This is a genomic window from Shewanella morhuae (assembly GCF_900156405.1).
Lineage (GTDB): Bacteria > Pseudomonadota > Gammaproteobacteria > Enterobacterales > Shewanellaceae > Shewanella > Shewanella morhuae.
The window spans coordinates 148,347-263,689 of the sequence record NZ_FTNN01000001.1 but is presented as its reverse complement, the minus strand read 5'-3'; the positions used below and the strand labels follow the sequence as shown (position 1 = coordinate 263,689).

Below are 115,343 nucleotides of genomic sequence, written 5' to 3'. Positions count from 1 at the left end.
CCACCCGAGTCGGCAGTCAAGGTTACTACATCGACTTAGCCATCAAGCATCCTGAAGACCCCAGTAAATTTGTATTGGCGCTGGAATATGACGGCGCTGACTATTATGGAGCAACTTCGGCACGCGACCGCGAAAGGTTGCGGCAAAGTGTACTGGAAGGCCTTGGCTGGAGCTTTAAACGCATTTGGTCCACTGACTGGTTTCGAGATCCAGAGGCAGAATTACATCGCCTGAAAGTACTCATAGACAAAGCCATAACCCAACATGACGAGCTGATGGTAACAATGGCAGCACAAGCCACTTGTACCAGACAAGTGAAACACAAAGTTGCTGCGCCAGAGACCATTGCAACGCCAATAATGCGGGTTGAAGAAGAACAACCAGAATTTGAAGCCTGCACTACGCCCTATAAAAAAGCTGATGTGTCTAAGCTCAATATTCCGCATGTCGATGATTTCAGCGCCATCCCTTTAAGTATGTTGGTGTATGCAGTGGAGCGTATTGTTGAAACCGAATACCCAATATTCGCCAGCCTAGTTGCTACTCGTTTAGCTAATGCTGCTGGCTTGACACGGGTTGGCGCCAAAATTAAACGCACTGTAGACCAGGCCATTACAGGCGCTGTTGCCAAAGGATTAATCCAGCTAGATAGCGATGAAGTGTTATGGCCGCATGGCCGCAGTACAGTCAAGTTAAGAAACTGGAACAGCGTCGACACCGCGACCCGTAAGCTGGAAAACGTCTGTGATGCCGAGCTCACCAACGCCTTATTGCTGACAGTACAAGACGCCCATGCCATTAGCGTGACGGATGCAGCTTCTGCAGCTCTGGGCCTATTAGGCTTTCAACGGGCAACAGCTCAGGCAGCTGAGCGAATGAGCAAGTTGGCACAGATTCAGTGTGATAAAAATGTGCTGGTTTGTGACAATGAGCGGTTGAAAATATCAATAGCCAAGCCTTCGTTGCCCTGAAAAAAGATAAAATATCAATTAGAAAAAAGTTGGAACACCCGTAACACTTTTTATTGCAAGACATCGAATGGGAATAGGCTGCCAATCAAGAAATTAACGAGATGATCGCCCCACGGACGGGGCGGTCGAGCATCCAAGGACTGACTTGAACAACATCTCTGTTTAATTGCCAGTTCGCCATCCATGGCTCTCGTTCATAAGTTCTGAAACCCTAGGTTTCTATTTACCGTGTCGGTGAGTGGATGCCATGGCGCCCCTGTATCCATGGTATAAGAACAAGCTAAGCTCTCAATAGCTGAAATGGCGTACGGCCATGCCGCACAATTCCCCATAAAATAAAAAGCGGCAGGTGAAATTCGCCCTGCCGCTTTTTTGACTGTAGTGAATGATACTTAAAGCCGTCTTGCCTCTATCACACTATCGACTTGTGTCAGTTTCGATAGCACCCGCGATAAACCGTCGAGGTTATAAAGCTCAAGCTCCAACTCAATCGCTGCTGTCTGGTTTTTAGTGTCCGATGATGAGCTCATAGCCAATACATTGGATTTCTCAGCAGCTAGCACTGAGGTTAAGTCGCGCAATAATCCGCTGCGATCGTGGGCCAGTACCCGCAGACGCATGCGGTAGCCACCAGAGTAATTTTCGCCCCAAACCACTTCAACACCGCGCTCAGGGTGAACTCGCATTAACTCTTTAACTTGTTCGCAATCAGCGCGATGCACCGAAATACCCCGCCCCTTGGTGATAAAGCCGAAAATTTCATCACCGGGAACGGGCTGACAACAACGGGCGATATGGTTAAGCAAATTACCCACACCATTGACCTCTACTTGGCCTTGACCACGGCTGTTTGAAATAGGTTTGTTTTGACTTTTCTTAACGAGCTCTTCGACGGCATCTTCTTCCGATACTTCATCGAGTCGCAATCGGCTTTGAATATGGTTAACCACTTGATGCAGACGCACATCACCACCACCAATGGCCGCCAGTAAGTCTTCCATACTCGCCATATTAAAGCGCTCAACTGCAATGGCGGCGTCTTTAATTTTAAGGCAAACCCGAGCTAACTCAGTTTCCAGCATTTCTTTACCAGCGATAATATTTTTATCTCTGTCTTGCTGCTTAAACCAATGCTGAATTTTCGAGCGCGCTCGCGAAGTACGGATATAACCTAAATTGGGGTTGAGCCAGTCGCGCTTAGGGTTAGGCTGTTTCGAGGTAATGATCTCGATACGCTCGCCAGTTTCAACCTGATAGGTGAACGGCACAATACGGCCATCGACCTTAGCGCCAATACACTTATGCCCTACTTGGGAGTGAATGTAATAGGCAAAGTCGAGTACGGTTGAGCCTAGAGGCAAGTCAACTACCTCACCGCTTGGGGTGAACACATAAACTCGGTCTTCAAACACTTGGCTGCGAATCTCTTCAACCAAGTTGCCACTTTCGACTACGTCCTCTTGCCATTGCAAAATTTTACGCAGCCAATTAATTTTCTCTTCATAGCCACTTTGCTTACCAGAATGATGGCCTTCTTTATATTTCCAATGCGCCGCAACGCCGAGCTCTGCATCTTCATGCATGTCTTGGGTACGGATTTGAATCTCAACGGTTTTACCCTCAGGCCCCACCACTACGGTGTGAATTGATTGGTAACCGTTAGGCTTAGGGTTAGCCACATAGTCATCAAATTCGCGCGGAATATGATGCCAAAGGGTATGTACAACACCTAATGCGCCATAACAATCCTGTAGGCGTTCAGTCACAATACGCACCGCGCGCACGTCAAACAGCTCGTCAAATTTAAGGTGCTTGCCCTTCATTTTTCGCCAGATACTGTAGATATGTTTTGGCCGACCATAGACCTTAGCGCGAATTTGATCTTCATCGAGGCGTTGTTGTAGCTGACTAACAAACTTGTCGATAAAGACTTCGCGATCGAGCCGTTTGCCATCTAACTGCTTGGCAATATCTTTATAAATATCTGGGTGCAGATAGCGAAACGAAATATCTTCTAGCTCCCACTTTAATTGACCAATACCTAAACGATTGGCCAGTGGCGCATAAATATCGGCAATTTCGCGGGCCAGTAACACCCTTGTTTCTTCATCGGCATTTTTTACTGCGCGTAGCAAACACACACGCTCAGCCAGTTTAATCACCACAGCGCGCACATCTTCGACCATAGCCAGTAACATGCGGCGGATATTGTCGATTTGCGGTTCGGTTGAGCGACTATTTGGATTAATTTTCAGCGCGCCAATGGCATTCATGGTCACGACACTTGCGACCAGACGGGCCAGAGGCTCACCAAATTTCTCTTGAATCGCTTCTTCGGTCAATAAGCCTGCGTCTAACACTAAAAACAGAATCGCTGCCTGTAAGGTTTCGATATCCATATTCATTGGCGCCAGGATTTCGACCATCTCGCGGGCACGTTCGAGTAGTCCTCTCTTCGCAGCAGGGCTTTGAGCGGGCAAGGCATCAATCTGCCCAATTAAGGAGAGCAGCATCTGCGCTTCATCGGCATGACCAACATAGCGAGCCACCCAATCTTCTAATTGAAAGTCAGGATCATTAAAATGCGCTTCGCGAACAGAGACCATCTACTTTATTTCCTTATCTGTGCTCAGAGAAAGTGGGCACCACTTCAGCTCTTCTATCTTCAGCATTAGCGTGAACTTGTCAAACCTAACGGGGATAAATACTTCATTTTATATTTTATTCAACGTTCTATTTACCCAAACGCTGCAATTTACTTGGTTAATTCAAACAATGCCATCGCTTCAATATGATGCGTCTGTGGGAACATATCAATAAGTCCCAACTGTTGTAGTTTATAGCCACGCTCTAACAACACTGCACTGTCGCGGGCCAAACTGGCTGGATTGCAAGACACATATACCACTTTGCGCGGCTTCATTTTCTTCAGCCATTGCAAGCTTTCAAAAGCGCCAGCACGGGCGGGGTCGAGCAGTAATTTATCGATTTTACCCATCCAAGGTTCAAGGGATAAATCCGCACTTAAATCACCATGATAAAAGGTTAAGTTATCTAAATTATTGGCTTTTGCGTTGACGCGAGCCTGCGTCACCATTTCAGCAACCCCTTCAACGCCAATCACATCGCTGCCCATTTTTGCTAAGGGCAAACTGAAATTTCCCATACCGCAAAATAAATCTAAAATGCGCTCATCCGCTACAGGGGCTAACCAATCCATCGCCTGAGCGACCATCGCCTTATTTATTTGTCCGTTCACTTGCACGAAGTTACCGGGTGTAAAACTTAAATTCACCGCATTGGACGGTGCATTTTCATCTAACAATTGATAAACCGGTAACACTAACTCAGCGCCAATAGCTTGGAACTGACCTTCATTGTCCTGCAGACAAATATAAATTTGATGTAACTCAGCAAAAGCTGACAACTTAGCGATATCTTTATCGTTTAAAGCCTTAGTCACGCGCAGCACGGCAAAATGACCATTGTCGGCGGCAATCAGCTCAAGATGGCCTAAACTCGCTTTAGCTGATAATTGATTCAGCAGCTTAGCAAACGGCACTATTAAATCGGATAATGGCTTAGCTAATACCTGACACTGGCTAATAGGCACTACATTGCTACTGCTAGCGGCACGAAAACCTAAACTTAAATGCTTGGTATTTTTATCAAATAATGTCGCAAGACGGGCGCGGCGGCGATAATGCCAACCTTCACCCGTTAATGCCGGCGATAAAGCGCCATCTTCAGCGCCAGCAAACTTTGCCATAATATCTAGCAGCGCAGCTTCTTTATGCTCACGCTGACCCGCTAATGACATATGTTGCAAGTCACAACCACCACAGGTGTGATAGTGTGGGCACTCGGGCGTTACTCGCTCAGCGCTGGCTGTATCTATGTTGATAAGCTTAGCGCGAGCATAATTTTTCTTTTGCTCCGTCAGCTGCACAGTCACCACTTCATTAGGCAACGCGCCGGGGATAAACACGACTTTGCCCTGATGTTGTGCTATACCTGCGCCTAGGTGATCAAGTTGATTCACGCTCAGCGACAACTTGGCTGACAACTGTTTGGAACTATTGGGTTTTGCTTTAAAAAATTGTGCCATTTAGGCCTCTGAATCAATAAAATACTGGCAAAGACCGCCCTGTTTCTGGCAGTCTTATAAAATTATCTTCGTCTATGTCACGGGAAAAACCGCCGCTGCTATGAAGCCTGTCAATAACATGACCAAATACAGCCTACGTTCTTGGGTTCTTATGCTGGCGTTGGCGCCAACAATCTTGGTCGGTATCCTTCTAGGAAGCTACTTTACCATAAACCGATTTTATGAGCTCGAAGATACGCTCGTCGAACAAGGCAGCAATATTATTGAACCACTGTCAATTGTCAGTGAAATGGGCTTAGCGGCAAAGGATCGCGAAGCAACCAAGCGCTTACTCGCTGCGGCGCAACTCAATAAGTCAACGTTAGTAAAATCTATCGCCATTTTTGATATCAATAACCAACTCTTTGTGACCTCACACTACCACAAAGATTTTGAAACCATGCGCTACAAAGAAGCCCTTAATACCCTACGTAAAACAGAGGTTGAACATGTAGGCGACAGCCTTATTTTACGGACGCCAATTTTTGCGATTACGCCGTCAGCAATCGCTCCAGCCAGTTTTGATGTTGTGACTAATAATGGACCATTATTGGGCTACATTTCTATTATTATCAATAAAGAACGTGCCTTACTCGAACAGCACAGAGCCGCGGTTGCTGCCTTTATTATTGTGTTAATTGGCGTGCAATTAAACCTGTTGTTTACTTTCCGTCTCGTAAAAAACGTGACTCGGCCTATAACTGAAATGGTGCGCGTTGTCGCTAAAATCCGTGAGGGTAAATTGGATGCGCGCTTAAACGGTAATTTGATTGGTGAACTCGATTTGCTCAAGCGTGGTATCAATGCCATGGCGGGTTCGCTCTCGGAATACCATGATGAAATGCAGCAAAACATCGACCAAGCCACCTCAGATTTACGCGAAACCCTAGAGCAGATTGAAATCCAAAACGTCGAGTTGGATTTAGCCAAAAAACGTGCCTTAGAAGGCAGCCGGATTAAATCTGAGTTTTTAGCTAATATGTCACACGAATTACGTACTCCGCTTAATGGCGTGATTGGTTTTGCAAGGCAATTGGTTAAAACACCTCTGCATTCAAGCCAAGTCGATTACATCAAAACTATTGAACGCAGCGCCACTAATCTTTTAGGTATCATCAATGATATCCTCGATTTTTCTAAGTTAGAAGCCGGTAAAATGGTGTTAGAAAACATGCCATTCGGCCTTAGAGAAACCATCGCTGATGCCATAACCTTGATCTCAACAAGCGCTCAAGCTAAAGGTCTAGAACTGGTCGTTGATATTGCAGCCGATGTTCCCGATAGTGTCCATGGCGACGCCATGCGGGTGTGCCAAATTATTAATAACTTAGTCGGTAACGCCATTAAATTTACTGACTCTGGCAGTGTAATGGTCAAAATTGAGCTGCAAAGCCAGTCAGATGAACAAGTGATATTGCGCTGTGATGTAGTAGACACGGGTATCGGTATCGATGAGAGCCAGCAAGACTTTTTATTTCAAGCCTTTGGTCAAGCTGACTCCTCCATTTCACGCCGCTTTGGCGGTACAGGACTTGGCCTTATCATCACTAAACGCCTAGTTAATCAAATGGGTGGCCATATTGGCTTTACATCATCGCCAGAGAAAGGTTCTAACTTCTGGTTTAGTTTGCCACTCGGCTTAGGCCAGTTCCAAATGAGTGATTCTCTGCCGCTTGAAAAACTCAAAAATAAAACGGTATTATTTTACGAACCCCGTGTTCTGACTCATACGGTATTAAGTCGCCAACTCCATCAGTGGGGAACCAGTGTCACCCATCAACAACATATTCCAAGCCTATTAGCTACGCTCAACACTGCTGAAGGCAAGTATGATTATGTGCTGCTAAGTTGTCATGGGTTCAGTAATCCAGCGCAATTAGTAGACACTTTAACGTTTGCAAAAACTAAAACAGATTGTCTCGTGGTGTTATTCGATTGCCAAGAACAAGATATTTTAACCCAGTTTATTCGCCCTAATGCCGATGTGGTGTTATCGCTACCAATAAGTGAGCACCAACTCGCCCACAACTTAATTTACCCACCAATGGAATACAATATTATCGCTCCCGTTACGATAACGACGCCGGCAGCTCGCCAATCCTTAAGCGTATTAGCGGTGGATGATAACTTTGCCAATTTAAAACTGATTGATACCTTATTGAGCGAACTGGTGACGACCGTCGTTGCCGTTAACAATGGTAATGAGGCGGTTAAGCAAGCCAAAACTCGTACTTTCGATCTGATTTTTATGGATATTCAGATGCCGGGTACCGATGGTATCAGTGCGACAAAACTCATTCGCCAAGGCTCAATGAACCGCAACACACCGATTATTGCGGTAACGGCCCATGCAATAGCTGAAGAACGCGAGTTGATTTTAGGCAGTGGTATGGATGGATACTTACCCAAACCGATTGATGAAGCGGCGCTTAAAGATGTAATTCATCGCTGGATCACAAGGCCTAAGTTTACCCATTTTGATCTGCATACTTTGAATTGGGATTTATGCTTAACCCAAGCTAATCATAAGGCTAGCCTCGCCTTAGACATGCTAAGAATGTTACTCGACTCTCTACCCGAAACGGTGGAGACAATCCAAACAGCGTTAAATCAAAACGATCATGCCGTTATGCTCAGCACGATCCATAAGTTGCATGGTGCGAGCTGCTACTGCGGTGTGCCTACCACACAAAGATTACGCCAAGAAATTGAATCAGCACTAAAGCGAGGAAGTGCTGTTGAAGATCTTGACCCAGAAATACTAGAGTTACTTGATGAGTTAACTAAGGTAGAATCGGCAGCAAATCAAGTGATATCACAGCTATCAGCGGAAATAACAGATGACCAAAAAAACGGGCTTTTTTAAACGTCTAAAGGCGTTAACACTGCCACAAAAACAACTCTTTGCTACTGCACTTTGCCAACGTATGCTGCCGAACTATCAGCTATTTTCTGAGGTGTGTGAGTTTGGTGATCCTAGCGTATTAAGTACGGTATTAGAGTTACTGTGGCAGTCCCAGTACGACTCTAAGCTTAAATTCAACATTGATGTGCATTTGCAACGCCTAGAGGATAACACCCCAGATCCTGCTAATTTTGAAGCCTATGGTGTTCATCCTGCTATGGATACCGTAGTTGCCATTTCGACATTATTGAGTGCTATCCAAGATAAAATAGAAGAAGATATCATCAATATCAGTAAACTTTCTTCAAGCACTGTTGCTCACTATATTGAAGCTATCAGCGATGTCGATTTAGTCGACGAAGCATTAGATGATTTTGTTTTCGCCCATGAAGTCATGGAAGAAGAAAAAGAGCTACAAAATTCGCTACTCGAAATTATCGAAGAAAACCCAAAAATTACTGCAGAACTGGTAAAGGGTTTACGCAAAGATATTATTGAAGCAGGCGTATCAAATATCGGTATTAGCATAGCTTAATTGGCCAAGTGCTTGGGGCAACTCAAGCACTCATTAAGAAAAATAATCGCCAATGCTCTTCACTAAAATATCTTGTGGTGAGGTAAATTCCATAATAAATAAGTGCTATCGTTAACTATGATCCTTTGTTAATTTGGAGTTATCCCTATGAGAAAACTTATTTATCAAGGATTTATCTTAACTAATAGCGAAGGCCATACCGATAGTTGGAAACTCACAATTAAAGATCAACATCGTATTGGTTCATTGTTTGAGTTACGCCGTTTAGTCGCATATTATTTAGAATTAGGCGTATTACCTGAGACACGTACAAGCCTTCAAGATGTGAAACAAGTACAAAATATGATGCCTAAAAATACCGTTATAGCCAAAAAACGCTGATAACGTTTTCTATCTGCAGCCCTTAAAGTATATAAAATAGCTCTGATGCCTTTAACTACATAAACTCAATAAATACTACAACACGATCATTAAGAGTTAATGCGCCAGTGAAAAATAACCGCAGTGAGTTTATAACCATTTAATTGTAAGGATGAGTGAGGGAATGACTATTTTAACCCCTCTGTTTGCCGTATTCGGGATTATGTTGCTCGGCACGCTAGTACAAAAACTAAAAATCTTACCCGTTGATACGGATCAAGTACTTAACCAGTATGTCTATTATATTGCCTTCCCAGCAATCATGCTTATTGCCCTTGCACAGCAACCAATTGATGAGATTTTGCAATGGGGTTTTATTGCCGGCTACAGCACGGCTATGATCATCACTTATCTTATTTGTCTTGGGCTTTCCCTGCTGGTGGATCCTCAGCAACATGCCATTGCCGCCATTCGAGCACTCAATGCCACCTTCGGCAATACAGCTTTTATTGGTATCCCGTTACTTATCATCCTGTTCCCGCAACAACAAAGCGCTTTAATTGCAGCAGCGATTGCCAGCTTATTATCAGTGCTGATGTTTGCTGTAGCTTTAGTATCAATGGAACTAGCGATAAATACACAAAGACAACATCACGCCTTCGTTATAATAACAATGGCGATAGGCAAAAATCCTATTGTTATTGGCAGCTTAATTGGTGTGGGTATTTCGGCACTCGAGATAAAATTACCTGCTGGACTCGCACTGATGATCCAGCAGATAGGCAATACCTCAAGCCCTTGCGCACTATTTGCAATCGGCATGGTGCTAGCCAAAGCGATGCGCTATCAAAAAGATAGCAAGGTATTTAGCCTTAAAAACGTCATAGAACTTAGCCTTATCAACCTGTTCAAACTGGTGATTCAACCTTTGCTTATTTATTTTATGCTTAAAAGTTTTGCTGTAACTGGGGACTATTTAATTATGGCCGTGATCTTAAGTGCATTGCCTACTGCGGCTAGCGCCTACTTACTCGCTCAGCGCTACAATACTCAGGCATCAAGCAGTGCTCAGGGTATTTTATTCGGTACAATAGTGACTTTTTTCAGTTTACCCATATTAGAATCTCTAGTAAGAACTCACTCATAATCAATAGATTAAAAATATTAACTAGCAATTTTGTTGATTATTTACTCAAGCCGCTTTACTGTATATAAAATCAGTATATACTGTTTATCAATACAGTGGTTTGGTGTGTTTTCGACAGGGATTCGCTATGCTTTGCCAACTCAGCATTAATAACTTTGCTATCGTCCGATTTTTAGAATTAGATTTTCGTCCCGGTATGACCAGCATTACAGGTGAGACGGGAGCTGGTAAATCGATCGCTATCGACGCTTTAGGCCTATGTCTAGGTAATAGAGCCGATGCCAGCAGCATTCGCCCTGGAGCCAGTAAAACAGAGGTTAGTGCGCGCTTTTCTTTGGATGATATTCCACTGGCCAAACGTTGGTTAGAGGATAACGATCTTGAGCTCGACAATGAGTGTATCCTACGCCGGACCATTGGCAGTGATGGCCGCTCACGGGCCTATATCAACGGTAATCCAGTACCACTGACACAACTCAAATTACTAGGTCAGTTACTCATTGGTATTCACGGCCAACATGCACACCATGCAATGCTAAAAAGTGAGCATCAACTCACCCTGCTCGACAGCTATGCAAACCATAGATTACTGATTGATACTGTAAGTGCGAGTTTTCAGTGTTGTAAGCAAATTGAAGCCGATCTAAAACAGCTAGAAGCCTCTCAGCATGAACGGATTGCTCGTAAACAACTAGTGCAATATCAAGTAGAAGAACTTGATGAGTTTGATCTTAAAGTCGATGAGTTTGATGAAATTGAACAAGAGCACAAACGACTGGCTAACGGCACTGAGCTCATTGATACCTGTCAGGCAAGCTTAGACATACTCACTGAAGGCGAAGAAAGTAATATAGAATCACTACTCAATCGAGTTGTTTCTCTGGCAGAAGATCTGCAAAGTTACGATCCCGCATTAAGTAATATCAGCACTATGCTGAATGATGCACTAATCCAAGTACAAGAAAGTGCCGGTGAATTACAGCATTATTTAAGTAAACTTGAACTCGATCCAACCCATTTTGCCTATTTAGAAGAACGGCTATCAAAAGCCATGCAACTGGCGCGTAAGCACCATGTTAGCCCGAATAAATTAGCCGACCATCACTTAGCCTTAAAGACTGAACTGAGCACCTTAGACAGCGATGAAAGCAAACTCGAAGAAATTCAGTTACAAGTTGATGCCAGCAGAAGCGCTTATCTTAGCAATGCACAAAAGCTCAGTCAAAGCCGCGCAAGATATGCTAAAGAGCTTGATAAACTCGTTACTCAGTCAATTCACGAACTGAATATGCCCAAGGGGAAATTTACTATCGAAGTCAATTTCCACCCAGAGCAGATGTCCATCAATGGCAGTGACAATATTGAATTTATGGTGACCACTAACCCAGGCCAGCCTTTACAACCCATTTCTAAAGTGGCTTCAGGCGGTGAACTTTCACGAATAGGCTTAGGTATTCAAGTCATTACGGCGAAAAAAGTCGCCACCCCAACGTTGATTTTTGATGAGGTAGATGTGGGTATCTCTGGCCCAACCGCCGCAGTGGTCGGCCGTATGTTACGCAGCTTAGGCGAGTCGACTCAAGTATTGTGCGTAACTCACTTACCCCAAGTTGCGGGCAATGGGCACCAACATATGTTTGTCGATAAGTTTAATAAAGCGGGCAGCACTGAAACAACCATGAAATCACTCGATCGTGAGCAACGTATACAAGAACTCGCCAGACTATTAGGCGGCGACACTATCACCAGCAATACGCTAGCAAACGCTAGAGAACTGCTGCAATAGGAGGAAAAAAGAGAGTCAAGGACAACACGATGAGAGAACCAAATTGATATATAACTATAGTTAAAACAAAGGACTAGCTGTTAGCTAAAACACCACACTAGCCCTTGTAAACAAATAAAGGCGAACACGCCAGCTAAAACATCATCGATCATTATGCCAAAACCACCTTCAACTTTGGCGTCAAGCCAACGAATCGGCCAAGGCTTAATGATATCGAAAAAGCGAAATAGACCAAATCCGACTAATAGCCAAACCCAGCCTGCTGGCGCTGCTATCATAGTGATTAGTAGCCCAGCCACTTCATCCCACACAATGGCGCCGTGATCGTGTACGCCCATATCATTTGCAGCTTTACCACAAATATAAAAACCCGCCAAAACACTGATTAAGGTTAAACCGAGATACCAAGCCAGCGGTAATGGCGCCATAAGCAAATACAAGGGAATAGCTGCCAAAGTACCGAAAGTACCGGGCGCTTTAGTGGCAAGTCCACTACCAAAACCGAGTGCTAAAAAATGCACAGGGTTCTTTAATGACAGGCGAGTTAACGCCTCATCCTTTGACAACCATTTCATTAACACGCTCTTCGCTTAAAAGTGCTCAAAACCGTAATACGGTGGAATAAAAGGCTCACCATTGAGTTGTAATTTTAGTTTGCTGCCAGCACAAATTTGCCCAACACGGACAAATTTAGTCCCCGTATGGTTCAATGTTGTTTCAAGGGCACCTTTTTGGGACTCTGGAACCGTGAACAACAGTTCATAATCTTCGCCACCCGTAAGTGCATAACCTAATGCATGCTCCTCACTCACAGTATCTTTCATCGCCAATGATAACGGAATGCAATTAACATCAACAATTGCACCCACCTCTGCAGCTTTAAGAATATGGCTAATATCTGAAATAAAACCGTCAGAAAGATCAATCGCACTAGAGGCTAATGATCGTAGCGCTTGGCCTGCTAACACTCTTGGCGTTGGACGATAATGACGATTGATAAGGAATTCTTTGTTTTCGGCTTTGGCTTGCTGAGCACCGCGGATAATATCCAGACCTAAAGCGGAATCGCCAAGCGTGCCGGTAACATAAATCCAGTCACCCGCTTTAGCACCGTGTCGCGTGAGGGCTTTACCCTGTGGAACTTGGCCATGCACGGTAATATTAATCGCCCGCGGACCGCGAGTGGTATCACCACCAATTAAAGCGATGCCATAGTAATTGGCGGCTTCAAACAACCCCTCGCTAAAACCACTGAGCCAAGTTTCATCGACGTCAGGCAGGGTTAAAGCAAGCGTCATCCACGCGGGTTCTGCGCCCATGGCAGCCAAATCAGATAAATTTACCGCTAAGGCTTTGTAGCCTAAAGCAGCTGGAGGCATATCGGGGAAGAAGTGAACATTTTCGACTAAGGTGTCACAGGAGATAGCAATCGACTTATTTTCTGCCGGTTGCACTAAAGCGCAATCGTCGCCGATGCCTAGCTTGACATCACGGCGAGTGGGGCCGCGATTGCTAAAATAACATTCAATTAATTGGAATTCTTTCACTGTACAGTTTGGCACGACTCACATCGGCCACCTTTGTTAGCAATGAAAAACGGTATCCTAAGATACCGTTTGTCTTTGTTACTTACGTGCAACCAGTTTGTCGAGCAGTCCGTTTACAAACTTATGACTCTCGTCCGCACCGAAAGATTTCGCCAATTCGATCGCTTCATTAATCGCGACCTTATACGGCACATCTTTGCGGAAAGTCAGCTCATAGGTCGCTAAACGAACAATGGCTTTCTCAACTGGAGACACTTCATCAATCGGGCGCTCCAGATGCGGGATGATTAAATCATCCAATTGGGTTTTCTTCGTTGCAACGCCTGAAAATAGCTCACGAAAATAAGCTACATCAACACCATCGAGACTTTGTTCAGTTAAAAACTCATGCTCGACATCGGCAATATTATTCCCGCTTAGTTGCCATGAATAGATGGCTTGAACGGCTAAACGGCGGGCCTTGCGGCGCTCAGAAGGCTTCATTATTTTTCCTACTATAATAACTGTTGTTCAAGTTCTTGCAGAACATTGACCATTTCTAACAGGCTTAAAGCAGCTTCGCCGCCTTTGTTACCCGCTTTGGTACCTGAACGTTCAATAGCTTGTTCTATGGTATCTGTGGTCAACACACCGAAAGCAACAGGTAGATCAAATTCTAAAGCAATTTGAGCTAGTCCTTTATTACATTCGCCTGCAACAAAATCAAAATGAGGAGTACCACCACGGATCACCGCACCTAATGCGATAATACCGTCGAATTTACCACTGGCAGCTACGCGACGCGCAGCTAGCGGCAACTCAACAGCACCTGGTACACGGACAACAGTGATATTGTCGTCGCTGACTTGGCCAAAACGCTTCAGCGTGTCAAGTGCACCTTCAAGCAAGCTCTCAACTAAAAAGCTGTTGAAACGCGAAATTACAATCGCAACTTTGGCATTTTTCGCTTCGATATTACCTTGAACTACGTTCATTATCTTACCTAATTTAGCTAAAGCACCCAGCTCGGGGCGAAAAGTGGCGACATGATATCACAGCCCATTGCCCAGAGCCCTATGCAAATTATCAGAAATTGTTAATTTTACTTCAGTGTAACTTTGGTTTTTAGTCCGCCACATACTCGGTCACTTCAAGGCCAAAGCCAGAAAGCGAATGGTAACGTTTAGGCGAGCTAAGTAAGCGCATTTTAGTCACGCCAAGGCTAGCTAAGATTTGTGAGCCCACGCCAACGCGGCGCGAAGTACCCTGCCATTTGGCAGAAGCAGGCGCTTGACCTTGATCTTCAGCTTCAAAAGCTTTTACCCTAGCAAGTATTTCGCTGGCGGGTTCTTGGCTACCCAATAAAACGAGGACTCCACCTTCGGTTGCAATACGCTGCATTGCTTTCTCAAGTGGCCAGCTACGTTGCTGATCGCGCTCAGAATGTAGTAAGTCATTAAAGGTATTTTGTAAATGCACTCGCACTAAGCAATCGCTCTTCACTTCGCCTTTAATTAAAGCGAAATGCAGTTGATTGTCGATAGTGTCTCTAAAGGTCACCATATCGAACTCGCCGAAACGAGTAGGTAACTTACACTTAGCCTCACGCACAACCGTGGTTTCTTGGGTATTGCGATATTCAATTAATGCCGCGATAGTGCCAATTTTAATACCATGTAATTCTGAGAAAACCTCTAAATCAGGGCGGCGTGCCATGGTGCCATCTTCATTGAGAATTTCAACAATCACACCAGAAGGCTCAAGCCCAGCTAAACGCGCTAAATCACAACCCGCTTCTGTGTGGCCAGCACGAATTAACACGCCGCCATCCTGTGCCATTAACGGGAAGATATGCCCAGGTTGCACTAAATCAGACGCTTTGGCATCTTTAGCCACTGCCGCCTTTACCGTAACGGCACGATCGTGAGCCGAGATACCAGTAGTGACGCCTGTAGCTGCTTCAATAGACACTGTAAAGTTAGTCGAGAACTGGGCGTTATTATTTGTTACCATTAAAGGCAGATTCAATTGCTGACAACGTGCTTTGGTCATTGTCTGGCAAATCAATCCACGGCCATATTTCGCCATGAAATTAATCGCTTCTGGCGTTACCAATTCGGCAGCCATGATTAAATCACCTTCGTTTTCTCTGTCTTCGTCATCCATCAAAATAACCATTTTACCTTGACGAATATCTTCGATGATCTCTTCTATACTGTGCAGCGCCATTGTAGGACCTTATGATTTTGCTGTTGTTATGAAATTTTACACCTTAGCAGTGCGATTGCCAGTGCACTAACGCACAAAGCCGGCACGGGCTAACATGTCCATCGTTACGCCACCGCTCTTGTTGTCTTTACCATCGTAATTCATCAAGCGCTCAAGATAACGGGCAATTAAATCTACTTCGATATTCACCTTATCGCCCGCTTGCAGGTTAATTAAGGTAGTTTCTCCTGCAGTATGCGGCACTATGGTTAAGCGAAAACGACTGCCGTCGACTTCATTCACCGTTAGGCTTACGCCATCAATGGTGATAGAACCTTTATGGGCAATATAGCGCCCTAACTCTGCGGGTGCCGCTAACCAAAACTCAATGGCTTGACCACGAACAAGACGCTGCTCAACCGTAGCAATACCGTCCACATGGCCACTGACCATGTGTCCCCCTAAACGCGTAGTTGGGGTGACGGCTTTTTCTAGATTAACCTTAGTGCCTATTTTATAGTTCGCAAAACCCGTTAGGCTTACAGTTTCGGCTGAGACATCAGCCACATAACCGTCAGCTAATTGCTGCACCACTGTTAGGCACACGCCATTAGTAGCAATACTGTCGCCTAAGCGTACATCGTTTAAATCCAATTTGCCGCTCGCCACAGTAAGACGAATATCATCGCCTTTACGCTCCAGTTTGCGCAGTGTGCCAACGGCTTCAATAATCCCAGTAAACATGGTTAACTCACTTAGTTAGATAAAGAGGGATCTGGCTTAAGGCTCAAGGTCAAACGGGTATCTGGCCCTAATTTACGCTCATCGACCACGGTTAATGCCGGAATTTGCGCCATGGTTTGATAATCGGGCAATTGTAATAAATTACGCCCTTGCCCACCGAGGATTTTCATCGCTTGGTATAACACTAACTCATCGGCCAGCCCCTGCGCTAAAAACGCGCCCGCTAAGGTTGCGCCCGCTTCCACCAGCACTTGATTACAACTTTGGCCTAAATAGCGTAATAGATCAGGTAATGACACGCGACCTGCCATTGCGGGTAACACAAGGCAACTCACATGGGAGGGCAATTGTGTTTGAAACGCTGCGGGATATGCCACGGTCGACACCAACAATATTGGCGATGCGATAGACAAAAAAGCGGCTGTTGACGGCAAACGGGCACGACTGTCGAGTATCACTCTTAATGGCTGTAGTAATTGCGCCTCAGTTACCCTGTCTTTTAAACTGCCCAGCTCTTGATAACGCACATTGAGCGAAGGGTCGTCCGCCAGTATGGTTTCAATCCCCGTTACCAGCGCGCAAGCACGTAAGCGTAAGCGCTGCACGTCGCGGCGTGATTCAGGGCCAGTAATCCATTTAGATACACCGTTAGACAGTGCTGTTTTACCATCAAGACTTGCCGCTAATTTGACTGTAACTCTTGGCAGTCCTAATTCCATACGTTTCATAAAGCCCGCATTTAAGGCATAAGCTTCATGGCGCTGTAAGCCGACATCAACCTCGATGCCAGCATCGCGTAGCATTCGAATACCGCGCCCACCGACTTGTGGATTAGCATCTTCCACCGCTACCACCACACGCTTAACGCCAATATTGATCAGCGCTAAGGCGCAGGGCGGCGTGCGGCCATAATGGCTACAGGGCTCTAAAGTCACATAAGCCGTTGCGCCGCGAGCTTCTTCACCCGCCATACGCAGCGCATGGACTTCAGCGTGGGGCTCTCCCGCTTTTTGATGATAACCTTCGCCGACAATGTGGTTATCTTTAACAATAACGCAGCCAACACTAGGATTAGGCCTTGTGGTGTAAAAGCCTTTACGCGCCAATTGAATCGCGCGGCTCATCATTTGAATATCCAGCACCGACCAACTTATGTTCAAGCTCATGTTTAACCCTATTGTTAAAGGTTTCGTCTTTCACCTTGCTAATAAAATCAGTCTGTTAAAGCTATTTAATAAAAGCCACCTTTCAAATCTATGTGACCAAACGCCTAACCTAAAGGCTGCAAAGCTGAATAACTACTTTTGCAGTTTGGCTATCGCTTCGCCAAACTCGGATACATCTTCAAAGGCGCGATACACAGAAGCAAAGCGTATATATGCTACTTTATCGAGCGTCATTAATTGCTCCATCATCAAGTTACCAACCATTTCTGACGGCACTTCTCGCTCACCTGTCGCGCGCAGGGTCGATTTGATTTTACTGAGCGCTTGTTCAATTTCATCCATAGACACGGGGCGTTTTTCAACGGCGCGCAGCATGCCACCTTGGAGTTTTTCTTCATCGAAGGGTTGGCGTGAACCATCGCGCTTTATCACCCGCGGCATCACTAACTCAGCGCCTTCAAAAGTGGTAAATCTTTCATGGCATTCGGTGCATTCTCGGCGACGGCGCACTTGATGGCCTTCTGCCACTAAACGGGAATCGATAACTTTAGTATCTGTCGCGCTGCAAAATGGACAATACATTGAACCTCCTGCCTGTAGATAAAGATAAAGCCGTAAATAGCCTTGTTTGCTAAGTTTCAGCCAAACTCAATTGATTTAGGCCTAAGATTTTACCAATAAAAATGGCCGCTAGATGCGGCCATGGGATTTTATCCTATTTATGGGCTGAGGTTAACTACCTGATGTAAGTACCTAGCGCTAAGTACCTAATGTTAAGTACCTGATGCTAAATATAAGTCTCAGTAGTCGATCTCAGCCTGTCATCTAATTAAGCTTAGATGACAGGCAAATTAGCCGTAAACAGGGAAACGTGCGCACAGTGCCAACACTTGGCCTTTCACACGCTCAATCACGGCAGGATTATGGGCATCATCGAGGATGTCACAAATCCAGCCCGTCAATTCTTTTGATTCCACTTCTTTAAAGCCGCGACGTGTAATCGCTGGCGTACCGATACGCACACCTGATGTAACAAAAGGTGAACGTGGATCGTTTGGCACTGAGTTTTTGTTCACCGTAATGTTAGCACTACCTAAAGCGGCATCGGCTTCTTTGCCGGTTAAGTCGCGACCAATTAGGTCAACTAGCATTAGGTGATTTTCAGTTCCGCCAGAGACGATTTTGTAACCGCGTTCAAGGAACACTTCAACCATCGCTTTAGCGTTATTAACCACTTGCTGCTGGTAAACTTTAAATTCTGGCTCTAGCGCTTCTTTGAACGCTACCGCTTTACCAGCGATAACGTGCATTAATGGGCCACCTTGACCACCAGGGAATACCGCTGAATTCAACTTCTTGTATAAGTCTTCATCATCAGCTGCAGACAAAATCACGCCACCACGGGGACCGGCTAAGGTTTTGTGGGTCGTTGAGGTCACTACGTGTGCGTGCGGTACTGGGTTTGGATAAACACCCGCAGCAATAAGGCCTGCAACGTGTGCCATATCCACAAATAAATAAGCACCGATTTTGTCGGCGATTTCACGCATTCTTGCCCAATCAACGATACCAGAATAAGCAGAGAAACCGCCGATCATCATTTTAGGCTTATGTTCAATCGCAATACGTTCCATTTCGTCATAGTCAATTTGACCCGACTCATCGATACCGTAAGGAATAATATTGTACAGTTTGCCAGAAAAGTTAACTGGTGAACCGTGGGTCAAGTGACCACCATGGGCTAAGTTCATGCCCAGTACGGTATCGCCAGGTTTTAACAATGCCATGTAAACAGCGCTGTTTGCCTGAGAACCTGAATGAGGTTGTACGTTAGCGTAAGTTGCGCCAAAAAGTTCTTTTGCACGTTCAATCGCTAAGGTTTCAACCACGTCCACATACTCACAACCACCGTAGTAACGCTTGCCTGGATAGCCTTCAGCGTACTTGTTGGTGAGTTGTGAACCTTGCGCTTCCATCACGCGTGGGCTGGTGTAGTTTTCAGAAGCAATTAGTTCAATATGCTCTTCTTGGCGCAGGGTTTCGTTCTGAATTGCCTTAAACAGTTCTGGATCATAATCTGCGATATTCATATCTTTTTTCAGCATTGCTTACTCCAACGGCTCATTCTTATAGGTAGGGTTGCGCGGTATTCTACTCGGAACACGGCCACAATCCCAGTATTTGCAACATGAAATTCCTAGCGTTTTAGCTTGAACTTAGCTCATTGTCGAGTTGAGTTCGGCGCACAATCAAGTAGAATCAGCCGCATCATTAGTCACTTAAGATAGAGAAAAATGGCTCAGTTTGTTTATAGCATGCTACGGGTGGGTAAGATTGTTCCGCCTAAGAAGCAGATCCTTAAAGACATTTCTTTAAGCTTTTTCCCCGGTGCCAAAATTGGTGTATTAGGCCTTAACGGTTCAGGTAAATCGACGCTACTGCGCATTATGGCGGGTATCGATACCGAGATTGAAGGCGAAGCGCGCCCAATGCCGGGATTGAAAATAGGTTATCTACCGCAGGAACCTAAACTCGATCCGACTCAGACCGTGCGTGAAGCGATTGAAGAAGCCGTATCGGAGGCAAAAAATGCCCTGACTCGCCTTGATGCTGTTTATGCCGCCTATGCTGAGCCAGATGCGGATTTCGACGCCTTAGCAAAAGAGCAAGGCGAGCTTGAAGCGATTATCCAAGCCCAAGATGCGCATAACTTAGAGCATATCCTTGAGCGCGCCGCTAACGCCCTGCGTCTGCCAGATTGGGATGAAAAAATTGCAGTGTTATCGGGTGGTGAGCGTCGCCGTGTGGCGATTTGTCGTTTGCTACTTGAAAAGCCAGAAATGCTATTACTGGACGAACCGACCAACCATTTGGATGCCGAATCTGTAGCTTGGCTTGAGCATTTCTTGCAGGAATACGCCGGTACTGTGGTGGCGATTACCCACGACCGTTACTTCCTCGACAATGCCGCTGGCTGGATTTTAGAGCTCGACCGCGGTGAAGGTATTCCGTGGGAAGGTAACTATTCTTCATGGCTTGAGCAGAAAGATGCCCGTTTAAAGCAAGAATCTGCTACCGAAAGCGCCCGTCAAAAAACCATTGCCAAAGAATTAGAATGGGTGCGTCAAGGTGCCAAAGGCCGTCAGTCAAAAGGCAAAGCCCGTATGGCGCGCTTTGAAGAGCTGAACACTAACGATTACCAAAAGCGTAACGAAACCAACGAGCTGTTTATTCCACCCGGACCACGTTTAGGCGACAAGGTTATTGAAGTGAATAACCTGACTAAGTCTTACGGTGACCGTATATTGATTGACAACCTGTCATTCTCAGTACCTAAAGGCGCTATCGTCGGCATTATCGGTGCTAACGGCGCAGGTAAATCGACCCTATTCCGCATGTTATCCGGCGCAGAAACGCCAGATAGCGGCAGCATTGAACTGGGCGAAACCGTGCAACTGGCATCCGTTGAGCAGTTCCGCAATTCGATGAATGATAAGAACACCATTTGGGAAGAGATCTCCGGTGGTCAAGACATCATGCGCATCAATAACATGGAAATCCCAAGCCGTGCCTATGTTGGCCGTTTTAACTTCCGTGGTGGCGATCAGCAAAAAATTATCGGCACGCTGTCTGGTGGTGAACGTAACCGCGTACATTTAGCTAAACTGCTGCAAGCCGGTGGTAACGTATTGCTGCTCGATGAACCGACCAACGACTTAGACATTGAAACTCTGCGCGCATTGGAAGAAGCAATTCTAGAATTCCCAGGTTGCGCTATGGTGATTTCGCATGACCGTTGGTTCTTAGATCGTATTGCGACCCACATTTTAGATTACCGCGATGAAGGCCAAGTGAACTTCTATGAAGGTAACTACACCGAATACTCGGCATGGTTGAAAAATACCTATGGCGCCGATGTCGTTGAGCCGCACCGCTTAAAATACAAGCGCATGGTTAAATAGGTTTTATCTCAAAATGCGTGAAAAAAGGGCTCCGTTCAATAGAACTGAGCCTTTTTTATTCGCGTACTTTACTCTATACACATTGGCCATGGCTTTTATGTTTCAAGTCTAACGGCATTGATTACTCAAAAGACTTAATGCTATTTCAAACTGGCAAAATAGGCCACCAGCATGTCCATCATCACCCTGAGTGCAGGCTGCATGTGTTTGCGGGATTGATACACACCATACACACCAAGGGATTGCGGCGTAAACTTCGTTAATAAAGGCACTAACTGACCCGAATCTAAATAGGGTTTCGCTGCCCACAGCGGTTGCATAGCAATCCCCTCACCTGCCAGCGTAGCATTGAGCACCACCATAGAATCATTGGCGCTAAAATTCCCATTCACAGGCACGTTAAACGCCTGACCTTGGTTTAACTTAGGATCGGATTTCAGCGCCTGATGCTGTTTTACAGCCACAGCAGTTTGATAAAAGCGCCACATCACATCGCCAAAGTAGGAATAGTTTAAGCAGTTATGTTGAGTCAAATCTTCGGGATGCAGCACGGCGGCGCGCGCGGCAAGATAACTCGGTGCGGCGCACACCACAGATTCACATTCCCCCAAGCGCCTTGCGATAAGATTGGGGTCGAGTTCATTGGTGATGCGAATCGCCAGATCAATCCGCTCAGCGACCAGATCGACGGTTTGGCTACTCACGTGAAGGTTCACACTCGCCTGCGGATAACTGGCTAAGTATTGGCGCACCACGGGCGTTAAAATCTGATGCGCTAAAAACTGGGAGCAGCTAATACGCAATAATCCGCGCGGAATCGCCACAGCGGCATGATTAACCGCTGGCACTTCATTAGCCAATTCAAGTAAGCGATAACAATAATCCAGCACTTGCTCACCCGCTGGCGTTAAGCTGAGGCTACGTGTCGAACGATGTAGTAACCTAGCACCGGACCATTCTTCCATTTCGCTCAAGTAACGGGTCACCATAGACCGCGACATATCTAAGGCATTGGCGGCGCCAATCATGCTGCCGCGCTCGACAATAGTCACAAACACTTTAGCCGCTTCGAGTCTATCCATTACTTATCTCCACTCACGTTCAACCAATAATCACTTTCAATCAATGATCACTTTCAACCAACGGCTCGCTTACAGATTTGCGTCCTAACATGACTAAGAGAGCAAGATTACATCCAGCCATTAGTCCGATTAATGCAACAATCATGGGCAGATGATGGCATTTATCTATTAATTTCTGCAACCTATACTGAGCTCACTTTTGCAGCAGCTGCAAATAAACAAATGCTAAACCGAAGCTTTTACTCTTTTATCCTGTGACTATAAGTGAGCCCAAAATGAACACATCGACCTATGCAATACGCAACATAGTTAACGCCACAGTTAACGCCACATTCAAAGCCTCATCTAAAATCAGCTTAGCCGCTACCTTACTGCTAGCGGGACTCGGCACGGTCAATGCTGCGCCATTACAAGTGAGCCATTTTAATCCGGGCGAGAACAGTATCTTTGCCGTGTCATCGAGTTTTATCAGCGGCGAACACGAAATGATGTTAGTCGATGCACAATTTCAAAATAACGATGCCCAAACCTTGGTCGATACCATCAAGGCAAGCGGTAAAAAACTGACTCAGGTGTATATCAGCCATAGCGATCCTGACTTTTATTTCGGCTTAGCCGTGATTAAAAAGAATTTCCCCGATGCACAAATCGTCGCCACTCAAACCACTGTCGATGCCATTAAAGCTTCAATGGATGGCAAGCTCGCCTACTGGGGGCCGATTTTAAAAGACAATGCGCCAAGCGAATTAGTGCTACCCAAAGCGGTTCATAGTGATACGTTTACTATCGACGGTGAGCAAGTGATTATCGAAGGTTTTAATGACAAACATCCTAAACACACTTTCCTGTGGGTACCATCGATAAAAACTATTGTAGGTGGCGTAGAAGTATTTGATAACACCCATGTTTGGATGGCAGACACCCAAACTACCTCTGAGCGTCAAGAATGGTTAATTCATTTAGATGCAATGGAAAAACTGCTGCCGACCACAGTGATCCCGGGGCACTACTTAGGCAAAGCGCGATTTGATATCCGCGCCATCAATTTTACCCGTGACTATGTAAAAGCCTTTGACGTCGCGGCAAAAGCTTCGAAAAATTCAGCCGAATTAATCCAAAAGATGCGGGCGCTATATCCACAAATGCCAGTCGATGCAGGACTTGAGATCAGCGCCAAAGTTTACATGGGCGAAATGACCTGGCCTATGTAAGCCCTGCCATACCTATCTCGACACTTAATATACTGGCGATGAAATATAGGCATTTAAGTGCAAACAATTAAAGACAAGCACATAAGCGATTGTATGCCTGTCTTTACCTAAATAACTGTCCCCCAATAACCGTACCAACCTAACTATTTTAATCAATGATCTCAAAGGACTTAAGTCGCTAATGTCGCGACGAACTTAAGCCTGAAGGTTTAATGCTATGACTCACTCAACAACTCATTCTGCTAGGACTGCCTGCAGCACACCAGCGGCTAAAGTGCGCACTCTACAGTTTCATTAGACCATTACACAATCAAGCCTTATCAAACCAGCAAGGCAGACTGATGCGAATCTTGCACTAGTAAAACGCACCTATGAGGGAAGTAGCTCAGCCGAGAACGCCAAAAGTCTTCAGCATGCCTTAGCGAGTGACGCGCGCTGGTCGGAAGCGGCGGGGTTTCCTTATGCGGGCACTTATGTAGGTTTTAGCGCAATAGCCGCCAACGTGTTCGCCCGCCTCGAAACTAAATGGGATAACTATCGCGTCGATATCGAAGACTATGTAGCCCAAGGCGATAAGGTTTTTTGCCTTTGGCACTTATTCAGGAACCTATGTCAAGACAGACAAATATTTTAGCGCCCGAGTCGCCCATTTATGGAAGATACACAGCGGAAAAATCGTCAGTTTCGAGCAGTTTGTCGATAGCCGTACCGTTGTCAATGCCATGTAAGTGCAATACGTACAACGGTGAATGCTACGCAACTACAATCATCAGCTATAGGCATACAAGCATGAAATAACTGATTAAAGAGGTGGCAAGTTTAATTTGGCCCGCCTTGTGACTTGTCGCCCCTAAGCCTTACCCGTATGATTTAGTGTTTGCAATATGTTGAGCACTTGATATTAAGTACTTAAGATTAAGCGCTTGAGTCTGAGCGTTTGAAATTAAACACCTGAGATTAACTTCGCAAAGTTACATATTCGATGGCTCATCAGAGCAAGTGTCTAAAATGACAGAATGAATAACTAAAATAAGAACAAGGATGCAGTCTAATGCTAATCAATTCGATGCCAGTCGGGTTTCACCCAATCATGCTCTCTATCACGCGACTGAGCCGAGCCAGCCAATGGGTGCTGACGCAACAGAAAAAAATCACGCCCCTGTTATGGATAATCACCGTACTCCCTTTGTCCTCACTCTCTTTTAACTCATTAGCGGCCAATGCAAGCGAAGCCGAGCCAGCGCTCAAAACTCAAGAAAACAGCGTCACCGATGGCCCTTATGTGTTTTTAGACAAAACTCAAAAAGATACTGCCTATTGGATTTGCCAGAGTGAACTAAAACAAACGCCGATTACAAAGGCGCAGTTAACTCGCCCTGCCAGTTGCGGTGAATTACCAGAGCCCCATCTTCACACACAAGTAGCCACCGTTGAGCCCGATACCTTTACTCATGTCAGCAAAATTGTCGCCCTTAGCGATGTGCATGGCCAATTTGATGTGATGATTAACTTGCTAAAAGCCCATAAGATTATCGACAAAAATAACCACTGGGCCTTTGGTGACGGTCATATGGTGATGACGGGAGACATGTTTGACCGTGGCCATCAGGTCAATGAAGTATTGTGGTTTTTATATGCCTTAGATCAAGAAGCTCAAGCTGCAGGTGGACGTTTACATCTACTCATGGGCAACCATGAGCAAATGGTGTTTCGCGGTGATTTACGTTACGTCAATGAACGTTATCAAGTTTCGGCAGACTTACTCACTCGTAGCTACGATGCACTCTATAATAAAGACACTGAAATAGGCCAGTGGCTTCGCAGCAAACACACCTTAGTCAAAATCAATAATATCTTGTTTATGCATGGCGGCATCAGTCCTGAATGGGTCGAGCGTAAATTACATATCAGCGATGCTAACCAACTATTTCGTCAGCATTTAGATGATAAAAAAGCCGATTTAAAGAAAGATGATTTACTCAATTTCCTATTTTTCACCAATGGTCCAACTTGGTATCGCGGTTACTTTAAAAATGAGCTAAAAGAGTCGGATATCGATAACATACTGGACTATTTCAAGGTCGAACATATCGTCGTTGGACACACATCACAGGAACAAGTGCTTGGGTTATACCACAATAAAATCATTGCGATAGATAGCAGTATTAAAGAAGGAAAATCCGGTGAGTTATTACTCATTAAGCCGAATAAGCTCAGCCGCGATCTTTACCATGGTGAGTTGGTTACTTTGTAACACGCCAAAAGACTCGCTCTCATATAATGGTATGCTAAGCTTGAATTAAACATGTCGGTTAAGAGTAAATGTCAATATTAATAGGCATTTACTCTCCTAAAGCTAAGTCACCTAAAGCTCAGTCACCTAAATTCGGAACAAGCTCTGCAGCTATTACTGATTGTTTTTATTAAAAAGGTAATAAAATAAATCAGTTACTACAGAAACAATCCTAGGTTCCGGTTAAGTATTTTGAGTTGAATATTGATGTGAAACTGGTTGGAGTAGAAATGGGAAAAAGGTTATTCATCTTATCAAGCTTATGTTTGTTAATGGTTGGTTTTTACCAACCCGCATTTGCGGGCAGAGAAATCAATTTAGTCGCCACCAATTATCCGCCATTTTATGCCGAAGGCTTGCCTGAACAGGGGGGAGTGTCTCAGGTTGTGAAAGAGGCATTTAAGCGCCAAGGTTATCATGCCACCATCAAGTTTTACCCTTTTGCTCGGGGTACATTGCTAGTTAAAAATGGTAAAGCTGATGGAATGATTGGGCTGTGGTATCGCAAAGAGCGTGAACAATGGGTCGATTTTTCAGCGCCAATTCAACCCGTGCAGATTGTATTTTATAAACGTAAAGATAACGCGTTAAGCTTCAGTAAACTTGCCGATCTCAAACCTTATACTATTGGGATTGGTCGCGGTTATGCTAATCCACCCGAAATTTTTGCCGCGGGATTGATGACTGAAGCAGCCAACTCAGATGAGATGAATTTTAAAAGACTCTTATCAAAACGCATTGATTTAGTCTTGATAGCACATAACATTGCCAGATATTTAATCGAAGAAGGCCCAACTGAATACACCAATGTCTTTGAACAAGTGGGTCAACCTATTGCAAATGAAGTGTTCCACTTAGGTATTTCTTTAGCGGTAAACGACCACGCGCAATTAGTCGATGCTTTCAATAAAGGTCTAGACAGTATGCGTAGCGATGGCCGTTTGGCTGAAATATTAAACCAATATTCTCAAGTTGAGACAACCCAAACTCCTATCGAAAAAAGGTCTATATCCGCCCACGATTAAAATACATCCTTAACATCGCCTATCATGACACTAACAATCCACAGCCCAAAAGCGACAAAAATGAGCATCTAATGGCAATCTATGCCAAAAAACACAATTTCTTTCATTTTCGTTCGCTAAAATTTACAAACTTTTACCCAACTCGCAGACGTTATTCACTAGAATAGCGGCATTAGAGCGATCGTCTTTTTTAACTGCCTTTGCACGAGATAATAATTACAATGAAAAAAACCATTATTGCCATTGCCCTGCTTGCAGTTATCGCCACTGCGGTAAGTTTCAGTGATGTCCTGCAAGCGGCTAAACCAGAAAGCGCTCCCCACTTGATGCGAACGGTTCCTGTAGTGACTGGGGAAGTGGTTGAATATCCGCTAGCACAATCCGTTGCATTAATAGCCAAACTTGCAGCCGAACGCGCAGTGATCATCGCGCCGCAGGTCACAGGTAAAATTAAACAAATCGCTGTGACCTCAAACCAAGCAGTAAAAAAAGGCCAGATACTCATCGAACTCGATGATATGAAAGCCCAAGCTGCAGTCGCTGAAGCCAATGCCTTTCTTAATGATGAAAAACGTAAACTCAAAGAATTTCAAAAACTCATTAGCCGCAATGCCATAACTCAAACCGAGATTGATGCCCAAAAAGCCAGTGTTGATGTGGCGCAAGCTCGTTTAGCCTCAACGCAAGCTGATTTACATTATCACTATCTTACTGCCCCGTTTGCAGGCAATACGGGGCTTATCAATTTCAGCGAAGGCAAAATGGTTAGTGTGGGGACTGAGCTAATGTCATTAGATGACTTATCCAGCATGCGCCTTGACCTACACGTGCCCGAACATTTTTTGTCGCAGTTAAGTATTGGTATGCAAGTATCCGCGACCAGCCGTGCTTGGCCTGGCGAAACCTTTAACGGCAAAGTGGTTGCAATCGATCCGCGCGTCAATGAAGAAACCTTAAACCTTAAAGTACGGGTGCAATTCAATAATCAAAAAGGTCGTTTAAAGCCAGGCATGATGATGTCCTCAACGATTACTTTCCCTGCTATTTCAGCTCCAATGGTGCCAGTACAAGCGCTTGAATACTCAGGAACTAAACGCTATGTATACGTAGTGACTGCCGACCATATTGCTCACCGCACCGAAGTGACACTCGGCGCACGTATCGATAACCAAGTTTTGATTGAGCACGGCTTAAACGTAGGCGACAAGGTGGTGGTACAAGGTCTTGTGAATATGCGCGATGGCTTACTTATTAATGAAGTGGCGCTTGATAAGAAAGCATCGGCTAATACCGCTGAAGTCTCAAATACTACTGAACTTTCAGGCACTAAAGCCGCGGAGACTAAATAATGTGGCTGTCCGATGTTTCAGTTAAACGCCCTGTCGTTGCTATCGTTTTAAGCTTACTACTGTGTGTATTTGGTATTGTATCATTCACTAAACTGTCGATACGGGAAATGCCCGATGTTGAAAGCCCTGTGGTCACTATCAGCACCAGTTATTCCGGTGCATCGGCTGCCATTATGGAAAGCCAGATCACTAAAACCCTAGAAGATGAATTGACAGGGATCAGTGGTATCGACGAAATCACTTCAACCACCCGTAATGGTAGCTCACGTATCACAGTTCAATTTCTCCTCGGTTGGAACTTAACCGAAGGGGTCAGTGACGTACGTGATGCGGTAGCCCGTGCCCAGCGCCGACTACCTGAGGATGCGAAAGATCCTATTGTTTCTAAGGACAACGGCTCTGGAGAACCCTCGGTTTATGTAAACTTAAGCTCCAGCGTGATGGATCGCACGCAGTTAACCGACTACGCACAGCGTGTATTAGAAGACAGATTTAGCCTTATCAGTGGCGTAAGTTCTATTAGTATTTCTGGCGGTTTGTATAAGGTGATGTACGTCAAGCTCAGGCCTGAACAAATGGCTGGGCGCAATGTTACCGTCACTGATATCACCAACGCTCTGCGTAAAGAAAATATCGAGACGCCTGGCGGGCAAGTACGTAACGACACCACGGTGATGTCGGTTCGCACTAAACGCTTATATTACACAGCAAAGGATTTTGACTATCTGGTTGTTCGCACGGCAAGTGACGGCACCCCGATTTATTTAAAAGATGTCGCTGATGTTGCCGTAGGCGCACAAAACGAAAACTCTACTTTTAAAAGTGACGGTATCGTTAATATCAGCTTAGGGATTATTTCCCAATCAGATGCTAACCCGCTACTTGTCGCCCAAGAAGTACATAAAGAAGTCGATCGGGTGCAAGACTTTTTACCTGAAGGCACCAGCCTGATTGTCGACTTTGATTCAACCGTATTCATCGACCGTTCTATTAATGAGGTTTATAACACGCTCTATGTGACAGGGGCTTTGGTTGTACTGGTGCTGTATATCTTTATCGGGCAAGCACGGGCGACCTTAATCCCTGCGGTGACAGTACCCGTCTCATTAATTTCGGCGTTTATCGCTGCTAACATGTTAGGTTATTCGATTAACTTACTCACATTAATGGCATTAATCCTCTCTATCGGACTGGTGGTCGATGATGCGATTGTGGTAGTTGAGAACATTTTCCACCATATCGAAAAAGGCGAAGAACCGTTACTCGCCGCCTACAAAGGTACCCGTGAAGTTGGCTTTGCCGTTGTTGCAACCACGGCCGTATTGGTCATGGTGTTTCTACCGATTTCTTTTATGGATGGCATGGTCGGTCTGCTATTTACCGAGTTTTCGGTGATGTTGGCCGTCTCAGTGCTGTTTTCATCCCTCGTTGCTCTAACGCTTACACCTGTGTTGAGTAGCAAGTTACTCAAGGCCAACGTCAAACCTAATCGTTTTAACCGCTGGGTTGATAGTGGTTTCGCCCGCATGGAAAGAGTCTATCGCGTCGCGGTGACTCGGGCGATTAAACTACGTTTACTCGCCCCTTTAGTGATCCTCGCCTGTATCGGTGGTAGTGCTTGGTTAATGCAACAAGTACCAGCGCAACTCGCACCGCAGGAAGATCGCGGCGTATTGTATGCTTTTGTTAAAGGCGCTGAAGGCACCAGTTATAATCGTATGACCGCCAATATGGACATTGTCGAAGACAGACTCATGCCATTATTAGGCCAAGGCGTACTACGCTCTTTTAGCGTACAAGCCCCCGCGTTTGGTGGCCGTGCAGGCGATCAAACCGGCTTTGTCATCATGCAGTTAGAAGATTGGGAGAATCGTGATGTTACGGCTCCGCAAGCCCTCGGCATTGTGAGTAATGCCTTAAAAGATATTCCCGATGTGATGGTTCGCCCTATGATGCCGGGCTTTAGAGGCCAATCGAGTGAACCGGTACAGTTTGTACTCGGCGGCTCTGATTACGCCGAGCTGTTTAAGTGGGCACAGGTATTAAAAGAAGAAGCCAACGCCAGCCCCATGATGGAAGGCGCTGACCTAGACTACGCCGAGACCACACCTGAATTGATTGTGACTGTCGATAAGGAGCGCGCAGCAGAGCTTGGGATCAGTGTTGATGATGTATCACAAACCTTAGAAGTCATGCTGGGCGGTCGTACAGAAACCACCTATGTCGATCGCGGTGAAGAGTATGATGTGTATTTGCGCGGTGATGAAAACAGTTTCAATAACGTCGGCGACTTGAGCCAGATCTATATGCGCTCAGGCAAAGGCGAACTTATCACCCTTGATACCGTCACCCATATTGAAGAAATCGCCTCGGCGCAAAGGCTAAGCCACACCAATAAACAAAAATCCATTACCCTTAAAGCCAATATCAGTGAAGGCTACACCTTAGGGGAATCCTTAACGTTTCTCGAAAATAAATCTATCGAGTTGTTACCTAAAGACATTTCGATTGGTTATACCGGTGAGTCTAAAGACTTTAAAGAAAACCAGAGCAGTATCTTTATTGTATTTGGTTTAGCTTTGTTGGTGGCTTATTTAGTCTTAGCCGCGCAATTTGAGAGTTTTATCAACCCACTAGTAGTGATGTTTACTGTACCAATGGGCATATTCGGTGGTTTTTTAGGTCTGCTAATTACCAGTCAAGGGATTAACATCTATAGCCAGATAGGCATGATCATGTTAATTGGCATGGTGACCAAAAACGGTATTTTAATTGTCGAGTTTGCGAACCAATTGCGTGACCGCGGTTTTGAACTCGATAAAGCCATTATCGACGCCTCATCACGCCGATTACGACCTATTCTGATGACCGCCTTTACGACATTAATTGGCGCGGTACCGTTAATATTTTCAACCGGTGCAGGTTCAGAAAGCCGTATTGCAGTGGGTACTGTGGTGTTCTTTGGTATGGCATTTGCCACCTTCGTAACCCTACTCGTTATCCCAGCTATGTATCGATTAATTTCAGCAGCGACCCATTCCCCAGGCTATGTTGAAGCTAAACTAGAAGCGGCAATTAAAGCCCAAGAATTAGCGGCGCAAGAAGCAGCGAAACAGCAGGAACTCATGCCTAAAGTGTAAACCGCTATGATGTCATAAAGCCAAGGTGTTGATGCCTTGGCTTTTTATTTTTGACCTTCAAATCCTAACACCCTGCAAATTTTTGAGTAAACAATGCCAAGCGCATATGCTTAGTTTATATCTGCAAACGGATCCAAGTGATAAATGCTCCCTTAGCCTTTGTAATTATGTTTGTATGTTATAGTGATTTTCTCAACCAAGGTGGGACACTGTATTGAAAAGAATAGCTTTATTTGTCGATGTGCAGAACATCTATTACACCTGCCGTGAAGCCTATGGCCGCCAGTTTAACTATCGTAAATTGTGGCAACACTTAGGTTATGAGGGCGATATTGTATTGGCCGTGGCTTATGCCATCCACAAGGGCGACGATGGTCAATTAAAATTTCAAGACGCGTTAAAGCACATCGGTTTTGAGGTAAAGCTAAAACCGTTTATTCAGCGCAGCGATGGTTCGGCCAAAGGCGACTGGGATGTAGGGATCACCATAGATATAATGGAAGGCGCGGGTGAAGTGGATTCAGTGATCTTGCTGTCTGGTGATGGCGATTTCGATTTATTACTGCAAAAAATTCATCAAAAATATGGCGTTGAAACCCAAGTCTATGGCGTACCTGCCCTAACGGCTAAATCCTTAAGGGATTCCGCATCTCAATTTCATCCTATTGATGCAGCACTATTGCTCTAGTGCCCATAAAAAATGCTGCTATCAATCGTGACAGCAGCATATGAAGTTCACTATTTTGAGCGGCGATTTTTGTGCGTTACAACATGCCTAATGATAGGTAATGTCTGAATACATAGGCGCAAGCCTTTTTAGTAGTGCATTACGGGTCGCTAATGGTATGTGTTGCTCTTTCATCGATGCTATCAAATGCCCAACTAAGGCATCAAAATCCGCTTGGGTAATATTTAAACCTTGGTGTGTTTTTTCCATGCTTTCACCGTGATATTCACAATCACCACCGGCAACCCAACAAATATGCTCAATTAATCGCTCACGAAATAACGCAATATCGGTTGCATCAAAGTGATGTACGATACGCGTGTCTGTTGAGATACGTTTTAATAATCCATCAATGATCGCACTGACGCCCACATCATTCCCTAAAGCTTGATATAGGCTTGTAGTATCCGCTTGCAAAGGGGCGGGTTGAACCGATTTGTCGGCGCATCCGCTACTGAGTAGCACAAAGGTTAACGCCATCATTGTTATCCATAAACGGCTCATAAACTGCCCTCAATCGAGACATACCAGCCTTGCTGATCATCAAAACCTGCAATACTGCCTAATTTGCTATAAGCGGTAACGACGGAAAGATGTTTATTGATAAACCACGCTAAAAACACATCCTGCCAATCGTCCTCACGGGCAAAGCCGAGTTCATTGGGTTTCTGCCGATACTCAATACCCAGCGCCAAATTATCCGTTAACAACACCGCTGCAGACGCTTCGAGCACAAACCGGTAATCATTACTGGCTTGAGTGCCGAAACCCAATAGTCCAGTTTGATTCGCCTTAGTCGCGCGCACTGTGCCATTGAGTAATAAGTTGCGCCCCGCCAGCGCATCAAAAAATATTTTACTGGCAGCAACATACCAATCAATTCCACTGTCATCCCGCGCGCCAACTGCCTGAGGGAGAGTAAAGTCATCGACTTTTTTATACTGTGCGCCTAAGGTGATTTGTGGCATTGCAGTATAAAGTAGCTCTCCTACCACCTTGTATTTAACGCCAACAATATCTTGGCCTAACTCGCCGCCCATTGTATCTAAATCAAAGGTTTGTCGAGCTACACTCAGCTCAAATCGATTATCAAAACTCAAAGATGCGCCAATAACCTTAAGCGTAAAATCATCGACATAAACACCCGTTGCCATCGCTGTTGCCGACCATTCGCCGCTACTGCCATAACCGTTGATCACCGCCCATGGCACTATGCCTCCGCCTGCACTGCCCTCAATAGTTGTCGCGCCGCCCGTTGCCACTACACGGCTACCTTCGGCTAAAGCAGTCGTTGAGCCCAGTAGCAAACATAGCCAAGGTAAAGCCTTTACATAATTCAAAACGAATGAATTGATGGCAATGTTCACTAGATACTCCGCGATTATGTTGAGCGAAGACAAAGCTTCGTTTAATGTTTTTTTAAGGTTAATTTGAACGTTAATTTGAACGAACTAACTTATGCTTCAGTGGTTTTTGGATGATTAAACGCTTCAAACCACAGATCAAAATCAGCCACTTTTAACGGTTTTGAAAACACATAGCCTTGAACCATATCGCAACCTAAATGACGTAAAATATCCACACCCTCAGCCTCCTCAACACCTTCAGCCACAACCGTAAATCCTAAGCCGTGGATCAATTGAATACTGGTATTGACGATCATCACATCTTGGCTGTCGGTTAACATATCTTTAATAAAGCTACGATCAATTTTCACTTCGTTGACGGGTAAAATTTTCAAATAGGCTAGCGATGATTGACCGGTACCAAAGTCATCAATGGCAACTGATACACCAATGTCACGAAAACGCTGCAATACACCCACGACTGTTTGTGCATCTTTCATCACAGCGCCTTCGGTGACTTCAATGCATAGCGCCCCGCTCGGCAGATTATTATCCTTTAATAAACTGGCGATTTGATTCGGTAAGCGGGTATCAACTAAGTCGTGGGCCGACAGGTTAATGGCCAGTTTAAGCACTAAGCCCTGTTGTTGCCATATAACTAATTGTTTAATAGCCTGCGTGAGCACCCATTGACTGACGATATCAATGTTGCCTGAGTTTTCAGCGAGTTGGATAAATTCATCGGGAGGAATAAACCCTAATGTTGGGTGTTGCCAGCGGATTAATGCTTCAGCGCCAGTGCATTGATTTAAATGCAAATCCACTTTTGGTTGAAACACGAGATAGAGTTGATTTTGTGCCAAGCCTATCGGTAAATCACGAATAAGCGTGAGTTCGCGCTGGTATTTCTCATCATCGCCCTGACGATAGCTCACCACCCGCAGCTCTTCGAGACAGGCTTGATTAAGGGCAATTTCGGCGCGGCGCACTAACACATCAACATCGGTACCATTGCCATCGATTACTAGTAACCCAGCCCTTACCGTCAAAGATATATTCGAACCTTGAACAGGAAATGGTGCCTCGAGCATATCCAGTGATTTAAGTAAGTGTTCGGGACGTATTCCTTGGTTATAAAGCAGTAAAAACGAATCGCCATCTAAACGCGCAAGTAAATCGGGCGTCGGTGCTAATTGCTCTAAACGGCGCGCAAATAAGATTAATAAGTTATCCGCATTGGCAAACCCAATAATGTCGTTAATATGACGGAAATGTTTAATATCCAGTAATACCATAGCACCGGATAAACCTTGCCCAAGCTCAGCCAAACACTGCTTCGCGGCAAAACGATTAAGTAAACCCGTTAAGCTATCGTGGCGGGATTGATACACTAAATCCTTTTCACGCGCCTCTATATCTTCACGCATTAACGATAAACTGCTGGCTAACACTTCTAACTCAGCGGGAGCACCTTGGATTTTATTAGGTACTACGCCTTGGCCTATTTTACGCGCATAGGTCACCAATTGGTGCACGGGTGCCATTAAGCTACCCGATAACCAGATGGCTATCGCGATGGCTAACGCTAAGGTTAAGGCAAAAATAAACAGCATGTTATTACGTAACTGCTGGTAACTTTGTTGCCATTTAAGGTTCGATTGATGCAATAACGCTAACTGACTACCATTGCGGTCGTACAACTTGAGAGCCATGGTCAGATGATCTACCGGAATCGTTTCACTGGGTATGGTGAGTAAGTTAGGTAACAAGCTCGCCTGCGTTAATACACTCAATTTTTCATCATCAGATAAAGTGGAAGCTATTTCGGTGCGGCCAGTATCTTGATTGACAAAACTGACATCAATACCCGTAATCGCTTTAGCTTGCTGGGCAACTTTTTCATCTAACACAAAGCCCATGCCAACCCACGCAATTAAGGTAGGGGCTTTAACCGGTTGCAGTACAAACTGATAACTTACATGGTCAAAGTTTAATATCGCCAAGGCATTATTACTGCTAGTAGTCATATCAAATAAAGACTGAATATCCTCTTGGTCAAGCCCAGGAATACTCGAGGTTAATAATGCCCCTTTAGGTGATAACAACACCACGGCATCGGCGCCAATACGCGAGCCATGATTAGATAATACCGACTCAATTGTCTCTTGCTCACCCGTTGCAATCGCCCGTTTAAAACCAAAATCCGCACTAAGCACAGAGAGACTCTGGCTTAGTTGTATACCGCGATTAGATAACACTTCGAGGAATACGTTAGCGCCAATATCGAGGCTTTTCTGTTGCTGTAAAAAGTTGTCTCTTTGCGTCGCCGTCAACACAGAAAATGCAGTAGCAAACTGCACTAAGGTCAACACAATAAAAAAGACTAAAATGAGCCGCGCGCGAAAACTATTCAGCATGTAATGAATTGCCCTCAGCATCAAAATGGCCAAATCCCGCTGGCGGCGCCGACGGCTTAGCCTGACGCACAATATCTAAAGATAAACTCAATGAATTATGTCCTTGCGTAATGAATAAATCAGCTGGTTCCGTGGCCATTTTTTGCCATGGGTGCCACAACTTAACTTTATATTGACCCACTGCTAGGCCATTAAATTGGATCTCACCATTGTCGTTTGCAACCGCCACTAATGGGCTATCGGCAACATAGATAAAAGCTTGCATATAATCGTGAATATTACAGCCCAGCGCGACTAAACCCGATTTATCGAATAAGATCGGGGCTTCAGCCTGTCCAACATAGAGTTTAAGCTCAAATGGCTTTGTTTCTGAAAAGGAATATACATGGTGGCGAGTGCGATCTAAGTTAGGAAAATCCACTTTAGCGCCTTTAGGCACTGCTAATACAAAGGGCACAAAGGTTCGATCTTTTTGCGACATTTGATAATGCTGAACATCGGCGACTTGAGTTGGCGTTACCGCAGGAATAAGTTCTACCACAGCATCGGCAATCGACAACTGCTGCAAATCAACCACCTTGATATTAAGCTCAGATGCCATAACTGGATAAGTAAACGTCACCCAAGCGCCAAGCACGAGAGAAAATACAATACGAAATAGAATCATCAGTTACCTCAAAGATTAACAATACTATGCCCACCAGTATTAATTAAAAACGCCATGTAAAGTAAACCGTTTCACTTTAATCTCGTTTTAACATTCGCCACTTATATTGAGCGCGAGAGCGATACTCAATCCAATCATGCAGCAGCACATCATAACAGTCGTTTCGTATTATGTACTGCCAGTAATAGTAACAAAAAAATCTATTCTAGAAGCGTTAATGGCGCGATCCTAATCTAAAGAGTTTAACGCTGCATCTCATCCTGTTGTACCGCAAATAAAAAGGGCTTACGTAATGTAAGCCCTGATGTAATTCATCATTCAATAAGGAGGCGCAACCTAAGTTGCTTTAGCCTCATTATCGTTATCGACTTTTTTGTTGCCACGCTTTGCCAATGCGTAGTAAAACAGCGGCGTTAAGATAAGGCCAAACACTGTCACCCCAATCATACCGGCAAATACCGCCACGCCCATGGCTTGGCGCATCTCAGCACCCGCGCCAGTAGAGAACACCATAGGCACCACCCCCATAATAAAGGCGATAGATGTCATCAAGATAGGACGTAAACGTAATCTTGCCGCCTCTAATATCGCCTCCATCGGTGCCATACCGTGATCTTGTTTCTCTTTTGCGAACTCGACAATCAAAATAGCATTCTTAGTTGCCAGCCCCACCAGCACTATGAGGCCAATTTGAGTGAAGATATTATTATCACCTCCGTAAATTAACACTCCACTGAGGGCTGAGAGCAAGGTCATTGGGATGATTAAGATAATCGCCAATGGCAAGCTTAAACTCTCGTACTGGGCTGCGAGCACCATAAACACCAGCAAGATCACCAGAGGGAATACTAACAAGCCCGTATCACCCGCTAATATCTGCTGGTAGGTCAACTCAGTCCACTCATAACTCATGCCGTTTGGCAGCGTCTCAGCGAGAATTTTCTCAATTGCGGCTTGTGCTTGGCCGGTACTGACACCTGCTGCTGGACCCGCATTAATTTCAGCGGTAGTAAAACCGTTATAGTGCATTACTCTGTCAGGACCTGAGCTTTGGCTGACCTTGATAAATGACCCTAGTGGAATCATATCGCCATTCAGATTGGGCACCTTTAGCTGACTTATTTGCTGCGGACTTTGGCGGAACGCCTCATCAGCTTGCATATTCACCTGATAGGTTCGACCAAAACGATTGAAATCGTTGACATAGGTCGAGCCCATATAGGTTTGTAATGTCTGGAAAATTTGATCAAGCGATACGGCCTGCTGCTTCGCTTTAGTTCTGTCAATATCCAGTTCAAGTTGTGGTACGTTCACCTGATAGCTAGAGAACACTCCGGCTAATTGAGGGTCGGCCCACGCCTTGTACATCACTTGTTGGGTCACCTGATACAAGGCCTCATAACCGAGGTTGGCCCTGTCTTGAATTTGCAGACGGAACCCTCCTATGGTGCCAAGGCCTTGCACAGGTGGCGGCGGGAAGATGGCAATAAACGCGTCTTGAATACCGGCAAACTCTTGATTCAATTGCCCCGCGATGGCGTTAGCCGACAGCTGTGGACTCTTGCGCGCGTCAAAATCATCAAGCGCAACAAACACCACGCCTGAGTTAGGACTATTGGTAAAACCGTTGATGCTAAGACCAGGAAAAGCAATCGAGTGCGCCACACCAGGATGATTAAGGGCTATCTCAGACATCTTTTTGATCACTGCATCAGTACGCTCAAGGGATGCGGCATCCGGCAACTGAGCAAACGCGACTAAATATTGTTTATCTTGCCCTGGTACATAACCCGTTGGAGTGTGAGCAAATTGCACGCCTGTTAGCGCTACCATACCTAAATACACTAGGCCGATAATGCCACCAAAACGGATCACTTTACGCACTAACCAACCATAACCATCAGATGCACGGCTAAATAAGCGGTTAAAAGGCGCAAACAACCAGCCACCGAGTAACTTATCCATCAAGCGAGTTAAACCATCCTTTGGTGCATCATGGCTCTTGAGCAATAGTGCGGACAATGCTGGGCTCAACGTGAGTGAGTTAATCGCCGAAATAAAGGTTGAGATAGTAATCGTTAAGGCAAACTGTTTATAGAATTGCCCAGTTAAACCGCTCATAAACGCCGTTGGAATAAATACCGCAGCCAACACTAAGGTGGTTGCCACAATAGGGCCTGTAACTTCCTTCATCGCCTTTTGCGTTGCGGCAATTGGGCTTAAACCAGCGGCGATATTACGCTCAACGTTTTCGACCACCACAATCGCATCATCGACCACAATACCGATAGCGAGCACCAGTCCAAACAGCGACAGCGCGTTGAGTGAAAAACCCAGCAGATGCATAAAGGCAAAGGTACCAACTAACGACACAGGCACAGCCACAAGCGGGATAATCGAGGCGCGCCACGTTTGTAAAAATAGCACTACCACTAATACCACTAACAGCACGGCTTCAAGCAAGGTTTTGATCACGGCCTCAATCGAGCCACGCACGAACACTGTAGGGTCATAAACGATGTCGTACTCTAAACCTTCAGGGAAAGACTGAGATAATTCTGCCATTTTGGCGCGCACATCGTCGGAAATCTGAATCGCATTTGAACCCGATGCTTGGAATACCGGAATCGCCACCGCATCTTTGTTGTCTAGCAGTGAACGTAGCGCATAGCTCGTCGCGCCAAGCTCAACCCGAGCCACATCTTTCAGACGATTTACTTCACCGTTTTGGCCGACTTTGATGATGATATCTTCAAACTCAGACAGCTCAGTTAAACGGCCCTTCACATTAATCAATAACTGAAAATCAGCACTACCACTGGGCTGAGCACCTAAGCTACCTGCGGCCGCTTGTTGATTTTGCTCACGTACGGCAGCAATAATATCGGCGGGCGATAAACCCAGCGCCGAGACTTTATTCGGGTCGAGCCAAATTCGTAGACTATATTCGCCAGCGCCAAATAAACGCACTCCGCCCACGCCTTTAATGCGGGCTAACTCATCTTTGACATTTAGTGCGGCGTAGTTAGACAAATACAACATGTCATAACGGTTATCCGGTGACAGTATATGCACCACCATGGTCAAATCGGGTGAAGACTTTTCAGTCACTATGCCTAAGCGTTGTACTTCCTGCGGCAAACGCGGCATAGCGCGATCAACACGGCTCTGCACTTGGGTTTGTGCCCTGTCGACATCTGTACCAATGGCAAAGGTAACCGTTAGCGTCATGCGTCCATCAGACGTTGCCTGCGATGACATATACAACATGTCTTCAACGCCGTTGATTTCCTGCTCCAGCGGCGAAGCCACAGTTTCGGCAATCACTTTAGGGTTCGCGCCAGGATAGTTAGCGGTCACCACGACTGTGGGCGGCACGACTTCTGGGTATTCTGTTATCGGTAACTGCCAAACGGCAATCGCCCCTGTGATAAAAAACAGCAATGACAATACGGCTGCAAATATCGGTCTTTTAATGAAAAACTGCGACAACATGGTGTGTTATTCCTTAACCGCGACTAGCCGTTTCAACCGCTTGCGCCGTTAAATGATGTTGATTTTTATCGAGCATTAACTGAGCTTGACGTATTGCATCCAGCTTATCGCTGTCGACCATTTCAACCATGTGCGGAGTAATTTGCATTTTAGGTCGCACGCGCTGCATGCCATTAACAACAATATGATCTTCCGCCACTAAACCTTGAGTAACTATGCGTAGCCCTTGTACTTTTTCGCCCAAGGTCACGCCGCGATATTCAAGCGTGCCATCGGCGCCAACCACTAATACAAACTTATTATTAAGATCTGTACCAATGGCTTTATCGTCAATCAAAATACCTTCGTAGGCGCCGCTACCTGCAGTGCGAAGGCGAGCAAACAAACCTGGCAGCAAGTTATTGTCTTCATTATCAAAGATAGCTCTAACTCGAATGGTACCGGTTTGCTTATCCATCGCATTATCAACAAAGTCGACCATGCCGATATGTTGGTAATCGCGCTCATTTGCTAAAGCCATATACACAGGATTATCACCCGCGCGCGGGTCATTACGCTTATTCTGCGCGGTTAACTTGACGTATTTAAGGTAAGTTTGTTCATCCACATCGAAATAGGCATACATGCTGGCGGTAGAAACTAAGCTGGTCAGCACGCTCTGCCCTGCGGTCACATAGTTACCCGCGGTCACATTGGCGTAGGACACGCGGCCATCAATCGGTGCTTGTACTTGGGTATAAGCTAAATCAAGCTCGGCGCGCATCAACGCGGCTTTTACTGAGGCAACAGCGGCGGCCGTTTGGCGCTTATTGGAATTACGGGTATCGAGCAACTCGGCCGACACCGCCTTTTGATCAAACAATTTATGTGCCCGTTCAAAGTCATTTGTGGCCAGTTGCTCAGCAGAGATAGCGCTAGCAAGATCTGCTTTTAACCGGGCCACTTCAACCTCAAACACGCTTGGGTCAATGCGAAATAACACCTCGCCCTTTTTCACTATCGCGCCTTCTTTAAAATTGACAGAGTCGATATAACCCGACACGCGCGGAATCAGTGTGACGCTTTCTGGCGCTTGTAAACGGCCGGTAAACTCATCCCATTCGGTAACTCGCTCATGTAAGACTTGGGCAACATCAACCATAGGTGCACTGGGCGCCTGCGCCTGCGGTGCGGTTTGCTCACCACAAGCAGAAAGAACGAAAGCGGCTATAGCCGTTAACGTCATCATTCGTAAAAAGTTATTCGTTATCATATTGCAATCCTTAAAGTGGCGGGCATTTCACGCTATTCGAACTCAAAAAATACATACCGATTGGTAAAGAATGTTCTGTACTGAGCGGTAATATATAGCGTAAAATGACGTTGTCAATAATTTTATATACCAATCGGTACAAATTTAATTAGCGAACGGATTACTACAAGGTATTGCATGAGCAGGTCTTAGGAAGAACAATTGATTTTTATAGCTTATTAGTGAATTTGAAGGGGTTTAATGGCTGTTATACATTGAACGATGAACTTAACTGCCACCTAGGATGACTAAGTAGGCATATTCACTTGTATCTGTGATTAGTCAGCAAGAGTGGCTTTACACCAGCTAAACCCATGTCTATCCTAGGGGCAATTGAGAATTGAGGAGCCTAATGATGTCAACCGTCACCCAGACGCCCTGTGTAGGTCGCCCACGCGCTTTCGACACTGAGGATGCATTAGCAAAAGCTTTAGAAGTTTTCTGGCGCAAAGGTTTTGAAGGTACGTCATTAACGGACTTAACCCAAGCAATGGGCATTAATAAACCTAGCCTTTATGCCGCGTTTGGTAATAAAGAGCAGTTATTTATCAAAGCAATAGAATTATATGAACAACGTCCCTGTGCATTTTTCTACCCTTCATTAGAACAAGAAACCGCCTATCAAGTTGTTGAAGCGATGTTATTAGGTGCTGCCAGCTCCTTAGTTGATGAAAGCCACCCGCAAGGCTGCTTGATTGTTCAAGGTGCCTTGACCTGCAGTGAAGCGGGACAAGCCATCAAACAAACCTTGATCAATCGTCGCCGCGACGGTGAAATAGCACTTTGTGAGCGCTTACAACGCGCTAAAGATGAAGGCGATTTACCCGCACATGCCGATCCTTTACTGCTGGCACGCTACATAGGCACTATGTTGCAAGGTATGGCCGTTCAAGCAACCAATGGCATTTGTCCAAAAGAACTGCGCAGTGTGGCTGAGCTGGTTCTGACACATTTTCGGGACGCTTTTTCTAAAAATTAACCCTATATTTCCCTATATAGGTGCTAAGAAGAATATAATCCTAATCATATCCCCCGATAAGACAATGATCTAACAGGGGGGATATGCAAATGCTAAATATTAACGCTAATGACTTAATTTTTAACGGCATGGGTCACAAGTGTGGGATGCAATAAATTGTCATGCACTGGACAACGGTGGCACACAGCATCTAAAAATATACGCTTCTGCTCCTCAGTAAGATCCGCATCTATACTCGCGTTAATGGCAATATCTTTAAAACCCACAGGATCATCCGAAGGCTGACCAAGCAAACCAGCACTATTCATCACAGCGCGAACATGTACGTCAAACTGACGCAACTCAATCTTCTGTTCGCGAGCAACCATCCTAGCAATCGCAGAAATACAACCGCCCAAAGAAAATAAGAACGTCTCTAAAGGGTTAGCACCCTCATTTGTTGCTGTAGGCTGATCAATCACTAAAAGATGCTCACGGATCTGAGCCGTGACTTTCCAATCACCAGCCATGTGTGTTGTTACTTCAATTACTTTTTCAGCCATTGATAAATACTCCATTAGATTTTATTCAATCAGATTATTCTAATGGTTGGTTATATAAAAATCATCGCCTAAGATCACAATATTAAGAAGACGCTTTATAATCGGTAATGCTTTCAGAAATGACTCAAGCCCCATAAAACCATTGGTCTAGCACATAAAACCTGTGTTATAAAAGCCTTACACCGCGTAACTGAATGGCAATAAAATGCACCACGAAATACGATCCATAGGTAAAAGACGACAGCAATTGAATATATTGATCTCGTTTTTGCTTGGCGCTATTTTATTATTGCTGTCGACATCTTATAGCATTGCGCAAGACGATAAACCTATACAAGTAGCACAGCATCTGAGCAGTATTACCCTCGCAGCTGAAGATAGCTGGCCGCCTTTTGCCGATCAATTAGGTCAAGGAATATCCCATCGGATCATTAAGGCTGCATTTTTACCCTCAGGAATTGAAGTAAAAAGCTTAGTTTTACCCTATACACGAGCTTTGATGATGGCTGAAAAAGGCAGTGTTGACGGGGTATTTAATGTCACTCGCGAAGCGAGTACTGAACAACGCTTCATCTTCGGTAAAATTCCACTTTTTGTTGCGACAGCCTCTTTTTATCAAAAAAATCAAAAACCACTGAATGCGATTAATAAGTGGGCATTGCCAAAAGGGACTGTGATTGGCGTAATTAAAAGCTATGAATACGGGGATGAATTTTCTCAGTTAGTGCAGCAGCAACAGCTTAATATTGTCACAGTTGCCACCCAACATCAGTTGATTAATCTACTATTGATAGGCCGCATTGATACAGCATTGATGTTCGATTTAGTCGCAAAGGAAAATTTGCAAAAAATGGGAGTAGACCATGATATTACTCCCGTATTTACAAATCATAGTAGCGATATTTATCTCGCATTTTCTAAGCAAAATCCGCAAGCACAGAACTTAGCCAAACAGCTCGATGAAGGCTTATCGCTGCTAAAAACAACCGGACAGTATGACACGCTACTCTCAGCAGCTCACTAATAGCTAGCGTTGTGAGCGAATAATCTCTTGATTTACCCAATATAACAATTGTTTGATAGCTTTAGACAGGACCTGATTCTGCCGCACAATATAGCCTAAGCTCGTTGTCGGAAATTGTGGGAGAGGAGTAATTTTTGTGGTGAGATTCGACTTAGTATAAACAGAAAACTCAGGCACTATTGCAACGCCAAATCCGGCTTCAGCCCAATCGATTTGAGCATCGACACTGCCGACTTCCATAATCCTATAATTCGATAAATTAAGTGAGGGTAATGCGGGATCTAACAGCTCACGGGTACGGGTATCATGGCCAAGTAAAATTAAGGTGGGTTGCTCGCTTAAACAGGCATCGATAGACCGTTTTGCCTGCTGCCATTGTTGCAAGTTATCCCCTAATGCACACCATTTAATTTGTTGTAACTCAGTAAAGTGCAATGGTTGACTCTCTTTTTGCGCAATCACAAAACCAAGATCAGCTTCGGCATTAGTCACTAATTCAGAAGCCTGCGATGAAGTAGTATTGAGCAATGAAAAATCAATCCCCGGGAACTCCGCTTTAAAAAGCTGAAATGGCTGGATCAATAATAACCGCGAGATAATATCACTTGCGGCAATCGTTAATGTACCTTGGCTAAGATTATTAATCGCATTGAGATCCGCTTGACAGATTTGTAGCTCCATTAACGTCCTTTCGCTACTTTCCAATAAACGAAATCCCGCCTGGGTTAACTTGAAAGGGTTACGCTCAATCAACTTTACCCGGGTCGTTTGCTCCAACTGCTTAATATGCAAGCTGACATTAGGTTGTGTCATATGCAGCGCAATGGCAGCCTTACCAAAGTGTTTGTGCTGCGCTAAGGTGACAAAGGTTTTTAACCAATGAATATCGAGCATTTTTCACCACCAAAGTAGAACTAGAGTTAATAATAACCAATGATATATGAAATCCTTATTGAGATGATAACTATAATTAATTTCTCTTATTCAAATGACAGGTCTAGCATAGCCTCTTAATCCAATGAGGAGATGTTGTTATGCCGTCGATCGTGGTTGTGGGTGCAAATTGGGGTGATGAAGGCAAAGGCCGCATCGTAGATTATTTAGCCGCTAATGCTGCAGCGAGTATCCGCTTCCAAGGCGGTAACAACGCAGGTCATACTGTAGTCAATGATTATGGTACCTTTAAATTACACCAATTACCCAGTGGCATATTCAATCCTAACTGCATTGCAGTATTAGGCCCTGGCATGGTGATAAGCCCTGCGGCACTGAGCCAAGAAATTGCTGAAGTACAAGCAACGGGTGTTGACGTTAAATTATGCGTTTCAGACCGTGCAACACTGTGCTTACCTTTGCATGCATTAGAAGACACCTTAGAAGAACAGCGTCTGGGCGATTTAGCCTATGGTTCAACCCGTCAAGGGATTGCACCAGCCTATGGCGACCGCGTGATGAAAAAAGGCATTCTAGTCGGCTGGTTAAACCAACCTGAAGTGCTACAAGAGCGCATTCAATTTATGCTTGATTGGAAAATGCCACAATTAAAGGCACTTTATCCAAGCTGCGATTTTGAGCAAACGGCCGCTGAAATGACCGCATGGTTATTAGAAGTGACCGCTCCTTGGCGTCCATTTATTTGCAACGTCACTGAACCGTTAAAAGCATTGCAAAAACAAGATGCTCACTTACTGTTTGAAGCTCAATTGGGTGCTGGCCGCGATTTAGTCTATGGTGAATATCCTTACACCACATCATCAAACGTCACTGCAGCTTATGCTGGTATCGGCAGTGGTTTACCTGCACTGCGTCCTGAGCGCGTAATTGCTGTAGCAAAAGCCTTTAGCTCATCTGTAGGTACAGGCACTTTAGTAACCGCAATGGAAGAGCAAGACGCATTCCGTGAAAGTGCTAACGAGTTTGGTGCTACCACGGGTCGTCCACGTGATATGGGTTATTTTGATGCTGTGGCAACTCGTAACGGTGTTGAGTTACAAGCGGCTACTGAAATCGCCTTAACCAAGATTGATTGCTTATCTGGCATGAAAGATCTCAAAATCTGTGTTGCCTATGCAGGCGAGCACACTGAGAACCCGATTTGGCCACAAACCGCTGCACTAACACCAGTATATGAGCAAATGCAGGGTTGGAGCGAAGACATTACCGGTTGTCGCACCTTTGAAAGCCTGCCTATCGGTGCCCAACAATATGTTGAACGTATCGAAGCCCTAATGGGTGTGCGTGTTAGCATGGTATCTGTTGGACCTGAGCGCGATCAAATGATCATTCGCTAACATAGCGTCAATGATTCGATAAAAGCCATATTCGCTTAAGTGAATATGGCTTTTTGCTTGTTATGGTGTTGTTCAAGCCGATAAACCGCTAAACTGGCGCGCTACGCTAATCACCCAAACTGATGTAAATTCCATGCCACAATTTAGCCCTATGTTTTCCTTTCCGGTTCAAATTTACTACGAAGATACCGATTTTTCTGGCGTGGTATATCACCCTAATTTTTTAAAATATTTCGAGCGTGCCCGTGAACATGTGATTGGTGCAGAACGGCTAAGTGCCTTATGGCAACAAAACCAGCTCGGTTTTGCCGTATATCGCAGTGATATGCTGTGCCATGAAGGAGTGGAGTTTGCCGATATTATCGATGTCCGTACTCAGTTTTACTTCGAGAGTAAGTACCGCACGGTATGGCAACAGGAGATTTGGCGACCTCAAGGTAAAAAACCTGCAGTAACAGCGACAATTGAAATGGTATGCATGAATCAAGCTCGTCAATTAGCACCTATGCCGGCAGAGTTGATTACGGTATTAAGTCGTGGATTTGTTATCAATGCACAGGAGTAACCTTGTGACGACCTGCATGAAGTGAATAAAAGAATAAAAGGCTCAACAGCAGGCTTTAAACTAAATTTATGCCCTGTTTAAGATTTAAGCGAGGTTATGCAACTGCTCCCAATTGGTTTCTAGCTCTGCAGCACGCATTGGTTTGGCATAATACATGCCTTGTAAGGTATCGACCCCCATCGCTACGAGCATATCTCTAATATCAAGCGTTTCAATTCCCTCTACTGTCACCTCATAACCCAGTTTTTTGGCGATATTAATGCTGGCCTCAAGAATATATTCCGATGGTTTATCCTGTCCAAGATCCTGTAAAAACGCCTTATCGATTTTGACTTCATTAACCGGTAAATGCTTTAAATAAGCTAAAGATGAATGACCTGTGCCAAAATCATCAATCGCAAGCTTAACGCCTATAGCTCGGAGCTGCGTTAAAGTTTTAACCGCTTTGGTTAAGTCGGTCATCAAGGTACTTTCAGTAATCTCAATCATCAAGGACTCAGGCGGTAACTGATAATGAGCCAGCCTTGCTGCTATGTCTTGCGGGAGTGTGTCGCTATCAAGATCACGCGTCGATAGATTGACCGCAACACAAAGATGCATTCCTGCGGCGCGCCATTTGGCTTGCTGTGCTAACACCTGTTCGAGTGCCCATTGGCTGACTAAATCAATCATGCCTGCGTATTCGGCCAAAGGAATAAACTCGCTTGGGGAGATAAAGCCCAGTTCATCATGCTCCCAGCGCATTAATGCTTCCACCTGAAAACATCGTCCAGTAGCAATATCTTGTTTAGCTTGATACACCATATAAAGCTGATTACGCAGTAGGCATTTAGGCAAACTATCAACAATTTTTAACTCTCTGAGCTGACGAATATCATCATTCTTGGCATAGAATGCAATGGCACTGCGGGTGTTTCGCGCTTTCTTGAGTGCTAAATCGGCTCGACGTAACATTTGGCTCGTATCAGCATAATGTTGTTGTAAATGCACACAGCCGATTTGAAGTTTTACGCTCAATGGCCTGCCTTTAATATTGAACGGTACTTGTAAACGCCCGCGTAAGTGCACAAGTTGCTCTTCTGATAATGTTTGTTCGTAATATAGAAAAAACTCATCACCATTAAGCCTTGCCACTAATCTTGGCGCTAAATTTAAGGTGTTTACACGCTCAGCAAATTGCTTTAGTAGCATATCTCCAAACACAAACCCGAACAGATCACTCACATAACGAAATCGATAAATATCAATCAACACTATGGTGCCTTGAGTCAGCGGCATCATTGCAGTGAGTGCACGTTTCAGCCCCACGCGGTTGGCTAAACCTGTCAGTTTGTCTTTACCGACATTGGCTGGTAACGCCTTTAATAATTCATTAAGGCTATGATAAAGCGCGGCAAACTCCTGTGGGACAATAGTTATATTTAACGCTTTGCGTTCAAGATTTTGTTGCTCTAACTGGAAACAGAGCTGGGCTAAGAATTGTTGTTGTGATCGTAAAGTGCGGAATTTTTCTTGTAGGAGGTACAGTAAAACAATCAATAAAGTGAGGGTGGCGACAACTAATCCTATTATAAGCATTTCAACCTCACCTTATCTGTAACGTTTTAACATGGTCTTTTTTGTGTCGTGATATCAAGCTCACTTGTATGCCACAAAGGCCAACTAATTATTGGTAACTTTCTCTAATCGAATGGAATTGTTTTATAAATTCATCACTTGCCAAATTATCTGTTGTCACTGGCAATCCACGAGCAACAAATACACCAAGACGTTGCTCTAATTCAGAGCCTGCACGTAACTCACCCGTGTAAAATGCTGCTGCGCGAATAAAATCAAGATAAGTAACTTCATCGGGTAAATAAGGTAAATCAGCCCAACGCTCAACCACTTCCATCACTTCACTAGAAAAATCCCAACTTTTTAACACTGCACGCCCCAAAGGTCCCTGCATTTTTCTAACCAGTGCCCGTAATTGATCAATACTGGTAAATAAGTGCGGCTGCGCCTCGGCCTCAGTCAACACTGGCAAGGCGCCAATATTGTGTACCAACCCTGCAAGAGTCAAAGTATCAATATTTAATTTACTGCTTGAATGGCGTTGGTTATATATCTGTAACATCGCACAAGCTGCTGCGGTAACATCAATTGAAGTACGCCAAACTTCATCCATCACTTCCCATACCATTTCATTGGTAGAAATAAATAATTGTTCCATCGCGACAGAAGTCGCAATGCTTTTAATTTGGAATAAACCAATACGTGAAACGGCACTGTTAATACTTTCAGCCGGGATACCACGGCTATATAAGGCACTATTGGCGACCTTAATGATACGCGCTGAAATAGCCGCATCTTGACCAATTACTTCAGCAACTTGCTTAAGGCTTGCATCGGAGCGCCCAACAACCTCTTGTACCCGCATTGCCACTTCAGGCAAGGTAGGTAAAACTAAGACATCATCTTTTAGTTTTTTTAATAAACTGACTAATAATAGATGTTCGGTAGACATCTTGGCTCCCATCAATATGTAAACATGAACACAGTATAATGGCAGTATATCAGTTGCTTGTAATTAGATGCGTACAAAACTAGCAGATATTAATAATTTGTATGATGACGTTAATTATTTTGCCTCAAACACTAAGCCCATCAGATACTGCCCTCTAAGCTAAAGTCAAACAGGCTATATTCATAAAGTGTGAAGTACCGCTAAAGTTAACTAAGGCAATTTGCACAAGCTGACCGCTATTATGTAAAATTCTGCCCCCGCGCACTGCGTCAATATTAATCAATTTGAGAGTTATTATGTTTAAACCTGAGCTGTTGTCTCCAGCTGGAACCTTAAAAAACATGCGCTACGCCTTTGCCTATGGTGCAGATGCTGTGTATGCCGGTCAGCCGAGATATAGTTTAAGGGTACGCAACAATGACTTTAAAATGGAAAACCTTGCCACAGGGATTGAAGAGGCCCATGCGCTTGGTAAAAAACTCTATGTGGTGAGTAATATTGCGCCGCACAATGCCAAACTTAAAACCTACATCAAAGACATGGAGCCCGTAGTGGCGATGAAGCCTGATGCGCTGATCATGTCAGATCCCGGTCTTATTATGATGGTGCGTGAAGCCTTTCCCGATCAAGTGGTGCATTTATCCGTACAGGCGAATGCCATTAACTGGGCCTCGGTCAAGTTTTGGCAAACCCAAGGGATTAAACGGGTGATTTTATCCCGTGAATTATCTTTAGATGAAATTGAAGAGATTCGCCAACGTTGCCCAGATATCGAGCTTGAGGTATTTGTTCACGGCGCCTTATGCATGGCTTATTCTGGCCGCTGTTTACTCTCGGGCTATATGAATAAACGCGATCCAAATCAAGGCACTTGTACTAATGCCTGCCGCTGGAAATACGATGTGCACGAGGCACAGCAAAACGACAGTGGCGACATCATCGCTATGCCTAGTGCAGTGCAAATTGAAACCCCAACAACCTTAGGCGCTGGGGCACCAACGGACCAAATATTCCTACTACAAGAAGCCAATCGTCCGGGCGAATATATGCCCGCCTTTGAAGATGAGCATGGCACTTATATTATGAACTCCAAAGATTTACGGGCGATTCAGCACGTAGAACGCCTAACTAAGATGGGTATAGACTCGCTCAAAATTGAAGGCCGAACAAAATCTTTCTATTATGTTGCACGCACCGCGCAACTGTATCGCCGAGCGATTGAAGATGCCTCATCGGGCAAAGATTTTGATCGCAGCCTGATGAACCAATTAGAGGGCTTAGCCCATCGCGGTTATACCGAAGGCTTTTTGCGTCGCCATGTGCATGATGAATATCAAAATTACGATTATGGCTACTCTATCAGCGACACCCAACAATTTGTCGGTGAACTTACGGGTAAACGTAATCTTGCAGGCTTGGCTGAAATTGAAGTCAAAAATAAATTTTTAGTGGGTGATAGCGTCGAGTTGATGACACCACAAGGTAATATCAGCTTGACAATTAAACAGCTTGAAAACCGAAAGGCTGAATCAGTTGAAGCTGGGCTCGGCTCTGGACATACCGTTTATTTACCTGTACCTAAAGAGGTGGATGTCAGTCACGGAATTTTACTGCGTAACTTGCCACAGGGCCAAGATACCCGTAACCCACATGAACTAGGTTAACCAGATGGCACTATTGATCGACGACAGCTGTATTAACTGCGATATGTGTGAGCCTGAATGCCCAAATCAGGCCATCGCGCTCGGTGAGGAGATTTATGAAATCGATCCTGACCGCTGTACTGAATGCGTTGGCCACTATGATAAGCCCACTTGTGTTTCGGTCTGCCCGATTGATTGTATCGATCCTGATCCTAACCACGTCGAATCCAACGATGAGCTATTAGTCAAATTTGCTGTATTAACGCAAAAAACCGAATAACAACATAAACAAACAGCCCTATCAGTGATAAGGCTGTGGCTGAGCGCAATGGTGAATACCAATAACTTACATTAAAAACTCGCTGATTTAGCCAGAATGCTCGTTGGTTTAGCTTCGATTTGTAACCGCTCAATGGCTGCGGCTAATTTTGCCACACTAAGGCGAATAGGCGCTGGCATAGTGGCAAACTCTATACTTAATAATAGGTTTTTGACTTCGAGCCCTAATTCTGTATCACCTTGAATACTCATTTTACGTTGAAAAAATAAACTATCGGGATCTTCCTTCGCTGCTGCCACTAAAATCAACTCTGCCGAATTAGCACTAAAAGTGACCTGCGCATCAGTTAACGGTCTGACTTGCCACTGGCCATCAAAACTGACCTCAAATGCCAGTTGTAAGTCTTCAACGCAAATGGCCACCCACTTATCTTCCAAAAAATTGAGCTCATCGAGATGAGTTTGCGGCGCTAATAATACTCTAAGTAATTGGCTAATGACTTTTGCCTTAAGGCTAAAAGGTACCTTAGCAAGAGGAAAGCCTATAACCTTAGGTGTAAATTCAAGAAGTTGCTTGGCTAAATTTGCAGAAAAAACAGCAGACATGTGCGCTTACCTAGTAAAAATAAATACATATATCGCAGTTTAACGAGATTTTATGATCTTAAACCTGTTTTAAATCAATTCACCGTCATTCAATCTTCCCTAAACTCTGCGACTATCTTTTTATCGGGAGCATCATTATGGAACTGTTGTGTCCAGCAGGAAATCTCGCCTCGCTAAAATCGGCTATACAAGCCGGAGCCGACGCGGTGTATTTAGGATTAAAAGACGATACTAATGCGCGTTCATTTGCGGGATTAAACTTCACCCCTGACAAATTACAAGAGGCCGCTGAGTTTACTCAGGCCCGTGGTAAGAAAATATTTTTAACCCTCAATACTTTTCCTAAGCCGACAGAAGAACACCGCTGGTACCAGGCCATTGATTTAGCAGCAAAACTCGGTATGGATGCCCTAATTATCGCCGATATCTCCTTACTCGATTATGCCCATACACATTATCCGCAACTGCCGCTACATCTTTCAGTGCAGGCCAGTGCCACCAATCTTGGCGCGCTGAATTTTTATAAAGAAGCGTTCAATATTGCCCGCGTTGTATTACCACGGGTGTTATCGATGAAGCAGGTGCGCGATCTTGCTAAGGTGAGCCCTGTTGATCTTGAGGTATTTGCCTTTGGTAGTCTGTGCATTATGGCCGAGGGTCGCTGTCATCTTTCTTCCTATGTAACAGGGCAATCCCCCAATACGGGCGGCTCATGCTCACCGGCTAAACATGTACGCTGGCAAGAGGAAGGTCAAGACAGATTAACCCGCCTCAATGATGTGTTAATTGACAAATCAACCCTTGATGAGCAAATGGGCTATCCCGTTGTTTGCAAAGGACGATACTTGACCGATGAGCAAGATTCTCCCAGCTATTTACTTGAATCACCCACCAGCTTAAATACACTCAGCTTAATCCCTGAGCTCGCCAAAGCTGGCATTGTGTCGCTTAAAATTGAAGGTCGCCAACGCAGCCCAGCCTATGTTGAGCAAGTCACTAAAGTGTGGCGCCAAGCAATAGATACCTATTTGCAGCATCCCGATAAATTTCAAACTCAATCGCACTGGGAACAAGCCCTCGCTAAGGTCTCTGAAGGCCAAATCACCACACTCGGTGCGTACGAACGCAACTGGCAATAACACCTAAGACAAAAAAGGACACCTATGAATATTTCCCTAGGCCCATTGTTATATTGCTGGCAAAAGCAACAGGTATCAGATTTTTATCAGCAAGTTGCAGCCAGTAACATTCCGTTAGTTTATCTGGGTGAAGCGGTTTGTAGCCGTAGACGTGAACTCAAATGGGGCGATTATCTTGAGCTCGCGCAGATGCTTAAACAAGCGGGTAAAGATGTGGTTATTTCAACGCTGGCACTCATTGAAGCACCATCGGAATATACCGAGCTTAAACGCCAAGTCGATAATGGCGAGTTTATTATTGAAGCCAACGACATGGCGGCGGTTTATCTGGCCAAAGAACATAAGCTACCTTTTGTGTGTGGTGCAAGTATCAACAATTATAATCGCGCCAGTTTAGATATTTTAGCGCGTTTTGGTATGCAACGATTTGTGATGCCGATTGAATTATCCAAGGCATGGCTTGGCCAAGTGATCCAAGATAAACCTGCGTTTGAAGTTGAAGTCCTCGGACACGGCTATCTGCCCTTAGCCCATTCAGCGCGCTGTTTTACTGCGCGTCATAAACAACTCACCAAAGACAGTTGCGAGACTATTTGCCGTCAATACAGTAAAGGGCTACTCGCGCAAACCCAAGAACAGCAGCCACTATTACGCTTAAATGGCATTCAAACTCAATCGGCGGCCTGCTTAGATTTACGCAGTGAACTCGCCGACATGGAACAAATGGGAGTTGATGTATTTCGAGTATCGCCCAGTAGCATGGAGTGTATTGCCAACGCCAGCGCCTTAGTCGATAGCATTAACACGCCATCAGCGCTTCAGTCTAATACAGTGCCGTTAAGTGCAGAACAATGTAATGGCTATTGGTTTGGAGAGGCGGGATTAACGATGCAACTCAGTGAATAAACCATGTATCCAGTAAAAAATCATGCCGCTATCAAAGGACAATATTGAAGTAATGGATACGCTAAACAGGCTATTAGCACAAAGTTGCTGATCGTATAGAGTATAAATAGAAAAGAGAGGCAGGGTTACGATCTAAGCTTGGTCCTTAACTGACTGAACAACAATACGCTTGTCCAAGTTAATAAACTCCCCAGCCCTATCCATTCTAGTAGGGCTGGCCACCACAATCGTGGACGAGGTAACTGCATCACCATCTCTTGATAAAATGGTCTATCACCCTCGGTTAAGCCTAACTGTAATTGCGGTGCGTATAAAAATGTCATCATACTGCACAAAACAATTAACGCCAGTAATCCTGTCCAACGGCTAAATTGAGATTGACCAAAACCAATTAAACATAAGTGCAAAATCGCACTTAAACTCCCTAAGTAAAAAAAACATTTCAAGCCAAAAACATGTAAGTGATACACGTTTAGCGGAAATAATCCCATGCTTGCTAGTGCTAAAAACGTTAATGCCAAACAAATAAAGAAACAAGATTCCCATGGAGAGCGCAAATGCGCTAACGAAGATAAGCAGTATAAAACCACACTTAAACTACCAAAAAATAATCCACCGTTAAGGACAACAGCCAACGAGGAATCACCATAGGTGCCTAATTCGCTTAAGGTATGATTTAAAAAATTGAAGCCTCGCACTCCAGGACCATCAAAGCCCAACACTGCAATAATAATTCCGACTAATAGCCCGTAAATCCCCAAAAAACCAAATTTAACGGCTAATGTTGAGGCGCCTTTTGTCGTAATCTGCTCTACGTTAACAATCATGAATACAGAAGTGAGATAACCATGTGACTAATTTACATGTAAATAAGAACATTTAAAGCGGCCGACGTCCTGTTTATGAGTAAAACTTTATTTTTATCGTTATTAACGACTTTTTAGTCAGTTGACTTGGTTTTATTAAATGGCAACATAACTTGCTAAAACACTGTGATAGAAACTAAAACTCAAAAATTTTACGCATAAACATGTATTTCTGCACACCTATATATTTAATGCCACGACGATACCCATTAACAATTACTAATGTAAGCTTTAGTCAACTCGACATGGGCTTAACGGGCGTTAATCGAACGGTAACTGAACCAATACCGCTTGCGCCTCGCATTTTTGGGGTTTTTCATTCAAAAAAGGTCCGCGAGCAAACTTACTCACAAAATAAAACACTACCAAAACCAACTCTTAACAAATTGTGATAACTAACTGTTTATAAAAGTTAAATACCTAAAATATTAATCGCGCGGTAGAAATATCATCAATCACTCAAGCAAAATAACTATGCTGTTTTGCTGCTTAATACCAAACTAACTAGCGAATCGTTTACATAGCAAGGCTAAGCGAGTAACCTTCCCCTTCTCATTTTTGAGTTGAATTTAAATGCATCTAAATGGGCAGTAAAAAATTCGTTAGATCCGCCTAAAAATTTCAAATTTATCATGTACGACTCGTACTTTAAGGTGTACAAAATTGGCTACTAAAAATAAAAACCGCAATATAAAGACGATACTCACCTTTATCGTCCCTTCGCTGATCGGTCTGTTGCTATTTATGACACCTATTAGCTATAACGATGCGATTACCATTCCTATCGCGATCATTTCTAAAGCATTACAAAGTGCATTAAGCGGTGTGTTAACTCTGATTGTGACCATTATTGTGGTAGCAATGGCGCTAGCATCTTTACTATCAAAAGTGCTTAAACCTAAGTTTGTGACTCAAAACCACTTTTTAAATGGTTTATTAAATATCAGCCCTTTATGGTTAACGGCCCGTATCGTAGGTGCAGTGTTTATCGTACTGACTTACTTAGGCTTAGGCCCTGAAGCCATTAACTCATCAAGTACTGGAGCTTTAGTTCTAAACGATTTACTACCGGTATTATTCTCAGTCTTTATCTTTGCCGGCATGTTACTGCCACTCCTACTTAATTTTGGTCTACTTGAACTATTTGGCACACTGCTAACTAAAATCATGCGTCCAGTATTTAATCTACCGGGTCGTAGCGCAATCGACTGTATGGCATCGTGGCTAGGTGATGGCAGTGTCGGGATTTTACTGACCAGCAAACAGTATGAAGCACGCTTTTATACCCAAAGAGAAGCCGCCGTTATTGGCACCACGTTCTCGGCGGTATCGATTACCTTCAGCTTAGTGGTGATCTCGCAGGTTAAGTTAGAGCACATGTTTGTACCCTTCTATTTAACCGTATGTTTAGCCGGTTTTGCCGCTGCAGTGATTGTGCCTAAATTGCCACCATTGTCGTGGAAGAAAGACCACTACATCGACGATACCCCACGTACGCCTGATGACGAGCTAATCCCCGCAGGACACAGCGCGTTATCTTGGGGGTTTGATAAAGCCTTAGAGAAAGCAGCCAACGCTGGTGGCATCAAAGCTGTTTTAAATGAAGGGATTAAAAACGTTCTCGATATGGTGTTTGGTATTCTTCCCGTGGTCATGGCCATTGGTACTACCGCACTGATTATTGCCGAGTACACTCCTATTTTTAACTATCTCGGTATGCCGTTTATTCCCTTACTTGAATTGCTGCATATTCCAGAAGCCACTGAAGCCTCTAAAACCATCGTCGTCGGTTTTGCAGATATGTTTATTCCATCGATTCTTGCCAGCTCGATTGAATCGGATATGACCCGCTTCGTGATTGCAGCGTTGTCGGTAACCCAATTGATTTACATGAGTGAAGTCGGCGCCCTGCTTATTGGCAGTAAAATTCCAGTGAACTTTGTTGAGCTATTTGTGGTGTTTATTCTACGGACGTTAGTCACACTGCCTGTTATCGCGGGTGTGGCGCATTTACTCTTTTAATGTTCTTTGAATAGAAGCTCGATACATTTAATCAAGGTTAGTAAACAGCAATAAAACTATTAAAAAAGGAGTCCATGCTACTGGGCTCCTTTTTTTGTTTATATTTCAACACTATCATGCCCAATGCCTATCGTTTTAAAAGTACATCACGTACTTTTCTATCAACCGACACCAACACATTACGTCACCATTATTTCTAACAAAAACTATCATGACCTTATTGAGCTAAGCGCAGAAAGCCGCACTGATGCTGAATAGATGCATAATTTGGTAGAACAAATATTTACGTTAACAATTTGTAATCAGGTTAGCTAATTAATTGGCACTCTGTTATAAGTAGCTGTAATGAAGCGTGTTAAATCAACCAGCCTCAGGGTAGGTAAGCATGAAGGGGAATATTATGTCGATTGTTGTCGCCGATATTATGAGCACCCGCATCGTCACAATTGAAATGGACGATCGTCTCAGTGTGGTAAAAGAGATATTCGAACAGGCAAATTTCCATCATTTATTAGTGGTTGATAATAACAAACTTGAAGGCGTGCTTTCAGAGCGAGATCTATTACGTGCCATTAGCCCACACATTGGCAGTATCGGCGAGACAGTTAAGGACTTAGAAACCTTACAAAAACGCGTGCATCAGGTCATGGCTCGAAACCCTATCACCGTTGCCCCAAATGTGTGCTTAGACACCGCCGCCCATCTTATTTTAGACCATCATGTTGGGTGCTTACCGGTACTCGATAATGGCCGCTTAGTGGGTATCGTAACTTGGAAAGACTTACTTCGAGCTTATTCAGAACATCTTTCATTGGCAGAAAGCGAGTGCTAAGTCAGTTAGCACTCGCTTTTTAGTGTCACGTTTGAGTATTTAAATCGCCCAGCCGCCCATATAAAATACAACTAAACCGAGGGTAATTGCTAACACGCCTACTTTTAGTTTGCGCCACTCACCGCTACAAATACGACCTACCACCAGCGTGACGAAACCCAGCATAATGCCGGTGACGATATTACAACTTAAAATAATAAACACCGCGCAGGTTAAGCCCGCCATGGCATCCACTTTATCGTTAAAGTCGAGTTTTGCCACATTGCTCAGCATTAATAGTCCAACATACATCAACGCTGGCGCTGTCGCATACGCAGGGACTAAATAGCTTAACGGTGCTAAAAACATCATCAATAAAAACAGTACGCCAACAATCGTCGCCGTTAACCCTGTTTTACCGCCAGCAGCAGTACCTGCTGCCGACTCGATGTATACCGCTGCAGGTGCGCCGCCAACCAAGCCTGCCACCATGCTGCTAACAGAATCTGAAGTTAAAGCTCTGCCACCACCAACAATATTGTCATCTTTATCAAGTAGATTTGCTTGCCCTGCTACAGCGCGGATAGTCCCGGTCGCATCAAAAATCGCCGTCATGACTAATGCGAGTACGATAGGCAATACCACAGGATTAAAAGCACCCATAATATCAAGCCGACCAATCAGTGAATGTTCAGAAGCTAAATCAGGTAAGGCAAATAAACCTTGGTATTTAACGCTCGGGTCAAACACTAAGCCAAATACCGATAAGACGATAATCACCAACAAAATCCCGCCAGGCACGCCGCGACGCTCTAAACCAATAGTCGCCGCTAAACCTAAAACGGTGGCGATAACTGGCAAGCTATTAATATCACCTAATTTCACCGGTAAACCCGCGCTATTGGCCACAATCAACTGCACGCTATTGGTAGCAATCAAGAGTAAAAACAAGCCAATACCGATACCCGTACCATGGGCTATCCCCTTGGGCAAATTAGCCAGCACCCATTGGCGAATTCCCGTCACACTCACGAATGTGAAGGTCACCCCCATCAAGAAGATAGCGCCTAATGTGACCGGAATCGACATGCCTTGGCCGAGCACTAAGCTAAAAGCAGTAAAGGCCGTCAGCGAAATAGCGCAACCAATGGCCATAGGTAAATTAGCCCATAACCCCATCAATAAAGAACCAAAGGCGGCGATTAAACAGGTGGCAATAAATACAGCGCCAGGATCAAACCCCGCTTGGCCTAGCATGTTTGGTACGACAATTACTGAGTAAACCATCGCGAGGAAAGTTGTCAATCCCGCAATCACTTCTTGGCGAACAGTACTGCCACGTTGTTGGATAGAAAAATAACGGTCCAGAAACGAACCTGAGGGTACGGCTGTTGAACTCAATTGCTCAGACATAATAGGGTTATACCTTGTGATCTCTTAAAATAGGGTCGATACCAATTGGCTTAAAATGCAATTAGCGACACGGGCTGCGGCAGATTAGAGCCCTAAATCTCAGTAAGACTTAGGTGAGAGATCCATATCATTTTCCTACAATGGGGAAAATCCATGATCTGCAAGCTGTATGCTTTTCGAGAGTTAACCGTAGTTAAACCAATAAACACAGCCATTGTTGGCCGCGGATAATACGGGAAAAACCCGAAAAAAGCTAAGGCACAGCAAAGACTTTGGCAAATAATTAGCAGTAAAAATAGAACTCTGTTGTTTGAAAAAAAATAACCTAGATTAAAGTCATCACCAACAATAAATCGTCATTACAAATTTTCATAATCTTTCATATTTTATCAAATCTCGTTCATGCCTACACGCAAGTCTATTCACACCTACACTTTATAGTAACCCTATCAAACATCGCTTTCGATCGGAGTCTATTCCAATGACAAAGTCCAATATGCAAGTACAAACACCAGAATCATCCACGCGCAGTCGTGAATTTAAAGCGCTTGGATTCATCATATTTCTACTCTTCCCCGCACTCACCATCGCCGGGATCGGTTTTTATGGGCTCGTCATCTGGATGATCCAAGCTTTCGGCGGCGTTGCCGGCCACTAAATCTACCGTTATTTAACATGCAGTTACTTTTTTGAGGACGCGATTATGAAGTGGTTAACCAACCTCTGGCGCACACTGAACCAACCTACTAAAGCGCTCACCTTAGGCGCGGTAAGTATTAGCGCTTTTATCATGGGCATCATTTTCTGGGGCGGATTTAACACCGCACTTGAAGCCACCAATACCGAAGCTTTTTGTATCAGCTGTCATAGTATGGAAAGTAAGCCGTACCAAGAATTACAAGAAACCGTACATTGGTCGAATCATTCTGGCGTGCGCGCCACTTGCCCCGATTGTCACGTACCGCATAACTGGAGCCGTAAAATCGCCCGAAAAATGGAAGCTTCGCACGATGTCTGGGGCTGGTTATTTAACACGGTTAATACTCCTGAGAAATTCGAAGCTAAACGTTTAGAAATGGCGAGCCGTGAATGGAAACGTTTTGACAGAGATAACTCCTTAGCCTGTAAAAACTGCCACAACTACAACTCGATGAAATGGGAAACCATGTCAACACTGGCCCAAAAACAGATGAAACGCGCCGCCGAAATCGACCAAAGCTGTATCGATTGCCACAAAGGTATTGCTCACCATTTACCAGAAATGGGCACTGCTCGGGCGCCAGAACTGATTGCCGAAGTTGGCTCAGGTGTTAGCTCAGTAGAAACCAATCAAAGCTATTACAGTGCTCTAACTAAACCTTTATTCTTCACAGACAAAGGCGATGTGGAAGCAGGCACACTCAACGTAGCGACTAAAGTAAAAGTGCTTGATACCCAAGGTAAACGCATCAAAATAGCTATCGAAGGTTGGCGTAAAAAGATTGGTGCTGGCCGCGTGATCTACATGGACTTTGGCGTGAATATTTTGTCCGCGCAGCTGAGCAAAGATGCCGCTGAAACCGAAGGCGTAATCCAAACCTTTGAAGAAAAAGAAGACCCTATGACTGGCCTAAAATGGCAGCGGATTGAAGCGCAGATTTGGACCGAGAAAGATTACCTGCTGACCGATCTGCAACCGCTTTGGGGTTACGCCAAAACGACCTTCCGCTCAAGCTGTAGTGTATGCCATACCCAACCAGATGAAGCGCACTTTGATGCCAATACTTGGCCGGGGATGTTCCAAGGCATGTTGGCCTTTGTGAATATGGATCAAGACACCCAAGCGTTAGTGCAGAAGTATCTGCAGGAACATTCATCTACTTTTGTGAAAAAAGAGCACTAATTCGGGAGTAATACTATGAACAGACGAGATTTTTTAAAGGGCATCGCCTCATCCTCTTTCGTCGCCTTAGGTGGCAGCTCAGTGTTAGCGCCCTTAAATGCCTTAGCCAAAACGGGCATTAATGAAGACGAATGGTTAACCACAGGCTCACACTTTGGCGCCTTTAAAATTAAGCGCAAAAATGGCGTAATTTCCGAGGTAAAACCCTTTGACCTCGACAAGTACCCAACGGACATGATTAACGGTATCCGCGGCATGGTCTATAACCCATCTCGCGTGCGTTACCCTATGGTGCGTTTAGATTTTTTACTCAAAGGCCATAAAAGCAATACTTTGCAACGGGGTGATTTTCGCTTCGTTCGGGTCACATGGGACAAGGCATTAAAACTGTTTAAGCATTCACTCGATGAAGTGCAAACCAAATATGGCCCATCGGGCCTACATGCGGGGCAAACGGGTTGGCGCGCCACGGGTCAACTGCATTCTTGCACCAGCCATATGCAGCGCGCTGTGGGTATGCACGGCAATTATGTGAAGAAAATTGGCGATTATTCAACTGGCGCAGGCCAAACCATCATGCCTTACGTATTAGGCTCAACTGAGGTTTATGCCCAAGGTACTTCTTGGCCACTGATTTTAGAGCACAGCGATACTATTATCCTGTGGTCAAACGATCCGTATAAAAACCTACAAGTGGGTTGGAATGCTGAAACTCACGAATCATTTGCCTACCTTGCGCAACTAAAAGAAAAGGTCAAACAAGGCAAGATTCGGGTGATCAGTATCGATCCCGTGGTATCAAAAACCCAAACCTATTTAGATTGCGAGCAACTTTACGTCAACCCACAAACCGACGTGACGTTAATGTTGGCTATCGCCCACGAGATGATCAGCCAGAAACTCTATGATGATAAATTTATCCAAGCTTACAGCCTAGGCTTTGAAGAGTTTGTTCCCTATGTGATGGGCACTAAAGATGGCATAGCTAAAACCCCTGAATGGGCCGCGCCCATCTGCGGTATTGAGGCCCATGTTATTCGCGACCTCACCAAAACCTTAGTCAAAGGCCGTACCCAATTTATGATGGGTTGGTGTATTCAGCGCCAACAGCATGGCGAACAACCCTATTGGATGGCAGCGGTGTTAGCGACCATGATGGGTCAAATTGGTTTGCCAGGTGGTGGTATTAGCTATGGTCACCACTACTCGAGTATTGGTGTTCCTGCATCGGGCGCCGCAGCACCGGGGGCTTTTCCACGTAACTTAGACGAAAATCAAAAACCGCTTTTCGATAGCACTGACTTTAAAGGTGCCAGCAGTACTATTCCGGTTGCCCGCTGGATTGATGCGATTCTCGAACCTGGCAAAACTATTGACGCCAACGGTTCAAAAGTAGTCTATCCCGATATTAAAATGATGGTGTTCTCCGGTAATAATCCATGGAACCACCATCAAGATAGAAACCGCATGAAGCAGGCTTTCCACAAATTAGAGTGTGTGGTCAGCATCGATGTGAACTGGACCGCGACCTGCCGTTTCTCGGATATTGTGCTACCCGCTTGTACGACCTATGAGCGCAACGATCTTGATGTTTATGGTGCTTATGCCAACCGCGGTATTTTGGCTATGCAAAAAATGGTGGAGCCGCTATTTGATAGTTTGTCTGACTTTGAAATTTTTACTCGTTTTGCCGCCGTGCTTGGCAAAGAAAAAGAATACACTCGTAACTTAAGCGAAATGGAATGGATCCAAAACCTCTATAACGATTGCAAAGCCGCTAATGCTGGCAAATTTGCTATGCCAGACTTTGCCACCTTCTGGAAACAAGGTTATGTACATTTTGGCGATGGAGAAGTATGGACGCGCCATGCCGACTTTAGAAACGATCCTGAAATCAATCCACTAGGCACGCCATCAGGCTTAATTGAAATATTTAGCCGTAAAATAGACCAGTTTGGTTACGATGATTGTAAAGGCCACCCTACCTGGATGGAAAAAGCCGAGCGTAGCCATGGCGGGCCTGGCTCAGACAAACACCCAGTGTGGTTACAATCTTGCCATCCTGATAAACGTTTGCACTCACAGATGTGTGAATCGCAAGAGTACCGCGAAACCTACACAGTTAATGGCCGCGAACCTGTGTATATCAGCCCAATAGACGCTAAAACGCGTAGTATCAAAGAGGGTGATATCGTGCGAGTGTTCAACGACCGTGGCCAATTACTGGCAGGCGCTGTGATATCAAACAATTTCCCTAAAGGCGTTGTACGTATTCACGAAGGCGCCTGGTATGGCCCTGTGGGTAAAGATGGCAGTGTTGAGGGCGGCGCTGAAGTGGGCGCGTTATGTAGCTATGGCGATCCTAACACCCTCACCTTGGACATAGGCACATCAAAGCTTGCCCAAGCTTGCTCTGCTTATACTTGCTTAGTTGAGTTTGAGAAATACCAAGGTAAAGTGCCTAAGGTCAGCTCCTTCGATGGCCCACTGGAAGTTGAAATATAAGCTTAAAACCATCACGTTGGGTGCGCCGAATATGGCGTATCCTGCGTGTAAAAAATCTAATCCACAAAATCTAAGTATTCAATCTTAGCGCCAAACTAAAGCATCAACATTGAGGAATATACAATGAGTCAAGTCGATATCAACCATGCCAGAGCCTTGGTTTATCAACTATTATCGTCACTGTTTGCCCGCGAAATTGATGAGAAAAGACTTAAAGAGCTTACTAGCAAAGCGGCGCAGCAATTCTGGAACCAGCTTGGTAGCGACACTCAGCTATCGCCATCCGTAGATAAAATACGCAGTAGACTCAATGAAATACAAGACAATGAGGCACTGCTCGAACTCGCAGCCGATTACTGCGGTATCTTCCTTGTCGGCACGAAGTACAGCGCTTCACCCTATGCGAGCCTGTATTTAAATACCGAAGATGAGCCACTCTTGTTTGGTCAGCAACATCAACAAATGAGTGAGTTTTTGCACCAAAGTAAATTACAGGTACAAAGCCATTTTCCAGAGCCTGCAGACCATTTGGCCGTTATGCTCGCCTATATGGCGCACTTATGTTGTCACAGTGATGACAGCACCCAATTGCGCTTTTTGGAAACCTGCATCAATTCTTGGTTAGCCACGTTTACAGCACAACTGATCAAATGCGACAAAAATGGTTTTTATAGCGCGGTGGCAATACTGACTCTCGAGTGGGTGAAGCAAGATACCTTACAGTTTGAACCACAGATGGCATAAATAGGCTCAAGCTTGCATTAATCCGCTAGTATTGAGTTAATCAATCAAGCGAATATCATGCCGATGACATTCGCTTGATTGCTTTATCAAACCTACTCCAATTCAAGCTATCGACCATAAATAGCCAGTAAACCGATAAGTGAACTAACTTTGCCGTTCTAGCCATTGCTGTAAAGCAGCGATCGATGCCTGCCGGCAAGACTCAAGTTGCTGATACTGGGCAAATCCTAACAGGTTACTAGCACTGTTTTTTTGCACTACTTCTAATCTCTTAGCTAATTGCGCTAACGCTATCAACCCCATGCTGGCGCTACTGCCCTTAAGTCCGTGTAGCAGTTTTGCCGCATCACAATTAGTTGCTGTGGGTGACAGGCTGGCAATTTGCTCACTACTGGACTCACTAAATAACTCAAGCATAGAAATCAGCGCATTGACACCAAGCACCTCTTTATCTTGCTCTAACTGTGTTACATCTAATAATGGTTCATCATCAATCACAAGCATGGTCGCTTGCGTTTTAGAGGCAAATGCAACTGGGGCTAATACCACTGGCTCAGCGCCATTAGCTGCTGATGCGATAATGGGCGGTGTGGCTATGGGCGATGCAGCAACGGCAACACCTAACCATTGCGTTAAAGTTGGTAGACTCAGTGGTTTAGCGAGTACGCTATCAAATCCCACTTTGTGATAAAGCTGCAAGTCCTCACTTTGTATCTGGGCAGTGAAGGCAGCAAACTTCACATTAGGAGTGGTTATCAATTTTTTTAATTGCGGCAATAAATCGATACCAGACCCATCACTGAGCTGAATATCGAGCATTACAGTATCAAAGCGCCAACTACTTGAACTTGCAAACTCAAGCGCTTGTTGGCAGCTCATAGCAAGCACTGACTCATGGCCTAGATGTGCTAAAAACCCCTGCGCTACCATAACATTAACGTTATTATCCTCTACCACCAGCACTTGACGAGCAGGCACAGACGCATGACTCTTTACTTCTAGGGCATCCGTTATATCGCATTCATTAAAGGTCAGTTCAAAGCCAAACTCACTGCCCTTTCCAGGCTGACTTGTAACCCAAACCCCACGGTCACTGCTATCCATCAACTCAACCAATTGCTTACAAATCGCGAGCCCTAACCCCGTACCTCGGCTGCGCCCGGGGTTAGGTGTGGTGGCATAAGGCACAAACAGAGTCTCTAGTGCAGCAGGCGTAATACCTACGCCAGTGTCCTGCACGACAAAAGACAATTTAGCCCCTTGCAGGCTGACATTTAGCGTCACGCCGCCTTTCTGAGTAAATTTAATGCCATTACCAATTAGGTTAAACAGCACTTGACGCAATTTAGGACCATCAATATTGATACAGCGGGGTAATTTAGGCTTATTCACTGTTAGGCTAAGCCCTGCCAAATTGGCGCCCGCCACCATGATCGCCAGCACTTCATCAAGTAAGTTATTAATATCGGTAGGCCTTGGCTCGTGGGTTAAGTTTCCTTGCTCTAAACGCGAAAAATCCAAAATATCATTCAACACAGTTTGCAGTAACGTACCGCTATATTGCGATAACGCTAACATTTGCTGCTGCGCGGGAGGCAAGTGACTGTGGCCGAGTAAGGTTAAGGTGCCAAGTAAACCATTTAGCGGTGTACGAATTTCATGGCTCATAGTCGCAAGAAACTGAGATTTTGCCTGACTTGCATCTTCGGCTATCTGTCGTGCCTTAGCATGGCCTTTAGCTTCGGCGTCAAGGCGGATATTCGTCTCGGCAAGTTGCTGTGTACGAGTGACAACGGTTTGCTCTAACGCCTTTTTGTGTTCAATCAATTCATCGGCAACCTGACGTAAATCTGCCTGTAATTTAAGATTATGGGCTGTTTTCCGCTTGAAGGCTTCGATAGCATTCGCCATTGCAGTCAGCTCATCATCGCCATGGGCATCTAAGCTCACATCGGTGTCGCCTAAGCTCAAACGCGACATCGCTTTAGTTGCCTGATTTAACCTTAATGCGATACCACGATAAATCACCCGATAAATCACCAATCCCATTACAATAAACATCAAGGCACCCGTGCCCCAAAGCCCAAGCCGAGCAAGCGACATCTGCTGTAAATAATCGCTGCGTGCCACTTCAGCCTGCTGTTGCTGTTGATTAAGTGCGCTATCTACCAAGGTATTAAGCCTAAAGAGTTTTTCAGCTAACTCTTGCTGTTGTCGCTGTTGCTGTTGTAGCGTTAAGCTCAATTTTCTTTGCTGTTTAATGATTTGCGGGGTTTCTGCCAGTACCGCCAATTCGGTGTTTAAGGCCTGTAGACGACCCGGATCGCGAATAATCTCAGGCACATTATCAAGCGCCATTAAATCGATACTCGTGCCACTTGGCGCTGTGCCCTCTACTTTATGGACTAACGCCCTGTCCATTGCGCTCGCCAATGTGGGCTCAGCAATGTTAGGACGATAGACAGAATTAGTGCTTGCAAAGGTCGCCAGTAAACTTGGCACACTTAACTGCAATTGCGACTGTAATTCGGAGGATTCAAATAATTGGCCTAATAGAGCAATTTGATGAACTAACGTCAGAGCGCGATTAAGTTGCTCTTGAATGTCTAACTCGCGATCAATAACATCGTCGAGCAACTGGCCACTACGACTCGTGCCAGCGATGTCAGGATATGCCTGACTTAACTTAGCCAAGATAGCAGAGTCGACAACTGCAAGTTCAGACTGCAGTAACTCAGAGGTATGCCCAGCCGCAACAGACAATTTTCCCGCGGCCAGTTGTAGCTCACTGCCCATGCCCAAACGGTGGCCAACACTGTTCCCTAACGAAGTTAATTGACTGATGATCTGTTTAGCTAATTGCGATAAGTGTTGTGCGTCGTTCACGCCTAAAGTCGTTAACGAGTTAATTCCACTTAGCATATTGGCACTTTCAATACTCAGTTTACGGCCAATAAACTCACGTTGTCGTTCATTCTCAACCCGCCCAAGTTGTTGTACACCATCGGATAACGCATTAGAGGCTTGTACGAGTTGGCGTGCGGCTTGGGATGCTGGCAAGGATTCTTTATATAAATAACTATCGGCCTGTTTTAGCCAATGCAAACTCAAGCTACCTAGGCTCACAAGCAGTAACAACAATACGCCTAACACACTAAAGGCGAGCATTAATCGACCGGTTAAACTGGTGCGCGATAAAGATAAAGGAGCCACACATCTTCCTTAAACTGTTACAATATCACCCCAAATAACGCTAAATGGATACTACGGGATGATGCAAAAATATTGGCGGCGATTACACCTATTTGCCACGCTCACACTCGCCACCTTTAGCCTGATATTTTCAAGCATTACGGCTAGTCAAACAATCACTTGGCCATTAGAGCAGCGTACGCCATTCAATGTTAAAATCCAGCAAGCTCAAGCGTTAGCTTACTTACCCCTGACAACAGCACAAAAGCCTTGGCATCTTTGCGCCCTAGTACCGCACCTTAAAGATGCCTACTGGATTGGCATCGATTATGGATTAATTCACCACGCTAAAATGCTCGGTATCTCCCTTGATCTTTTCGAAGCGGGCAGTTATTACCACCAAGAAAAACAACTCGAACAGCTCAAAACCTGTATGCAAGGCAATTATGACGCCATACTGCTTGGCGCCGTGAGCCCAGATTTATTAGCTCAATTTACACTACCGCTCAGCAAACCCGTCATAGCCTTAGTTAATCGGCTCAATAGCAACCAAGTGCAAACCCATATTGGGGTAAATTGGTATCAAATGGGGCTAACTGCAGGTCAATTCATTAAAGCCGATGCCAAAGCAACACATCCCAATAAAACAGCAAGCTTAGCGCTCCTTGCGGGGCCAGAAAACCTAGGTGGCACTGATTGGGTTGAACAAGGTATTCGTCAAGCACTTGAAGGCAGCCAAGTCTCGATTAGCGCCATCCAGCATGCTGATAATAATCGCAATCTTTATCGCGATCAGCTGCAAATGCTGCTTAAAGCCCAGCAGCCAGATTATATTCTCGGTAGCGCGGTAGCGATTGAGTCTGCCATCAGCACTTTAAAGCAAAAAGGATTAAGCCAACAAGTTAAGCTAGTGAGCAGTTACTTATCTCCTGCTATTTTACGCGGAATCAAGCGGCAAAAAGTCCTCTACAGTAATGATGATTTAGTCGTATTACAGGGAAAACTGGCTATCGATATTGCCGTAAAACAACTTGAAGGCGCTAAGGAATTTGGTGATATTGGCCCTGCGATTATAGCGCGAACGCCGTCTAACGCTTTATCAACATTAACCTTCAGCCTAGCAGCGGCCGACTTTTATCCCTTGTATCAAGTTAGGCCGATAGTTCATTAATCATCCACTTTAGCGGCAAAAAGATAACCTTCACCATGAATGGTAACAAACAAGTCTGCATTGAGTTTATTACGCAGGCGCCGAATAATCACATCGATAGTTCTGTCATTGACATCTTGATTGCGATGACTGGTTTGCTGCATCAAACGCTCACGGGATAACACCTGTTGTGGATGTAAGGCAAAGGCGACCAATAACTCAAACTCCGCCTTCGTGAGTTTAATTAACACCTCACCGTAGCGTAACTTACGACTATTTAACTCTAATTGAAAACCATCAAAACTGATCACATCATCTGGCTGAGATAACGCCTCGACGACTGCTTGTTCAGCTTGTTTTACCAGTGAGATTCGCCAGAGGAGATTTTTCACCCGAACCAGTAACTCCCTCAGTTCGAATGGTTTTGTTACGTAATCATCGGCGCCCATTTCAAGGCCAATAATTTTGTCGATAGATTCATCTCGCCCCGACACCAAAATAATACCTACATGGGAGCGGCTGCGCAGTTCACGGGTCAAACTCAAACCATCAACACCGGGTAAGTTAATATCCAGCATAATTAAATCGATATGTTGACGATTAAACTCGTACCACATTTGCTCGCCATCCGCGGCCTCAATAACGCGATAACCTTCTTTTTCAAAGTATCCTTTTAATCTCGCACGAATAACCGCTTCATCGTCGACAACCAACACGCTATAAGTCATTTTAAACTTCCCTTATTTGCTTTAGTGAATTATTCATACTTTTTCACATTTGCATATCAGTGATAGGTGAAATATGCGATCTAGCTAACCTTATCGCCCAAAAATAACGGCGCTTTTACAGTCACATCAATATGACTTATGCTTAGGGATACTGATGGGGCTACTCTTTAGCTGACTATGAAAGAAAAAGGATTGGGTATGGACGAAAGACGTATGTTTTCGCGGATTCTATTTGCCACTGATGCTCATCTGGCGCAAGGCGAAACGAAATGGGAGACAACTATTCTTGATCTGAGCCTCAATGGTGCTTTGGTCGAAGAGCCAGCACACTTTAGCAACTCGGGAGAGGCCATTACACTCAGTTTCACTCTGCCAGAATCTGATATTGAAATCAGTATAGATACTGAGTTAGTGCATCAAAAAAATACCCAACTCGGGCTTAAGTGCAATTTTATCGACGTTGACAGCATTAGCCATCTAAAGCGCATGGTTGAACTTAATCTTGGTGATGCTTCCTTACTTAATCGTGAACTGATGTTATTTATCGAAAAACATAATACGACTGATTAACACATAAACTCAAACAGCGCCCAATGGCGCTGTTTTGATTTAAAGCATACATATCCGTTAATACAATTTAAATGGCCTCTAGGGCTTCAGACAACTTAGAAACACCCACCACTTCCATCCCAGCTAACGGTTTTTTAGGCACATTAGCCTTAGGCACAATCGCCCGTTTAAAGCCATGTTTAGCAGCTTCAATTAAGCGCTCTTGTCCATTAGGCACTGGACGAATTTCACCAGATAAGCCCACCTCACCAAAAGCAACTAAGTCGCTCGGTAAAACATCACCACGAAAACTCGATACCATCGCCAGCAATAGCGTTAAATCGGCACTGGTTTCGGTAACTTTAACGCCGCCTACCACGTTAACAAATACATCTTGATCCGACATTTGTAACCCGCCATGGCGATGCATTACCGCAAGTAACATAGCTAAACGGTTCGCGTCCATCCCCACCGCCACGCGCCGCGGGTTAGACATGGCCGAGCTATCCACCAGCACTTGCAACTCCACCAGCAGTGGCCGAGTGCCTTCCCACACCACCATAACTAAAGAGCCCGAAGACTCTTCTTCACCGCGAGATAAAAAGATTGCCGATGGGTTAGCAACTTCCTTTAGGCCGCGCTCGGTCATGGCAAATACACCTAACTCATTAATAGCGCCAAAACGGTTTTTATGGGAGCGCAAAGTACGGTAGCGACTATCACTATCGCCTTCAAACATCACCGAACAATCGATGCAGTGCTCCAATACTTTAGGGCCAGCCAAGCTACCATCTTTAGTGACATGGCCAACCATGATCACGGCAATGCCGTTTTCTTTGGCGAAACGCGTTAAATAGGAGGCTGACTCACGTACCTGCGACACACTGCCAGGGCTTGATGCCACGTCGCTCATGTGCATAACCTGAATCGAATCAACAACGATGACTTTGGGTAATTCTTTAAGGGCAACTTGGCAAATTTGCTCGACACTGGTTTCAGATAGCATCCGCAGTTTATTAGTCGGCAGTCCAAGACGATGGGCACGCATGGCCACCTGTTGCAAAGACTCTTCACCCGTAACATACAACGCCGGCATTTGCTCGGCTAAATGACAGAGCGTTTGCAGTAACAGCGTACTTTTACCCGCCCCTGGATGGCCACCGATTAAAATGGCTGAGCCAGGCACAATCCCGCCGCCAAGCACACGGTCGAGTTCGCCGAAATGGCTTAATATTCGTGGCAAAGCATTGAGATCAATTTGATCTAATGTCTTTACTTCATTACTACCGGCACCGGCATAACCGACAAACTTAGTGCTCTGTCCAGGTGAAGCCGCACCGAGTCTAACCTCAGTAATCGTATTCCATTCTTGACACGCGCTACATTGCCCCTGCCAGCGGGGGAAATCTTGCCCACACTCATTACACACGTATGCTGTTTTATTCTTTGCCATAACTCATTAAAATCTGTATAAAATCAATTTAAGTAACTGCGAATACTGCAGACATAAGACTAACAGTCCAATACAAAATAAGCATTAAAAAGAACCCTAAATGAGTTTAGATAACCACAACGCGATAATCGAACAGCTCAAACCTCTAGTGATGGAACCTAACTTCCTAGAGATTTTTCAGCAGCTGACGATTGATGAATCCAATTCGACCCGTTTTCTATTGAAAATGGAGCTAAATCGGTTGGCTTCACCTTGCACGCGGATTATCGATTTTAGGGATAAATCTGAGTTACCTTGTACAGAAGTACAACTAGGTCAACAAAGGCACTTTTTAGATGAACCCGCTAAACACAGTCTGCATCAAGCTATCTCCTTGTTTCGAAATCAGTATACCTTGGGAGTGTATGAGCATGTCCTTGCGGCTCATCAACAGCGTCGGCAAAAGTTACGCCAAAGCGCACCACAGATTGAAATCGTTGAGCCAGAACCTTTTATAGTACCGGGCGTAGTATTAGGCAGCTATTTTAACCGCGCAGAAGAACGCATGAACTACAGCATTCGGATTAGCGCATCACAAGGTCGCAGTGAAGTTATCGGCATCACCACTGATTTATCCATTGGAGGGGCACGAATTCGTATTGCGGCAAATCATCCCTTTAATCTCGACCTGCCGCTTAAAATAAAATTACTAGAACTCAGTGAAGAATTTTACTTTCCCGATCTGCAACTCGGCGTTGACTATGGGATAGTCGATAGCCAAACCAATGGTGAATATATTTGGTTAAGACTCCAGCGCATCAGTGGATCTGAAGCGTTAGCTGAGATGTTAGGAAATCTTATTCGTGGCTATAAGTTAAGATACAAAATCGATGTCAATGATGTGGTAGTCACAGCATCGGGACTCGGGTTTGAACGCCATTTTTTACCACACCTACCGCACTTACCCTTATATTTTAATACTCAAACCCAAGCTTTGAGTCATATGCTGCTCAGTCGAGATAACCAGCAAATAATGCATTACTTTCAAGATGAAAATGATATAAGCCAAATACCGTCAATGCTAACTTCAGAGCGGTTATCAGCATTATTTAATCATCCGCAAAACCCCGACCATGGGTTATTTTTTAGCTTTACCTATAACGCCCAAGGTAATCTGTATTTCTATTCTGCCACCTTAGCCGAGTTAAAAGCTAAGGGCATGATGCCGTTATTCTTAGGCTTTGCTTCCACCAAGCCCAGCTGGCGAATTTTTAAATTAACCGCCGATAAAATTTATCACGGCAAAGGGTATCGCCACGCTACATTACCAGGGGCTGAGGCAAAATTTAGCCCACTGGTTGAACAGCAATTATCGCAATTTAGTCACCTACTTCAGCTTATTGATATCAGTAACGAAGACACCAGAGGCCATTACAAAGCATGGCAAGATGACAGCAATGCCAACGCCCTAAAAACCTTTGGCCAGCAACGTTCGACGACTCATCAAATTAAATCAATAGCAATGCAATTTAGTGAGCGACGCCAAGAGGCTCGCTTTGCTTTTAAAACCTTAGTCAATGTTTCCCAAGGCGGGCTAACCAGCACAGGGATCACGTTAGATATTTCTAGTCGAGGCATGCAGCTGACATTAGATAATGCTACTGATTTCTCATCCAATAAACCCTTGATGCTCAGCTTTCCCAAGCTACAAACGATTGCAGGTAAAACTCAACTAGAGCGCCTGCCCTATCGTTTAGTTCGTACCCGAAAAAATGGTGTAACATTGCATTTAACGGCCGTAATGAGCCATACCCCCCATGTTGGGGTTGAGTTTTTAAATAAACTCATTAGCCATAATAAAGCGAAATTAGAGCAACTCACGGAGAGTAATGGCGAAAGTAAAGAACTCGCCGAGGGCTTAAAAAATATTTTGATGCGCACGTTAAATTCGGTGCCCTATTTTATTGAGAGAACGACAAAGTCTGCACAAATTGCTTGCTTAGGCGTCAGCACTCAACAAGATGATATATGCGATATTTTTGCAGCAGGTACTTCAGATACGCTGCAATATGATTTAACACCGCTGTTAAAGGATGGCCTATTCAAGCGAGATATACTCGATCCCATTCGTAAAATGAAACCACAGCAAGATATGGATTTTATTGAGGTATTCATCCAACTCACGCGCCAGTCTCGCGGAAAAATACACCTAAAGTGTGTGTTAGCAACCAGCGTCGGCGATACGCAAAGTCAAATTGCTTTTATTAAACAAAGTAAAGCTACTGGTCGTTTCATTGCACTACGTATTTTCCGCGGTGCAACAGAAAAACCAGATATGAATTATCTACGCCATGAGCTTGAATACATTAATATTCATGCAAACCACAAAGCAAAACAATTAGAAGATCAGCTATGGCGAATTATAGGTGTCGGAGAACTGCTCGATATCACCCAAGCAGTTGAATTAAGATATCCAACGCTATATCAATAACGGTATTAACGGTTTAATACTGCAAGATCAAAGCTTAAGTACCAATCGCGGATTTTAGGAAAATGATCCGTAGTGGCATCTAAATGCGTTAACATATCCGCATGGCCATAATCATGTTTAAAGCCATTCGCCTTAGATAACAAAGTCGATTTTATCCGCTTAAAGCCACACTCACTAACCATATCTGCGACATCTTCTGGGTGGCCAAGGACGGTATCATTTTGCCCTGAGATGAACCAAGCAGTGGGCCAATCCGCGCGCTTGGCAGCGTTAGCATAATCAAAACCATCATCGTGATCTTGCCAATCACCTCGCACCCAATCAATGCTCTGCACTAACGAGGCTCGGCTCTCGTTGTCCATACCGATACGCAACTTATCAGCAGCAAGATAACCTTGCCCCATCGCTAGGCCTGGTGCTAGGCGATTCCAAAAAACATCGACCATCAACCATTTTTTAAATGACTTCACTCGAATCGTACGCTTGCTACCAAATGTCAACAGCGAGCGAACGCTTTGCTGCAAGCTAGGATAACGCGCCAGACTACTCGCCATTAGCACGCCGCCCCAAGAATGAGCGCACCAATGCACTTGTGAGGGCGCGACGATTTTTTTCGCTTGAATCATTGTTTGTTGCTGGCAGGCTGTTTGATGCAAATCGAGAATGGCTTGCTGTACTAAAGGCAATTGTTCGCGAATGACCTCTCCTTGCCCAAGGGTAAAATCTCGATTAATTTTAGGCAAGCTAAGCCCTCTTCCCGCGGTATCGAGTACATATACTACAAATCCCGCTTTAGCGAGAAAACAGCCAAGACCGCGGCCACTCTGGCTATAGAAAACTCGGCCATTAGACATAGCGCCATGGAGCATTAAGATAGGGGTTTTAGAAAAATCAGCCGCTGCCGGTAATAACTGGCGTAAATGTAGCTGACCATCGCGGTACGGCAGATAGATTGAGGATTGTGAAATGGTCGAAATAGCGTTTGAAGTCAGCGGAGTCAAAATAAGTCACAGGTAGTTTATCAATTTATCTAAACTACCAGCTCATTAATAAAAGACAAGAGCCATTACTCTAACTATTGCCTTAGTCTTATATTCAAAGTCTATGCCCAAAGCCTTATAGCCAAAGTCTTACTCCAACTGATATCTAACGGTTTACATTTGTAAAAGGTACGGCAAAACCCGCAAATCTAACTGACGAATATTCGCATCCGCGGCCGCCGCAAGCTTAGGTTTTGCATGAAAAGCAATACCAAAATCAGCGGCCATCACCATAGGAATATCATTAGCGCCATCGCCAATAGCAACTCTCTGGCCTTTGGCTATGTTCCACTGCTCGCTGCAACGCTCAACCACATCTGCTTTAAACTGCGCGTCCACCACTTTGCCCGTAACTTCCCCAGCAAGTTTTCCGTTAGTAATCACTAACTCATTCGCAAAGGCGGCATCGAGGCTTAGCAGCTGCTTTAAATGACCAACAAACGGTGTAAAGCCACCAGATGCAACAACTAAACGCCAACCATGGGATTTGAGTTCCACTAACATAGGCTCAAGCCCTGACATCAAAGGCAAGTTAGCGCACAAGGTCGATATAATATTGGCATCGGCACCTTTAAGCTGCGCCACACGTTGACGCAGGCTCTGTTCAAAATCCAGTTCGCCTTGCATGGCGCGCTCCGTTATCGCCGCTACGCGCTCACCTACGCCCGCCATTGCCGCTAATTCATCAATACACTCTATTTGAATTGCCGTTGAATCCATGTCCATGACCAGAAGGCCGGGATGATTCAAACGGGGTAAAGCCAACGTGATCACATGTAGCTCAGCGACAGACAGGGGAAATGCCTCGAGTTGCGCCTGTGATAAAGGGCTAACCAGTGCCAACTCGATACAATGTAAACCAACTTGGCGCTCAATATCGCTAATGCCGATAACATGAGAGGACTGAGCCAGCAGGGCTATCCACGCCGATAAACTCACCTGTGCTGATGTATCTTGGTAGATAATTCGTAAACGCGAGGTATCAGCAGGTATCGCTGACTCCTGATAACGTTCAAACACTTGCCCTTGGCGTTCAAACCTTAGGGAATGATCAGCAGCTAACCACAAAAAAAGCGTATCTTGATTCAAGCTTTCCATCTGACTTAAATTCTCCAACTATCGGGCTTACTCAGAATCAATTATGATTAGGCAAGCGCTCTACATGTTAAGGGTCAAAGTGTTATATCTTAAAGGGCTAAAGAAAAGCCATAAAATCAGTAGGCTGATCCAAATAGCTGTGGCATTCGCCCTCATCATCGGCCTAGTGCAACTGTGGCAAACAAGCCTACTACAAGGTCAGCTGCTTCTAAAGAGCCAAACTCAAAAGATGGCAAGATTACTGGTGCAACAAGCCGCTTACGGTGCAGCCCCCGCGCTACAGTTGCAAAATGATGAGCAGCTCCAATGGCTTGCTAGTGCTTTAGTGGAAGATCCTAAGGTGATGTCCGCCGCTATCTTCAGCGACCAAGGCATACGGTTATCCTTCGCCCAAAGCATTACCAACGAGGTGATCGATCCTGACTCCGAAGAAATGAATTTGCTGCTCAGCAAATACCCTCCTTATGTGGAGCCTGTGCTGCAAGAGGGTAAAAACTTAGGCTATGTCGAAGTTAGGCTGGACACCAAATTATTTTTTAACGAAATCAAAGAGGTTCATAATTTAAATATGGAACAGCAGCAAATTATGCTGCTCATTGCAGGCTTGATTGGTATGTTGCTTTCACGCTCTTTATCTTTTAAACGTGCTGACTTCGATCGCCGTCGTACTCGCGTTAAATTACGTCAAACGCCTAAGCACCCTAAGAAAGAATCCACCATTAAAGAGCCTGATAAAATAGTGCAGCCAATCGAGAGCTTGCCCGCAGCGGAAAAAGTGGCTGCGCACACTGAGACACAAAAAATAGTAAAAGAGGCCGCCGAGATGCCCAATCAAGCAAACGTGCAAACAAAGGCGGCTAAAGCATCAGTAAAGGCACAAACGAATGACCAAGTTGAAAGCGCCACTGATGACGCGAGGAAAACAGCACCCATTAAGGTGAAACCTAAAGTGAAAACAGTCCGCCGCGTAAGCCATGTAGCGAAAGGTAGCGCAGAAGCTCAAGCCTCAATAAAGCCCAGCGATACCGACCCAACGGGCTAGCGGGAAATCACTAAACCTAAGTCACTAAACCTAAGTCACCGCAGATAAATAGATAACACGCTAGAATTGACATAAAAAAGGGTTCGCAATGCGAACCCTTTTTTTAATAGTCACTAACTACGGCATAATTACAGCGTAATAGCGGCTTCTAATGTCATGATAATCATGTCATTGAATGTGGTTTGACGCTCTTCAGCAGAGGTTTTTTCACCAGTGCGGATGTGATCAGATACAGTCACAACACACAGAGCACGAGCACCAAATTCATGGGCTACGCCGTATAAACCAGCCGCTTCCATTTCGACGCCGAGTACGCCCATCTTTTCCATCACGTCGAACATTTGTGGATCAGGCGTGTAGAATAAATCCGCAGAGAAAATGTTACCTACGCGAATTTTAGTGCCTCTGGCTTTGGCAGACTCAATAACTGCATTCATCAGCTCATAGTCAGCAATGGCAGCAAAGTCTTGGCCTTTAAAACGTAAACGGTTAACCGCTGAGTCAGTACAAGCGCCCATACCGATGATCACGTCACGTACTTTAACGTCTGTGCTAATGGCACCACAAGTACCTACACGGATCAGGTTTTTAACGCCATAATCACGAATCAATTCAGTTGCATAAATTGAGCATGAAGGAATGCCCATGCCTGAACCCATTACTGAAATACGTTTACCTTTATAGGTACCTGTAAAACCAAGCATGTTTCGAACATCAGTCACTTGCTCAACATTTTCTAAGAATGTTTCAGCAATATATTTTGCACGTAATGGATCGCCTGGAAACAACATAGTTTCAGCGAATGCGCCCTCTACAGCATTAATGTGTGGTGTTGCCATCGAAATAACCCCTGTTTATATTATTAAGACTTAAGTCTTTGTTTACTGGCGGCAAATGTTAGCCGCCAAATCGAACTGAATACTAATCTAGCCTATAAAAACGATTCGCCGTAGGCCATAGGCTCAAGCTTAAAGTGACTCGCAATAGATTGGCCAATATCGGCAAAGCTGTTACGACGACCCAAAGAGCCTGCTTTCAATCCAGCGCCAAAAGCTAATACTGGCACATATTCACGGGTGTGGTCGCTACCCGGCCATGTTGGATCGCAACCGTGATCCGCAGTTAAAATCAGTAAATCATCTTCACCTAATAATGCCAGCATTTCAGGTAAACGGGCATCGAAATATTCCAACCCCTTAGCATATCCCGCTACATCGCGGCGATGGCCATAATGAGAGTCAAAATCGACAAAGTTAGTAAACACGATCGTGTTATCGCCAGCAGATTTAACTTCGGCTAACGTCGCATCGAAAAGAGCTTCAAGGCCATTTGCCTTCACTTTTTTAGTGATACCGCAATATGCATAGATATCGGCAATCTTGCCCACACTCACCACTTCACCACCCGCATCTTTTAGCTTATCTAAGACGGTTTTTGCTGGTGGCTCAAGCGAATAATCTTTACGGTTACCAGTACGAGCAAAGTCACTTGGGCCAGTACCATCAAATGGGCGGGCAATGACGCGACCTATATTATAAGGCTCTAACTCTTCACGGGTAATTTCGCATAAACGGTAGAGGTTTTCTAAACCGAAGGTTTCTTCATGACAGGCGATTTGGAATACTGAATCGGCTGAGGTATAGAAGATAGGCATGCCAGAGCGCATATGCTCTTCGCCTAACTCTTCTAAAATAGTAGTACCTGAGGCATGGCAGTTCCCTAAGAAACCTTCTAGGCCAGCACGGGCTAAAATTTTATCGGTTAATTCTTTAGGGAAAGAATTTTGATGCTCGCTGAAATAACCCCACTCAAATAGTACGGGTACACCCGCCATTTCCCAGTGACCGCTCGGAGTATCTTTACCTGAACTTAACTCCTGTGCATGACCATAAGCACCAATCAGTTCAACATTATCGCTAAACCCAGGGGCAAAGGCACCCGTACTTTCCATCGCGGCATGGCCTAAGCCTAAGCGCGATAAATTAGGTAATTTAAGTGGACCTTCGCGGCCAATATCAGCTTTGCCTTCAGCACAGGCCTTGGCAATATGACCAAAAGTATCGGAACCGACATCACCAAAGCTTGCTGCATCTGCAGAAGCACCGACTCCAAAGGAGTCCAACATCATAATAATGGTACGTTTCATAATCTTTCCTTAAAGATCCGATGCACGAATATAGGCATAGATCTCAGGTGTTTTTTCTGGAGCAGTTTCACCAATGTGAATCGCTTTTTTCACCGCGGCTTCTGCTTCAGCGAAGGCGGCTTCAGACTGTGCGTGGATAACGGCAATCGGAGTCGAAGAATCCACTTTATCGCCTAAGGCGCACACTTGGGTTAACCCAACACTATAATCGAGTGCATCACCAGGCTTACGGCGGCCACCACCTAGAGTCACCACAGCTAAACCAAGCTCGCGAGTATCCATGCTATAGGCATAACCTTGCATATCAGCAAAAACAGGACGAATGATTTGTGACTGAGGCAGGTATTTACTGTAGTTTTCAACAAAATCAACCGGACCACCCAGACCCGATATCATCTTGCCAAAAATTTCAGCTGCGCGGCCATTATCGAGTACACGATTTAATTTAGCGCGAGCGTCAGCTTCATTACTTGCAAGACCACCAAGCAGCAACATTTCAGCGCAAAGGCCCATAGTGACTTCATACAAGCGTGGATTACGGTAAACCCCCGTTAAAAAGTCGATGGCTTCTTTCACCTCAACGGCATTACCAGCACAAGATGCAAGCACTTGATTCATATCAGTAAGCAAAGCTGTAGTTTTAGTACCCGCGCCATTAGCAACGGCGGCAATACTGCGAGCTAATTCTTCAGATGCCTCATAGGTCGGCATGAAAGCCCCGCTGCCGACTTTTACATCCATCGCCAGTGCGTCTAAATTACAAGCTAATTTCTTAGACAGAATCGATGCTGTGATAAGGGAGATAGATTCAACAGTCGCGGTATTATCGCGGATAGAATAGAAACGTTTATCAGCAGGAACCAGATCGCCCGTTTGACCAATAATGGCCACACCGACCTCTTTAACCACTTTGCGGAACAACTCACTTGAAGGCTCGGTTTGATAGCCTGGAATAGCATCAAACTTATCCAGAGTTCCACCAGTGTGGCCAAGGCCGCGCCCCGAAATCATTGGTACATAACCACCACAAGCCGCAGCCATAGGGCCAAGCATGAGGCTAATCACATCACCCACACCGCCAGTGCTGTGCTTATCGATAACAGGGCCGTTGAGTCCCAATGATTGCCAATTGAGCACAGTGCCAGAATCACGCATTGCGGTTGTTAATGCGATTCTTTCATCCATATTCATGTCATTAAAGTACACGGCCATGCCCAATGCAGCAATCTGACCTTCAGACACGGTATTGGCGGTGATACCTTGAACAAAAAACTGTATTTCTTCAGAACTTAGCGCTAAACCGTTACGCTTTTTACGAATAATCTCTTGAGCTAGAAACATGATACTGCCTCCAAGATAGGCACCAGCAATAGAATTACTAGTGCTTACCTTTGCAATGAAAAATCAAAACTGTAGCAATATTACAAATTCATACTATCGAAGTTTTGAGTTCGCCAAATAGATTTAGGTCACACTTAATTAAGTTCGCTATACGCTGGTCGTATTAATCAGCGCTATATAACGATTAATAGCCTTGAGTTGGCTTAGGTGCATCAGCTAATTCTAAGGTATTTAACAAGCTATTAAGTAAGCTTGACGCGCCGAATCTAAAGGTACGTGGAGTAATCCAATCAGCACCTAAAATACGTTCCGCAACACCCAAAAACTCTGCAGCTTGGGCAGCATCACGCACACCACCGGCAGGCTTGAAGCCTACTTGGGTATTCTTCTCGCTGATCACGGTCAGCATGATTTCAGCCGCTTCAAGCGTGGCATTTACAGGCACTTTGCCGGTAGAGGTTTTAATAAAGTCAGCACCCGCATCGATTGATAATTCAGACGCACGACGGATAAGCGCGGCATCGGCTAATACACCAGATTCGATAATGACTTTTAGTAACACTTCACCACAGGCTTCTTTACAGGCTTTAACGAGTTCAAATCCAACGGTTTCATTGCCTTCCATCAGCGCGCGATAAGGGAATACCACGTCAACTTCGTCAGCGCCATAAGCAACGGCAGCGCGGGTTTCTAACACTGCAATAGCAATATCATCGTTACCATGGGGGAAATTAGTTACCGTGGCGATTTGGATATCTTCAGCACCGAGCTCATCTAAGGTTTTACGTGCAATAGGGATGAAGCGAGGATAAATACAAATAGCAGCAGTATTGCCCGCAGGTGTTTTCGCTTTGTGGCATAAATCGATGACTTTTTGATCGGTATCATCGTCATTCAACGTGGTTAAATCCATTAACTCAATGGCGCGTTGTGCCGTTTTTTTTAAATCAGTCATAATTGCTCTCCAAAATAAAATGAAATGAAATGAATAGAAATGAGTTGCACAAAAGCAACGCTTAAGAGGTGGCATTATTTGATTATTGTTATATGGCCGGGCCTTCAGGCGGTGCCGAGTAATTTGCTGTTACAAACTATCTTGTAGTAGGTATTCAATCTTGCCTAGCCCTAAAGCGCAATAGGCATCCTGACACTTAAATAACGCATAAGTGACCACGACTTGAATCCTTGAAGACCGGAAGAGAGGAGACGAATAAAATCTTGTTCCTACTTTTCCGCGAAAAATCCATTTTAGCGCGAGAAAAACGTAAACCTTTATATAAACGCATTGTTTCGCGTAATAAGCTTAGATAAAGACTCAAGAGTAAAACAAAAATGGAGCCGCATAATGCGGCTCCAACAAGCAAGGATTACAAGAGATTAGAACTTGTAAGTAGCTGACAGGTAGTGTGACCAACCTGTTGATTCTAGAGCTAGTGCACCAGCACCATCTTCTAACAGATAGACGTCTTTAAAGCCTTTCAAGCCATAGCCCAGAGCGTAACGATCAGAGTGCCAGTATAGGCCAAAGAATGCGTTACCACCGTTAGTTGTTTTTGGTACGAAAGCAGTTTTGTCTTCGTCAGCACCGAATTGATAATCAACGTAACCTTGGAATGCTATGAAGCTCTTATTATCGAAGAAGTAGAAAGGCTTGAACCAGTTAGCAGAGAACTGGTAACCATTCCATTCTTTTGCGTTCATGTCGTAGTAGCCGTACAGGTTCATACCTGTTTTGCCTAACCAAGGCACGTTTACGTCAGCACCTACACCCCAGAATGTAGAGTTAACACCTTCACCGACAAGGCCATCCCAGTTAAACAGAGTTGAGAAGTAAACTTCTTGGATTGGACCAAAAGATAAATCTTTGCCAGTCAGCGCATCGATAGATACACGTGGTGCAAACTTCATGAAAATTTTGCTTGAACCAGAGCCAGGGTTCTTATCACCATGGCTTGATGTTTCATTAGCAAGGTTAAATATATCAACATAGCCATATAAATCGAATACACCAGAACGGCCGCCAAATTCCATTTCTAAATAGTTATGTTGATCGCCAGACGCTGGGTTCTCTGGTTTTTCACCAATAGAGTACATAGCGTTGAACTGCATCCACTTGTAATCAGTACCATGAAGATCAGTACGATCAGCGGCAAATGCGTTACCAGAGATTGCTGCTACGGCAGTAGCGGCTAAAGCTAAAGTTTTAACGTTTTTCATCATCAACCCCATTTATCTTATTTACTACCATCGAGGGTAGCGTTCTTTTTGTGGCGTTTGCATTTTACCTAAATTAAAGAAAACCTCAATAATCTAGTGCAAAATCACAAACACAAAATTCTTAATTGTGAACAAAGTCGCGACTTCGGCATTACGATTAATTAACTCAACCGTAGTTACACGACATTTAAGACAGAACGACAGCGACATTTCAGTTGCATTCTGTGTTTTTCAATTGGATAAACTATTCACTACAGGAATCACTACTGGAAAATGGTTGAATTAACTTAGGCCCTGCCCTGCATGGTCAGGACCTAGTTAGTGGGGTGTGTTACCCCAGGTCAGCCTTAAACTAAGCTTAAGAACAGACCAGCAATTGTTGCACTCATTAAGTTAGCTAGAGAGCCGGCGATAACCGCACGGATACCCATTCTTGCTAAATCATGACGACGAGTTGGTGCCATTGAACCTAAACCACCAAGCAAAATTGCAATTGAAGACAAGTTAGCAAAGCCGCACAGTGCAAACGAAATAATCGCTTGAGTTCTGTGTGACATCACAGCTTGTGTTTCAGCAACACATAATGGCAAACCTTTAGTTACTTCTGCAGCGACAGCAGTACAAGCGGTTGCAGCATCAGAAATGTAAGGAGCAAAGTTTAAATAGGCAACAAATTCGTTAATAACGATTTCTTGACCAATGAAAGAACCTGCTATAAATGCTTCATTCCATGGCACACCAATAAGGAATGCTAAAGGCATAAACACATAACCAAGGATCAATTCGAGTGTCAATTGTGGGTAACCTACCCAGCCACCGATACCACCAATGATACCGTTTGCCATTGCAATTAAACCAACGAAAGCTAACAACATAGCACCAACGTTAAGTGCTAAGTACATACCTGATGAAGCACCTGCTGCTGCTGCGTCTAACACGTTGGCTGGTTTGTCAGGATCTTCTGGCAAATCGCTCATGTCATTTTTAGCAACTTCAGTTTCAGGGTGCATCAGTTTCGCCATTAACAGGCCACCTGGTGCTGCCATGAATGAAGCGGCAACTAAGTATTCGATAGGTACACCCATCTGCGCGTAACCAGCCAATACTGAACCCGCGATTGATGCCAAACCACCGACCATGATCGCAAATAGCTCAGATTGCGTCATTGTAGGAATGAATGGGCGAACCACTAATGGCGCTTCAGTTTGACCAACGAAGATGTTAGCTGTTGCTGACATTGATTCTGTACGGCTTGTACCTAATGCTTTTTGTAAACCACCACCAATAATACGGATGATCCACTGCATAATGCCTAGGTAATATAAAACCGCGATCAAAGAAGAGAAGAACACGATTACAGGCAATACGTTAACAGCGAAAATAAAGCCAAGTTTGAAATTAGCTAAATCGCCGAACAGGAAGCCAATACCATTTTGTGCATAACCAATAACGCTAGATACAGCATCAGACATACCTTTCAGAATGTCTTTACCAATGGGAACGTACAAAACAAAACCACCAAAGGCAGCTTGAATGGCTAACGCGCCACCCACTGTACGCACGCTAATTGCTTTTTTGTTATTCGATAGGAGGAAACCTATCGCAAGCAGGGTGACCACCCCTACTAAACTCATCAATATATTCATTAACCATCACCCTATTGTTAACACTTTTTAATTATGTTGTTAATCAACCTATTTCCGAGTCAGATTATACCCGAGGCAAAGTCGAAAATCGTCGTTTTGATCATATTTTTGGAGTTTAATTTCAACTGCTTAGTGTTCCCCACTAGTGCGACCTACACCTGTTTAATTAAAAACAATTAAAGGTCAAACAGTTGCACTGAATTTGACATCAAGTGTTCTGATACTAGAACACTTGTTTTTTTTGCAAAGTTGCAATTTTGTCTATAAATAGTACAAGGTTAGCGGGTTGATTACGTTTTTCAATTACATTTATAGGTGCCATTGCGGGAGAATCAGTCTCAAGTATGAAGCTATCGAGAGGTAGATCACATACGGTTTTGAGTAATTTTTTGGCATTAGGATTCATGATCAAACCGCCGATACCTAATTTAAAGCCTCGCTTAAGATACTCAAGCGCAATGTCTGTACTGCCAGAAAAAGCATGTATCACGCCACCTCTAGGTAATGGATGCTTTTTTAGACAGGCTAAAATCTCTGCATGGGCTTTTACGCTGTGAATAATAATCGGCAAATTTACCGACTGAGCAAGCTTGAGCTGCGCCTCAAAAACCGCCAACTGTCTTGGCCAAGTTGACGCATAAAGCTTATCTAAGCCACATTCACCAATAGCAACAAAACGAGGACATTCGAGTAACGCTGACACTTGAGATGTTAATGCAAAGATACTCGCATCAACATCTTCAGGGCAGAACCAAGGATGTATGCCCAGAGCATAATAAAATTGGTATTGTTCTGCGACTGCGAGTTGTTTTTGCCAATGTTTAGGGGAGACACCAGGGATGATTAAATTATCAATACCGACACTGTGCATTCGTAGCACTACATCGCTGCGGTCAGCATCAAACTCAGCAAAATCGATATGCGCGTGGGTATCTATCATAAAACTATCTCACTCGGATGGCGTAGTGTCGCTCGAATGCGCTTTGCTGAGCGGAGTGCTTTGAGCCTGTGCTGTAATTTTAGAAGATTTAATCACTAGTGGTGGATCTTCAAGACGCGGCATACAACAACGACGATTTTCAGGCGTGAGTCCCATATGATCACACCACTGAATATAAGCTCGCCATGCTTTAATTACCCAATTGGTCATAAGAGTGCTCAGTACAGTCAATGAGATACAAAAATGGCGGTAAATTACCGCCATTTAGCTAATCACAATAAATATAATCGATTAATGCTCGCGGGTTTTAGTGAACTCTATATCTGGATAACGCTCCATAGAGAGGTTCAAATTCACCATCGTTGGCGCAATGTACGTTAAGTTATCGCCACCATCGAGTGCAAGGTTTTGGCTACACTTACGGCGGAAATCTTCAAGTTTACGTTCATCTTTGCAGTAAACCCAACGTGCCGTTGACACGCTAATTCCCTCGTAAATCGCTTCAACATTATATTCACTTTTTAAACGTCCAACGACCACTTCAAATTGCAGCACACCCACGGCACCTACAATTAAATCGTTGGTATCGAGCGGACGGAATACCTGCACCGCACCTTCTTCTGATAACTGCATTAACCCTTTAAGCAACTGTTTTTGCTTAAGCGGATCGCTCAGACGAATGCGGCGGAACATTTCAGGGGCGAAGTTAGGCACACCAGTAAAGCGAAACTTTTCGCCTTGAGTAAAAGTATCACCAATACGAATCGTGCCATGGTTATGCAGGCCAATAATATCACCAGGATAAGCTTCTTCAGCACGCTCACGGTCGCCCGCCATAAAGGTTAAAGCGTCACTAATACTGACATCCTTACCAATACGTACATGGTGCATTTTCATGCCCTGCTCATAACGACCAGAACACACACGCATAAATGCGACTCGGTCACGGTGCTTAGGATCCATGTTTGCTTGTATTTTGAAAACGAAACCGGTGAATTTATCTTCATCTGGCATTACTTTACGCACATCACTGTCACGCGGTAATGGCTTAGGCGCCCACTCAACAATTCCATCGAGGATATGATCCACACCAAAATTGCCCAAAGCGGTACCAAAAAACACCGGTGTCAGCTTGCCTTGAAGAAAAGCATCATGATCAAATGCATGTGATGCGCCGCGCACTAATTCCATTTCATTACGCAGATCAACAGCGTAACTCCCCAGAACCTTATCTAGCTCAGGGTTATTAATCCCTACAATCGCTCGGCGCTCTTGAATGGTATGACCCATACCGCCTTGATACAACACCACTTCATCACGCAGTATGTGGTAAATGCCTTTGAATTCTTTACCGCTGCCAATAGGCCAGGTAATAGGTGCACAGGCGATATTAAGCACATCTTCGACTTCATCCATCAAATCGATAGGATCACGAATATCACGGTCTAGTTTGTTCATAAAAGTCACAATCGGCGTATCACGCAGACGCGTCACTTCCATTAACTTAATGGTACGAGCTTCAACACCTTTTGCCGAATCTATCACCATAAGGCAGGAGTCAACAGCCGTTAGTGTACGATAAGTGTCTTCAGAGAAGTCTTCGTGGCCAGGCGTGTCGAGTAGGTTAATGAGGGCGCCAGCATAGGGAAATTGCATGACGGATGTAGTAATAGAGATACCACGATCCTTCTCCATTTCCATCCAGTCAGACTTAGCATGCTGACCCGATTTTTTACCTTTAACGGTACCCGCCTTTTGCAAAGCGTTGCCGAATAACAGCACTTTCTCGGTAATGGTTGTTTTACCCGCGTCGGGGTGCGATATGATCGCGAAGGTGCGACGTTTATCGACCTCTACTTTATTGCCTGACATGTTAACCTATGCACTAGTATCGCTAAAAAGGCGCAAATTATAGCGCCTCAGTTCAAGCTTGGCTAGGCAAAGCCCGAGATGAGCTCGGGCGAAAGGAGGTTATTTTGTGGCTTCGAGTAAATCTTTTACCTTAGCCAGTTCAATTCGTGCATATCGGTGTTCAACAAAATCATGGATATTGGTTGCCAACGCCAGGCGGAAATAGTTGGCAGCATCTTGATACTGCTCCATCTCTATCGACATTTTAGCGAGATAAAAATAAGCCTCACATAAACGTTCAGCATATTCTTTAGGATGGGTTAGCCCTTCTTTAGCCGCAGTAAACACCTGTTCACGGCTTTTTTGACCTAAATAATAATCAACAATTACGCTAGACCAAGCATCGTTATCTAAATGCTGACGATTCTCCATGAGCTGTTTTTTAGCTGTAACTACATCGTCTTTTGATTCAACTAAATACAACCATAATGCGCGATAGCCGTCGGTATTATCGCCTGCGTAAAATGCTTGCATATCTTTAGTGGCTAAATCATTACGCCCACCATAGTACAAGGCAATACCACGATTTAAATAAGCATAATCATAATTAGGCGCGAGCTCTAATACGCCATCAAAGGCTTCATAGGCACTGTCAAACTCGCCTTCTTGGGTGTAATAAATTCCAAGAAAATTATAGGCATCTGCGAGATCCGGTTGTAATTTCAACGCTTGAATAAAATCAATACGTGCAAGCAGCCTTAAACCCACACTGTCGTAGATCACTCCGCGATCGTAGTGAAACCTTGCTCTTTGTTCATTACTTAATTCGACAGCAGACAAAATCTCATTTAGCTTAGCTAACGTGACTTCTACTTTATAATCTGGCATCACGGGGGCTATAACCAATTTACCTTCAACATCATTTTGGTTATCTAAAGGAGACTGGGTGGTAGCGCATCCGGCTAACAACAGACTGGCGCCCGCCAGCACAGCAACGACAGCGGTTCTAATTTTAAGACTCATCCATTTCTACCTTTTTAGATTCCCAACATACGCAGAAGAATGTTCATGATAGCAATCCCATCACAGGACTGCTATTGGGGAATTGAGATTAATACTGAGTTTCTGAATATCAAAAACAAAAAAGGAGATCATTCGATCTCCTTTTTATGCAATCACTTAAAAAGTATCTGCTGATAATAAGTCAAAGAATGACTATTCAGCGGCTTCTTTAGTTTGTGCTTCTTTGATTGATAGACGTACGCGACCTTGACGATCCACTTCCATAACCTTAACAGCTACATCTTGGTTCAATACAAGATGATCAGACACGTTAGCTACACGCTCATCACTGATTTGTGAAATGTGCACTAAACCGTCTTTGCCTGGCAGAATGTTAATGAAAGCACCGAAATCAACGATACGGATAACCTTACCCGCGTAGATACGACCGACTTCAACTTCTGAAGTGATTTCTTCGATACGACGAATCGCTTCTTTCGTTGCTTCGCCATTTGAAGATGCGATCTTCACTGTACCATCATCTTCCAATTCAATCGTAGTACCCGTTTCTTCAGTTAAAGCACGGATAACTGCGCCGCCTTTACCGATAACGTCACGGATTTTTTCTGGATTGATTTTGATAATAGTAATACGTGGAGCATGATCAGAAATATCATCACGGTGTGAGCCAATCGCTTGATCCATCACATTCAGGATATGCACACGTGCGCCATAGGCTTGTTGCAGTGCGATTTCCATGATTTCTTTAGTGATACCTTCAATCTTGATATCCATCTGCAGTGCAGTAATACCACCACGAGTACCGGCTACTTTAAAGTCCATGTCACCTAAATGATCTTCATCACCTAAAATGTCAGAAAGAACAACAAAATCATCGCCCTCTTTTACTAGACCCATAGCAATACCGGCTACAGACGTCTTGATTGGTACGCCCGCATCCATCAGTGCAAGTGAAGTACCGCAAACTGATGCCATAGAGCTTGAACCGTTAGATTCAGTGATTTCAGATACAACGCGCACGCTGTATGGGAATTCTGCAGCTGAAGGCATAACGGCTTTCATACCGCGCCAAGCTAACTTACCATGACCGATTTCACGGCGCTTAGGCGAACCCACCATGCCAGTTTCACCGACAGAGTATGGAGGGAAGTTATAGTGCAGCATGAAACGGTTAGTACGCTCGCCCATGATGCTGTCAATCTTCTGTGCATCACGCTCAGTACCTAAAGTACAAGTCACTAGCGCTTGAGTTTCACCACGGGTGAACAATGCACTACCGTGAGTACGTGGCAATACGCCAGCTAATACACTTAAAGCACGGATCATATCAGGTTCACGACCATCGATACGTGGTTCGCCACGGATGATACGACCACGAACAACTTTCTTCTCTAGGCTACCCAGTAAGTTGTCTACTTCACGTAAATCAACATTAGGATTGCTCGCTAACAAGGCTTCTTTTGCTGCGGCTTTAACCACAGAAACTTGAGCATAACGATCTTGTTTAACTTGGATTTTATACGCATCACCTAAACCAGCTTCAGCAAGCGCTTTAATTTGGGCAACTAAATCGGCATCTTGTACTGGTGCAGTCCAATCCCAAGTTGGTTTACCAGCTTCTGCTTTAAATTCAGCAATCGCTTTGATAACCACTTGTTGTTGATCGTGACCGTAAACAACAGAACCTAACATCACTTCTTCTGGTAATGCTTGGGCTTCTGATTCCACCATTAATACTGCGCCAGCAGTACCAGCAACCACTAAATTTAGTTGGCTAGTGGCAAGTTGCTCAACACTTGGGTTCAACACGTATTCGCCATCAATGTAACCCACACGTGCAGCACCCAAAGGTCCGCTAAATGGAATACCAGAAATCGCCAGTGCCGCAGAAGTACCAATCATAGAGATAATATCTGGTTCGATTTGTGGATCGACAGATACTACCGTAATGATGACTTGGACTTCGTTTTTGAAACCATTAGGGAAAAGAGGGCGAATTGGACGGTCAATCAGACGAGCGATTAATGTCTCATCTTCTGAAGGACGGCCTTCACGCTTAAAGAAACCACCAGGAATTTTACCGGCTGCGTAGGTTTTTTCTTGATAGTTAACAGTCAGAGGGAAAAAGTCACGACCAAGATCTGCTTCTTTTTTACCAACAACAGTGACTAACACTGTCGTGTCACCCATACTTGCTAAAACGGCTGCATCAGCTTGACGCGCTATAACACCTGTTTCCAGGGTGACTGTATGTTGACCATACTCAAAACTCTTTACAATAGGATTCACGTGACCCATTCCTTAATTAATGACCTTGAATTACGCGCGTAAGTATACTGCAATTCGCCGCAATAGAGAAAGAGTAGATAATGGTGACAAAGGCTTATCTTTTAACTAAAGTGGATAAATCAACAAAGAATTGTGTTTAAAGCTGAAATAAAAAAATAATTATCTCCTACGGCGAAAATAATAAAGGGCTAGCTTAATGACAAGTCGTTTTAAATCGTTGACCTGGAAACAAACTAATCTAGTTGTTTTTACAGCCTTATTTTTTGCTATTGTCATCTTTATTATTGAAATAGCCCTCGCCGTCGTTTCGACTAAACAACAACTCACGACGACTCAGCAAGAGCTTTTAAATTCAGTAGAACAACCCGCCGCGAATGCCGTTTGGGCTTTGGATGATAATTTAGCGCGCCAAACCCTAGAAGGAGCCATAAAAGTTGAGCATGTAAGCTCAGCAGTAATTGAGCTTGATGACGGGTCGATGTTTGTTTCCGTCAGTAATAACAAAAAAAATGACTCTCTCACCTTCACCAGTATCGGCAATAAACTATTTAATAACCTGAAAGAGATTTCTCGCCCTCTTTATCGCCCTTTTTATTTTGAAGGGACTCAAAAACAGCAATTAATAGGCACTCTAACGGTTTTTTACGATACCCAAGAGCTCACTAATAGTCTTTTTTCTCAGTTACAATTTAGCTTTTTTGCCACTCTCATCCGAGCACTATTACTCACTTTAGTTCTTTCTGTAGTATTCCATCGCTTCTTGACCCAGCCGATTGCCCGTATAAGTGAAGCCATTGATAAAATTGATCCTGACTCGCCAGACGAAAATCTATTGCCGATCTCTAATGCCCATGAAGACGATGAGCTAGGTTTAGTGACCACAAAATTTAACCAAATTCTGATTCAATTTAGCCAAACCCAATCTAAACTTCGAAAAATGGCGACTCGAGATCCTCTCACTGGATTGCCTAACCGCACATTATTACTCGAAACTATCGCCGTCACGATTCAACGCTCGCGCCTACAAAAACGCAGTTTTGCACTGATGTTTATCGATTTAGATCGTTTTAAAAATATCAACGATTCACTGGGACATACCTTAGGCGATCAGTTTCTCGCGCGCATTGCTCGGATGCTGGAGCGTTTTGTGGGCGATAAAGGTACTGTTTCACGTTTAGGTGGAGATGAATTTGTAATTTTAGCTGACACGATCCATAGCCCAGATGAAGCGGCTGATTTTGTTAGGAAGTTGCTGATACAACTTAATATTCCGATACAACTCAATGAACACGCAATTCATCCAGCAGCCTCTATTGGTATCTCTATTTACCCCGAAGATGGCAGCACAGCAGAGGATCTTATTCGGCATGCTGATATTGCCATGTATAGCGCTAAAGCCGCGGGTTCTAACCAATGGGCTTTCTTTAAAGAACAAATGACTGAACGTGCAGCGGTACGTTTACGCACTGAGGCTTCATTACACGATGGCTTAAAAAACAATGAGTTTTTGCTATATTTCCAACCCAAACTTGACTTGCAAACTGGCAAAGTTGTCAGCTGTGAAGCGTTAATTCGCTGGCAAAAAGACGGCCGGCTCATCAGTCCAATTTCTTTTATTCCAGTAGCCGAAGAAACAGGGATCATTATTCCGATTGGTCGCTGGGTGATAGAACAAACCTGTAAAGTATTACGAGAATGGCAAAAGAAATATAACTATGCCATACCAATTGCGATTAATGTTGCCTCGCAACAGTTTGCTGATGCCAGCCTAGTACCGGATATTAAACAGATGGCGCTGCGTTACCAAATTCAACCTGAGTTACTGGAAATTGAGATTACTGAAACATCGTTAATGAATGATATTGAGTTAGCCATTGTTAAGCTTGAACAGCTTAAATCCGCCGGCTTTGGCATCGCTGTTGATGATTTTGGCACCGGTTATTCATCACTATCTTACCTACGTCATTTGCCTATTACGACGATGAAAATCGACCGCTGTTTCGTGTCCGATTTGCCAGAAGATAGCGCAATTGCTTCAACAATTTTAATGTTAGGTAAACAGCTTAATTTAAAAATTGTGGCTGAAGGGATTGAAAATGAGCAACAGTTGGATTGGTTAAAGGAAAATCAGTGTCAAATTGGTCAAGGATTCTATTTTAGCCAACCATTGCCACAAGCGGAATTTGAAGCTTTGTACATTGCAACCCAAACAGTAACCGTCAGCGGCTTATACCGTAGCTAGTTAGAGTTCTAACGCACTCTTTTTTAAATACCTTACGGGTATAATGATTTCAGGGACAGCAGCGTGAACATTAAATATAAAATCGATTATGCAATTATGTGTGACAACCTTACGTAGATTGAGCGTTAGTTTTAGGCAATAAAAAAGGAGGCTAAGCCTCCTTTTTTATATTAATCAACGCGCTATTAACGACGTAGACCTAATTTTTGGATCAGAGCAGTGTAACGTGCTACATCAGTACGCTTCAGGTAAGCAGTTAACTTACGGCGTGAGCTAACCATACGTAACAGACCACGACGTGAGTGATGATCATGGATGTGCTCTTTGAAGTGAGCTTGTAAATGGTTGATTTGTGCAGTTAACAAGGCAACTTGAACTTCAGTTGAACCAGTGTCATTTTCGCAACGGCCAAAATCAGCCAAAATTTTTGCTTTTACTTCAGTACTTAGTGACATGTATATCTCCAAATAAATAATATGAATCTCTAGCCGATCACTAACTCAGCCAGAGGGCGCGCTATTCTACCCAGAAACCCACGTTAGCGCAATAAAAGGTGGATACTAATCCATGAACTAATAAATTTATTCATGGATAACGGGTTAATTCGTTTCTGCAGGCTCATCATGGATCACTATGAGTCGTTTTGGCGCAAGTAGCCCGTCTTCGTTCAAAGTGCCAATACCGACAAAACGACGAATATCACCTAAGGTGATACGCACCAACTCATCGATTTTCAAGTCTGCATTAACTGGTACTCTCACAGCTTGGCCTTGCATTAAGTAAGGAGCAATCGCATCAGGCACATTCACCTCAGGGAAATCGGCCACTGCCGTATCCATGGGTAATAACAGTGGATCGAGTAATACACTCGGATCTATCTGCTGTTCTTGTGCTTTAGCAACAAGTGCTTCAAGCTGATCTAAAGTAACCATTCTAGCATACGGATATTGTGCAACTTGAGTACGGCGCAACATGATCACATGGGCACCACAGCCGAGCATTTCACCTAAATCGTCAACGATAGTGCGAATATAAGTGCCCTTAGAACAATGAATGTCTAAGGTTAACTCATCGCCTTCAAGACCGATAAAATTTAGTTCAAATACCGTAATCGGACGAGATTCACGCGGCACTTCAATGCCTTCACGGGCATATTTATACAGGGGCTGGCCCTGATATTTAAGCGCGGAATACATAGAAGGGATTTGCTGAGTCTCACCACGGAAGAAATCAAGCGCGGTAAGTAACTGCTCCTGCGTAAAATCAATAGCGCGGCTTTGCACCACTTCACCATCGGAATCACTGGTATCAGTACGCTCACCCAGCTTAGCAGTAACTAAATAGCGTTTATCAGCATCTAACAGATGTTGAGAAAACTTAGTCCCTTCGCCTAAGCACACGGGTAACATGCCTGTTGCTAACGGATCGAGTGCGCCCGTATGCCCTGCTTTGTTCGCATTAAAAAAGCGCTTTACCCTTTGCAATGCAAAGTTAGAACTCATGCCTGTGGATTTATCCAACAGTACGATCCCATCAATAAAACGACCTTTTGGACGACGAGCCATTAATCTTTACCTTTAGTTTCATCTGCATCATCGTCAGCTTGGACTTCATCTTCAACTGATGCATCTTCGCTGCCAAATTGCTGCTGCTTCGCTTTGTCTTGGTTAATCACTTGGCTAACTAAGTTAGACATGCGCATACCTTCAACCAGCGAGCTATCGTAGATAAAACGTAGCTCAGGCATCACACGCAACTTCATACGACCCGCGACTAATGTACGGATATATGGGGCTGCACTGATTAATGCGTTAAGTTTTTCTTGCACAACGTCTTTGTCTTCTTCAAAGAAAGTGACAAAAACTTTGGCGTAGCTTAAGTCCCGTGAAACATCGACATCATTGACTGTAACAAAGCCAACACGCGGATCTTTCATGTCACGCTGTACCACTTGAGCAAGTTCTTGCTGAAGCTGTTGAGCGATTCGACGAGTACGACTGAATTCTTTTGCCATAATATTTCTTACCATAGCTTAAATTGATAAGGGCGGCTAATGCCGCCCTTTTTATCATTACAGAGTACGAGCAATCTCGACAGTTTCGAACACTTCGATTTGGTCGCCTACGCGAACATCGTTGTAGTTCTTAACGCCAATACCACATTCCATACCATTGCGAACTTCTGCAACATCATCTTTAAAGCGACGCAGCGATTCAAGTTCACCTTCGTAGATCACCACGTTATCACGTAGTACGCGAATTGGTGCGCTACGCTTGATAAGGCCTTCGGTAACCATACAACCAGCAATAGCACCCAGTTTAGGCGACTTAAATACATCACGTACTTCAGCCAGACCAATAATCTGTTGCTTGAACTCTGGTGATAACATGCCCGTCATCGCAGCACGAACTTCATCAATCAAGTGATAAATAACGCTGTAGTAGCGTAAATCTACACTTTCGCTGTCGATTGTCTTACGGGCCTGTGCATCAGCACGCACGTTAAAGCCAACCAGAATTGCGTTAGACGCTGCCGCTAAGGTTGCATCAGTTTCAGTAAGAGCACCCACACCGCGAGCGATGATGTTGACTTTCACTTCGTCAGTAGACAAACCTGTTAACGAGTCAGTAATCGCTTCTAATGAACCTTGTACGTCTGCTTTAAGAACGATATTGAGTTCTTTCACTTCGCCTTCAGTCATGTTCGCAAACATGTTTTCTAGCTTAGATTTTTGCTGACGCGCTAATTTCACATCACGGAACTTGCCTTGACGATACAGGGCAACTTCACGAGCTTTACGCTCATCACGGACCACTGTTGCTTCATCACCTGCAGACGGTACGCCTGACAGCCCCAGAATTTCAACAGGAATAGATGGACCCGCTTCAGTAATTGAGCGACCGTTCTCATCTTTCATTGCACGGATTTTACCGTACTCAAGACCACACAGAACGATATCACCTTGGCGCAGAGTACCTTCTTGAACCAGAATCGTAGCAACTGGGCCACGACCTTTATCCAATTGTGATTCAATGACCACACCAGCAGCCATACCATCACGTACCGCTTTCAGTTCGAGAACTTCAGCCTGCAGTAAGATACCTTCTAACAGTTCGTCAACGCCTTCACCTGTCTTAGCTGAAACGAAGGCAAACATGTTGTCTCCACCCCAATCTTCAGACATAACACCGTGTTGTGACAATTCGCTCTTAACGCGATCGATATCCGCTTCCGGCTTATCCATCTTGTTCACAGCCACGATTAATGGCACGTTACCGGCTTTAGCATGTTGAATTGCTTCGATAGTTTGCGGCATTACACCGTCATCGGCAGCAACAACTAACACCACGATATCCGTTGCCTTGGCACCACGGGCACGCATTGCGGTAAACGCGGCGTGACCAGGAGTATCAAGGAAAGTGATCATGCCGTTTTCAGTTTCAACATGGTATGCACCGATATGCTGTGTGATACCACCGGCTTCGCCAGCAGCCACTTTCGCGCGGCGAATATAATCAAGTAACGACGTTTTACCATGGTCAACGTGACCCATGATAGTGACAACCGGTGCACGAGACTCTAATTTGATACCGTCTTCATCGTCACGATCTTGCATCACTTGATGCTCTAGTTCGTTTTCGCGAATAAGTACAACTTTATGGCCCATTTCTTCAGCAACCATCTGGGCAGTCTCTTGATCCAACACTTGGTTGATCGTGACCATGGTACCCATTTTCATCATTTGTTTGATGATTTCAGTCGCTTTTACTGCCATTAAATGTGCCAGTTCAGCTACAGTCACAGTCTCACCGATACGCACATCACGACTTACCGCTGCCACAGGCTTATTAAAGCCGTGCGCCATAGATTCAGGTGCTGTACTGCGGTTACGCATGTGCTTTTCACGGCCGTCACGAGCATCTTTGCCGCCACGCTTCTTGGCATTCGTCTTGTTACGAGCACGACGTCCGCGCTTTTCTTCATCTAAATCAGAAGTATCCTCAGCGGCACGAGCCACTTTAGATGTCGTGATATGATGATCACCGTTCTTTTCAGCTTCTAGACGTTGGCGCTCTTCTTCGGCCCAACGCTTAGAGTGTTCTTCAGCCAATAGACGAGCTGTTTCAGCCGCTTTTGCTGCATCTTCATCTTGCTTACGTTTAGTTGCAGCTTCTTGAGCGGCTTTTAAACGTTCAGCTTCTAGACGAGCTGCTTCTGCTTCTGGTGACATATCTTTAGCCACTTTCACTTCAGCTGCCGCTTTGGCTTTCGCCTTAGCTTCTGCGTCGGCTTTTGCCTTTGCATCTGCTTCAGCTTTAGCTTTTACTGCCGCAGCAGCTTCCGCTTCAACCTTTGCTTTTGCCAAAGCTTCTGCTTCGACTTTCGCTTCTTCTTCAGCCTTCAGAGTAGCCTCACTAGCATCACGCTTAACGAAAGTTCGTGTTTTACGAACTTCAACTTTAACATCTTTAGATTGACCACCACTACCAGCCACACTTAGGGTCGATACGGTTTTACGCTGCAGCGTCATTTTCGTTGGCGCATTTTCGCCACCGTGCTGCTTTTTCAGATAATCCAATAACTGCTGCTTTTCAGTTTCAGTTACGTTATCAGCTTGGTCTTTCTTGATTCCAGCCTGAGAGAATTGCTCAATCAGACGTTCAACACTTTTACCCACTTCCGTGGCCAATTTCTCTACGGTCGTATCTGCCATCAGTTAAATCCCCCTCTGTTGATCGACTTATGCTTCTTCGCCAAACCAACAGATATTGCGGGCTGCCATGATGAGCTCACCTGCTTTTGCTTCTGTCAATTCTTCAATTTCGATCAAATCATCAATGCCTTGTTCAGCCAAGTCTTCTAGAGTCACAATACCTTTGCTAGCAAAAACATAGGCTAAGTGTCTATCAATACCTTCAAGTGCAAGTAACTCAGCACTCGGCTCCACACCATCCAGTGCTTCTTCAGTAGCGAGAGCTCGGGTTGAGATCGCCGCTTTTGCACGTTCACGTAAGGCTTCAACGAGATCTTCGTCAAAACCATCAATCGCCAATAATTCAGACACAGGTACATAAGCAACTTCTTCGAGCGACGTAAAGCCCTCATCTGCTAGCACTTGTGCAAAATCTTCATCGACATCCAGTGAATTAACAAATAAATTAACTACCTTGGCGCTTTCTGCCTGGTGTTTCTTATTCATGTCTTCCACTGTCATTACGTTCAGCACCCAACCTGTCAGTTGTGTCGCTAAACGTACGTTCTGGCCATTACGTCCAATGGCTTGTGCCAAACTATCTGGTTCAACGGCGATATCCATAGAATGGTTATCTTCGTCGACAATGATAGAAGCCACATCGGCTGGCGCCATAGCATTGATGACATATTGCGCTGGATTATCATCCCACAATACGATATCAACACGCTCGCCACCCAGTTCATTTGATACTGCTTGAACACGCGCACCGCGCATACCCACACATGCACCGATAGGATCGATACGGCGATCATTTGACTTAACGGCAATTTTAGCGCGAGCACCTGGATCACGTGCTGCGCCCATAATCTCAATCAATTCGTCAGCTATTTCAGGTACTTCTACACGGAAAAGCTCAATCAGCATTTCAGGCTTAGTACGGCTTAAGAATAACTGTGCGCCGCGAGCTTCTGGGCGTACTGAGTACAATAATGCCCGCACACGATCGCCTGGACGGAAAGATTCACGCGAAATTAAATCTTCACGGAATAATACGCCATCAGCGTTATTACCTAAATCAACTACAACGCTTTCACGTGTCGCCTTTTTTACGATACCGGTGATTAACTCACCTTCTTGGTCTTGGAATTGTTCCACTACCTGAGCGCGCTCAGCTTCACGTACCTTTTGTACGATAACTTGCTTAGCCGTTTGAGTAGTAATACGGTCAAATACCACTGATTCAATATCATCTTCGATAAATTCACCCGGCTGAATATCCGGGTTTTCGTAACGTGCCGCTTCTAATGTGATTTCGCGGTAAGGGTTTTCCAACGCTTCACCATGATCATCAATCACCATCCAACGACGGAAGGTTTCATAGCCACCGGTTTTACGGTCGATAGCAACACGAACGTCAATATCACCTTCGTATTTTTTTTTGGTTGCTGTGGCCAGAGCAGTCTCTAGCGCTTCAAAAATTTTCTCGCGAGGAACGGCCTTTTCGTTTGAAACCGCCTCAGCGACTAGCAGAATCTCTTTATTCATCTCTTGCCTCGTTCACCTTGAAACTCAAAACTTAGCGATTAAGTTGCCTTTACGGATATTATCCAGGGCGACAACCAACTCTTTACCATTCGCTTTCAGTGACAGCATTTGCCCGTCAACCTTAGTGATGGCGCCTTTTAGATTACGACTGCCGTCAACCGGCATAGTCAATTGAAGCTTTACATCCTCGCCTACATAACCCGCATACTGCTCAGCAGTAAATAAGGGTCTATCAACGCCTGGCGAAGAAACCTCTAGGGTATATTCTGTAGAAATAGGATCTTCAACATCAAGTACAGCACTGACTTGGCGACTTGCACTGGCACAATCTTCGATATTGATACCATTTTCACCATCAATGAACACTCGCAGTGTGGAATGCTTACCCGCTTGAACATATTCAATGCCCCATAGCTGAAAGCCTAATGCTTCCACAGGTACTTTGAGCATTTCTGCCAGTCTGAATTCTAATGTTGCCAAGATTGACCCCCGAAAAAACAAAAAAGGGCTAAAAGCCCTAGTACAACGCCACATACGGAGTATGCGACAAATTTAAAAGTCCCAGATAACAAAAAACCCCGTGAGGACGAGGTTATTAATTTCAAGAACCTGTAAACCATAACGAATCCAAATGCTATTCGTTACTAGGAGCTGGTTGCGGGGGCCGGATTTGAACCGACGACCTTCGGGTTATGAGCCCGACGAGCTACCATGCTGCTCCACCCCGCGTCAACTATGTGCAAGTATATTGACTATCGTCATTTCTTGCAATAACTAAGAGAAAAACTTATCACTTTATCTTAGTTATATTTGGTGCCGAGAGCGGGACTTGAACCCGCACGACCGTTAGGTCACAGCCACCTCAAGGCTGCGCGTCTACCAATTTCGCCACCTCGGCGACACCTTTTACTAGTCAGGAATTTTTGTTTCTGACTTTTCGGTTGCTTGCTCAACAGGTTGTGTTACCTGTTCAGTATCTGAACCTAAATTTTTCCATGAATCTTCACTTTTGGTGTGATTTGCACTTAAATTGCCAATCAGCAAACTCAAGGTAAAAAAACCAATGGCTAAAACAGCCGTAGTACGAGTCAGGAAATTACCTGAACCGCTAGAACCAAACAGAGTACCTGATGCACCGGCGCCAAAAGAGGCTCCCATATCAGCTCCCTTACCTTGCTGAATTAATATTAGACCGATTAGACCTAATGCAACCAACAAGTATACAACTACTAGAACTTCATACATATTATGCGCTCATCGCTATGGTACATAGGCTTAAAAACTCGCTAGAGTTTAAGCTAGCACCGCCAATCAGTCCACCATCAACATCAGGCTGGGCAAATAAATCTGCAGCATTACTAGGTGTTACACTACCACCGTAGAGAATCCTGATATTTTCTCCAATAAATGGAGATACTTCAGAGAGGCGTTTGCGAATAAACGCATGTACTTCTTGTGCCTGCTCTGGTGTAGCACTTTTACCTGTTCCTACAGCCCAAAGTGGCTCATAGGCGATAATAGCGTTATCAAAAGCCATAGTGCCATTTTTCTGGATCACTATATCCAACTCTTCCGCAATCACCTCAAAGGTGCGCCTTGCTTCACGTGCTGGACCGGATTCACCCACACATAAAATCGGAGTTAAGCCATGCTTTTGTGCAGCGGCGAACTTCTCCGCTACGATATTACTCGTCTCTCCGTACATACGGCGACGTTCTGAATGCCCGATAATCACATATCGACATCCTGAATCTTTTAGCATCTGACCTGAAACTTCTCCGGTATAAGCGCCAAAGTCGTGTTGACTTAAATTTTGCGCGCCCATCCTAACAAGTGAACCGTCTAACGCTTCCTTGTTTGCTTCTAGCAGTTGCCTAACGCTCTCTAGATAGATAGAAGGCGGGCATAAAACCACTTCAGCTGAATCATTTTGGAGCTTAGAGGCAAATTTTTTGAATAACTCTTCGGCGAGTGCCGAACTGCCGTTCATTTTCCAATTGCCAGCAACCATAGGACGTCTGAGTGCCATCACTGTCTCCTTTGAAAGCGGCGTGAATAATAACGAACCACTTATTAAGTTACAATAGCTAAAGTCGAATATTTTCAGATATCAGGTTGGAGTGATTACTTTTTACACTCAAAAAATGATATCTGTACATTTGTGCAGCTAACACCTTCATTTTAAATCGGTATCCACTGCACTCATTACAAAAAACTTCAGCACTAGCTTGCGGATCTGACGGCATCTGCAATCAAATTGGCATGGGCTAATACTGCACTATGATCGTCCCCTTCTACCATGACTCGGATCAAAGGTTCTGTACCAGACTTACGCAATAATACACGACCACGGGCACCCAGTTGTGACTCAACTTGCTTTTGAGCAAGTTTCACCGCATCTGAATTAAGTGGATTATGGCTACCTTCAAAGCGCACATTAACAAGCACCTGCGGTAACATTGTCATCGCTGAGGTAAGCTTATCTAAAGTCGCATTCTGTCGGCGCATAGCAGCTAATACTAGAATCCCAGCAACAATACCATCACCCGTTGTGCCGTGATCGAGGTTTAAAATATGCCCCGAGTTCTCACCACCGATACGCCAGTCGAGTTCTTTTAGCAGTTCCATTACATAACGATCGCCCACTTTTGAACGTGCAAAGGGAACATCAAGTGCTTGTAAGGCTAAATCGAGGCCAAGATTTGACATGAGTGTGCCAACGACACCTCCGCGTAATACACCGCGTAATTTAGCATCACAGGCTAAAATATATAGAATTTGGTCACCGTCGATCACTTCGCCTTTACTGTTGACCATCATAATGCGGTCGCCATCACCATCGAGTGCGATGCCAAGATCGGCATTTTCTGAAAGAACAGCCTCACAAATCTTGGCCATGGACGTAGCGCCCACTTTATCGTTAATGTTCATGCCGTTTGGTTGATCACCAATAGCAATGACCTCTGCACCTAATTCACGAAATACTGCCGGCGCAATGTGGTAAGTGGCACCATGGGCACAATCAACCACAATTTTCAGACCCATTAACGTGTGTTCAGCAGGAAAATTGCCTTTGCAATATTCGATATAACGGCCACGCGCATCTTCAATACGAGATACCTTGCCCAATAGATGCGACTCAACACACACGAGGGGCTTTTCAAGTTCTGCTTCGATTTCTAGCTCTAAGTTATCATCTAACTTACTACCATCAGTGGAGAAAAATTTAATACCATTATCATAATAAGGATTATGTGATGCGCTAATCACCACCCCTGCTTCAGCACGAAAGGTTCGTGTTAAATAAGCTACAGCTGGTGTTGGCATCGGTCCCATTAATAAAACATTTAGACCTGCTGCTGAAAAACCCGCTTCCAATGCCGATTCAAACATATAGCCCGAGATGCGAGTATCTTTACCTATTATTACTTTTTTAGTGCCATTACGGGATAACACGCGCCCCGCAGCCCAACCTAACTTCAGCGTAAGTTCGGGTGTCATTTGACCTGAACCGACCTTGCCACGAATACCGTCGGTTCCAAAAAATTTACGTTCTTTCATATCGCCCCATAAACTGAAATGTGTCCCAATTATTTGGGATCATAATATTAATTAAATGCTTAACCAGAGCATAACGGTGCTTAAAAATACACTTGTGTGGCTTGTAACACTTTGAGCATATCCACAGTTTCAGCAACGTCATGCACGCGAATGATATGAGCTCCCTTTTGCGCCGCAATCATCGCACCCGCAAGACTCCCAGCAAGACGTTCTGAGGTCGGTTTTGCTAAGAGGTCGCCTATCATGCTCTTACGAGATAATCCTATCAATACGGGTAAGTCAAACTTGGCAAAACGATCTAACTTCGCCAGTAGTTCATAGTTATGTTTTACGCTTTTGCCAAAGCCAAACCCTGGATCGAGTAATATTAACTCCCGAGGGATCCCTGCTTGCAAACAAGCCTCAATCCGCCCGCTTAAAAAATTAGAAACCTCTTCAGTTACATCATAATAAGTCGGTGAAGATTGCATATTTTTGGGCTCGCCCTGCATGTGCATCAAACAAATAGGGACTTGCAACTCTGCGGCAGCGTCGAGCGCACCAGGTTCCATCAAAGCACGCACATCGTTAATCAGGTGCGCGCCTGCAGCAACAGCTTTACGCATCACCTCAGCTTTGCTGGTGTCGATTGAAATCCACACATCATGGTGAGTAGCCACATATTTCACTAATGGGATCACCCGAGCAAGTTCTTCAGTAAGACTCACCTCAGCGGCGCCAGGCCTAGTCGATTCGCCGCCAATATCTATCATTCCCGCGCCTTGAGTCACCATGTCATCGGCATGCTGGCAGGCAAGTTCAAAGGAGGAATATTGACCTCCATCGGAAAAGGAATCGGGAGTAACATTAAGAATGCCCATCACAATAGGCGAAGATAACGCGAGGCGTTTAGTGCCAACAATCAGTTCAAACACACTTGTACTCCAGTAATAACACTATCGATGATTTTATCCATAGGCAGAGCTGTCGTCATCTATTTTAAGACAAGATGAAAGTGACAAAAAACTAAACACTATTGGTGCATACATTCAATGACAGCGTAGTCAAATACCGAGCAAGATAAAACAAGAAAACCCCTTTCGGGGTTTTCTTTAGTATCACTAACGATTACTTAGCAGGTGATTCATCAACATCTTTCAGTTCTGGCTCAACGGGCGCAGCAGTAACACTATCTTCAGCTTTCGCTGTAGGTTCACCATGGCCGCTGCCTTTATCGTTAGAACCATTGTCATCGACTTGCCAATCGGCAGGTTGACGCACTTCTTGACGCTTCATTAAATCGTCAATTTGAAGTGAATCAATGGTTTCATACTTCATCAAAGCTTCTTTCATTGAGTGCAGAATATCTATGTTATCTGTCAATAGCTGCCTAGCTCTTGCGTAGTTTTTGTCGATAAAGACTTTTACTTCCGCATCAATTAGGGTTGCAGTTTCATCGGACATGGCTTTGGCCTTACCCATACTGCGACCTAAAAAGACTTCACCGTCTTCTTCGGCATACAATAATGGACCTAATTTGTCCGAGAAGCCCCACTGAGTCACCATGTTACGCGCAATTGATGTCGCGTATTTGATGTCCTGTGATGCGCCAGTCGACACTTTATCACTACCGTAAATCAGTTCTTCCGCTAAACGACCGCCGTAAGCGACCGAAATTTGGCTTTCTAATTTACGACGGCTCTGGCTCACTGAGTCAGCTTCCGGTAAAAAGAAAGTCACACCCAGCGCACGTCCGCGAGGAATAATAGTGACCTTATGCACAGGATCGTGCTCTGGTACTAAACATCCTACGATTGCATGGCCGGCTTCGTGGTACGCCGTCATTTCTTTTTCAGCTTCAGACATCACCATAGAACGGCGCTCTGCACCCATCATGATTTTATCTTTAGCACGCTCAAATTCTTCCATACCTACAACTCGACGATTGCCACGAGCCGCAAACAGCGCCGCTTCGTTGACTAAGTTAGCTAAGTCAGCACCAGAAAAACCGGGTGTACCACGGGCAATCACGCTCGCCTTCACATCGTCTGAAAGTGGTACTTTACGCATATGCACTTTCAAAATTTGCTCGCGACCACGTACATCAGGTAAACCAACCACCACTTGGCGGTCAAAACGACCTGGACGCAATAACGCAGAATCGAGTACGTCTGGACGGTTAGTTGCCGCAATAACAATAACGCCTTCATTACCTTCGAAGCCATCCATCTCAACCAGCATTTGGTTCAGTGTTTGCTCACGTTCATCATGACCACCACCTAAACCAGCGCCACGTTGACGACCGACCGCATCGATTTCATCGATAAAGATAATACAAGGTGCAGACTTTTTCGCTTGCTCGAACATATCACGCACACGAGATGCGCCAACACCAACGAACATTTCAACGAAATCAGAACCCGAAATAGTGAAGAAAGGTACCTTAGATTCACCCGCAATAGCTTTTGCCAGTAAGGTTTTACCGGTACCTGGTGGTCCCACCATCAGTACGCCCGTTGGAATCCGGCCACCCAATTTTTGAAATTTAGTTGGGTCACGCAGATAATCAACCAGTTCTTTCACTTCTTCTTTTGCTTCATCACAACCAGCAACATCAGCAAAAGTGGTTTTAATCTGATCTTCGCTCATCAGCTTGGCTTTGCTCTTACCAAAGGACATAGCCCCTTTGCCGCCACCACCTTGCATCTGGCGCATGAAGAAAATCCATACCCCGATAAGCAGTAACATCGGGAACCAAGAGATAAAAATTTGAGTTAGGAACCCAGACTCTTCGGCTTCTTGGCCCTTCATAGTGATGCCCTTACGATCAAGATCATTAATTAAATCTTGGTCATATAACGGCATGATAGTAGTGAACTTTTCACCAGTACGTTTAGCACCTTCAATAGTGCGTAAGTCGCTTTTAACTTCAACCGATGCTACCTGCCCATCACGAACATTATCTAAGAAGGTAGAATAATCCATCTTCTGCGATGACGAAGAAGAGGGGGAGTAACCCTGAAACACTGACATCAGCACAACGGCGATGACAACCCAGAGTATTAGATTTTTTGCCATGTCACTCAAATTACTAGACCTCATTAAGTCTTGCGATTACTAACGCTAGATTACTACAACTTGTATCCAGTCGCCACAAGATAGACTTCACGGGAACGCGCCCGCGAAGAGTCCGGTTTACGTGTTTTAACTACTTTAAACGCTTCTTTTACCGCTTTCATGTATTCGTCAAAGCCCTCCCCCTGAAAGACTTTCACCGCAAAACAGCCGTTGGGTGCCAAAACTTGATGACACATATCTAACGCTAATTCCACCAAATACATGGCGCGCGGCTGATCGACGCCATCTGAACCGCTCATATTAGGCGCCATGTCAGATAACACAACGTCAACCTTAGCGTCACCGACACGGGTAAGCAATGCTTGAAGGACTTTATCTTCACGAAAATCCCCTTGCAAAAAGTCTACCCCAACGATGGGATCCATTGGCAAAATGTCACAGGCGATGACCTTACCTTTATCTCCCGCTAACTTAACCGCCACCTGAGACCAGCCTCCTGGCGCGGCCCCGAGGTCAACGACTGTCATACCTTGACGAATAAGTTGATCCTTTTGTTGGATTTCCTCAAGCTTAAACGCAGCGCGAGATCGTAACCCCATTTTCTGTGCGAGTTTAACATAATGATCATCAAAGTGTTCTAGCATCCAGCGATTGGAACTGGCCGTACGTTTTTTACCTGACATTTAAAATCCGCAACAATTGAGAGTTACACAAGGGTTATATAAGGGTAGAATAGCCGCTTTTCAACAGTAACTCAGCAAAAGTTGGTAGAAATGAACTTAACAACCAAACAAAAACAGCATTTAAAAGGCTTAGCACACATGCTAAAGCCAGTGGTGCTGCTTGGTGCCAATGGATTGACTGAAGGTGTACTCGCTGAAATTGAAAGCGCACTCGCTTATCATGAATTGATTAAAGTGAAAGTAGCCTCTGCTGACAGAGAGCTAAAAAATGCCATCGTTGATGCCATAGTACGTGAAACTCAATCTGCAAAAGTGCAACTTATTGGTCATATTCTGGTGATTTATCGTCAATCACCAGAAATGAAAGTTGCTTTGCCAAAGGCAAAGTAATTTTTCTTGATTTTTATTGTGTCAACAAAGAAGCCACTCATTTGAGTGGCTTCTTTGTATTTGCGGTTAATTTACGTTTTTGGCTTTCGTCCAACAATAATGGCTAAGGCGCGTCAGAGATAATTTGTGCTTTATAATGCTCAGGCGTTAAGCCTAAAAATTCAGGTAATGAGGTGCCAACAGAAATAGAAGAAAACGTACCGGTTAAGATGCCAATAAACATCGCAATTGAAAAACCTTCCAATGGCCCACCGCCCATAATCCACAGCGCACCCACTGTCATTAAAGTTGTCCCTGATGTCACCATAGTGCGAGAAAATGTCGCCACAATCGCTTGATTATTAATCTCTTGGATCGAAAGCTTTGGCTTAGCAATCAATAATTCACGAATGCGGTCGGCAATGATGATCGAATCATTTAAGGAATAACCTAAAATAGCTAGCACTGCTGCCAATATCGTTAGATTAAACTCCATTTGAGTCAGTGCAAAAAATGCCAATACAAAGACCACGTCATGCAATAGCGCAAACAAAGCGCCAGATGCAAGCCGCCATTCAAAGCGATAACTTAGATAACCTAAAATACACAGCATAGCGACTAGCAGTGCCACCCCCCCCTGCTCCGCCAACTCTTGGCCAATCTGCGGCCCCACAATGCTGCTATTAAGTACTTGTACTTCAGTGTGAAGCGGCGCTAACACTTGCTGAATATCGACATGACTTTGCTCAGCATCGGCTGTATTCATATCTGTACTAATGATATCAGCGTAACGCAGTACCCAACGCCCCGGCTCACTGGCCGAAATCACTGTAACATCTTGCTGATAGGCGGCGTTAAGCAAAGGCTGTAACTCACTACTGGTAATTTTTTTATCGAGCTGAATTTCAGTGACTACGCCGCCGGTAAAATCTAGCCCCCAGTTAAACCCTTTCACACCGATAATGGTTAATGACATTATCATCAGCAAAATCGAGATAGCGCTACAGCCATAGCGCCACAGAGTTAAATGACCCGTTAAATTGATATTCTTCATACTTATACCCTCACATGACGGCTAGCATCACGTCCATAAACTAAGTTGATCAACGCTCTTGAGGCAAAGATACCGGTAAACATGCTGGTTAATAGGCCTAGACCTAGGGTCAAGGCAAAACCTTGGATTGGGCCATTACCGATGGAATACAGCACTACGGCGGTGATCATCGTGGTGAAATTAGCATCAAAAATAGTAGAAAACGCGCTATCAAAGCCCGTATCAATTGCCAGTGCAAAACTGCGGCCTTCCTTTAACTTATCTTTTATCCGCTCGAAAATTAGTACATTGGTATCGACCGCCATACCAACAGTTAGCACCAAACCGGCAATACCGGGTAACGTTAATACTGCACCAGGAATTAGCGCCAATAAGCCAAACAGGATCACCATGTTAGAGATCAGCGCTATGTTTGCCACCCAACCAAGACGGCGATACCAAAGCGCCATAAATAACAAGGTAATGCCCATTCCTAAACCGAGCGCGGCAAAGCCATTTGCAATGTTTTCAGCCCCCAGTGTTGGGCCAATAGTGCGCTCTTCAACAATCGTTACTGGTGCTGTCATTGAGCCCGCCCTCAGTAACAGGGCTAATTGCTGCGCTTCTTGATAGGTGCCAGCGCCAGTGATGCGGAAACGATCGCCCAGCTGCGATTGAATGGTCGCAACACTAATGATTTCTTGAGTTTGCTTGGCCTTACCTTGCTCATCACGGCTGTATTCGCTGTAAGACGTCGCCATAGGTTTGCCGATATTAATTCTGGAAAACTCAGACATTTTCTGCCCACCGACACGGTCAAGATTAATATTCACCTCGGCCATGCCCATCTCACCTAAACTCGCCCTCGCATCAATAATATGATCGCCGCCAAGCACGGGCGTGCGGCTCACATAAATAGGCTTACCCGACTGGTCATTGAGCACCATTGCATTTACCGAGCCCGACTCTTTCACCTCGAAAAAGGCCAAACTCGCCGTTGCACCAATCACATTTTTTGCAGCTGCGGGATCTTGTATGCCGGGTAACTCAATCCGAATTCTATGATCGCCCTGGCGCTGCACTAATGCTTCAGTAATACCGAGTTCTTCAATACGGCTGCGCATCACCTGCAAGTTTTGTTGTACGGTTAAATTACGCAGTTTTATTTGTTCTTCTTGGCTCAACTTAATCTGTAAGCTTGCGCCGTCAAGGTTAGATAATTGCCAATTAGGATATGATTCTTTCATCATCTGCCGCACAGCGGCACGGGCATCGTTATCAGGCAAAGTGAGGTTTAACTGGTTGTCTTGATCTAAATGAACACTCGCGCCACGAATTTTTTGCTCACGAATAAATTGGCGTAGCGAATCGACCAGTGCCTCAGCCTGTGTTTGGTATACAGGCTCAATATCCACATCAAGTAAAAACTGCACGCCACCGCGTAAGTCGAGTCCGAGTTTAATTGGCTGAAAACCTAAGTTTTGCAACCAACTTGGCGCGGCACTGGCAAGGGATAAGGTCAACTCTTTTGGCTCTGTAACCATAGACGAAAGCAAGGTTTTGACTAAGGTTTGTTGATTATCCTCATCAAGGACAATCAGGGTTTCGCCATCCTTCTGGTCGATACGCTTTACCGTCACGCCTTCAGCTTGCAGCTTATCTCGAAGCGCTACCGGCGCGAGTGTTAACCCTGCCTTAGCCCCCACTTGCACCGCTGCATCCTCACCATACAATGTAGGCAAGGCACTGAATAACATCACTATAAGGCTGACAATGAGGACTAGGTATTTCCAAGCTGAATAATGATTTAGCAGTCGTTTATTGGATTTTATTTCCATGGGATTAACTCGTTATTTATCGCCTAGTACTTTCATCAAAGTTTTAGGCGAACATATTGATATCATTACGAAACAAGCCATTGAGTACCAGTAAGCTAAGCTTGATAAACTCAAATCATTACGGCGAATTAAGCCGTAAAACGTTTCGGTAAGAACAAAAAATGCAATGGCATGCAAGCTCAACGGGAGCAAACTCCAGTCGACAGCACACCTAAATAGGCGAGTTAAGCGGCTTGTTGGCTAAATCGATATTGAAGGTTTGAGACTTTCCAACCCGATATACGGGCGGGGGAAGATGCAGCAGCAAGCGTCCAATCAGATGTGATATCCACATTAATTGGCTCAATCAAATTAGGCGTAGACTCAACAGTAAAATCTACTGCAAGTAAATAAGTAGGTTTAACCTCGCGCATATCATGCTGTGCAAGGCTAATAAATCGTGACGAATTTATAGGAGCAAAATTTAAGTCATCTGAGTGGCTCACATAATCGGAGTTTGAGCAGGATGTTGGCAAGGACATTGCTGAATCGACACTGCTGGCATCAGTGACATTGTTGTTCAATGCACCGCAGCTTTTAACAACCTGTGCATCCGATTGGGTTATCGCGCTTGTATTAGCTGAGTTTAGCGCTTTGGTCTTGTTATCAAGCCTAACCGAATCCAGCTGAACACTATGGCTAGCAGAATCACTTTGCTGTACATATGTTTTTTGACTATAGATTTTTGGCGAATAGCTAGCCGAGTGCGCAATCAACATGATCGCCACGCAAACTAACATTAATCCCGTACGCCAATGTTTAACCAAAACGTGCCTCTTAATAAAACGAACAATACTCGTTAAAACTTAATTGTTTGGTACTCAACCGCCGGTCTAGATAAATGACTCTGCTAAATTGAAGTAAAATCAACAATTCGCAACTAAGGTACAAGCAACACACAATAATTATGCTGATTTTGCTAGAATTGCAGCTTAGGTAAAAGTCCATCTAGAGACAAATTAATCTTTGTCCATCTTATCTAAACGCGATCGCCATCTTTAAAAACCTAAAATTAAAGCACTAAGCGTAAGCCTTCAACTCAAGTATTAAGCAACAAGATAAGTTAGGCTTGCCAATAACAAAAAAACCGCCCTAGGGCGGTTTTGGATAATTCGTGACTCACACTCACGATATCATCAGCAAATTATAAATACTGTACTGAGATAATTTCGTAATCTGTCACGCCACCAGGGGTAGTAATAGACACTTCGTCACCTTCATTTTTGCCCACTAAGCCACGGGCAATCGGTGAATTGACCGAAATCAGATTTTCTTTAATATTCGCTTCGTCATCACCGACTATGCGATAGGTGACTTCAACATCAGTATCAAGGTTTAAAATCGTCACAGTTGCACCAAAAATCACTCGGCCGTTATTTACCATTTTAGCGACATCGATAATTTGTGCGTTAGATAACTTACCCTCAATATCACGGATACGAGCTTCACAAATCCCTTGGTCTTCGCGAGCAGCATGATATTCCGCATTTTCTTTTAAATCGCCAAGCTCTCGCGCTGAGGCAATCGCTTCTGTGATTTTTGGGCGGCGCTCAAACTTGAGAATATCTAACTCTTTACGCAGCTGCTCTGCACCGACAACTGTCATAGGAACCTTAGTCATAGCTTCTTTCGTCTCCTTTAAAACAAAAGCAACCCGTGTCGACGCTAAGGTCAACACAGTCAAATGGGGGTGGAATTGCGCTATTCTAATCGTTATGCGCTTTTGATGCATCAACAACAATGCAGTTAAGCAGCTTACCCAACCTTAAACCCAGTTACCAGTAATGAAATCTAAATCCGCGAACCAGATAAAATAAAAAATGGCTCGTCAATTAATCATCACTGATATGTGCTATTAAATGCAAAAATGCCCACTCGCTACAAAGCTCTGTGGGCATTAAATATAAAGCAGAGTCTGGTTATAGCAACAAATACATAACTATTCTAAACCAGCTTCAAACGTTAAAAATATTTCACTGACCGTTTTATCGGCAAGGATTTTATCTGAACTTGGGCGTTCAATTGAAGCATGCAAAAGATAACGCCCAGCAGTAGGCAAGGTCATTGACACTTTACCATCTTTATCAGATGTTAATTCCATCTCTTCAGGTTTGTTACGATACACACTATCGTCTTTAATAATAGCAACACTGACGCCAGCAACTGGCTTACCATCATACACAAACTGCAAAGTAGCGGGTTCATTCTCAACGATATCAGCTGGATGAGTCACGGGGACTAATTCTAAAAATTCACCCTTTGCAGCTAATACTTTGTCAGTTGGTTTATTTCGAGTTACGTAGGTTTCCACTCGTGACACGTTTAAAGATCCTTCTAACTCATAGGCATCTTTAGGCATTATGGCTGCCGTTGCTTTTTTATCTAAACGACTACGCACAAAACCTTCTTTTCCTTTCACTTTATAGCGAGAGAAGTAGCGCGGTGTTACTTCTTTTTCAAACTTATAAGTCCCATCTTGAGTCAGCTGCACATCAAATACCGATTTACGTCCACCGGTATAACTTGAACTAGGGGAAATTGAATCGCCACTTGGTAGTGATATACGCACATCACTGGCAGTAACAGGCTTATCCATCATAAACACTTGATTACTGGCCGATACATCAGAGGTGATCCACACCGTTTCTTGGCTTTCTGCAGAAACGTTAAAATGACTAGGTAAAATCCATCGATCATGGCTGCTAGCCAATGGACTAACACACAGCGTACCTAATAATGCCACAAGACGTAATTTCATCTTTTTCCCTTAAATTAAAGAAGTTAAACAATCAACTGTAGTGGCTCAGTGAGCCATACCGCTTAAGCGTATGTCGATAACGCCCGTTTCTGTGGTTGCGGGTAACTGTGAAGTAAAGTCTCCCGCAGCTAAATCTATGTTTTGACGCACTAAGTCACGGCCACCATGCTCACGCACCACTTCAATAAATACTGTGTAAGTGCCAAGTGTGACTGATTTCCCTGACTCATCTTTTAGATCCCAATCAATTTTGTAGTGACCAGCAGGACGGGTAGCCGATGCTATGCCATCAACAAAACTCATATCTTCGCGACCCGCTTTACGCCACCAACGGCGGATATCCTTTAACCATTTATGGCCTTCATCCCACACCCAAAGACTCAAGGTTTTAACTGGTTGTCCTTTAGCGTCCTCAATCCAAACGGCCACATAAGGTCTATGATATTGGCCTTCAGTAATCTCAGGTAACGTCAAATCGACGGTCAGTTTAGGGGCTGCCAATACAGCAGAACTGGCAAATAAAGCACTCACTGCAATGATACGAATAAGATGACGCATGTTCGATTGAAACTCCTTATGGAACAAAATAAACATATACCAGCCCACAGCCACTGCTTACCAACACCATGTATAGCAATGACTTTTTAAGGCGCTTAGTTTGAGGTAACAACAAATATGCGCCTGTAAGTGAAAATAGAATAATCAGTACAGCGCTGAGATCCAGTATCCAAGCCCAGGCAATGCCAGTATTACGGCCTTTGTGCAAATCATTGAGCACGGCTACAGCACCGTAATCTAAGGTTTCGATATAAGCTTTACCATCGAGTAAGTCCAGTGTCACGCTGCGGTAAGTACCGGGTCCTTTACTGACTAAGCTAATTTCATCCTCAGCAATATCGGCAGTGCTAATATCCATCGCCCACTCGCTTTTTAACCAATGCCCAGCAGCCAATCGCCACTGTGCATCTTCGGTAGCATAGGGTTGTAAATAGCTAGGAATAACGGCTTGCTCACGCACAGGCTCCTGATCAGATTGGGAAAACCAATTAGGATGATTCAGCGTGATACCGGTTACTGCGAAAAACAGCATCAGCAACAGCAAGGCCATAGACACGTACACATGGATAATGCGGGCAAAAGATAAAGACGACTTACTAACTCTTAATTTCAATGACACAATCTCAAAGGCAACCACAAGGCATGCATAATACCGACTTGATTGCTTTTATCTATGCTGCTTACTGGTTTAGATAAGTCGCATTAAACTAATTTAATACTGTGAGATTAAATGAGATCGATTATCAAACAGAACAATCTTTACAAACTTTACACTTCTAAAGCCGCTAAGAAATAATTATTAAAAATAAAGCGCTTACAGGCAAAACAACATTTAGCATTCAAAATCTATCATAGTTGATTAAATTAGTCGTAAATCATCTAAGGTAACATTTATAAATATTGATTAAATTCATATAGATAAAAATTAACATTGAAGAAGCATTTCGGGTTTAATATTTACTTTTAACCCCCTATCGTTTACCTCATGCCAATCGGCTACAATCCGCCGCCGGCGACTTGCTGGTGCCCCCAAGGAATTATTATCTTGAGTACATCTTTACTCAAAAAAATACGTTGCTTACACATTGTGTGGTTAGCGTTAATGCTCAACGCCTGTGTTGCTCCGTTATTATTAATGTCACCCCAAGGTCAACTAATGTGGGCCTTACTCAAACCGCTGGTTGGTTTAGACCCCAATGATGTCGGCTTATTTGAACAACCGCTGATCAAAAACCGTATGCGAGAATTACTGGGTAAAAATTACGACACTACATTGTCTTTACTCAAAACCGCCGACAAAATTCAGCAAGAAGGTCCACTTATCTATTTAGTATCGACTTATACTCCGATCCCCGAGATGGCAGAAAAAGCAGGCCTCGTATGGAACTCTGATACTAATCAAATGGCCGTGATGCTAATGAAAGGCGGCGCGCCTTTAATCATCTCAGAACAATTGAGTAATCAAACTGAAAAATTGGTTCCGAGTTGGCCAAAAGAATTAGCCGACTATACCGATCCACAGAAGTTACAACCAAAAGCATTGGAGGCAGGCACCAGCCAAGTGCAGCAACAGTTAGCAATACCTGACGCGGTTAGCGCCATCGCCAGCGGCGGTGTTAACGCCGCTCAAGGTGTTGCTGATGTAAAAGAGACAGTAATGGAGAGAGCAGCAATGCCAACCAATATGACTGAAGCAGCGGCAAAAGTAACGACACCTGCAATGCCAGCGGTTCCAGCAGAAATAAAATCACTACCTGTTGTTGAAGTTAAAAAGCCATAAAACGAATAACCACAGTACCGAATAGAAAAGGTACTGTGGTGTTTGTTGTTTTATCTATGCATCGACCCCACTGCTCAATATCCTTATTTGATCATCAAACCCAGGTTACCTCTTCACTAACCTGTATTGAAATTCCAGCCATACTCAATATATTCTCTATTAAGCTAAGCATCTATCGACCCAATACAGGTGGCATAAACATAACAACAGAGAGGAATAATCTATTAATAAATGTTGGTAAAGGAGGCAGTTAAACAAATGAAAACGCAAAAACAAAATAGTAGAATAAAATGGTAGTAAATAGTGAAAAGCCAGAAAGCAAAAAGCCTGTCCGAAGACAGGCTTTTTAACTTTGGCTGGGGTACAAGGATTCGAACCTTGGAATGCTGAGATCAAAACCCAGTGCCTTACCACTTGGCGATACCCCAATAAACTGTTTTTAATCTTCTATCGAAGATTGCATTTTGATGGTACGGGAAGAGAGACTTGAACTCTCACACCTCGCGGCACCAGAACCTAAATCTGGCGTGTCTACCAATTTCACCATTCCCGCATCAAAATGTACCAAAATTGTTTACTCAACAACTTTGGATTTTTCTCTGTTAAATGACTTTAACAGAGTTAAATATGGTAGCAATGGCGGGATTTGAACCTGCGACCCCAGCATTATGAGTGCTGTGCTCTAACCAACTGAGCTACATTGCCAATGGCTGGGGTACTAGGATTCGAACCTAGGTATGCTGAGATCAAAACCCAGTGCCTTACCGCTTGGCGATACCCCAA

94 protein-coding genes, 6 tRNA genes and 1 pseudogene (1 of these 101 only partly in view) are annotated in these 115,343 nt (G+C 44.4%); 35 read left to right on the top strand and 66 right to left on the bottom strand.

The window, feature by feature from the left end; genetic code table 11:
- Positions 1 to 971: the final stretch of a DUF3320 domain-containing protein gene (locus BW947_RS01155; protein ID WP_076496490.1), read on the top strand. The gene continues 3,799 nt to the left of window position 1, outside the view; 971 of the gene's 4,770 nt are visible here — the last part of the coding sequence; its start codon lies beyond the left edge, outside the window; its stop codon occupies positions 969 to 971.
- 392 nt (positions 972 to 1,363) lie between these two features.
- Here BW947_RS01155 and relA read toward each other — a convergent pair whose 3' ends face one another.
- Both relA and rlmD read right to left on the bottom strand, forming a co-directional pair.
- Complete coding sequence (gene relA / locus BW947_RS01150; protein ID WP_076496489.1) at positions 1,364 to 3,577, bottom strand: GTP diphosphokinase; 2,214 nt, start codon at positions 3,575 to 3,577, stop codon at positions 1,364 to 1,366.
- Positions 3,578 to 3,726: 149 nt separating this feature from the next.
- Positions 3,727 to 5,079 (bottom strand): 23S rRNA (uracil(1939)-C(5))-methyltransferase RlmD, encoded by a 1,353-nt coding sequence (gene rlmD, locus BW947_RS01145; RefSeq protein ID WP_076496488.1) that lies wholly within the window; start codon positions 5,077 to 5,079, stop codon positions 3,727 to 3,729.
- Between the two features lie 100 nt (positions 5,080 to 5,179).
- On the opposite strand from rlmD, the gene barA reads away from it, so the two are divergent.
- From barA to recN, 5 genes are all read left to right on the top strand, one after another.
- Complete coding sequence (barA, locus tag BW947_RS01140; RefSeq protein WP_076496487.1) at positions 5,180 to 7,984, top strand: two-component sensor histidine kinase BarA; 2,805 nt, start codon at positions 5,180 to 5,182, stop codon at positions 7,982 to 7,984.
- Positions 7,959 to 8,558 (top strand): YjaG family protein, encoded by a 600-nt coding sequence (locus tag BW947_RS01135; RefSeq protein ID WP_076496486.1) that lies wholly within the window; start codon positions 7,959 to 7,961, stop codon positions 8,556 to 8,558. The genes barA and BW947_RS01135 overlap by 26 nt, the downstream gene beginning before the upstream one ends.
- A 147-nt stretch (positions 8,559 to 8,705) precedes the next feature.
- Entirely contained in the window at positions 8,706 to 8,939 is a 234-nt protein-coding gene (locus BW947_RS01130) for a DUF3319 domain-containing protein (RefSeq protein ID WP_076496485.1), read from the top strand.
- Between the two features lie 163 nt (positions 8,940 to 9,102).
- Positions 9,103 to 10,065, top strand: coding sequence for an AEC family transporter (locus BW947_RS01125; RefSeq protein WP_076496484.1), 963 nt, complete (start codon positions 9,103 to 9,105; stop codon positions 10,063 to 10,065).
- Positions 10,066 to 10,192: 127 nt separating this feature from the next.
- Positions 10,193 to 11,851: a DNA repair protein RecN gene (gene recN / locus BW947_RS01120; RefSeq protein ID WP_076496483.1), complete on the top strand. Its 1,659-nt coding sequence runs from the start codon at positions 10,193 to 10,195 to the stop codon at positions 11,849 to 11,851.
- A gap of 80 nt (positions 11,852 to 11,931) precedes the next feature.
- On the opposite strand, the gene BW947_RS01115 is transcribed toward recN, so the two are convergent.
- From BW947_RS01115 to glyA, 9 genes are all read right to left on the bottom strand, one after another.
- Positions 11,932 to 12,426: a phosphatidylglycerophosphatase A family protein gene (locus tag BW947_RS01115; protein WP_076496482.1), complete on the bottom strand. Its 495-nt coding sequence runs from the start codon at positions 12,424 to 12,426 to the stop codon at positions 11,932 to 11,934.
- A gap of 15 nt (positions 12,427 to 12,441) precedes the next feature.
- Positions 12,442 to 13,398: a thiamine-phosphate kinase gene (thiL, locus tag BW947_RS01110; RefSeq protein WP_076496481.1), complete on the bottom strand. Its 957-nt coding sequence runs from the start codon at positions 13,396 to 13,398 to the stop codon at positions 12,442 to 12,444.
- 78 nt (positions 13,399 to 13,476) lie between these two features.
- The gene (gene nusB / locus BW947_RS01105; RefSeq protein ID WP_076496480.1) at positions 13,477 to 13,881 is read right to left on the bottom strand and encodes a transcription antitermination factor NusB; all 405 of its coding nucleotides are present in this window, start codon (positions 13,879 to 13,881) and stop codon (positions 13,477 to 13,479) included.
- A gap of 11 nt (positions 13,882 to 13,892) precedes the next feature.
- The gene (gene ribH / locus BW947_RS01100) at positions 13,893 to 14,372 is read right to left on the bottom strand and encodes a 6,7-dimethyl-8-ribityllumazine synthase (protein WP_076496479.1); all 480 of its coding nucleotides are present in this window, start codon (positions 14,370 to 14,372) and stop codon (positions 13,893 to 13,895) included.
- 130 nt (positions 14,373 to 14,502) lie between these two features.
- On the bottom strand, positions 14,503 to 15,606 hold the full coding sequence (gene ribBA, locus BW947_RS01095; protein WP_076496478.1) for a bifunctional 3,4-dihydroxy-2-butanone-4-phosphate synthase/GTP cyclohydrolase II: 1,104 nt from the start codon (positions 15,604 to 15,606) through the stop codon (positions 14,503 to 14,505).
- A 66-nt stretch (positions 15,607 to 15,672) separates the two neighbouring features.
- Positions 15,673 to 16,329 carry a riboflavin synthase gene (locus BW947_RS01090; protein WP_076496477.1) on the bottom strand — a complete coding sequence of 219 codons (657 nt, stop codon included), beginning with the start codon at positions 16,327 to 16,329 and terminating at the stop codon, positions 15,673 to 15,675.
- A gap of 11 nt (positions 16,330 to 16,340) precedes the next feature.
- Complete coding sequence (gene ribD, locus BW947_RS01085; RefSeq protein ID WP_076496476.1) at positions 16,341 to 17,495, bottom strand: bifunctional diaminohydroxyphosphoribosylaminopyrimidine deaminase/5-amino-6-(5-phosphoribosylamino)uracil reductase RibD; 1,155 nt, start codon at positions 17,493 to 17,495, stop codon at positions 16,341 to 16,343.
- Between the two features lie 132 nt (positions 17,496 to 17,627).
- Positions 17,628 to 18,077, bottom strand: coding sequence for a transcriptional regulator NrdR (nrdR, locus tag BW947_RS01080; protein WP_076496475.1), 450 nt, complete (start codon positions 18,075 to 18,077; stop codon positions 17,628 to 17,630).
- A 269-nt stretch (positions 18,078 to 18,346) separates the two neighbouring features.
- Entirely contained in the window at positions 18,347 to 19,600 is a 1,254-nt protein-coding gene (glyA, locus tag BW947_RS01075) for a serine hydroxymethyltransferase (RefSeq protein ID WP_076496474.1), read from the bottom strand.
- 189 nt (positions 19,601 to 19,789) lie between these two features.
- On the opposite strand from glyA, the gene ettA reads away from it, so the two are divergent.
- Positions 19,790 to 21,457 carry an energy-dependent translational throttle protein EttA gene (gene ettA, locus BW947_RS01070; RefSeq protein WP_076496473.1) on the top strand — a complete coding sequence of 556 codons (1,668 nt, stop codon included), beginning with the start codon at positions 19,790 to 19,792 and terminating at the stop codon, positions 21,455 to 21,457.
- 140 nt (positions 21,458 to 21,597) lie between these two features.
- Here the strand turns inward: ettA and BW947_RS01065 are convergent, their stop codons facing one another.
- Positions 21,598 to 22,539, bottom strand: coding sequence for a LysR family transcriptional regulator (locus tag BW947_RS01065; protein WP_076496472.1), 942 nt, complete (start codon positions 22,537 to 22,539; stop codon positions 21,598 to 21,600).
- A 275-nt stretch (positions 22,540 to 22,814) separates the two neighbouring features.
- Between BW947_RS01065 and BW947_RS01060 the strand changes: the two genes are divergently transcribed.
- The 7 genes from BW947_RS01060 (at position 22,815) to BW947_RS01030 (ending at position 32,245) form a co-directional block, all read left to right on the top strand.
- Entirely contained in the window at positions 22,815 to 23,750 is a 936-nt protein-coding gene (locus tag BW947_RS01060; RefSeq protein WP_076496471.1) for an MBL fold metallo-hydrolase, read from the top strand.
- 301 nt (positions 23,751 to 24,051) lie between these two features.
- Entirely contained in the window at positions 24,052 to 24,384 is a 333-nt protein-coding gene (locus BW947_RS01055) for a nuclear transport factor 2 family protein (RefSeq protein ID WP_341865386.1), read from the top strand.
- A 417-nt stretch (positions 24,385 to 24,801) separates the two neighbouring features.
- The gene (locus BW947_RS01050; RefSeq protein WP_076496470.1) at positions 24,802 to 26,004 is read left to right on the top strand and encodes a metallophosphoesterase; all 1,203 of its coding nucleotides are present in this window, start codon (positions 24,802 to 24,804) and stop codon (positions 26,002 to 26,004) included.
- Between the two features lie 269 nt (positions 26,005 to 26,273).
- Entirely contained in the window at positions 26,274 to 27,068 is a 795-nt protein-coding gene (locus BW947_RS01045; RefSeq protein ID WP_076496469.1) for a substrate-binding periplasmic protein, read from the top strand.
- A gap of 221 nt (positions 27,069 to 27,289) precedes the next feature.
- A complete protein-coding gene (locus BW947_RS01040) occupies positions 27,290 to 28,417 on the top strand; it encodes an efflux RND transporter periplasmic adaptor subunit (protein ID WP_076496468.1) in 1,128 nt (375 codons plus the stop codon).
- Complete coding sequence (locus tag BW947_RS01035) at positions 28,417 to 31,557, top strand: multidrug efflux RND transporter permease subunit (RefSeq protein ID WP_076496467.1); 3,141 nt, start codon at positions 28,417 to 28,419, stop codon at positions 31,555 to 31,557. Before BW947_RS01040 ends, BW947_RS01035 begins: the two co-directional genes overlap by 1 nt.
- Positions 31,558 to 31,771: 214 nt before the next feature.
- Positions 31,772 to 32,245 (top strand): LabA-like NYN domain-containing protein, encoded by a 474-nt coding sequence (locus BW947_RS01030; RefSeq protein WP_076496466.1) that lies wholly within the window; start codon positions 31,772 to 31,774, stop codon positions 32,243 to 32,245.
- Between the two features lie 87 nt (positions 32,246 to 32,332).
- Here the strand turns inward: BW947_RS01030 and BW947_RS01025 are convergent, their stop codons facing one another.
- The 6 genes from BW947_RS01025 to BW947_RS01000 form a co-directional block, all read right to left on the bottom strand.
- Positions 32,333 to 32,788, bottom strand: coding sequence for a group I truncated hemoglobin (locus tag BW947_RS01025; protein WP_076496465.1), 456 nt, complete (start codon positions 32,786 to 32,788; stop codon positions 32,333 to 32,335).
- On the bottom strand, positions 32,785 to 33,651 hold the full coding sequence (locus tag BW947_RS01020) for a DUF3034 family protein (protein ID WP_076496464.1): 867 nt from the start codon (positions 33,649 to 33,651) through the stop codon (positions 32,785 to 32,787). Before BW947_RS01020 ends, BW947_RS01025 begins: the two co-directional genes overlap by 4 nt.
- Before the next feature lie 89 nt (positions 33,652 to 33,740).
- Entirely contained in the window at positions 33,741 to 36,047 is a 2,307-nt protein-coding gene (locus tag BW947_RS01015) for a bifunctional diguanylate cyclase/phosphodiesterase (RefSeq protein WP_076496463.1), read from the bottom strand.
- The gene (locus BW947_RS01010; RefSeq protein WP_076496462.1) at positions 36,037 to 36,714 is read right to left on the bottom strand and encodes a cupredoxin domain-containing protein; all 678 of its coding nucleotides are present in this window, start codon (positions 36,712 to 36,714) and stop codon (positions 36,037 to 36,039) included. The genes BW947_RS01015 and BW947_RS01010 overlap by 11 nt, the downstream gene beginning before the upstream one ends.
- A gap of 336 nt (positions 36,715 to 37,050) precedes the next feature.
- Positions 37,051 to 40,209 carry an efflux RND transporter permease subunit gene (locus BW947_RS01005; RefSeq protein ID WP_076496461.1) on the bottom strand — a complete coding sequence of 1,053 codons (3,159 nt, stop codon included), beginning with the start codon at positions 40,207 to 40,209 and terminating at the stop codon, positions 37,051 to 37,053.
- A gap of 13 nt (positions 40,210 to 40,222) precedes the next feature.
- A complete protein-coding gene (locus BW947_RS01000) occupies positions 40,223 to 41,461 on the bottom strand; it encodes an efflux RND transporter periplasmic adaptor subunit (RefSeq protein WP_076496460.1) in 1,239 nt (412 codons plus the stop codon).
- Between the two features lie 391 nt (positions 41,462 to 41,852).
- Here BW947_RS01000 and BW947_RS00995 point away from each other — a divergent pair, with 391 nt between their 5' ends.
- Positions 41,853 to 42,479 (top strand): TetR/AcrR family transcriptional regulator, encoded by a 627-nt coding sequence (locus BW947_RS00995; RefSeq protein ID WP_076496459.1) that lies wholly within the window; start codon positions 41,853 to 41,855, stop codon positions 42,477 to 42,479.
- 113 nt (positions 42,480 to 42,592) lie between these two features.
- Here the strand turns inward: BW947_RS00995 and BW947_RS00990 are convergent, their stop codons facing one another.
- The gene (locus BW947_RS00990; protein WP_076496458.1) at positions 42,593 to 43,021 is read right to left on the bottom strand and encodes an OsmC family protein; all 429 of its coding nucleotides are present in this window, start codon (positions 43,019 to 43,021) and stop codon (positions 42,593 to 42,595) included.
- A 205-nt stretch (positions 43,022 to 43,226) separates the two neighbouring features.
- On the opposite strand from BW947_RS00990, the gene BW947_RS00985 reads away from it, so the two are divergent.
- The gene (locus tag BW947_RS00985; protein WP_076496457.1) at positions 43,227 to 44,045 is read left to right on the top strand and encodes a substrate-binding periplasmic protein; all 819 of its coding nucleotides are present in this window, start codon (positions 43,227 to 43,229) and stop codon (positions 44,043 to 44,045) included.
- Positions 44,046 to 44,048: 3 nt separating this feature from the next.
- Here the strand turns inward: BW947_RS00985 and BW947_RS00980 are convergent, their stop codons facing one another.
- The gene (locus tag BW947_RS00980; RefSeq protein ID WP_076496456.1) at positions 44,049 to 44,939 is read right to left on the bottom strand and encodes a LysR family transcriptional regulator; all 891 of its coding nucleotides are present in this window, start codon (positions 44,937 to 44,939) and stop codon (positions 44,049 to 44,051) included.
- Between the two features lie 140 nt (positions 44,940 to 45,079).
- On the opposite strand from BW947_RS00980, the gene BW947_RS00975 reads away from it, so the two are divergent.
- Both BW947_RS00975 and BW947_RS00970 read left to right on the top strand, forming a co-directional pair.
- Positions 45,080 to 46,336, top strand: a complete 1,257-nt coding sequence (locus tag BW947_RS00975; protein ID WP_076496455.1) for an adenylosuccinate synthase — start codon at positions 45,080 to 45,082, stop codon at positions 46,334 to 46,336.
- 133 nt (positions 46,337 to 46,469) lie between these two features.
- Entirely contained in the window at positions 46,470 to 46,901 is a 432-nt protein-coding gene (locus tag BW947_RS00970) for a thioesterase family protein (protein ID WP_076496454.1), read from the top strand.
- Positions 46,902 to 46,985: 84 nt separating this feature from the next.
- On the opposite strand, the gene BW947_RS00965 is transcribed toward BW947_RS00970, so the two are convergent.
- Positions 46,986 to 48,479: a putative bifunctional diguanylate cyclase/phosphodiesterase gene (locus BW947_RS00965; RefSeq protein WP_076496453.1), complete on the bottom strand. Its 1,494-nt coding sequence runs from the start codon at positions 48,477 to 48,479 to the stop codon at positions 46,986 to 46,988.
- A gap of 88 nt (positions 48,480 to 48,567) precedes the next feature.
- Positions 48,568 to 49,410 carry an HDOD domain-containing protein gene (locus BW947_RS00960; RefSeq protein WP_076496452.1) on the bottom strand — a complete coding sequence of 281 codons (843 nt, stop codon included), beginning with the start codon at positions 49,408 to 49,410 and terminating at the stop codon, positions 48,568 to 48,570.
- Between the two features lie 296 nt (positions 49,411 to 49,706).
- Between BW947_RS00960 and trhP the strand changes: the two genes are divergently transcribed.
- On the top strand, positions 49,707 to 51,074 hold the full coding sequence (gene trhP, locus BW947_RS00955; protein ID WP_076496451.1) for a prephenate-dependent tRNA uridine(34) hydroxylase TrhP: 1,368 nt from the start codon (positions 49,707 to 49,709) through the stop codon (positions 51,072 to 51,074).
- Positions 51,075 to 51,078: 4 nt separating this feature from the next.
- Entirely contained in the window at positions 51,079 to 51,333 is a 255-nt protein-coding gene (locus BW947_RS00950) for a YfhL family 4Fe-4S dicluster ferredoxin (protein ID WP_076496450.1), read from the top strand.
- 71 nt (positions 51,334 to 51,404) lie between these two features.
- On the opposite strand, the gene ubiT is transcribed toward BW947_RS00950, so the two are convergent.
- Positions 51,405 to 51,938 (bottom strand): ubiquinone anaerobic biosynthesis accessory factor UbiT, encoded by a 534-nt coding sequence (gene ubiT, locus BW947_RS00945; RefSeq protein WP_076496449.1) that lies wholly within the window; start codon positions 51,936 to 51,938, stop codon positions 51,405 to 51,407.
- Positions 51,939 to 52,075: 137 nt separating this feature from the next.
- On the opposite strand from ubiT, the gene ubiU reads away from it, so the two are divergent.
- Both ubiU and BW947_RS00935 read left to right on the top strand, forming a co-directional pair.
- Positions 52,076 to 53,077 carry a ubiquinone anaerobic biosynthesis protein UbiU gene (ubiU, locus tag BW947_RS00940; protein WP_076496448.1) on the top strand — a complete coding sequence of 334 codons (1,002 nt, stop codon included), beginning with the start codon at positions 52,076 to 52,078 and terminating at the stop codon, positions 53,075 to 53,077.
- Positions 53,078 to 53,101: 24 nt separating this feature from the next.
- Positions 53,102 to 53,983, top strand: a complete 882-nt coding sequence (locus tag BW947_RS00935; RefSeq protein WP_076496447.1) for a U32 family peptidase — start codon at positions 53,102 to 53,104, stop codon at positions 53,981 to 53,983.
- 125 nt (positions 53,984 to 54,108) lie between these two features.
- Here BW947_RS00935 and BW947_RS00930 read toward each other — a convergent pair whose 3' ends face one another.
- Positions 54,109 to 54,810, bottom strand: coding sequence for a DUF998 domain-containing protein (locus BW947_RS00930; RefSeq protein ID WP_076496446.1), 702 nt, complete (start codon positions 54,808 to 54,810; stop codon positions 54,109 to 54,111).
- Positions 54,811 to 55,512: 702 nt separating this feature from the next.
- On the opposite strand from BW947_RS00930, the gene BW947_RS00925 reads away from it, so the two are divergent.
- Positions 55,513 to 56,871 (top strand): YjiH family protein, encoded by a 1,359-nt coding sequence (locus BW947_RS00925; RefSeq protein WP_076496445.1) that lies wholly within the window; start codon positions 55,513 to 55,515, stop codon positions 56,869 to 56,871.
- 400 nt (positions 56,872 to 57,271) lie between these two features.
- Positions 57,272 to 57,703 (top strand): CBS domain-containing protein, encoded by a 432-nt coding sequence (locus BW947_RS00920; RefSeq protein WP_076496444.1) that lies wholly within the window; start codon positions 57,272 to 57,274, stop codon positions 57,701 to 57,703.
- A 39-nt stretch (positions 57,704 to 57,742) separates the two neighbouring features.
- On the opposite strand, the gene BW947_RS00915 is transcribed toward BW947_RS00920, so the two are convergent.
- On the bottom strand, positions 57,743 to 59,095 hold the full coding sequence (locus tag BW947_RS00915) for an NCS2 family permease (protein WP_076496443.1): 1,353 nt from the start codon (positions 59,093 to 59,095) through the stop codon (positions 57,743 to 57,745).
- Positions 59,096 to 59,576: 481 nt separating this feature from the next.
- On the opposite strand from BW947_RS00915, the gene torE reads away from it, so the two are divergent.
- From torE to torD, 4 genes are all read left to right on the top strand, one after another.
- Positions 59,577 to 59,753, top strand: a complete 177-nt coding sequence (gene torE / locus BW947_RS00910) for a trimethylamine N-oxide reductase system protein TorE (RefSeq protein ID WP_076496442.1) — start codon at positions 59,577 to 59,579, stop codon at positions 59,751 to 59,753.
- A gap of 45 nt (positions 59,754 to 59,798) precedes the next feature.
- Positions 59,799 to 60,977 (top strand): pentaheme c-type cytochrome TorC, encoded by a 1,179-nt coding sequence (torC, locus tag BW947_RS00905; RefSeq protein ID WP_076496441.1) that lies wholly within the window; start codon positions 59,799 to 59,801, stop codon positions 60,975 to 60,977.
- 15 nt (positions 60,978 to 60,992) lie between these two features.
- Entirely contained in the window at positions 60,993 to 63,482 is a 2,490-nt protein-coding gene (gene torA / locus BW947_RS00900) for a trimethylamine-N-oxide reductase TorA (RefSeq protein ID WP_076496440.1), read from the top strand.
- A 123-nt stretch (positions 63,483 to 63,605) separates the two neighbouring features.
- Positions 63,606 to 64,226: a molecular chaperone TorD gene (gene torD, locus BW947_RS00895; RefSeq protein ID WP_076496439.1), complete on the top strand. Its 621-nt coding sequence runs from the start codon at positions 63,606 to 63,608 to the stop codon at positions 64,224 to 64,226.
- Between the two features lie 144 nt (positions 64,227 to 64,370).
- Here the strand turns inward: torD and torS are convergent, their stop codons facing one another.
- Positions 64,371 to 67,439 (bottom strand): TMAO reductase system sensor histidine kinase/response regulator TorS, encoded by a 3,069-nt coding sequence (gene torS / locus BW947_RS00890; RefSeq protein WP_076496438.1) that lies wholly within the window; start codon positions 67,437 to 67,439, stop codon positions 64,371 to 64,373.
- Positions 67,440 to 67,497: 58 nt separating this feature from the next.
- On the opposite strand from torS, the gene torT reads away from it, so the two are divergent.
- Positions 67,498 to 68,589: a TMAO reductase system periplasmic protein TorT gene (gene torT / locus BW947_RS00885; protein WP_076496437.1), complete on the top strand. Its 1,092-nt coding sequence runs from the start codon at positions 67,498 to 67,500 to the stop codon at positions 68,587 to 68,589.
- Here torT and torR read toward each other — a convergent pair.
- Positions 68,586 to 69,296, bottom strand: coding sequence for a two-component system response regulator TorR (gene torR, locus BW947_RS00880; RefSeq protein WP_076496436.1), 711 nt, complete (start codon positions 69,294 to 69,296; stop codon positions 68,586 to 68,588). The two genes, torT and torR, sit on opposite strands and share 4 nt — an antisense overlap.
- A 198-nt stretch (positions 69,297 to 69,494) precedes the next feature.
- Here torR and BW947_RS00875 point away from each other — a divergent pair, with 198 nt between their 5' ends.
- Entirely contained in the window at positions 69,495 to 69,866 is a 372-nt protein-coding gene (locus tag BW947_RS00875; protein WP_076496435.1) for a PilZ domain-containing protein, read from the top strand.
- Positions 69,867 to 69,933: 67 nt separating this feature from the next.
- Here the strand turns inward: BW947_RS00875 and radA are convergent, their stop codons facing one another.
- A complete protein-coding gene (gene radA, locus BW947_RS00870; RefSeq protein ID WP_076496434.1) occupies positions 69,934 to 71,298 on the bottom strand; it encodes a DNA repair protein RadA in 1,365 nt (454 codons plus the stop codon).
- 100 nt (positions 71,299 to 71,398) lie between these two features.
- Between radA and BW947_RS00865 the strand changes: the two genes are divergently transcribed.
- Entirely contained in the window at positions 71,399 to 73,768 is a 2,370-nt protein-coding gene (locus BW947_RS00865; RefSeq protein ID WP_076496433.1) for a PilZ domain-containing protein, read from the top strand.
- Between the two features lie 5 nt (positions 73,769 to 73,773).
- Here the strand turns inward: BW947_RS00865 and BW947_RS00860 are convergent, their stop codons facing one another.
- Together BW947_RS00860 and serB are read right to left on the bottom strand one after the other, a co-directional pair.
- Positions 73,774 to 74,769: an alpha/beta fold hydrolase gene (locus tag BW947_RS00860; RefSeq protein WP_076496432.1), complete on the bottom strand. Its 996-nt coding sequence runs from the start codon at positions 74,767 to 74,769 to the stop codon at positions 73,774 to 73,776.
- 153 nt (positions 74,770 to 74,922) lie between these two features.
- Positions 74,923 to 75,906: a phosphoserine phosphatase SerB gene (gene serB / locus BW947_RS00855; RefSeq protein ID WP_076496431.1), complete on the bottom strand. Its 984-nt coding sequence runs from the start codon at positions 75,904 to 75,906 to the stop codon at positions 74,923 to 74,925.
- Positions 75,907 to 75,970: 64 nt separating this feature from the next.
- On the opposite strand from serB, the gene BW947_RS00850 reads away from it, so the two are divergent.
- Positions 75,971 to 76,948, top strand: a complete 978-nt coding sequence (locus BW947_RS00850) for an AhpA/YtjB family protein (RefSeq protein WP_244153211.1) — start codon at positions 75,971 to 75,973, stop codon at positions 76,946 to 76,948.
- 128 nt (positions 76,949 to 77,076) lie between these two features.
- Here BW947_RS00850 and deoD read toward each other — a convergent pair whose 3' ends face one another.
- The 11 genes and pseudogenes from deoD to pnp form a co-directional block, all read right to left on the bottom strand.
- Entirely contained in the window at positions 77,077 to 77,787 is a 711-nt protein-coding gene (gene deoD / locus BW947_RS00845) for a purine-nucleoside phosphorylase (protein ID WP_076496429.1), read from the bottom strand.
- Positions 77,788 to 77,879: 92 nt separating this feature from the next.
- A complete protein-coding gene (locus BW947_RS00840) occupies positions 77,880 to 79,094 on the bottom strand; it encodes a phosphopentomutase (RefSeq protein ID WP_076496428.1) in 1,215 nt (404 codons plus the stop codon).
- A gap of 9 nt (positions 79,095 to 79,103) precedes the next feature.
- Complete coding sequence (deoA, locus tag BW947_RS00835; protein WP_076496427.1) at positions 79,104 to 80,435, bottom strand: thymidine phosphorylase; 1,332 nt, start codon at positions 80,433 to 80,435, stop codon at positions 79,104 to 79,106.
- Positions 80,436 to 80,619: 184 nt separating this feature from the next.
- Complete coding sequence (gene deoC, locus BW947_RS00830) at positions 80,620 to 81,390, bottom strand: deoxyribose-phosphate aldolase (RefSeq protein WP_076496426.1); 771 nt, start codon at positions 81,388 to 81,390, stop codon at positions 80,620 to 80,622.
- A gap of 422 nt (positions 81,391 to 81,812) precedes the next feature.
- Complete coding sequence (locus tag BW947_RS00825; RefSeq protein ID WP_076496425.1) at positions 81,813 to 82,652, bottom strand: nucleoside-specific channel-forming Tsx family protein; 840 nt, start codon at positions 82,650 to 82,652, stop codon at positions 81,813 to 81,815.
- A 347-nt stretch (positions 82,653 to 82,999) separates the two neighbouring features.
- The gene (locus BW947_RS00820; protein ID WP_076496424.1) at positions 83,000 to 84,298 is read right to left on the bottom strand and encodes a NupC/NupG family nucleoside CNT transporter; all 1,299 of its coding nucleotides are present in this window, start codon (positions 84,296 to 84,298) and stop codon (positions 83,000 to 83,002) included.
- Between the two features lie 176 nt (positions 84,299 to 84,474).
- Positions 84,475 to 85,238, bottom strand: a pseudogene (locus BW947_RS00815) (TatD family hydrolase).
- A 9-nt stretch (positions 85,239 to 85,247) separates the two neighbouring features.
- Positions 85,248 to 85,448, bottom strand: coding sequence for a hypothetical protein (locus BW947_RS00810; protein WP_076496423.1), 201 nt, complete (start codon positions 85,446 to 85,448; stop codon positions 85,248 to 85,250).
- A gap of 81 nt (positions 85,449 to 85,529) precedes the next feature.
- Positions 85,530 to 87,110, bottom strand: a complete 1,581-nt coding sequence (gene prfC, locus BW947_RS00805) for a peptide chain release factor 3 (RefSeq protein ID WP_076496422.1) — start codon at positions 87,108 to 87,110, stop codon at positions 85,530 to 85,532.
- Positions 87,111 to 87,209: 99 nt separating this feature from the next.
- A complete protein-coding gene (nlpI, locus tag BW947_RS00800; protein WP_076496421.1) occupies positions 87,210 to 88,112 on the bottom strand; it encodes a lipoprotein NlpI in 903 nt (300 codons plus the stop codon).
- Positions 88,113 to 88,304: 192 nt separating this feature from the next.
- Positions 88,305 to 90,401: a polyribonucleotide nucleotidyltransferase gene (pnp, locus tag BW947_RS00795; protein WP_076496420.1), complete on the bottom strand. Its 2,097-nt coding sequence runs from the start codon at positions 90,399 to 90,401 to the stop codon at positions 88,305 to 88,307.
- A 196-nt stretch (positions 90,402 to 90,597) separates the two neighbouring features.
- On the opposite strand from pnp, the gene BW947_RS00790 reads away from it, so the two are divergent.
- The gene (locus tag BW947_RS00790; protein WP_076496419.1) at positions 90,598 to 92,643 is read left to right on the top strand and encodes a putative bifunctional diguanylate cyclase/phosphodiesterase; all 2,046 of its coding nucleotides are present in this window, start codon (positions 90,598 to 90,600) and stop codon (positions 92,641 to 92,643) included.
- A 185-nt stretch (positions 92,644 to 92,828) separates the two neighbouring features.
- Here the strand turns inward: BW947_RS00790 and rpsO are convergent, their stop codons facing one another.
- From rpsO to rlmE, 14 genes are all read right to left on the bottom strand, one after another.
- Positions 92,829 to 93,098, bottom strand: a complete 270-nt coding sequence (rpsO, locus tag BW947_RS00785; protein WP_006082713.1) for a 30S ribosomal protein S15 — start codon at positions 93,096 to 93,098, stop codon at positions 92,829 to 92,831.
- Between the two features lie 144 nt (positions 93,099 to 93,242).
- Positions 93,243 to 94,208 carry a tRNA pseudouridine(55) synthase TruB gene (gene truB / locus BW947_RS00780; RefSeq protein ID WP_076496418.1) on the bottom strand — a complete coding sequence of 322 codons (966 nt, stop codon included), beginning with the start codon at positions 94,206 to 94,208 and terminating at the stop codon, positions 93,243 to 93,245.
- Positions 94,208 to 94,657: a 30S ribosome-binding factor RbfA gene (rbfA, locus tag BW947_RS00775; protein ID WP_076496417.1), complete on the bottom strand. Its 450-nt coding sequence runs from the start codon at positions 94,655 to 94,657 to the stop codon at positions 94,208 to 94,210. Before rbfA ends, truB begins: the two co-directional genes overlap by 1 nt.
- A 57-nt stretch (positions 94,658 to 94,714) precedes the next feature.
- Positions 94,715 to 97,357 carry a translation initiation factor IF-2 gene (gene infB, locus BW947_RS00770; protein ID WP_076496416.1) on the bottom strand — a complete coding sequence of 881 codons (2,643 nt, stop codon included), beginning with the start codon at positions 97,355 to 97,357 and terminating at the stop codon, positions 94,715 to 94,717.
- Between the two features lie 27 nt (positions 97,358 to 97,384).
- Positions 97,385 to 98,884: a transcription termination factor NusA gene (gene nusA, locus BW947_RS00765; protein ID WP_076496415.1), complete on the bottom strand. Its 1,500-nt coding sequence runs from the start codon at positions 98,882 to 98,884 to the stop codon at positions 97,385 to 97,387.
- 24 nt (positions 98,885 to 98,908) lie between these two features.
- Complete coding sequence (rimP, locus tag BW947_RS00760) at positions 98,909 to 99,364, bottom strand: ribosome maturation factor RimP (RefSeq protein ID WP_076496414.1); 456 nt, start codon at positions 99,362 to 99,364, stop codon at positions 98,909 to 98,911.
- Positions 99,365 to 99,536: 172 nt separating this feature from the next.
- Positions 99,537 to 99,613: transfer RNA gene (locus BW947_RS00755), tRNA-Met, on the bottom strand.
- An 82-nt stretch (positions 99,614 to 99,695) separates the two neighbouring features.
- Positions 99,696 to 99,782, bottom strand: a tRNA-Leu gene (locus BW947_RS00750).
- An 11-nt stretch (positions 99,783 to 99,793) separates the two neighbouring features.
- On the bottom strand, positions 99,794 to 100,129 hold the full coding sequence (gene secG, locus BW947_RS00745; protein WP_076496413.1) for a preprotein translocase subunit SecG: 336 nt from the start codon (positions 100,127 to 100,129) through the stop codon (positions 99,794 to 99,796).
- 1 nt (position 100,130) lies between these two features.
- Positions 100,131 to 100,913 (bottom strand): triose-phosphate isomerase, encoded by a 783-nt coding sequence (gene tpiA, locus BW947_RS00740; RefSeq protein ID WP_076496412.1) that lies wholly within the window; start codon positions 100,911 to 100,913, stop codon positions 100,131 to 100,133.
- 194 nt (positions 100,914 to 101,107) lie between these two features.
- Complete coding sequence (gene glmM, locus BW947_RS00735; protein ID WP_076496411.1) at positions 101,108 to 102,445, bottom strand: phosphoglucosamine mutase; 1,338 nt, start codon at positions 102,443 to 102,445, stop codon at positions 101,108 to 101,110.
- Between the two features lie 80 nt (positions 102,446 to 102,525).
- On the bottom strand, positions 102,526 to 103,359 hold the full coding sequence (folP, locus tag BW947_RS00730; RefSeq protein ID WP_076496410.1) for a dihydropteroate synthase: 834 nt from the start codon (positions 103,357 to 103,359) through the stop codon (positions 102,526 to 102,528).
- A 193-nt stretch (positions 103,360 to 103,552) separates the two neighbouring features.
- Positions 103,553 to 105,526, bottom strand: coding sequence for an ATP-dependent zinc metalloprotease FtsH (ftsH, locus tag BW947_RS00725; RefSeq protein ID WP_076496409.1), 1,974 nt, complete (start codon positions 105,524 to 105,526; stop codon positions 103,553 to 103,555).
- Between the two features lie 29 nt (positions 105,527 to 105,555).
- A complete protein-coding gene (gene rlmE, locus BW947_RS00720; RefSeq protein WP_076496408.1) occupies positions 105,556 to 106,185 on the bottom strand; it encodes a 23S rRNA (uridine(2552)-2'-O)-methyltransferase RlmE in 630 nt (209 codons plus the stop codon).
- Between the two features lie 90 nt (positions 106,186 to 106,275).
- Here rlmE and yhbY point away from each other — a divergent pair, with 90 nt between their 5' ends.
- On the top strand, positions 106,276 to 106,575 hold the full coding sequence (gene yhbY, locus BW947_RS00715; protein WP_076496407.1) for a ribosome assembly RNA-binding protein YhbY: 300 nt from the start codon (positions 106,276 to 106,278) through the stop codon (positions 106,573 to 106,575).
- Between the two features lie 103 nt (positions 106,576 to 106,678).
- Here yhbY and secF read toward each other — a convergent pair whose 3' ends face one another.
- The 7 genes from secF to BW947_RS00680 form a co-directional block, all read right to left on the bottom strand.
- The gene (gene secF / locus BW947_RS00710) at positions 106,679 to 107,608 is read right to left on the bottom strand and encodes a protein translocase subunit SecF (protein WP_076496406.1); all 930 of its coding nucleotides are present in this window, start codon (positions 107,606 to 107,608) and stop codon (positions 106,679 to 106,681) included.
- A gap of 2 nt (positions 107,609 to 107,610) precedes the next feature.
- Entirely contained in the window at positions 107,611 to 109,425 is a 1,815-nt protein-coding gene (gene secD, locus BW947_RS00705) for a protein translocase subunit SecD (protein WP_076496405.1), read from the bottom strand.
- Between the two features lie 224 nt (positions 109,426 to 109,649).
- Complete coding sequence (locus BW947_RS00700) at positions 109,650 to 110,231, bottom strand: hypothetical protein (protein ID WP_425272265.1); 582 nt, start codon at positions 110,229 to 110,231, stop codon at positions 109,650 to 109,652.
- 377 nt (positions 110,232 to 110,608) lie between these two features.
- Positions 110,609 to 111,085, bottom strand: coding sequence for a transcription elongation factor GreA (greA, locus tag BW947_RS00695; RefSeq protein WP_076496403.1), 477 nt, complete (start codon positions 111,083 to 111,085; stop codon positions 110,609 to 110,611).
- A gap of 318 nt (positions 111,086 to 111,403) precedes the next feature.
- On the bottom strand, positions 111,404 to 112,222 hold the full coding sequence (locus tag BW947_RS00690; protein ID WP_076496402.1) for a DUF4198 domain-containing protein: 819 nt from the start codon (positions 112,220 to 112,222) through the stop codon (positions 111,404 to 111,406).
- A gap of 45 nt (positions 112,223 to 112,267) precedes the next feature.
- Positions 112,268 to 112,780 (bottom strand): DUF2271 domain-containing protein, encoded by a 513-nt coding sequence (locus BW947_RS00685; RefSeq protein WP_076496401.1) that lies wholly within the window; start codon positions 112,778 to 112,780, stop codon positions 112,268 to 112,270.
- A gap of 16 nt (positions 112,781 to 112,796) precedes the next feature.
- Complete coding sequence (locus BW947_RS00680; RefSeq protein ID WP_076496725.1) at positions 112,797 to 113,393, bottom strand: PepSY-associated TM helix domain-containing protein; 597 nt, start codon at positions 113,391 to 113,393, stop codon at positions 112,797 to 112,799.
- A 432-nt stretch (positions 113,394 to 113,825) separates the two neighbouring features.
- On the opposite strand from BW947_RS00680, the gene BW947_RS00675 reads away from it, so the two are divergent.
- The gene (locus BW947_RS00675; protein ID WP_076496400.1) at positions 113,826 to 114,560 is read left to right on the top strand and encodes a hypothetical protein; all 735 of its coding nucleotides are present in this window, start codon (positions 113,826 to 113,828) and stop codon (positions 114,558 to 114,560) included.
- A 353-nt stretch (positions 114,561 to 114,913) separates the two neighbouring features.
- On the opposite strand, the gene BW947_RS00670 is transcribed toward BW947_RS00675, so the two are convergent.
- The 4 genes from BW947_RS00670 to BW947_RS00655 all read right to left on the bottom strand — a co-directional run bounded on the left by BW947_RS00670 (position 114,914) and on the right by BW947_RS00655 (position 115,342).
- A tRNA-Gln gene (locus BW947_RS00670) sits at positions 114,914 to 114,988 on the bottom strand.
- Between the two features lie 40 nt (positions 114,989 to 115,028).
- Positions 115,029 to 115,113: transfer RNA gene (locus BW947_RS00665), tRNA-Leu, on the bottom strand.
- A 75-nt stretch (positions 115,114 to 115,188) separates the two neighbouring features.
- Positions 115,189 to 115,265 (bottom strand) — tRNA-Met (locus BW947_RS00660).
- A 2-nt stretch (positions 115,266 to 115,267) separates the two neighbouring features.
- A tRNA-Gln gene (locus tag BW947_RS00655) sits at positions 115,268 to 115,342 on the bottom strand.
- Between the last annotated feature and the right edge of the window lies 1 nt (position 115,343).

What these genes read in the sequence shown, in the direction of transcription:
- relA (WP_076496489.1), bottom strand. Translation starts at nt 3,577, where the DNA reads ATGGTCTCTGTTCGCGAAGCGCATTTTAATGATCCTGACTTTCAATTA.
- rlmD (WP_076496488.1), bottom strand. Translation starts at nt 5,079, where the DNA reads ATGGCACAATTTTTTAAAGCAAAACCCAATAGTTCCAAACAGTTGTCA.
- barA (WP_076496487.1), top strand. Translation starts at nt 5,180, where the DNA reads ATGAAGCCTGTCAATAACATGACCAAATACAGCCTACGTTCTTGGGTT.
- BW947_RS01135 (WP_076496486.1), top strand. Translation starts at nt 7,959, where the DNA reads ATGACCAAAAAAACGGGCTTTTTTAAACGTCTAAAGGCGTTAACACTG.
- BW947_RS01130 (WP_076496485.1), top strand. Translation starts at nt 8,706, where the DNA reads ATGAGAAAACTTATTTATCAAGGATTTATCTTAACTAATAGCGAAGGC.
- BW947_RS01125 (WP_076496484.1), top strand. Translation starts at nt 9,103, where the DNA reads ATGACTATTTTAACCCCTCTGTTTGCCGTATTCGGGATTATGTTGCTC.
- recN (WP_076496483.1), top strand. Translation starts at nt 10,193, where the DNA reads ATGCTTTGCCAACTCAGCATTAATAACTTTGCTATCGTCCGATTTTTA.
- BW947_RS01115 (WP_076496482.1), bottom strand. Translation starts at nt 12,426, where the DNA reads ATGAAATGGTTGTCAAAGGATGAGGCGTTAACTCGCCTGTCATTAAAG.
- nusB (WP_076496480.1), bottom strand. Translation starts at nt 13,881, where the DNA reads ATGAAGCCTTCTGAGCGCCGCAAGGCCCGCCGTTTAGCCGTTCAAGCC.
- ribH (WP_076496479.1), bottom strand. Translation starts at nt 14,372, where the DNA reads ATGAACGTAGTTCAAGGTAATATCGAAGCGAAAAATGCCAAAGTTGCG.
- ribBA (WP_076496478.1), bottom strand. Translation starts at nt 15,606, where the DNA reads ATGGCGCTGCACAGTATAGAAGAGATCATCGAAGATATTCGTCAAGGT.
- BW947_RS01090 (WP_076496477.1), bottom strand. Translation starts at nt 16,329, where the DNA reads ATGTTTACTGGGATTATTGAAGCCGTTGGCACACTGCGCAAACTGGAG.
- ribD (WP_076496476.1), bottom strand. Translation starts at nt 17,495, where the DNA reads ATGAGCTTGAACATAAGTTGGTCGGTGCTGGATATTCAAATGATGAGC.
- nrdR (WP_076496475.1), bottom strand. Translation starts at nt 18,077, where the DNA reads ATGTATTGTCCATTTTGCAGCGCGACAGATACTAAAGTTATCGATTCC.
- glyA (WP_076496474.1), bottom strand. Translation starts at nt 19,600, where the DNA reads ATGCTGAAAAAAGATATGAATATCGCAGATTATGATCCAGAACTGTTT.
- ettA (WP_076496473.1), top strand. Translation starts at nt 19,790, where the DNA reads ATGGCTCAGTTTGTTTATAGCATGCTACGGGTGGGTAAGATTGTTCCG.
- BW947_RS01065 (WP_076496472.1), bottom strand. Translation starts at nt 22,539, where the DNA reads ATGGATAGACTCGAAGCGGCTAAAGTGTTTGTGACTATTGTCGAGCGC.
- BW947_RS01060 (WP_076496471.1), top strand. Translation starts at nt 22,815, where the DNA reads ATGAACACATCGACCTATGCAATACGCAACATAGTTAACGCCACAGTT.
- BW947_RS01050 (WP_076496470.1), top strand. Translation starts at nt 24,802, where the DNA reads ATGCTAATCAATTCGATGCCAGTCGGGTTTCACCCAATCATGCTCTCT.
- BW947_RS01045 (WP_076496469.1), top strand. Translation starts at nt 26,274, where the DNA reads ATGGGAAAAAGGTTATTCATCTTATCAAGCTTATGTTTGTTAATGGTT.
- BW947_RS01040 (WP_076496468.1), top strand. Translation starts at nt 27,290, where the DNA reads ATGAAAAAAACCATTATTGCCATTGCCCTGCTTGCAGTTATCGCCACT.
- BW947_RS01035 (WP_076496467.1), top strand. Translation starts at nt 28,417, where the DNA reads ATGTGGCTGTCCGATGTTTCAGTTAAACGCCCTGTCGTTGCTATCGTT.
- BW947_RS01025 (WP_076496465.1), bottom strand. Translation starts at nt 32,788, where the DNA reads ATGAGCCGTTTATGGATAACAATGATGGCGTTAACCTTTGTGCTACTC.
- BW947_RS01015 (WP_076496463.1), bottom strand. Translation starts at nt 36,047, where the DNA reads ATGCTGAATAGTTTTCGCGCGCGGCTCATTTTAGTCTTTTTTATTGTG.
- BW947_RS01010 (WP_076496462.1), bottom strand. Translation starts at nt 36,714, where the DNA reads ATGATTCTATTTCGTATTGTATTTTCTCTCGTGCTTGGCGCTTGGGTG.
- BW947_RS01005 (WP_076496461.1), bottom strand. Translation starts at nt 40,209, where the DNA reads ATGTTGTCGCAGTTTTTCATTAAAAGACCGATATTTGCAGCCGTATTG.
- BW947_RS01000 (WP_076496460.1), bottom strand. Translation starts at nt 41,461, where the DNA reads ATGATAACGAATAACTTTTTACGAATGATGACGTTAACGGCTATAGCC.
- BW947_RS00995 (WP_076496459.1), top strand. Translation starts at nt 41,853, where the DNA reads ATGATGTCAACCGTCACCCAGACGCCCTGTGTAGGTCGCCCACGCGCT.
- BW947_RS00990 (WP_076496458.1), bottom strand. Translation starts at nt 43,021, where the DNA reads ATGGCTGAAAAAGTAATTGAAGTAACAACACACATGGCTGGTGATTGG.
- BW947_RS00985 (WP_076496457.1), top strand. Translation starts at nt 43,227, where the DNA reads ATGCACCACGAAATACGATCCATAGGTAAAAGACGACAGCAATTGAAT.
- BW947_RS00980 (WP_076496456.1), bottom strand. Translation starts at nt 44,939, where the DNA reads ATGCTCGATATTCATTGGTTAAAAACCTTTGTCACCTTAGCGCAGCAC.
- BW947_RS00975 (WP_076496455.1), top strand. Translation starts at nt 45,080, where the DNA reads ATGCCGTCGATCGTGGTTGTGGGTGCAAATTGGGGTGATGAAGGCAAA.
- BW947_RS00970 (WP_076496454.1), top strand. Translation starts at nt 46,470, where the DNA reads ATGCCACAATTTAGCCCTATGTTTTCCTTTCCGGTTCAAATTTACTAC.
- BW947_RS00965 (WP_076496453.1), bottom strand. Translation starts at nt 48,479, where the DNA reads ATGCTTATAATAGGATTAGTTGTCGCCACCCTCACTTTATTGATTGTT.
- BW947_RS00960 (WP_076496452.1), bottom strand. Translation starts at nt 49,410, where the DNA reads ATGTCTACCGAACATCTATTATTAGTCAGTTTATTAAAAAAACTAAAA.
- trhP (WP_076496451.1), top strand. Translation starts at nt 49,707, where the DNA reads ATGTTTAAACCTGAGCTGTTGTCTCCAGCTGGAACCTTAAAAAACATG.
- BW947_RS00950 (WP_076496450.1), top strand. Translation starts at nt 51,079, where the DNA reads ATGGCACTATTGATCGACGACAGCTGTATTAACTGCGATATGTGTGAG.
- ubiT (WP_076496449.1), bottom strand. Translation starts at nt 51,938, where the DNA reads ATGTCTGCTGTTTTTTCTGCAAATTTAGCCAAGCAACTTCTTGAATTT.
- ubiU (WP_076496448.1), top strand. Translation starts at nt 52,076, where the DNA reads ATGGAACTGTTGTGTCCAGCAGGAAATCTCGCCTCGCTAAAATCGGCT.
- BW947_RS00935 (WP_076496447.1), top strand. Translation starts at nt 53,102, where the DNA reads ATGAATATTTCCCTAGGCCCATTGTTATATTGCTGGCAAAAGCAACAG.
- BW947_RS00930 (WP_076496446.1), bottom strand. Translation starts at nt 54,810, where the DNA reads ATGATTGTTAACGTAGAGCAGATTACGACAAAAGGCGCCTCAACATTA.
- BW947_RS00920 (WP_076496444.1), top strand. Translation starts at nt 57,272, where the DNA reads ATGTCGATTGTTGTCGCCGATATTATGAGCACCCGCATCGTCACAATT.
- BW947_RS00915 (WP_076496443.1), bottom strand. Translation starts at nt 59,095, where the DNA reads ATGTCTGAGCAATTGAGTTCAACAGCCGTACCCTCAGGTTCGTTTCTG.
- torE (WP_076496442.1), top strand. Translation starts at nt 59,577, where the DNA reads ATGACAAAGTCCAATATGCAAGTACAAACACCAGAATCATCCACGCGC.
- torC (WP_076496441.1), top strand. Translation starts at nt 59,799, where the DNA reads ATGAAGTGGTTAACCAACCTCTGGCGCACACTGAACCAACCTACTAAA.
- torA (WP_076496440.1), top strand. Translation starts at nt 60,993, where the DNA reads ATGAACAGACGAGATTTTTTAAAGGGCATCGCCTCATCCTCTTTCGTC.
- torD (WP_076496439.1), top strand. Translation starts at nt 63,606, where the DNA reads ATGAGTCAAGTCGATATCAACCATGCCAGAGCCTTGGTTTATCAACTA.
- torT (WP_076496437.1), top strand. Translation starts at nt 67,498, where the DNA reads ATGATGCAAAAATATTGGCGGCGATTACACCTATTTGCCACGCTCACA.
- torR (WP_076496436.1), bottom strand. Translation starts at nt 69,296, where the DNA reads ATGACTTATAGCGTGTTGGTTGTCGACGATGAAGCGGTTATTCGTGCG.
- BW947_RS00875 (WP_076496435.1), top strand. Translation starts at nt 69,495, where the DNA reads ATGGACGAAAGACGTATGTTTTCGCGGATTCTATTTGCCACTGATGCT.
- radA (WP_076496434.1), bottom strand. Translation starts at nt 71,298, where the DNA reads ATGGCAAAGAATAAAACAGCATACGTGTGTAATGAGTGTGGGCAAGAT.
- BW947_RS00865 (WP_076496433.1), top strand. Translation starts at nt 71,399, where the DNA reads ATGAGTTTAGATAACCACAACGCGATAATCGAACAGCTCAAACCTCTA.
- serB (WP_076496431.1), bottom strand. Translation starts at nt 75,906, where the DNA reads ATGGAAAGCTTGAATCAAGATACGCTTTTTTTGTGGTTAGCTGCTGAT.
- BW947_RS00850 (WP_244153211.1), top strand. Translation starts at nt 75,971, where the DNA reads ATGTTAAGGGTCAAAGTGTTATATCTTAAAGGGCTAAAGAAAAGCCAT.
- deoD (WP_076496429.1), bottom strand. Translation starts at nt 77,787, where the DNA reads ATGGCAACACCACACATTAATGCTGTAGAGGGCGCATTCGCTGAAACT.
- BW947_RS00840 (WP_076496428.1), bottom strand. Translation starts at nt 79,094, where the DNA reads ATGAAACGTACCATTATTATGATGTTGGACTCCTTTGGAGTCGGTGCT.
- deoA (WP_076496427.1), bottom strand. Translation starts at nt 80,435, where the DNA reads ATGTTTCTAGCTCAAGAGATTATTCGTAAAAAGCGTAACGGTTTAGCG.
- deoC (WP_076496426.1), bottom strand. Translation starts at nt 81,390, where the DNA reads ATGACTGATTTAAAAAAAACGGCACAACGCGCCATTGAGTTAATGGAT.
- BW947_RS00825 (WP_076496425.1), bottom strand. Translation starts at nt 82,652, where the DNA reads ATGAAAAACGTTAAAACTTTAGCTTTAGCCGCTACTGCCGTAGCAGCA.
- BW947_RS00820 (WP_076496424.1), bottom strand. Translation starts at nt 84,298, where the DNA reads ATGAATATATTGATGAGTTTAGTAGGGGTGGTCACCCTGCTTGCGATA.
- BW947_RS00810 (WP_076496423.1), bottom strand. Translation starts at nt 85,448, where the DNA reads ATGACCAATTGGGTAATTAAAGCATGGCGAGCTTATATTCAGTGGTGT.
- prfC (WP_076496422.1), bottom strand. Translation starts at nt 87,110, where the DNA reads ATGTCAGGCAATAAAGTAGAGGTCGATAAACGTCGCACCTTCGCGATC.
- nlpI (WP_076496421.1), bottom strand. Translation starts at nt 88,112, where the DNA reads ATGAGTCTTAAAATTAGAACCGCTGTCGTTGCTGTGCTGGCGGGCGCC.
- BW947_RS00790 (WP_076496419.1), top strand. Translation starts at nt 90,598, where the DNA reads ATGACAAGTCGTTTTAAATCGTTGACCTGGAAACAAACTAATCTAGTT.
- rpsO (WP_006082713.1), bottom strand. Translation starts at nt 93,098, where the DNA reads ATGTCACTAAGTACTGAAGTAAAAGCAAAAATTTTGGCTGATTTTGGC.
- truB (WP_076496418.1), bottom strand. Translation starts at nt 94,208, where the DNA reads ATGGCTCGTCGTCCAAAAGGTCGTTTTATTGATGGGATCGTACTGTTG.
- rbfA (WP_076496417.1), bottom strand. Translation starts at nt 94,657, where the DNA reads ATGGCAAAAGAATTCAGTCGTACTCGTCGAATCGCTCAACAGCTTCAG.
- infB (WP_076496416.1), bottom strand. Translation starts at nt 97,357, where the DNA reads ATGGCAGATACGACCGTAGAGAAATTGGCCACGGAAGTGGGTAAAAGT.
- nusA (WP_076496415.1), bottom strand. Translation starts at nt 98,884, where the DNA reads ATGAATAAAGAGATTCTGCTAGTCGCTGAGGCGGTTTCAAACGAAAAG.
- secG (WP_076496413.1), bottom strand. Translation starts at nt 100,129, where the DNA reads ATGTATGAAGTTCTAGTAGTTGTATACTTGTTGGTTGCATTAGGTCTA.
- tpiA (WP_076496412.1), bottom strand. Translation starts at nt 100,913, where the DNA reads ATGGCACTCAGACGTCCTATGGTTGCTGGCAATTGGAAAATGAACGGC.
- glmM (WP_076496411.1), bottom strand. Translation starts at nt 102,445, where the DNA reads ATGAAAGAACGTAAATTTTTTGGAACCGACGGTATTCGTGGCAAGGTC.
- ftsH (WP_076496409.1), bottom strand. Translation starts at nt 105,526, where the DNA reads ATGAGGTCTAGTAATTTGAGTGACATGGCAAAAAATCTAATACTCTGG.
- rlmE (WP_076496408.1), bottom strand. Translation starts at nt 106,185, where the DNA reads ATGTCAGGTAAAAAACGTACGGCCAGTTCCAATCGCTGGATGCTAGAA.
- yhbY (WP_076496407.1), top strand. Translation starts at nt 106,276, where the DNA reads ATGAACTTAACAACCAAACAAAAACAGCATTTAAAAGGCTTAGCACAC.
- secF (WP_076496406.1), bottom strand. Translation starts at nt 107,608, where the DNA reads ATGAAGAATATCAATTTAACGGGTCATTTAACTCTGTGGCGCTATGGC.
- secD (WP_076496405.1), bottom strand. Translation starts at nt 109,425, where the DNA reads ATGGAAATAAAATCCAATAAACGACTGCTAAATCATTATTCAGCTTGG.
- greA (WP_076496403.1), bottom strand. Translation starts at nt 111,085, where the DNA reads ATGACTAAGGTTCCTATGACAGTTGTCGGTGCAGAGCAGCTGCGTAAA.
- BW947_RS00690 (WP_076496402.1), bottom strand. Translation starts at nt 112,222, where the DNA reads ATGAAATTACGTCTTGTGGCATTATTAGGTACGCTGTGTGTTAGTCCA.
- BW947_RS00685 (WP_076496401.1), bottom strand. Translation starts at nt 112,780, where the DNA reads ATGCGTCATCTTATTCGTATCATTGCAGTGAGTGCTTTATTTGCCAGT.